A 111,345-nucleotide genomic window follows, 5' to 3' on the forward strand; every position below is an offset into this window, starting at 1 on the left:
CTGGCGTGTTCGCCGCAGGCTTCCTGATGCGGCCGATTGGCGGCTGGATTTTTGGCCGGGTGGCGGACAAGCACGGCCGCAAGAACTCGATGCTGATCTCGATTCTGATGATGTGCTTCGGTTCGTTGCTCATCGCCTGCCTGCCGACTTACAAGGACATCGGCGTCTGGGCGCCGGTGCTGTTGCTGTTCGCACGTCTGCTGCAAGGCCTGTCGGTCGGCGGCGAGTACGGCACCACCGCGACCTACATGAGCGAAGTTGCGCTCAAGGGCCAGCGCGGTTTTTTTGCCTCGTTCCAGTACGTGACGCTGATCGGCGGGCAATTGCTGGCGGTGTCGCTGGTGGTGGTGCTGCAACAGTTCCTCACTGAAGACGACCTGCGTGCCTACGGCTGGCGGATTCCGTTTGTGGTCGGTGCGGTGGCGGCGCTGATTTCGCTGTTCCTGCGCCGTTCGCTGAAAGAAACCACCAGCAAGGAAATGCGCGAAAACAAGGACGCCGGCAGCATCCGCGCATTGTTCCGCGATCACAAAGCCGCGTTCATCACCGTGCTTGGCTACACCGCCGGTGGTTCGCTGATTTTCTACACGTTCACCACGTACATGCAGAAATACCTGGTGAACACCGCCGGCATGCACGCCAAGACCGCGAGCTACATCATGACCGGCGCGCTGTTCCTTTATATGTGCATGCAGCCGCTGTTCGGCATGCTCGCCGACAAGATCGGCCGACGCAGTTCGATGCTCTGGTTCGGCGCCCTCGGTACGTTGTTCACGGTGCCGATCTTGCTCAGTCTGAAGGTTGTCAGCAGTCCGTTCCTGGCGTTCGTGCTGATCACCGTGGCGCTGGCCATCGTCAGTTTCTACACCTCGATCAGTGGTCTGGTGAAAGCCGAAATGTTCCCGCCGGAAGTCCGCGCCCTCGGCGTCGGCCTGGCGTATGCGGTGGCGAACGCGATCTTCGGTGGTTCGGCGGAATTCGTTGCGCTGAGCCTCAAGGCTGGCGGCATGGAAAACGTCTTCTATTGGTATGTCACGGCGATGATGGCGGTGGCCTTCCTGTTCAGCCTGCGGTTGCCGAAGCAGGCGAAATATTTGCACCACGATCTGTAACCCCATGTGCGCGGGCCGCGATGGCCCGCGCCGGCAAGGACTGTTTATGACTCAGCGACCGGGCGATCAATTGTTCGATGCCTACTTCACCGCCCGCGATATGCGCGAGGTGTTCTGCGATCAGGGCCGCGTGCAGGCGATGCTCGACGTCGAAGCGGCGCTGGCTCGGGCCGAGGCGCGGGTGGGTTTGATTCCGGCGAGCGCTGTTGCGCCCATCGAGAATGCCTGTCGCGCCGACCGCTATGACTTCGCAGCGCTGGGCGAGGCGATTGCCACGGCGGGCAATTCGGCGATTCCACTGGTCAAGGCGTTGGGCAAGCAGATTGCCGCAACCGACGCCGAGGCCGAGCGGTATGTGCATCTGGGCGCGACCAGTCAGGACGTGATGGATACCGGGTTGGTCCTGCAATTGCGTCAGGCGCTGGATCTGATCGAAAGCGATCTGGCGCAACTGGCCGATTCTCTTGCTGCGCAGGCTCAGCGCCACGCGGCAACGCCAATGGCCGGGCGCACGTGGTTGCAACACGCGACACCGGTGACTCTGGGCATGAAAATCGCCGGATGGCTCGGCGCCGTGACCCGCAGCCGCCAGCGTTTGCGCGAGCTGAAACCCCGTTTGCTGGTGCTGCAATTCGGCGGAGCGTCGGGCACCCTCGCGGCATTGGGCGAACAAGCATTGCCGATTGCCCAGGCCTTGGCCGAAGAACTGCAACTGACCTTGCCGGAACAGCCGTGGCACACCCAGCGTGATCGCGTGGTGGAGTTCGGTGCGGTACTGGGTTTGATCGCCGGCAGCCTCGGCAAACTTGGCCGCGACATCAGTCTGTTGATGCAGACCGAGGCGGCGGAGGTTTTCGAGCCTTCGGCACCGGGCAAGGGCGGTTCGTCAACCATGCCGCACAAGCGCAATCCGGTCGGCGCCGCCGTGTTGATCGGCGCCGCCACGCGAGTGCCGGGGCTGGTGTCGACGTTGTTTAGCGCCATGCCGCAGGAGCACGAGCGCAGCCTCGGTCTGTGGCATGCCGAATGGGAAACCTTGCCGGAAATCTGCTGCCTCGTCTCGGGCTCACTGCAACAGGCGCGCCTGTTGGCTGATGGCCTGGAGGTAGACGCCGCACGCATGGCGCGCAACCTCGATCTGACCCAAGGGCTGGTGCTGGCCGAAGCGGTGAGCATCGTGCTCGCACAACGGGTTGGCCGCGACACGGCGCATCACTTGCTCGAACAATGCTGCAAACGTGCCGTGGCCGAACAGCGCCAGTTGCGCGCCGTGCTCGGTGACGAACCGCAGGTCACTGCGCAATTGAGCAGCGCTGAACTGGATAATCTCTTGAACCCCGCCCATTACCTCGGTCAGGCGCAGGTCTGGGTCGAGCGAGCGGTGGCCGAACACAACGCTTTGACTGTCTGAAGGAGAGGGCTGTGGCTTTCGTTCAACTCGCCGATGGCGAACTGCACTATCAAATTCAAGGCCCGGTCGATGCGCCGGTGCTGGTGCTGTCCAACTCTCTGGGCACCGACCTGCACATGTGGGACGTGCAGATGCCGGCATTCACCGAGCACTTTCGCGTGCTGCGTTTCGACACCCGCGGGCACGGCAAGTCGTTGGTGACGCCGGGGCCGTACAGCATCGAGCAACTGGGCCACGACGTGCTCGGGCTGCTGGATGCGCTGCACATCGAGCGCGCGCATTTCTGCGGGTTATCGATGGGCGGGTTGATCGGTCAGTGGTTGGGGATCAATGCCGGGCATCGGCTGCACAAACTGATCGTGTGCAACACGGCAGCGAAAATCGGCGATCCGTCAGTGTGGAACCCGCGCATTGAAACCGTCCTGCGTGACGGTGCTCCAGCAATGGTTGCGCTGCGCGATGCGTCGATTGCCCGCTGGTTTACCCCTAACTTTTCCCAAGCCCATCCGGCGGCGGCCAAGCAGATTACCGACATGCTCGCGGCGACTTCGCCAGAAGGTTATGCGGCCAATTGCGCGGCGGTGCGTGATGCCGATTTCCGCGATCAACTGGCGTCGATCAACCTGCCGCTACTGGTGATCGCCGGTACCGAAGATGCGGTAACGCCGCCGTCCGGTGGCCACTTCATTCAGGAGCATGTGCGCGGTGCCGAGTACGCCGAGTTCTACGCGGCGCATCTTTCAAACGTGCAGGCAGGTATCGCTTTCAGCGATCGCGTTTTGACGTTTTTACAGGCTCAGTGAGGAAGTTTTTGTGGACGAGAAACAACGTTACGACGAAGGCATGCAGGTCCGCCGCGCAGTGTTGGGCGACGCGCATGTCGATCGCAGCCTGACCACACTGACCGAGTTCAACTCGGAATTTCAGGAGATGATCACCCGCCACGCCTGGGGCGACATCTGGACCCGCCCAGGTTTGCCTCGGCATACCCGCAGCCTGATCACCATCGCCATGCTGATCGGCATGAACCGCGAGGGCGAACTGAAACTGCACCTGCGCGCGGCGGCCAATAACGGCGTGAGTCGTGGCGAGATCAAGGAAGTGATCATGCAGAGCGCGATCTACTGCGGGATTCCAGCGGCGAACGCGACTTTTCATCTGGCTGAGTCGGTCTGGGATGAGCTGGGCGTTGAATCCCGGGAGTGATTGTCTGGTTTGAAAAGATCGCAGCCTTCGGCGGCTCCTACAGGGGATTGCATTGCATATTGTAGGAGCTGCCGAAGGCTGCGATCTTTTGATCTTCAGACTGTGGCCACAATGAATATTCGCTTGAACGGAAACAGCGTGTGCCCGTTTTCCTCCTGCGGATAATGCGCATGCACCCGCATCAGAAAGTGATAAATGAAGCGCGCCTGTTCCTGCGACGTCAGCGCCTGCATCACCGGCCTTAGCGCCGAAACTTTTATCCAGTCATACACCGGCGACTTGCCGTCAACCACCTGTAATTGCTCGGTCTCCCAGATGTCCAGCGACGCGGTCAGCGGTGCGAGCAAACGGTAGTAATCCTCAAGTGACAGCAAGGGCCGCGCGGCCATGCGCTGACGCAGTTGCGGTGTGCCCAGTGGCGTGTTGCCGGGGCCGGCATCGGCGAGGGTGTCGAGCATCAGTCGATACCACAATGCATCGCGCCAGTCCGGCATGTGCGCCGCCAGGCACCCTCCATCATTGAGCAGACCCAGCAGGTTCGGCAGTAAGGTTTCATGACCGTTGATGAAATGCAGAACCGCCGCTGCGAAGAGCAGGTCAGCAGGTTGTTCGGGTCGCCAGTCGAGCACGTCGCAGTGTTGCCACGATGCGTTGATCGGCAGGCAGCTGGCTTGTTCAAGCATTTGCTGCGAGCTGTCGATTCCCTGCAGTTGTGCGTTTGGCCAGCGCTCGGCCAACAACCGAGTGGCAATGCCCGTGCCGCAACCAAGGTCGTAAATACGCTGTGGGGTTTGCAGGTCGACACGGTCGAGCAATTCGTTGGCCGGGCGTTGCCTGAGACGGGAAAACTGCTGGTAAGCCTTGGCATCCCAGTCGGGTGCCGTTTTGAGTCGAGCGATCATGAGGTGGTCCTCCGGTGATCAGCAGTGTCTTGCGTGACAACTTGGCTCAAGTCTTGGGGACCAACTACAACAGATAACGGAAGTGGGTAGGGTTGTACGCCTGAGTCCTTCAGGTTTTTCAACTCTACTCGCCAGCAAAGAAAGCTCCACCCGACCTGACGGGTGGCGTCCTGATGCGGTTTTTTTTGTAGGCGCTGCGGCACGCTGCGATCTTTTGATCTTGTTTTTCAGGATCAAAAGATCGCAGCATGCCGCCGCTCCTGACGAGGCGAGGTTAGAGCAAACTGATCGGATAGCTGACGATCAACCGGTTCTCATCAAACTCGTTATTGCTGAAATCCCGGCGCATGGTCGAATTGCGCCATCTGACGTTCAGGTCCTTGAGCGTGCCGCTCTGCACGGTGTAGCCCAGTTCCGATTCGCGGCCCCACTCCTTGCCGTCGGTGATGGTCCCGGTGTGTACGTTATCGCCGCTGATGTAGCGGTTCATCAGCGTCAGGCCGGGGACGCCGAGGGCGACGAAGTTGTAGTCGTGGCGGACCTGCCAGGAACGTTCCTGCGCATTGTCGTAGCTGGCGTTGTAGCTGTCGTTGGCCAGGGTGCCGCCGCTGGTGCCGTTGACGCGCATCCACGCGCTGTCGCCGGTGAGTTTTTGCAGGCCGACATAGAAGGTGCTGCCGCCATATTTTGCCGAGAACAATGCGGACCAGGTCTTGTTGTCGAGATCCCCGGCGCGCGCGCTGCCGTCGTCTTTGCCGTAGAAAAAACCGAGGTTGGCGCCCAGGGTCCATTCGCCCAGTGGCTGGCTGTGGATCAGATTGATGTATTGCTGGCTGTAGATGTCCTTGAGCTCGGCATTCCACAGACCGATCTGCGTGCGTTTTTCGTTGAAAGCGTATTCACCACCCTGGAAGTTGAAGCGATCAGAGGTGAACGCCGCTTTGCCGGTCATCGACATGTCGCTCATGCTGCTGTCGTCGCGCGGGCTGTTGGCGCGGAACTGGCCGCCGTACAGGGTCAGGCCGTCGATTTCTTTCGACGTGATCTGGCCGCCGCGGAAGGTTTGCGGCAGCGAGCGACCGTCGTCCGAACGCAGGATCGGCAGTACCGGCATCCATTCGCCGACCTTCACTTCGGTCTGCGACAGCTTCGCCTTGAACGCGACGTTGGTGCGGCCGAAGTTGTCCGCCGGGCGACCGTCATGATCCAGCGGCAACAGTTGCGTGCCGCCAGTGCCTTTGCCGCCATCGAGCTTCAGCGAATACAGCCCGAGCACGTCCATGCCGAAGCCGACGGTGCCTTGGGTGAAGCCGGATCTGGCGTCGAGGATGAAGCTTTGCGTCCACTCTTCAGCCCTGCCCTGAGCCTTGGTCGGGTTGGTGAAGTTGCGGTTGATGTAGAAGTTGCGCAGGTTCAGATTGACCTTGGCCCCTTCGACAAAACCGGCTTCTTCAGCCGCAACGGGCAAAGCCGCGCAAGCCAGTGCCAGGGCGATCAGGCCGGGGAATGCGTACGGCGCAGTTGGGTGGGTCATTGCAGTTTCTCTTGTTATTTTTTTGGGGCGAACGGAGTCCGGTGCCGGCGCTTTTCGCGGCGGGCATTGGCTTGCAGATTTCGGAATAAGCGGCAGTGATCAGCCGGACAGGGCAGGGCGCGGGGGCATGGTGTCGAACCTGATGTTATTGGTTTTGTGGGATGAATGGTGCGGGGCGCGGAGGCGGTGTTTCAATTGGGGAAAGCGGTTTTTGGGCGATTATCGAACGCAAGATTGAGCCGGGTTTTGCGATGCAGGTGATGGCCTTATCGCTGGCTTGCCAGCGATAGCAACCGCCCAGACAACACAACTTTCTGGCAGGCAACAAAAAGCCCACCAATAAGGTGGGCTCTTTGTGTTCAGCAGATGATCAGAACAACTTCATCTTCGGTGCTTCTTCTTTCTGTGGTTCGTTTTGCGCCGTCTGCGCATTCCAGCCACCACCCAATGCCTTGTACAGGTTGACCGCACTGGTCAGCTGCGCGAGGCGGTCGGTGATCAGCGCTTGTTGGGCGCTGAACAGCTGACGCTGGGCATCGAGGAAGGTCAGGTTGCTGTCGACACCGATGCGGTAACGACGCTCGGCCAGGCGGTAGTAATCCTGGTTGGCCTGTACGAAATCACGCTGCGCCTGCAATTGCTCGGTGTAGGTCTGGCGTGCGGCCAGGCCATCGGCGACTTCCTGGAAGGCCGTTTGAATGGACTTCTCGTAGTTCGCCACGCCAATGTCTTTCTGGATCTTGGCGTAGTCGAGGCTGGCGCGCAGGCTGCCGGCGTTGAAGATCGGCAGGTTGATCTGCGGCTGGAACAGCCACGTCCCCGAACCACCCTTGAACAGACCGGACAGGTCCGGGCTCAGGGTGCCCGCGTTGGCGGTCAGGCTGATGCTCGGGAAGAACGCTGCGCGGGCGGCGCCGATGTTGGCGTTGGCGGCCTTCAGGTTGTACTCGGCCTGAAGGATGTCCGGACGACGTTGCAGCAGGTCCGATGGCAGGCCCGGCGGTACGTCGCTGAGCAGGTCATCGGCCAGCGGTTTGGCCGTTTGCAGATTGGCCGGGATACCGGTGCCAAGCAGCAGGGTCAGGCTGTTTTCGTCCTGAGCGACCTGGCGGGTGTAACGCGCCAGTTGCGCCCGGGCGTTTTCCACCGAGGTGCGCGACTGCGCCAGATCCAGCGCCGAAGCCACACCGACTTCATTGCTGCGACTGGTCAGCTTGTAGCTTTCTTCGAAGGCACCGAGGGTGTCCTGAGTCAGCTTGAGCAGTTCCTTGTCGGCCTGCCAGGTCAGATAGGCGTTGGCGACGCTGGCGACCAGACTGATCTGGGTGCTGCGACGCGCTTCTTCAGTGGCGAAGTATTGTTGCAACGCTTGTTCGCTCAGGCTGCGCACCCGACCGAACAGGTCGAGTTCGTAGGCGCTGATGCCGACGGTGGCGGAGTACGAACTGCTGATCATCGACTCGCCGGTCTGCGACGCGCGCGCCGGCAGACGCTGACGGCTGCCGCTGCCATTGGCCGAAACCGCCGGGAACAGGTCGGCACGTTGAATGCGGTATTGAGCCGCATAAGCGTCGATGTTCAGTGCCGCGACACGCAGGTCGCGGTTGTTTTCCAGCGAAACCTGGATCAGCTGTTGCAGGGCCGGGTCATGGAAAAACTGCTTCCAGCCCTGCTCGGCAGCGGCTTGCGCCGGTGCCTGGGCCGGCGAGTACGCCGGCCCCTGCGGGTATTGGCCTGCGACCGGGGCCTCAGGCTGCTGATAGTCAGGTATCAGCGAGCAACCGCTCAGCACGAAGGCGGCGACTGCGAGGGAGAGTAGCGACTTGCTCATTGGCCAGCCTCTTTAGGAGTTTCTATGGCGTCATCCTTGTCGGCATTTTTACGCTGACCAATGGAAGACACGGTGACGAAGAACAGTGGAACCCAGAAGATCGCCAGGATCGTGGCCGTCAGCATACCGCCAATCACGCCAGTACCGATTGCATGCTGGCTGCCCGAACCGGCACCGGTCGAGATTGCCAACGGTACAACACCGAGCACGAAGGCCAGCGAAGTCATGATGATCGGTCGCAGACGCATGCGGCAGGCTTCAATCGCCGCTTCGCGCAAACTGCGCCCTTGCTCATGCAGTTCCTTGGCGAACTCGACAATCAGAATGGCGTTTTTCGCCGCCAGACCAATGGTTGTCAACAAGCCCACCTGGAAGTACACGTCGTTGGACAGACCGCGCAGGCTGGTGGCCATCAACGCACCGATGATCCCCAGTGGAACCACGAGCATGACCGCGATCGGAATCGACCAGCTTTCATACAGCGCCGCCAGGCACAGGAACACCATCAGCAGCGACAAGGCGTACAACGCTGGTGCTTGCGAACCGGACAGACGTTCTTCATAGGACAGACCGGTCCAGGAGATACCGACACCTGAAGGAAGTTTCTTGGCAATCGCTTCGACTTCCGCCATGGCCTCACCGGTGGAGTAACCCGGCGCCGGAGCACCCAGCACTTCTACCGCTTCCACACCGTTATAGCGTGCCAGCTTAGGCGAGCCGTAGATCCACTCGCCTTTGGCGAATGCGGAGAACGGAACCATGGTGCCGGAGGCGTTGCGCACATACCACTTCTTCAAGTCTTCCGGGCTCATGCGCGAGTCCGGCTGGCCTTGTATGTACACTTTCTTCACTCGACCACGGTCGATGAAGTCGTTGACGTAGCTACTACCCAACGCAATCGACAAGGTGTTGTTGATGTCGTTGATGGTAACGCCCAGGGCGCTGGCCTTCTCGTCATCGATTTCCAGCTGGAACTGCGGCTCGTCGTTCAAGCCATTCGGACGCACCTGGGTCAGGACTTTGCTCTGCGCCGCCATGCCAAGGAACTGGTTGCGTGCTGCCATCAGTTTTTCGTGACCGATACCGGCCCGGTCTTGCAGGAACACGTCGAAACCCGTGGCGTTACCCAACTCCAGTACTGCGGGTGGTGCGAAGGCAAACACCATCGCGTCGCGGAAACTGAAGAAGTGCTGTTGAGCACGGGCGGCCAGTTTGAACACGCTGTTATCAGCGTCTCGTTCGCCCCACGGCTTGAGCATGATGAACGCCATACCCGAGCTCTGGCCACGACCGGCGAAGTTGAAGCCGGTTACGGTGAACACCGAAGCCACCGCGTCAGCCTCACCGCCATCCTTGTTCGGACGCAGCAGGTATTCACGCATTTCATCCACGACCACCTGAGTGCGCTCTGCACTGGAGCCCGCCGGCGTCTGCACCTGGGCGAACAGAACGCCTTGGTCTTCTTCCGGCAGGAACGCGGTTGGAATGCGAGTGAATAGCCAGATCATGCCGACGACGATCAGCAGGTAAGCCAGCAAGTACGGCGCCTTGCGGGTCAGCATGTTGCCGACACCGCGTTCGTAGCTCCGCACGCCGCGGTCGAAGTTGCGGTTGAACCAGCCAAAGAAACCTTTCTTCGGCGTACCGTGCTCGCCTTTCGGAATCGGCTTGAGCATGGTCGCGCAGAGCGCCGGGGTGAAGATCAGGGCAACCAGTACCGAAAGGGCCATGGCCGAAACGATTGTGATCGAGAACTGCTTGTAGATCACACCCGTGGAACCGCTGAAGAACGCCATCGGCAGCAGTACCGCCGACAGTACGAGCGCGATACCGACCAGTGCGCCCTGGATCTGGCCCATGGACTTTTTGGTCGCTTCCTTGGGCGACAAGCCTTCCTCGCTCATCACCCGCTCGACGTTTTCCACCACAACGATGGCGTCGTCCACCAGCAAGCCGATGGCCAGCACCATACCGAACATGGTCAGGGTGTTGATGCTGAAACCGGCGGCGGCGAGGATGCCGAATGTACCGAGCAGTACCACCGGCACCGTCATGGTCGTAATGACCGTGGCGCGGAAGTTCTGCAGGAACAGGAACATCACCAGGAACACCAGCACCACTGCTTCGATCAGCGTGTGAACCACACCCTTGATCGATTCAGTCACTACCGGAGTGGTGTCGTACGGGAATACCACTTCCATGCCTTGCGGGAAGAATGGTTTCAGTCCGTCGATGGTGGTGCGCAAGGCCTTGGCCGTGTCGAGGGCGTTGGCACCGTTGGCCAGTTTTACCGCCAGGCCGGATGCCGGACTGCCGTTGAACTGGGCGCTGATCGCATAGTTCTCACCACCCAGGCCCACACTGGCGACGTCTTTGAGGCGGACCTGCGAGCCGTCCTTGTTGACCTTGAGCAGAATCTCTTTGAACTGCTCGGCGGTCTGCAGACGGGTCTTGCCGATGATGGTCGCGTTAAGCTGCTGGCCCTGTACGGCCGGCAAACCGCCGAGCTGACCGGACGACACCTGAACGTTCTGCGCCGCAATCGCGGTTTTGACGTCGACCGGGGTCAGGTTGAAGTTGTTCAACTTGGCCGGATCGAGCCAGATGCGCATTGCGTACTGGGCACCGAAGACCTGGAAGTCGCCGACACCCGCCGTACGGGAGATCGGGTCCTGCATGTTCGACACGATGTAGTTGGACAGGTCGTCCTTGCTCATGCTGCCGTCACGCGAGACCACGCCGATCACCAGCAGGAAGTTCTTCACTGCCTTGGTTACGCGGATACCTTGTTGCTGCACTTCCTGCGGCAACAGCGGGGTGGCCAGGTTCAGCTTGTTCTGAACCTGTACCTGCGCGGTGTCGGAGTTGGTGCCTTGCTCGAAGGTCGCAGTGATGGTCATGCTGCCGTCGGAGTTACTTTCCGAGGACACATAACGCAAGTTGTCGATACCGTTGAGCTGTTGTTCGATCACCTGGACCACGGTGTCCTGCACGGTTTGCGCCGAGGCGCCCGGGTAGGTCACGGAGATCGCAATGGCCGGTGGCGCAATGCTCGGGTACTGGTTGATCGGCAACTTCAGGATCGAAAGTGCCCCGACCAACATGATCACCAGGGCAATTACCCAGGCGAAAATCGGACGGTCGATGAAGAATTTTGACATGGGTTACTCCCCTTTGCCGCCGGCGGCTTTATCAGCTGCCTGTGCGGGGGCCGGGTTCTTTACTCCGACGTTGGTCGCTTCACTGGCTTTTACTTCGACACCAGGTTTGACGTATTGCAGACCTTCGGTGATCAGACGATCGCCCGCTTTCAGGCCATCTTCGATCAGCCACTGGCTGCCTACGGTGCGGCTGGCCTTGAGCTGACGCAGTTCAACCTTGTTGTCCGGGCCGACAACCAGTGCGGTCGGGGTGCCTTTGAGGTCGCGGGTCACGCCTTGCTGTGGCGCGAGGATCGCGGCGCTGTTCACGCCGGCCTGCAACTGGGCGTGGACGAACATGCCTGGCAGCAAGGTGTGATCAGGGTTCGGGAACACGGCACGCAGGGTCACGGAACCGGTGGTCTGGTCAACCGAGACTTCGGAAAATTCCAGCTTGCCGTCGAGCTTGTATTGGCTGCCGTCCTCGAGGGTCAGCTTGACTGCGGCGGCATTGTCGCCGGCCTTTTGCAGGCGACCACTTTCCAGCTCGCGACGCAGTTCCAGCATTTCAACCGAGGATTGAGTAACGTCGACGTAGATCGGATCGAGCTGCTGGATCACAGCCATCGCGTCGGTCTGGCCGTTGTTGACCAGCGCACCTTCGGTGACCGAAGAGCGACCGATGCGACCGGAAATCGGCGCGTAGACCTTGGTGTAGCGCACGTTGATCTGTGCGGTCTGCAAGGACGCTTCCGATTCCATGCGGTTGGCCACGGCAGTGTCGTATTCCTGACGGCTCACGGCTTGCTCATCGACCAATTGCTTATAGCGGTCGGAGATCGACTTGGTCGAACGCAGGTTGGCTTCGGCGCTTTTCAGGGTCGCTTCATAAACCGACGGGTCGATCTGATACAGCTGCTGGCCGGCTTTGACATCGCCGCCTTCCTTGAACAGACGCTTGAGAATGATGCCGTTGACCTGTGGTCGCACTTCAGCGATGCGGAACGCACTGGTGCGGCCCGGCAGCTCGGAGGTGAGGGTAAACGCTTGTGGTTGCAGGGTGACGACGCCGACCTGAGGAGGCGGAGCGGCCGGTGCCGCTTCTTCCTTTTTACATCCGCTGAGCAGCGATGCCAGGGCGACGGCAGTGACCAGAGCGGTAACAGCTGGCTTGAATTGCATGAAGATCCTCGGGTCAGGCGCGCAAAAAACGCACAAGAAGTGTGGAAGGGTAAAAAAATACTATCGGGTGGATAAGTAGCTTGCTAAGTAATATACTTACGTTCATGGTTGTTTGTAAACACCTTGGCCACGTACCCACCCTGTTACAAAAGTCGTTGCAAGGTTTGAAATTGTAGGCTGGGGAGCCGATTCAAGAGAGATCGACCCCCTCTTTGTTCAGCGGATGTTCAATCCATCCCTGAAATATCCTGTTTGAGGTTTTACTGCCATGGTCCGTCGTACCAAAGAAGAAGCTCAGGAAACGCGAAGCCAGATTCTCGAAGCGGCAGAGAAAGCGTTCTATGAACGGGGCGTGGCCCGCACGACTTTGGCGGATATCGCGACAATGGCCGGCGTCACGCGCGGCGCCATTTACTGGCATTTCAGCAACAAGGCCGATCTGGTGCAGGCCATGCTCGACAGCTTGCATGAGCCGCTGGATGAATTGGCCAAAGCCAGTGAAAGCGAAGATGAACTCGACCCGTTGGGCTGCATGCGCAAATTGTTGATTCATTTGTTTCATCAAGTTGCGCTGGATCCGCAGACCCGTCGCATCAACGAAATTCTGTTTCATAAGTGCGAGTTCACCGATGAAATGTGCGATCTGCGCCAGCAGCGCCGGACGGCCAGTCTCGATTGCAATCTGCGTATCGGGTTGACCCTGCGTAATGCGGTGAATCGCGGCCAGTTGCCGGAAGATCTCGACACTGTCCGTGCGGCCATCAGCATTCATGCCTATATCGATGGCCTCCTCTATGGGTGGCTATTGGCTCCGGACAGCTTCGAGTTGCACGCCGAAGCCGAGCGTTGGGTCGACACAGGGATGGACATGCTGCGGCTGAGCCCCAGCCTGCGCAAATGAACAATCTGTAATTGGCACAGCTTATGTCAGTTGGCCTGCTTTTATACAGATTTGTGGCGCGCAGTTTACAGGGAGTGAATGACGGATTTTGTAGGGTTTTTGTGTCGAGCGTGTGAACGAGTGTGAGGCGCTGGCCCTAACCCTCTCCCTCGGGAGAGGGCTGGGGTCAGGGGCCAGGTATCACGCCGCGCAATCAATCTCCAGGTGGACACAAAAAAGCCCCCGACTTTTACTGGTCGGGGGCTTTTGCGTTTCTGCGTCAAGGCTTACAGCGTTGGATAGTCGATGTAGCCAACCGGGCCTTTAGCGTAGAACGTTTCCGGGTGTGGCTCGTTCAGCGGCGCATCGGCTTTCAAGCGCGCTGGCAGATCCGGGTTGGCAATGAACGGTACACCGAACGCCACGGCGTCAGCCTTGCCGCTGGCCAGCCATGCGTTGGCGCTGTCCTTGGTGAAGCGTTCGTTGGCGATGTACGGGCCGCCGAAGGCTTCCTTGAGTTGCGGGCCGAGGCTGTCGGCGCCTTCTTTCTCGCGGGAGCAGATGAAGGCGATGCCACGCTTGCCCAGCTCACGTGCCACGTAGGTGAAGGTTTCAGCCAGATTGTCGTCGCCCATGTCGTGGGAATCAGCACGTGGTGCCAGGTGCACGCCGACACGACCGGCGCCCCAGACTTCGATGGCCGCGTCAGTCACTTCCAGCAGCAAGCGGGCACGGTTTTCCAGGGAGCCGCCGTAGTTGTCGGTGCGCTGGTTGGTGCTGCTTTGCAGGAACTGGTCGAGCAGGTAACCGTTGGCGCCGTGGATTTCCACGCCATCAAAACCGGCCGCCTTGGCGTTCTCGGCACCGGTGCGGTAAGCGTCGACGATCTCGGCGATTTCAGCGGTTTCCAGTGCGCGCGGGGTTGGGTAGTCGGCCATTGGACGCACCAGGCTGACGTGACCTTTGGGCTGGATAGCGCTCGGTGCGACTGGCGCTTCACCGTTCAAATACGAAGGGTGAGAGATCCGGCCCACGTGCCACAGTTGCAGGAAGATCTTGCCGCCGGCGGCGTGAATGGCTTTGGTCACGTTGGTCCAGCCACGCACCTGATCGTTCGACCAGATGCCCGGGGTGTCCGGATAGCCGACGCCCATCGGGGTCACCGAAGTGGCTTCGCTGAGAATCAGGCCGGCGGAGGCGCGTTGTACGTAGTACTCGGCCATCAGCGCGTTTGGCACACGGCCTTCGTCAGCGCGGCAGCGGGTCAGCGGGGCCATGATGATGCGGTTGGCCAGCTCGATGTCGCCCAGTTTGATCGGATCGAAAATAGTTGCCATGAAATACAACCCTCTTGGTTTAAGTGGTTAATCAGTGAGTCGCAGGGGCCAGTTCGGCATTGCCGTTCTGACGGAAAGTAATCAAGGTCACCAGCAGGGCAAGCACTGCCAGGGCAGCGGCGGCCAAAGGCACGCTGGTCAGGCCGAAGCCGTGGGCGATGACACTGCCGCCGACCCAGGCGCCGAGGGCGTTACCGACGTTGAACGCGCCGATGTTCAGGGTCGAGACCAGGTTCGGTGCAGCTTTGCCGAAGGTCACTACGTTGATTTGCAGTGCCGGTACGGCTGCGAATGAAGCAGTGGCCCAGAGGAACAAGGTGATTTCAGTCGGGATCAGCGCGACGCTGGTCCAGCTCAACACCGTGGAAATCACCGCCATCGCCACGAACACGCCAATCAGGGTGGCAGCGAGGCGTTTGTCTGCGAGCTTGCCGCCGATGATGTTGCCGACGGTAAGACCGAGACCGATCAACAGCAGCGTCCAGGTCACGCCTTTTGGCGAGACGCCAGTGACATCGCCGAGCAGCGGGGCGACGTAGGTGAAGAGGGTGAACATCGAGGCAGCGAACAGAGCGGTCATGCTCAGCGACAGCCAGATACCGGCGCCTTTGAGGGCGGCGAGTTCGGCGCGCATATCGAGCTTTTCTTCGTCACGTTTGGCCGGCAGGAAGCGGATCAGGCCGATCAGCGCGATCACACCGATCACGGTCACTGCCCAGAAGGTCGAACGCCAGCCGGCCTCCTGACCCAATGCGGTGCCCAGCGGCACGCCGAGGACGTTGGCCAGGGTCAAACCGGTAAACATCAGGGCGACTGCCGAAGCGCGTTTGTTCGGCGCCACCAGACCTGCCGCCACCACCGAACCGATACCGAAGAACGCACCGTGGCACAGCGCGGTGACGACACGGGCGAACATCAGCACGTTGTAGTCGCTGGCCATCGCACAGAGCAGGTTGCCGACAATGAAGACGCCCATCAGCGCGACGAGTGCAGCCTTGCGCGGCAATTTGGCGGTGGCCAGTGCCATGAACGGCGCACCGATGGCCACGCCCAGGGCGTAGCCGGTCACCAGCCAGCCGGCGCCGGGAATCGACACACCGAGGTCGGCCGCCACATCGGGCAGCAGGCCCATGATGACGAATTCGGTGGTGCCGATGGCGAAGGCGCTCAAGGCGAGTATGAGTAGCGAGAGGGGCATCGTTGTTTCCTTGTGGGCTGGCTGACGTTAAGGGTCAGAGCTCTTTACTGAGTGTGCTGAGGAACGCCTGAATCACGTCCTCGTTACGTTTGAAAAAGTGCCATTGACCGGCCTTCTGGCTGCTGATCAGTCCGGCGCGTTGCAGGGTCGCCAAATGGGCGGACACGGTTGATTGCGACAGACCGCAGCGTTGATCGATCTGCCCGGCGCAAATGCCGTACTCGTGGTTGTGCAACTGTTCAGGGAATTCGCCTTTCGGGTCTTTCAGCCAGTTGAGGATGTCTCGCCGTACTGGGTGTGCCAGGGCTTTTATTATTTCGTCGAGGTCAAGGTTCATGGCAGGGTGCTCGGTGTGTAAAACGCTATATCGCGATGAGGCGAACTTTAAATCGCTACTTCGCGATATACCAATATGATTTTGATCTGACGACCGCACAAATCGGTATATCGGGTTATAACGATACGCAGGGTGTATTGGAACGAGGGCGCGGTGCTAAGCTGCGCCCATGAACTATCTCGCACATTTGCATCTCGGTGGCCAGCGCCCCGACCAATTACTCGGCAGTCTGTATGGCGATTTCGTCAAAGGCCGGCTGCAAGGGCAGTTTGCCCCGGAGGTCGAGGCGGGGATTCAACTGCATCGACGGATTGACGTGTTCACAGATCGCCACCCGCTGGTGGACGTCGCGCTGGGGCGGTTTTCCGATACCCGTCGGCGTTATGCCGGGATCGTCCTTGATGTCTTTTTCGACCACTGTCTGGCGCGGGACTGGCGGTTGTATGCGGATCAACCGCTGGCGCAGTTCACCGCTGACGTTTATCGAGTGTTGTCCCGTGAACCGCAATTGCCCGAGCGCCTGGCGAAGATTGCGCCGCACATGGTCGCCAATGACTGGTTGGGCTCGTATCAGGAGTTTGAAGTGCTTGATCAGGTGCTGCGCGGGATCTCCCGGCGATTGAGCCGGCCAGAGGAACTGGCGCGGGCGATGCAGGAATTGCGGCGGTTGTATGAGCCGCTGAGTGAAGACTTCCGACTTTTCTACCCGCAACTCCAGGACTTCGCCCAGTCTCCAGCAACCCCCTGAATCCCTGTGGGAGCTGGCTTGCCAGCGATGGCGTCAGCACATTCAACATTCGTGTCGGCTGGTCTATCGCTATCGCTGGCAAGCCAGCTCCCACAGGGGCGAGGGTGATTTCTGGATTTGTATTTCAGGCGGCGATTGCCGGGCGCATTGGGGATTGTCGGGTTTCCGGAATCGATCCAAACAACACCTTCTGCACCGCCTGCTGCGCTTCAAACGCCAGCGCCGCACGTTCCCGCCCCTCGCAGGCGATCGGCTTGAGCAGGTGCACTTCGACATCGCCGCAATCATTGCTGAACAGACGCATCAGGTGCGACAGCAGATCATCGTCACCAATGAACGGTGCCAACGTATCGACTTCGCCGTCACGCAGATAACGGATCGCCACCGGTTGCAGCATCACCTCTGAATCAATCGCCGCCGACAGCAAGCGACCGTGAAAGGTGCGCAGTGAACGGCCATCGGTGGTCGTGCCTTCCGGGAACATCAGCAGTGAATGATCGGTTTGCAGGTGCCGGGTCATCTGTTTGCGGATCAACTGGCTGTCGCCCGAGCCACGACGGATAAACAGGCTGCCAGCCTTGGCTGCGAGCCAACCCGCGACCGGCCAGGTGCGCACTTCGGCCTTGGACAGAAACGATAGCGGTGTGAGCATGCCCAGCAGCGGAATATCGGTCCACGACACATGATTGCTGACCCACAACATCGGCTGCTTTGGCAGTTCACCGTGGACGGTCATGCGAAAGGGCAGGGCATTGCTCAGACGCGCCATGAAAAAGCGCGACCAGCGCTGGCGACGTTCCATCGAGTGCGCCAGGCCAATCCTCTCGAACACGCCGAACAGACTGGCCATGGTCAATCCCAGCGATACCACCAGCAGCACTCGCGCGATCCGCGCGTAAACCCGCAACCGGCTCATCACACGGCCGCCTTGAAGTGCTTGGCGTAGCGCGGGCAGAGTTCGTCGCGCTTGAGCAGGATGAACACGTCGGCGACCTGGAAGTCTTCGTCCCAGCACGGCTCGCCGCAGATCTTCGCGCCCAGGCGCATATAAGCCTTGAGCAGCGGCGGCATTTCGGCGATCACGTTCGACGGAATGTCGAGGGTTGGCAGCGGTTTTTTCGGCTCGGCACGCAAGTTTTCGGTGCACAGATAACGTTCGCGCAGACGCTGCATGATCGCGTGAGCCTGTACGCCACCGTCCTGCATCGGGATGCTCGCGCACCCCATCAAATAGCTGTAGCCGCCCTCGTTCAACACTTCGGCCAATTCACCCCACAGCACTGCAATCGTCCCGCCGTTGCGGTAGGCCGGGTCGACGCAGGTGCGGCCGATTTCCAGGATCGGGCCTTGCAGATGGGCGAGGCCATGCAGGCTGAATTCTTCTTCGCTGTAGAACTTGCCAAGGCTGCTGGCGGCGGTGTGATCGAGCAATCGCGTGGTCGCCACCAGGCTACCAGTGTTCAGGTCACGCACGCCGATGTGGCTGCAGTGAACATCATAATCATCCATGTCCAGACCCAGTTCCGCGCCTTTCAGTTTGGCGTTGAACTCGCCGCTGAAGACGCTGAATCGCAGGGCCTGGGCTTGCTGCAAGGCCTCGGCGCCGATCAGGCGTTCGGCTTGCAGACGGCGTTCATTGCCGGTGTCGCTGATGCGGGCGATCTGAGTCATTTGAATCTCCGTACGGGCCTTGAACCCGTCATGGGTTGCAGCCGATCGACTTTCTTTATGCAGCCGTGTTGTGCAAAGTCAGGCTATGTAGCCCCGGTGTCATCGCCATGAACCTTTGGTGATGCTTATATGACAGCCCACAAGGAGCCTCTTATGCCCTGGCCAGATCTGTTGCAAAGCCGTGAACGATTGCCCGCCGTTGCTGACCTGGCCGAGGGTTTTGCGACGTTGTTGCAGCAGTTGGGCAACGTCACGCCGTTCGAATTGGCGGTGGCGGGCGGGCGGCGGATGGCGACGCCAGGGCTGGCGTTTCTGGTCGGTTATCAAGCGGCATTGCGCATGTTGTGGCCGAGCGCACCGCTGAGCCTCGGCGCGTTGTGTGCGACCGAACAGCGCAGCCTGCGTCCGGCCGACATGCAAACGCGGCTGACGGATTTGCGCTTGAGTGGCGCCAAGGATTTCGTTACCGCCGGCGATGCGGCGGACTGGCTGCTGATCGCCGCACGCAGTGAAGAGGCCGGCGCAACGCCGCGCCTGAGTCTGGCAGTGGTGTATCCCGGTGAGCCCGGTGTGACGGTGGAAAAACTGCCGGCTCTGCCGTTGATGCCCGACATCAGCCATGGCCGGCTGCATCTCGATGGTGCTCTGTGCGAGTTGCTCGCGGGGGATGGCTGGGATGCTTACGTCAAACCGTTTCGCACGCTGGAAGATGTCTACGTGCTGAGCGCGATGACCGCCTGGTTTTACGGTGTCGGGCAGGACAGCGACTGGCCACAGACGCTGCAACTGCGCTTGCTGGCGCTGCTGGCCGGGTGTGCGGAGATGAGTCGACAGCCGCCGAACAATCCGGCGGGGCATGTGTTGCTCGGTGGGTTGTTTGCGCAGTTTGATGCGCTCAAGACCGAGCTTGACCAAGCGTTAAGCGAAGGTGATCCGGAATGGGCGCAGATGTGGCAGCGTGATCAGGCGGTGATGCAGTTGGCCTCCGGTGCCCGAGCCAAGCGCCTGGTCAAGGCTTTGGCGGTGATCTGACGGGCCCCATCGCTGGCAAGCCCGCTCCCACAGAATTGTGTGATTGCCACAGATTGTCTGTACACCATTCACCCTGTCGGAGCTGGCTTGCCAGCGATGACGGCCTGATGAACAGCCAGGATCGCCAATTTGTCATGAGCCCCGACTACGCTCAGCAGGTTCTCCCCAAGAGCCCTCACCATGTTCAAAGGCCTGTCGCTGTTTCTGCTGCTGATCAGCTTCACCGTTCAGGCCGAATCATGGCCCGGCGAACAATGGCCGGTTGGTCCGCAGATCACAGCGGTTGAGGATCTTCAGGCCTACGCCTTCCCACCCCGCGACGACACCACTCGCCAAGGCATCCGCACCGATGCCCTGTTGGTCATCCGCGATGGCCAGATCATCTACGAACGCTACGCCGGCCCGACTAACGCGCAAACCCCACACCTGACCTGGTCGATCAGCAAAAGTCTGATGGCTGCGGTGCTTGGCGTTGCCTACGGTGAAGGCCTGTTCAAGCTCGATGATCCAGCCGTGAAGTTCTACCCGGCGCTGGAAAAACATCCGGCGATCACTATTGCCGATCTGCTGCATTGGGCCTCGGGCATCGACTGGCAGGAAGACTATGAATACGCCCCGCTGAAATCCTCGGTGGTGGCGATGCTCTACACCCGTGGTCACCAGGACATGGCGCGATTCACCGCCGATCACCACAGCTACGCCGTACCGGGGCAGGCATTCCGTTACTCCAGTGGCGACAGCAATCTGCTGGCGGCCGCGTTGAAATCCATCGTCGGCCCACAGCGATATCCGGATTATCCATGGACTGCTTTGTTCGAGCCTTTGGGCATTCGCAGCGCGGTGTGGGAAACCGATGCCAACGGTACGTTTGTCGCATCGTCCTATGCCTACCTGACCGCTCGGGATCTGGCGCGTGTCGGTGTGTTGATGGTCCGCGGCGGACGCTGGAATGATCTGCAATTGCTGCCCAAGGAATGGCTCACCTTCAACCTGCAACCCTTCGCCGGCTACAAGGCCGATCAGGATGAAGCTGTGCCCGGCGGCCACTGGTGGCTCAACCGCCCGGCGGATGGCGAGCCATCGCCGTGGTCCGACGCACCGCCCGATACCTTCGCCGCGCTGGGGCATTGGGGCCAGGCGCTGTACGTCATCCCCAGCGAAAAACTGGTGATCGTGCGCTACGCCGATGACCGCGATGGCAGTTACCGCCACAACGAACTGCTCAAGCGTGTGCTTGCGGCGGTGCGGCCGTGAAGCGGTTCTTGCTGCTGGTATTGCTCGTCGTGCTGCTCGGCTGGATCGGCTATGCGCGCGAAAACCTCTGGGCCTTCCCGGACATCATCAGCGCCTACACAGCGAAGGAATACTGTTCGTGCCGCTACGTCATGAACAACGACGCCGAATATTGCCGCGGCTATGTGAAGCAGTGGCTGCCAACCAGCGGCTTCAGCGATGACGTCGATAGCAAAACCATCACCGTCAGCGGCATGGGCCGCAGCAACAGCGCGCAATGGTTGAGTGAGCGCCAGGGCTGCCGCCTCAATCCCTGAAACACACCATTGCCCTGCAAACGGAAAACCCTGTAGGAGCTGCCGCAGGCTGCGATCTTTTGATCTTCGATTTGCAATAACGCCCCAGCCAGTTAATGTTCGGCTCAGGTTTATCGCCCCCACGAGTTCTCAATGTTCAACCGCTCCCTCTACAAAACCCTGTCCTGCCTGCTGCTGGCTGCCGCTGCGTTGCCGGCGCAGGCCAATTGGTACCTGGACGGCGAGTCGTCACGGCTTTCGTTTGTCAGCACGAAAAACGCCCATATCTCCGAAGTGCAGCGCTTTCTGGTGCTGCATGGCAAGGTCGATCCGAACGGTCGCGCCGAGGTCGAGGTCGAGATGGATTCGATCAACAGCGGCATCCCGCTGCGTGACGAGCGCATGCGCAAGGAGCTGTTCCAGATCGAGCAATTCCCTGACGCGACCATCACCACCCAGATCGACCTGCGCCCGATCAACGATCTGGCCCCCGGTGCGCAACTGGAACTGCGTCTGCCGCTGACCGTCACTCTGCATGGCAAGCAACACGAGTACCCGGCCGAGCTGCTGGCAACGCGTCTTGATGATCGACGCTTCCAGGTGGTGACACTGGAGCCAGTGGTGATCAACGCCGAGGATTTCGATCTTGCCCCAGGGCTGGAAAGCCTGCGCAAACTGGCCGATTTGTCGGCCATCAGTTTGTCGGTGCCGGTGGGTGCGGTACTGATTTTCACGGCGCGCTGACATGCGCGGCGCGATCTTCCCTTGGCGTGACGGCAACCGTTTCGAGCTGTTGATCGACGGCCCGCAATTCTTCCCGCGCATGCTTGAGCAGATTGCCGGCGCCCAGGAGCAGATCGAGCTTGAGCTGTACCTCGTCGAGGCTGGCGCCTGTGCCGAAACCATCGTGCAAGCGCTGGTGCTGGCCGCCGAGCGGGGTGTGCGCGTGCGCTGCCTGTTCGACGACTACGGCAGCCTCGCGTTTACCCTGAACCTGCGTAAACGCTTGACGCACGCCGGGGTTGAGCTGCGCTTTTACAATCGCCTGCACTGGCGGCGCTGGGTCGGTAATTTCTATCGTGACCACCGCAAACTGCTGCTGGTTGATCAGCGGCTGGCGGTGGTCGGCGGCACGGGTGTCACCGATGAGTTCTGGACCCCGGGGCACGACACCAGCGAGTGGCACGAAGTGATGGTGGAAATCAGCGGCCCGCTGGTGCTCGACTGGCAGCTATTGTTCGACCGCCAGTGGATCGCCAACCGCCATCGCCGTGCCTGGAAGCCATCCGCGCATGTCGGCTTGCCGCGTTTGCCCAAGGTGCCGGACATGGGCGAGGGCATGGGCCGCGTGGCTTACGCCGACGCCCGCCAGCACCGCGACATTCTGCAATCACTGTTTCGCGCGCTGAACAGCGGGCAAAAACGTATCTGGATGGCCACGCCGTACTTCCTGCCGACGTGGAAAATCCGCCGATCGCTGCGCAAGGCCGCTGCCCGAGGTGTCGACGTGCGCCTGCTGTTGACCGGGCCGCGCACCGATCACCCGTCCGTGCGCTACGCCGGGCATCGCTACTACCCGCGACTGCTCAAGGCCGGCGTGCAGATTTACGAATACCAGCCGTGCTTCCTGCACCTGAAAATGGTGCTGGTGGATGATTGGGTGAGCATCGGTTCGTGCAACTTCGATCACTGGAATTTACGCTTCAATCTGGAGGCGAATCTTGAGGCGCTCGATCCGTCGTTGACGGCAGCGGTGGTGGCGAGTTTCGAGAAGGATTTCGGCTTGAGTCAGCGGGTGAGCCTGGAGGAGTGGCAGAGGCGGCCGTTGTGGCGGCGGGTGAAACAGAGAATGTGGGGGTGGGTGGATCGGTTGGTGGTTAACATCCTCGACCGCCGCGGGTAAAACCGATTTTGAATACACCCTAAATCCAATGTGGGAGCGAGCCTGCTCGCGAAGGCGGTGTGTCAGTCAGTAATTGTTTATCTGAATGACCGCTTTCGCGAGCAGGCTCGCTCCCACAGGGTTTGCGGTGTGCTTGCAGTTACAGCAACTCAAAACTCTGCTGCGTCACATTCTGAGAGTCCAGACCGATCTGCACGTTGAACTTGCCGGGCTCGGCCGCGTACTTGAGTTGGGCGTTGTAGAACTTCAGCTCCTCCTCGGTGATGGTGAAGTGCACGACTTTCTGTTCGCCAGCCTTGAGCATGATTTTCTGGAAGTTCTTCAGTTCTTTCACCGGGCGAATCATCGAACCGGTAACGTCCTGAATGTACAGCTGCACCACGGTTTCGCCGTCACGCTTGCCGGTGTTCTTCACCATCACACTGGCGTCGAGCTTGCCGCTGGCGTTCAGGGTGGTCGAGGACAGCGCCATGTCGCTCAGGCTGAAATCGGTATAGCTCAGGCCGTAACCGAACGGGAACAGCGGGCCCGTCGTGTCATCGAAATACTGCGAGGTGTAGTTGCCCGGTTTGCCCGGTGTGAACGGCCGGCCAATGCTCAGGTGGTTGTAGTAGGTCGGAATCTGCCCAACGGAGCGTGGGAAGGTCACCGGCAGTTTGCCCGACGGGTTGTAGTCGCCGAACAGCACGTCAGCGATGGCGTTGCCGCCCTCGGTGCCGCTGAACCAGGTTTCCAGAATCGCATCGGCCGACTGGTTCTCTTCGAGAATAGTCAGTGGGCGGCCGTTCATCAAGACCAGCACCAACGGCTTGCCGGTGGCTTTCAGCGCGCGGATCAGCTCGCGCTGTGTTTCCGGGATGTTCAGGTCGGTGCGGCTGGAAGACTCGTGGGACATGCCACGGGACTCGCCTACGGCTGCGACGATCACGTCGGCATCCTTGGCGGCTTTCACCGCTTCATCGATCAGCACATTGGCCGGGCGCGGATCATCAACCACTTCCGGCGCATCGAAGTTGAGGAAGTTCAGGTAATCGAGCACCTTCTTGTCGCTGGTGATGTTCGCGCCACGGGCGTAGATCAGGTTCGATTTGTCGCCGATAAGGGCGTTCATGCCGTCGAACAGGGTCACCGATTGCGCCGGACGACCGGCGGCGGCCCAACTGCCCATCATGTCGATCGGCGCCTTGGCCAGCGGGCCGACCAGCGCGATTTTTGCAGTCTTCTTCAGTGGCAGGGTTTCGTTCTGGTTCTTCAGCAGCACCAGGCTGCGACGCGCGACGTCACGGGCGTCGGCGCGGTGCAGGCGGCTTTCGGCGTAGGTGTCGGCCGGATCATCTTTAGCCTTGCCGATGCGCAGGTACGGGTCCTTGAACAGGCCCATGTCGTACTTGGCCGCAAGGACTTCACGCACAGCGTTGTCGATGTGTTTCTGTTCGATCTCGCCGGATTTGAGCAGCCCTGGCAGCTCTTTGCCGTACAGGGTGTCGTTCATGCTCATGTCGATGCCGGCCTTGATCGCCAGTTTCGCCGCTTCACGACCGTCGCGAGCCACACCGTGCTTGATCAGTTCAAAGATCGCGCCATGGTCACTGACCGCCAGGCCCTTGAAGCCCCAATCCTTGCGCAACAGATCGTTCATCAACCATGTGTCAGCGGTGGCCGGAATGCCGTTGATCGAGTTCAGCGCCACCATCACACCACCGGCGCCGGCATCGATCGCGGCGCGGTACGGCGGCAGGTAATCCTGGTACATCTTCACCGGGCTCATGTCGACGGTGTTGTAGTCGCGACCGCCCTCGACCGCGCCGTACAAGGCAAAGTGCTTGACGCTGGCCATGATGCTGTCGGCCGTGTTCGGGGCATCGCCCTGATAGGCCTTGACCATGACTCGGGCGATGCGCGAAGTGAGGTAGGTGTCTTCACCGAAACCTTCGGAACTCCGGCCCCAGCGCGGGTCGCGGGAGATGTCGACCATCGGCGCGAAAGTGATGTCGAGGCTGTCAGCGGCGGCCTCTTTGGCGGCAACGCGCCCTGAGCGACCGATGGCGTCCATGTCCCAGCTCGAGGCGAGGGCCAGCGGAATCGGGAAAATCGTACGGTGACCGTGGATCACGTCGTACGCGAAAAACATCGGAATCTTCAGGCGACTGCGCATGGCAGCGTCCTGCATCGGACGGTTTTCCGCGCGGGTGATCGAATTGAACGTGCCGCCGATGTTGCCGGTGGCGATCTCCTTGCGGATCAGCTCGCGGGGCATTTCCGGGCCGATGCTGATCAGGCGCAACTGGCCGATCTTTTCGTCGAGGGTCATTTGCTTCATCAGGTTGCTGATGAAGGCGTCCTTGTTTTCCAGAGGAACCGAGGTCTCAGCGGCCAATACTTGATGACTGGCCAGACTGATGAACAGGCCCAGCAAACACAGCTTCTTCATGAATATTTTTCTCAAGGGCACAAACGGCAATGCAATGCCGGCCAGCCAAAATTTAGGGAGCGACTATTGTTGTTCGGGTGCGGGCGCAAAAACGCCAAGGCAAAAAAACACCGTTGACCGCAGGCAGCTCGACCGCGCAGGCACTTTTTAGCCCATTGACCGGTCGCAATCCAGTGGCGCGGCCGATTATGCCCCAACCACCGGCTGAGAAGGTTTCGCGCTCGGTTTTTTAATGAAATGTGTCAGGGAGCATCACTGCAATGAATGTAAGTCCAACCTATCGCTCGCGTTTGCAGGTCGCCACATTGTTGATGCTGGCGACTTTGCTGACCGCGTGTGGCATCAATAACATCCCGACCCTCGACGAACAGGCCAAGGCCGCGTGGGGGCAGGTGCAGAACCAGTATCAGCGCCGCGCTGACCTGATCCCCAATCTGGTGGAAACGGTGAAGGGCTATGCCGCCCACGAAAAGGAAACCCTGACCGCAGTGATCGAAGCCCGGGCGAAAGCCACGTCGATTCAGGTTGATGCCAGTACTCTCGACAATCCCGAGAAGCTCAAGCAGTACCAGCAGGCGCAGGATCAATTGAGCGGCGCATTGAGCCGTTTGATGGTGGTGTCCGAGCGTTATCCGGATCTGAAGGCCAATCAGAACTTCCTCGCCCTGCAATCGCAGCTCGAAGGCACGGAAAACCGCATCGCCGTGGCACGACGCGATTTCATTCTGGCGGTGCAGAAGTACAACACCGAGATCCGCACCTTTCCCGGTCGCCTCTGGCACAGCGTGATGTACAGCGACCTGCCGATGCGCGAAACCTTCGAAGCCACTACGCCTGGTGCGGAAAAGGCCCCGCAAGTGAAGTTCTGATTCGAGGTTGCCCATGCGTGTGTTGAAAATAGGCCTGGTGCTGATGCTGTGGATGTTCGCCGTCAGCGCCCGGGCCGAGTTGACGTTCCCGGCGCTGAGCGGGCGCGTGGTGGACGAGGCGCAGATGATCGAGCCATCGGTGCGCGCGCAATTGAGCCAACAGTTGCAGGCCCACGAACAGGCCAGCGGAGAGCAATTGGTCGTGGTCACGCTGCCCGATCTGCAAGGCACCACCATCGAGGATTATGGCGTCCAGCTCGGCCGCCATTGGGCCATAGGGCAAAAGGACAAGAATAACGGCGCGCTGCTGATCGTTGCCCGTGACGAGCGCAAATTGCGCATCGAAGTCGGTTATGGCCTGGAAGACCGGCTGACCGATGCGCAAACCTCGGTGATCATCCATCAAGTCATCACGCCCGCGTTCAAGACCGGCAATTTCAGCAAAGGCATCAGCGACGGCGTGGCGGCGATGCTGGTTGTGCTGGGCGGCAATCCGCTGGACGAACCGTCGACGGTGTATGAGTCCAGCGGGGACCCGCAGAGCGATTTCATCTCGCGCCATCCGACGTTGTTCGTTTTTCTGGTGATGTTGTTCATCCTGACGGTGTTTGTCTGCCAGATGCTCGGTATCCTGCCGACCGGCCGTGGCGGCTCCGGTGGCGGCGGAGGTTTTGGCGGTGGCGGCGGATTTGGTGGCGGCGGTGGCGGTGGGGGTTTCAGCGGCGGCGGGGGCAGTTTCGGCGGCGGTGGTTCGTCCGGCGGCTGGTGACATTAAAAGAATAATGAGCAGGCACTTTTTGACATGGCATTACTGACTGAACACGAACAACGCAAAGTCGCCGAGGCGATCGCACGGGTCGAGCGCGACACCGATGCCGAACTGGTGACAGTGCTGGCGGCTCGCGCCGATGACTACGCATACATCCCGCTGCTGTGGGCCAGCCTGCTGGCGCTGGTGGTGCCGGGCGTCGTGCATTATCTGACCGGCTGGCTGACCCTGCGCAGCCTGTTGCTGGTGCAGTGGGGCCTGTTCATTGTGCTGTGCCTGCTGTTTCGCCTGCCGAAGATCACCACACATCTGGTGCCACGCCGTGTACGACACTGGCGTGCATCGAACCTTGCGCGGCGACAGTTTCTCGAACAGAACCTGCATCACACCGTGGGCAGCACCGGCATGCTGATTTTCGTCTGCGAGGCCGAGCGCTATGTGGAGATTCTGGTGGATGAGGGGATCTCGAAGCGGTTGGGCAATGAAAGCTGGGATGTGATTGTCGCCGCGTTTACCGAGCAGGTACGGCAGGGGCGCACGCTTGAGGGGTTTGTCACTTGCATCGAGGCGTGTGGGGAATTGCTCAAGGTGCATGTGCCGGTGACGCAGGTGAGGAATGAGTTGCCGAATCGGTTGGTAGTGTTGGCCTGAAAAGGTTTGTGTGCCTTGAAATCCAGCCCCTCACCCCAGCCCTCTCCCAATGGGAGAGGGGGAAAGGGAGCCGATATTTGTTGGTTTTAAACCTGAGTTCGGCTCGATAATTCAGGTCGGCGTAGTTTGAGATAACACCTCGGTCAGTCCCCTCTACCTCTGGGAGAGGGCTAGGGTGAGGGCCGCTTTAAAAACCGTTCGGTAAATAAGAGCGTGTCCCCAACCCCCATCCCCCCTAAAATACCCGCCATTCCCGATTCGCCCCGCCCGAGGCCGCTTGTCCATGTCCGTTACCGCCCCCTCCGCGCCATCAGCCAAACCCGCGCCGGACCACCACTCCCAGTTCATCGAGTTGCTGCAAACCAGCCTCGAGCAGAACGGTTTCATCAAACTGGTGCTGGCCAAATACGTCGGTGAAGAAGCGGACTTGCAGCGCGTCATCATCAAACCGGTGACCGTCAAGGCTCAGCCCTGCCTGTCGTTCGTGTATCGCTACAAAACCCGCGACATCACCAAGAACCTGCCATTGAGCGAAGGCGTTGCGAGCATTGCCGCGCTGCTGCCGGCCTCGTTCAAAAATGCGCACTTGCTGGCGCTGACTGACGAAGCTCAGCTCGAATACAGCAAGAAGGGCAAAACTTCGCTGTTCAAGAGCCAGCCTCAGCAATTGCGCGAGGCACCGTCGGCCGATCACAACCGCGAGAAAAACCGTTTTCTGGACCTGAACCGGCCGTTTCTCAGGGACCTGGGCGTGACCAACGCCCAGCACGAGCTGATCCCGGCGATGTCGCGCAAGTGGAAGCAGATCAACAAGTTCATCGAAGTCTTCAGCCATGCCCTGACATCGTCACCGCTGGCGCTGGACAAACCGGTGCGGGTCGCGGATTTCGGTTCGGGCAAGGGCTACCTGACGTTCGCCATCCACGACTACCTGTGCAATACCTTGAAAGCCGAGGGCGAAGTCACGGGCGTCGAGTTGCGTGAAGAAATGGTCAGCCTGTGCAATGCCGCCGCGGCCAAACTGGATCATCCGGGCCTGGTGTTCAAATGCGGTGACGTGCGCAGCGTTGCACCGAGCGAACTGGACGTGATGATCGCCCTGCATGCCTGCGATATCGCCACCGACTACGCGATCCACACCGGCATCCGTTCGGGCGCGTCGATCATCATGTGCTCGCCGTGCTGCCACAAACAGATCCGCCTGCAGATCCAGAGCCCGGCGCTGCTCAAGCCGATGCTGCAATACGGTTTGCACCTCGGTCAGCAGGCGGAAATGGTCACTGACAGCCTGCGCGCACTGTTCCTTGAAGCCTGTGGTTACGAGACCAAAGTGTTCGAGTTCATCTCGCTGGATCACACCAACAAGAACAAGATGATTCTGGCAGTGAAACGCGCCGTGCCGGTGGACCCGGCTCAACTGCTGGTGAAAATCCAGGAGTTGAAGGCGTTCTACCACATCAGCGAGCACTGCCTGGAAACGCTCCTGAAGGCTGACGGCTTTCTCTGATTCTGTGGGAGCGAGCCTGCTCGCGAAGAATGATTACGCGGTCTTGCAGGTAGTAGCCGGTTGTTACCTCAGCCTTCGGATAAGGTCTAACCTGAGTACTCCCAAGCATTTCCCAGAGGAGTCCTCACCATGGCCGCGAAAAAAATCCTGATGCTGGTCGGCGATTACGTCGAAGACTACGAAGTGATGGTGCCGTTCCAGGCCCTGCAAATGGTCGGGCACACCGTCCACGCGGTCTGCCCGGACAAAGCCGCAGGCCAGACCGTGCGCACCGCGATCCATGACTTCGAAGGTGACCAGACCTACAGCGAAAAACCCGGTCACCTGTTCGCCCTGAATTTCGATTTCGCCAGTGCCAGTGAGGCCGATTACGACGCGCTGGTGATCCCTGGCGGTCGTGCTCCGGAATACCTGCGTCTGAACGAAAAAGTCCTGGATCTGGTGCGTGCCTTCGACAAGTCCGGCAAACCGATTGCAGCGGTGTGCCATGGCGCGCAGCTGCTGGCAGCGGCGGGCATTCTTGACGGCCGCGAGTGCAGCGCCTATCCGGCCTGCGCGCCTGAAGTGCGACTGGCGGGCGGCACGTACATCGACATTCCGGTGACGGACGGCCACGTTCAAGGCAATCTGGCGACTGCTCCGGCGTGGCCGGCGCATCCGAACTGGCTGGCCGGTTTCCTCGGTTTGCTGGGCACCCAAATCACCCTGTAACGAGGTTTCGTCCATGTGCGAGCTCTACGTCAAGGCCGACCCGATCCTCTATGAATCGCGCTCTCGCTCGCTGCGTATCTGCGGGGTGGTGACGACGTTGCGCCTGGAGAATCAGTTCTGGGACATCCTCGGCGAAATCGCCGAGATCGACGGCATGATCACCAATCAACTGATCGCCAAGCTGTATGAAGAGGTGATGGATTACCGCGGTGAGGTGGTCAATTTTGCTTCGTTCTTGCGGGTGAGTTGCACGCGGTATCTGAGTCAGCGGCGGGTGGATTCGCCGCCATTGTCGGTGGTGCGGGCGGTGGTGAAATAACTCATGCCGAGTCGCTGCCATCGCTGGCAAGCCAGCTCCCACAGAGTCCAGGTCGTACTCAGAATCTTTGTACAGCACACAGAACCTGTGGGAGCTGGCTTGCCAGCGATGGCTTCAGTGCAGGCGACAGAAGCCTGAGGTTGGTCTTTACTCTGAAGCGCGAAACCTCTCAACCGCCAAGGAGACACGAGCATGTCCGGATGGTACGAAGTGAGTAAAAGCAGCAGCGGCCAGTTCAGGTTTGTACTCAAGGCTGCCAACGCCGAAACCATTCTCACCAGCGAGCTCTACACCACCCGCGCAGCAGCCGATGGCGGCATTGCGTCAGTGCAGACCAACAGTCCGCTGGATGAGCGCTATGAGAAAAAGTCCACCAAGGATGGTCATCCGTATTTCAATCTAAAAGCGGCCAATCATCAGGTCATCGGCAGCAGCGAGGCCTACTCCTCGGATGCGGCGTGTGACAAAGGCATTGCCAGCGTCAAGGCCAATGGCCCGACGAAGACCATCAAGGACAAGACCCTGCCGGTCCTCTGATTCCACTTTTCCAACCCAATACAAATACCTGTGGGAGCTGGCAAGTCAGCTCCCACAGTGTCATGGGTCACACCACACGATCTGATCCCACCATAATCCCTGTGGGCGCGAGCCTGCTCGCGAAGGCGTCAGTCCTGGCTACATCAAACCTCGACGGGCACCGACAGCTTTGGACTGCCCAATGCATGCGTCTTCGCATCAAAAAAGCGCAACTGCGCGCCCGTCCCCTCAAACACCTTCGCGTAGTGGCGCTTCTGATGCTGAACGAACGCCGCGCTGCGCGGATAAATGGAGATCGCCACAACCTTCGGTTTTGCCAGGCGCAGGGCCCGGACGATGTGGTTGTCCTGCTCGCCCAAGGCATGGCCGAAGATGCACAGGCTGTCGCTGTGGCCCAATAACTGCTCGTAACAGAACGACAGGTAATCCGAGCTGCGAATGGTCTTGAGCTTGTCGGCGCTCGGTCCTTCGGTCACGAAAAGCGGCACGTCATCCAGCGTTTTGATGGTGTTGTTGATCGCAAAACTGCCGAGCAGCGTGCCCTCGGTCGAGGTCAGTTTGCGCGCGGTGCCATCCTGATTGCGTACCAGGTGCAGGCCGCCGTGCAGGTACAGCAAACGCGGTTTGGACGTAGCGGTTTCGCTGATATCGAAACTGGCGTTGGCACCCTTGAACAGATCGTCGATGGCCTCGCTGCGATGCTGGATCGCCCAGTAGTTGAGCAAGTCGTAATTGGTGGTGAACACCGTGCGATAGCGCGCCAGTTCTTCATTCAGCGTGGTGAGCGTTGAGGTCTGAACCAGCCGCCACGGAATGTGAATGGCGTGCACGGTGTTGATCAACGCTTCCTTGATCGCGTAGTAGCGGTTGCGCGGTGCGGCCGAGCTGACGGCCAGCGCCTTGTTCACCCGGCTGGTGGTTTTGAGGGCGCTGAGGACCTGCTCGAAGCTGTGCGTCTGCATCGCGTCGAACACCGCCAGCTCCGACGCGCTCAGTGGCTTTTCTTCAACGGTGCGGGCATTTTCGAACAGCGAGTCGTAACCGAAGTCGTCCCAAACGGCCCGGCTGGCGCCGTTGCCCACCAGCAAACCGTTGAAGTCGGTTGCGGCGCGCAGGGTGTTCCAGTCTTCGAGGGTGGCGTCGACATCCAGAAAATCGCTCATTACTTGGCACATCTCAAAACATAGGGGCTGATGGACGGCGACTTTATCACGAGCGGACATTGAGCCAGATCAACATACGCCGTGACCGATCGGTCGATCCTGTGTGTATCCGTCGGATCGCAGCTGTCGATTCGGCCCCAGTCAGGAGAAACACGATGAGCAGCACCTTCTTCATTCCGGCGGTCAACATCATGGGCAATGGATGCCTCGACGAAGCCATGGTCGCGATCCGCAACTACGGTTTTCGCAAGGCGCTGATCGTCACCGACGTGGGCCTGGCCAAGGCCGGCGTGGCGAGCATGGTGGCGGAGAAACTGGCGATGCAGGACATCGACTCAGTGATTTTCGACGGCGCCAAACCGAACCCGAGCATCGCCAATGTCGAGTGCGGTTTGGGCCTGCTCAAGGAAAGTCATTGTGATTTCGTGGTGTCGCTGGGCGGTGGGTCGCCTCACGACTGCGCCAAGGGCATCGCGCTGTGTGCGACCAATGGCGGGCAGATTCGCGATTACGAAGGCGTTGATCAATCGAGCAAGCCGCAACTGCCGCTGATCGCCATCAACACCACCGCCGGCACTGCCAGCGAGATGACCCGGTTCTGCATCATCACCGACGAATCGCGTCACGTGAAAATGGCCATCGTCGACCGTAATGTCACGCCGCTGCTGTCGGTCAACGATCCGGCGCTGATGGTCGCGATGCCGAAAAGCCTGACCGCCGCCACCGGCATGGATGCCCTGACCCACGCGATCGAAGCCTACGTCTCGACCGCCGCCAACCCGATCACTGATACCTGCGCGCTGAAGGCCATGACCCTGATCAGCAACAACCTGCGCCTGGCCGTGCGCGACGGCAGCGATCTCGCCGCACGGGAGAACATGGCCTACGCGCAGTTCCTCGCCGGCATGGCGTTCAACAATGCCTCGCTGGGCTACGTGCACGCGATGGCGCACCAGTTGGGCGGTTACTACGACTTGCCTCATGGTGTCTGCAACGCTGTGCTGCTGCCGCATGTGCAGACGTTCAATGCGCTGGTGTGTGCCGACCGGCTCACCGATGTCGCCCACGCCATGGGTGCCGATGTTCACGGTTTGAGCCCGGAAGAGGGCGCTCAGGCGGCGATCAGGGCGATCCGTTGCCTGGCCAGAGACGTGGAAATTCCGGGCGGCTTGCGGGAGCTGGGCGCGAAACTCTCGGACATTCCGGTACTCGCCACCAACGCCCTGAAAGACGCTTGCGGGCTGACCAATCCACGCGCGGCGGATCAGCGGCAGATCGAGGAGATTTTCCGCAGCGCGTTTTGAGGTCAGTGCTTTCCTGATAATTTCGACCCAGTCAAACCGGCCCCTTCGCGAGCAGGCACTGCAAATCTATTGGGTTCTCAGGTTACCCAACAACCGCCACATTCCTCTCGAAAACCCCACCAAACTGAATCAACACCACCCCCGCAATCAGCAACAACGCGCCAAATACTCGCGGCAATGTCAGCTGCTTTTCCATCAAGCCAAACAGCCCGAAGTGATCCAGCACCATCGAGGCAATGACCTGTCCGGCCAACGCCAGCGCGACAAATCCCGACGCGCCGAGTTTGGGCAAAAGCATCACCGCCAGCGCCACAAAGCACACGCCGAACGCGCCACCGGCCCATATCCACAACGGCGCCTTGCTGATGAACGCCACTGACGGCAACGGCAGGCGCAACGCCAGAATCACCGGCAACAACACCAGCACACTCACCAGCAGTGACGCCAATGTCGCCCACAACGGATGCCCCAGCCCTCGCGCCAGATTGCTGTTGATCGCACTTTGAAACGGCACCACGGCGCCGGCGAAAGCGGCCAAGGCGAGCAGACCGGCCCATTGCAACGTACTCATGATCATCCTCCAACAGGTTTTGCTGGACTCTAGGCTATTCGTCGCGCAGATTTAAATTCCCTTTTGTCATCAAGTACATGCACCAGATGAATGATCTGCGCCGTATCGACCTCAATCTGCTGGTGATCCTCGACGCCTTGCTCAGCGAGCAACACGTCACCCGCGCCGCCGAGCGCCTGCACCTCAGCCAACCGGCGGTCAGCCATGCGCTGGCGCGATTGCGTGACTTGCTTGGTGACCCATTGCTGGTGCGCGCAGGCTCTGGCCTTGTGCCCACCGCGCGGGCGCTCGAGTTGGTCGCGCCGTTGGCCGAAGCGCTGGCCCAGGTGCAGTCGCTGCTGGCCCCCAACACCTTCGATCCGGCGAGTGCGCGCCGCACCTTTCGCGTGGCGATGTCCGACTACGGCGCGGCGATCATCCTGCCCACGCTGATCCGTACCTTGCGCCGCGAAGCGCCGGGCATCGACTTGCAAATCAGCCACGCCAGTCGCGAAGGCATGCTGGAAGGGGTGCTCAACGGCGATATCGACGTGGCCGCCGGCGTGTTCCCGGAAATGCCCAACGAATTGCGCAGCACGCTGCTGTTTGAAGAGCGCTACGTGTGCCTGCTGGATCGCGCCAGTTTGCCTGCCGACGGCGTTCTGGATCTGCCGACCTACCTGTCCCGCCCGCATGTGTTGCTGGAAATGCGGGGCAGCGGCACGCTGGAAATTGAACGCGCTTTAACGTCACTGCGTGAGCGCCGCCGCGTCGCCATCAGCCTGCCGCACTGGAACGTCGCGCCACAGTTCATCAGCGGTACGGATCTGATTCTTACGGTGTCGTCGCGGGGATTGCGGGATATTGACCCGCGCGAACTTGTCGTCGTGCCGCCACCGTTCGAGATTCCGCCGTTCACGTTTGTGCTGGCGTGGCATAAGCGCCGGGGCGGGGATCAGGCGTTGAATTGGTTGAATCGCAGGATTGAGCAGGGGATAGTGCGCGGCTGAAACGTTAGCAAGGAGCGGGAAGTGACAGTGAAGTCTGGATTGATCGGGTGTGTGGTGTTGAGCGGGTGGTTGATGGCGGGGCAGGTGTTTGCCGCTTGCACGCCGCCAGCGGTTGCGGGGGAGGATGTCTCTGCCTGCAAGGTTTGGCCGGCCTACCCGGGGCTGACCATCAGCGCCTCGGCGCGGTTTGAAACGGGCACCACCGAAGCGCTCGGTACCCACGATCTGGACGTTTCCGTGTTGCAGGATGGCCAACCGACTCCGATTGCGACTTATCACCAGGCCGCCGCTTTCGTAATGGATGGCGTCCACTTGAAGGATCTGACGCTCGACACGGCACGCTACAAACTCGCTCCCGAACTTCGAGCCTTTGGTGTCCGCGCAACACTCGCTAACGGCTCTCGTCTCAATCCCGTGGAGGAACATCAACTGTCGCTCTACGTGAAGGAGGGCGAGACGTTGCGTCCTGTCCTGCGTCAGTTGGTGGTTTATGAGTATGGCGGCGAGTGGGATGACAACTGCGCTGGACAGCGTTTTGAAATTTCAAGAACCGTCGATATCGCTAAAACGAGCTCCTATGGCTACGCAGATTTAATCGTCAGAACCCAGGAAAAAGCCACGACAAGTGTGGTTGAAGGCGACGCGTGTGAAGACAAGACGACTGTACGCCAACCGGTTTTGACAACATTGCATTACGACGGAAAGAATTACGTCCTGCCACCAGGTCTCAAGGGGCTCTGATTCACCTGCTGACACACGACTCTTATCAAGGAAGAACCATGCTCACCCCTACCAGACTCCTTATCGCCCTCGGTATTCTGGCTATCACCGCCCAAGCCCAGGCCGCCTGCACCACCAAGGCCTTCGACGGCCAATCACTGTCACGCTGCATCGTCTGGCCAGCCTTCCCGTCGCAGGCGATTGCGGTCAAATCCACGTACCTGGCCGACCCCGGCGACGAAGATGCCGGGGTGTTCGATCTGGACCTGTCGATCGTCAACGCCAGCAATGCAAATCCCATCGCCACTTACCGCAAACCCGGCGCTTACAACTCCGATGCCGTGCGCTTCGATGACCTGCGCATTGACACTGGTCGCTACCGACTGGCGCCGAATGTTCGCGCGTTTGGTCTGCGCTCGAAGTTCGTGCACAGCTCCCATGCCATTCCCTACGAAAAAACCGATCTGGCGTTGTACGTCCGCGAAGGCAACAACCTGCGCCCGGTTCTGGAAGGCTTGGTGGTCTACAAAAACAATGGTGAATTCATGAGCGATTGCGAGGGCTATACCAATGAGGTCCGCAGGAGTGTCGAGATCGGTCCATCGAGTCACCATGGTTTCGCCGATTTGATCATCACCACCAGCGCCAGCAAAATGAACGACTCCAAGTCCGGCAACGAGTGCGTTTCCAAAACCACTCACCTGAAGAAAACCCGGATCACGTTGACCTACGACGGCCAACAATATGGCGTCCCTGAAGATCTCAGAGGTTACTGAACCGATGCTCACCGGCCTCAACCACCTGACCCTTGCCGTCAGCGACCTGAGTCGCAGCCTGGCGTTTTACCGCGATGTGCTGCAGTTGCGCGTCGAAGCGACGTGGGACAACGGCGCCTATCTGTCGCTGCCGGGGCTGTGGTTGTGCCTTTCGCTTGATTCGACACGCAGTGACCAGGCGTGCGGCGATTACACCCACTACGCCTTCAGCCTCAGCGCGGCGTATTTCCCGGTTTTGGTACAGAGACTAAAAGCGGCAGATGTTCAGCAATGGCGGGATAACCGCAGCGAAGGTGCTTCTTTCTACTTTCTCGATCCTGACGGCCATCAGCTCGAAGTTCACGTCGGCGATCTCGCTTCGCGGCTGGCGGCGTGTCGGCAAAAACCGTATGCCGGCATGCGTTTTTACGACGCCCCGTGAACAGACCGTTTTCGCTGATATAGACTGGCCGCCACGTATTCTCGCGTTTGCAGGTAACCCATGACTCCATCGTTGCTAATGGCCGTGCTGGCCTCGGGTTTCATTTACGGCATCACGCCCGGGCCGGGCGTACTGGCGGTGTTCGGCATCGGCGCGGCGCATGGGCGGCGTGCTGGTGCGGGGTTTCTCTGCGGGCATTTGCTGGGCGATGTGGTGTGGTGCAGCACCGCACTGATCGCGATTGTCGGTGCACGGGAAATCGGCAGCACCGCGTTTGATGTGCTTGGCGTACTGAGTGGCTTGTACCTGTTCTGGCTCGGTTGGCGTGCAGTGCGTGCGCAACGGCGCAGTGACGATCAACCGCAGGGCGCGGCGCGCAATCCCTTCTGGCACGGCATTTTGTTCGGCCTGACCAATCCCAAAGCCTATCCGGTGGCGGTGGCGACGTTTACCGCGCTGCTGTCGAGCCGCGCCGAGCTGCTCAACTGGTCGATGTTGCCAGCGCTGATCGCCCTGAGTTTCCTTGGTGGGCTGCTCGCCTACGCGATTCTGATTGGTGTGGTGGGCGCGCAGCGAGTGCGCACGGTGTACCAGCGTCACGAATTGCTCATCACTCGGTTGTGCGGCGTGATGTTCATCGGTTTCGCCATCAATGCGCTACTGCATGCGTTGCCGGGATTGATGCCGAACAAGGCTTGATCTGCGCACCGCGGTTTCGCCGTTCGTCGCAGCGATGGCAATTTTTCTAAACCTTTGCCGGTGAGAAAATTCTCAATCTAGGCGGGCACCTGCTCGCCACGATCAATACCAAGAGGTAGAGAATCATGCCTAATTCAAGAAACTCGAACTCGGGAAACTTCGCCAACGATCGAACGAAGGCTTCTGAAGCCGGTCGCAAAGGTGGGAAAACCACCACGACGACGGTCGATAAAGAGCCTGCGAAAACAGAAACGGGCCGCAAGCCTGCTCAGAAATCGAAGTAGTCGGTGAAGGTAGTTTTGATTGAGAGGCGGGGGCGCAAGCTCCCGCTTGAATTCAGCAAGAAGGAGGGCGCGACCATGAGCCGGATGGCCACCCAGGTACGTCGTTTAAGTTTTGTCACGCTGTTGGGATTGTTCGCCAGCAGTGCTTTTGCCCAGTCGCCTGCCGAATTCATCAACGATGCTTCGGCCAAAGGCATGGCCGACATCGAAGCCAGCCGTTTGGCGCATCAGAAGACCGAATCCAAAGAGGTCAAGGATTTCACCATCGTCGTCATCAACGACCGCACCACGGCCAATCAACATTTGGCGAAGATTGCGAAAAAACTCGACCTGCCCGTCGCGCCGCGTGAAGAAATGGCCGACAAGGCCAAGGAACTGATTCCTGAAGTGAAAGACGGCGCAACCTTTGATCAGGCGTACGCCGCCAGTCAGGTCAAAGCCACTGAAGAGGCGATCCAGCAGATTCAGCAGGAGGCGCAAACCACCACCGTGCCGGAGATCAAAGCCTTCGCCGATGAGACCTTGCCCAAACTGCAAAACCATCTGCAAATGGCTCGGTCGCTGCAAGCCAGCCGCTGATTTGAGTTAAAGATCAAAAGATCGCAGCCTTCGGCAGTGCTTTGTGTAGGCGCTGTCGCAGGCTGCGATCTTTTGCTTTTAAATCAGCACTCGTTCAAATCCTGCTTCGGCTTGCTCTGCTCGCCCAGCCCCTCGAGATTGAAAACCTCACCTTCGCCCAACGTCCGGTAGTGCCTGCGCAAGGCTTCCAGTTGTTTCAGATCCAGCGCCTCGAGCCCCAACATTGCGTTCTGCGCCTCTTTGGTCACCCGCAGCAATTCATCGATCTTCAGATGCAGGATGTCGGTGTCGCGGTTCTGCGTGTTCTGAATCAGGAACACCATCAGGAATGTGATGATCGTCGTCGAGGTATTGATGATCAGTTGCCAAGTGTCGTTGTAGCTGAAAATCGGCCCGCTCATCCCCCACAGACCTATCAGGATCAACGCCCCCATAAACGTCTTGGGACTGCCGGCCCACAGGGCGAGCTTCTGGGAAATCTTCGCGAATTTCATAGCCGTGTTCCTTGTTGTGTGGTGCCTGAAATTCAGACACTGACGGCTTGGTGAAAATTCTACTTACAAATCCAGGAAACCTGCGCGACGTTGGTAGGGGAGCGAGTTTTAGCCAGTAACGGTATCGTGGCAGCACTCGCTTTTCGCCATGACAGGAGAACGCAATGAGTTGGTCCGCCAAACAGTACGTCGCTTTCGAAGATGAACGCACCCGCCCGGCCCGTGATCTGCTGGCGGCGATTCCCACGGCTGAAGCGCGATCGGTGGTCGATATCGGTTGCGGTCCGGGTAACTCGACGGAGTTGCTGGTGCAGCGTTTTTCTGGGGCGACAGTCAGTGGGCTGGACAGCTCGGCAGACATGATCGCGGCCGCACGCAAGCGCTTGCCGCAGTTGCAGTTCGATGTCGCCGAGATTGATCGATGGGCCGATGAAGGCCCTTTCGATGTGATCTTTGCCAATGCGGTATTGCAATGGGTACCCGATCACGCGGCGTTGCTGCCGGCGCTGGCGAGCAAGCTCGCGGAGGGTGGCAGTCTGGCAATTCAGATGCCGGACAATCTCAATGAACCCTCCCACCGCTTGATGCGTGAAGTCGCGGCGAATGGCCCGTGGGCAAGCAAACTCGCTGACGCTGCCGGGCAGCGTACGGACATGGCGAGCGCCAGCGAGTACTTCTCGATGCTGCGACCGCACTGCGCGCGGGTCGATGTGTGGCGCACCACGTATCATCATCAGCTGTCGGATGGCGCTGCCGGGGTGGTCGAGTGGTTCAAGGGCAGTGGGCTGATTCCGTTTCTGAGTCCGCTGACTGAAAGCGAGCGGGCACAGTATCTGGAGCGGTATCTGGCTGAGGTTGAGAAGGCTTATCCGGCGTTGGCGGATGGCTCGGTGCTGTTGCCGTTTCCGCGGTTGTTTATTGTGGCGACGCGCTGAAGGCGCGTTCAAAACCTGTGGCGAGGGAGCAAAGTCCCTCGCCACATTTAAATTGTCCCTCCAGAATTAGCGCTGTACCGCCACCAGCATCATCATCGGCCGCTCCCGCTCTTCAGCCAGCGCCGGTTGCGCCGCCACTTCTTCATCGCTTGGCCCCCACTCGTTGACATGACGAATGGTGAAACCTGCGGCGATCAGCGAATTGATTAATGTCCCCATCGTGCGGTGCTGCTTGATCACCCCGTCGGCCAGCCAATTGGTCATCCGTTCCCCTTCCAACTGATAACTGTTCAGCGGCCAGCGCTTGCGACCTTCGCTGTCGATCAGCCAGCCGGGATTGCGCGGGGCCATGAAGATCGGGTGTTCGATGGAAAACACAAAATGCGAACCCGGCTTCAGCGCTGCGTAGAGGTGAGCAAACAGTCCTGGCAGATCCTTGATGTAATGCAACGCCAGCGAGCTGTAGGCCAGGTCGAAACTGCACGCGGGCAAGTCGAGTTGTTCCAGGTCGGCGCGCTCGTAACGGATGTTCGTCGCCGAAGTGGTTTCGCGTGCGCGTTCCAGCATCTTCTCCGAGACGTCCAGCCCCAGCACGTTGGCCGCGCCGTGCTCACTGGCCCAGCGGCTGAACCAGCCGTAACCGCAACCCAGATCCACCACGTGCAAACCGTGCATGGAGGGGAGCGAGGCCTTGAGCGCAGGCCATTCCGGCGCGGCATCGAGGCCGCCGATGGAGCGGTTCATCTGGCTGTAGCCCTGAAAGAATTCGGGATCGTCGTAGATGTTTTGAGTCATTGGGAGTGCTCTTTTGAGTTCGGTCGTCAGCGGCAAAGTGGCCGCGATGGGGTTCCCTCGAAAGTGATGACGCGTATTCGTCGATGGCCGCGCAGGGGGAGGGTGGTGGTCGATGGGTAAATGCTAGCGGCGCGGGCGCAAGGTGAGAACCGATTGAGTGTTGGAGAACTGTAATGTTGGCGCACGATTTCATTGTAAATTCACGACGCCGCCGGTGGCGGCCTCGATCACCGTCTCAGCCCTGCTGCAACACCTTCAAGGCAGCCGAAGCCAGAAACCCTGAACGACTCTTCTCCTCCGGGTGATGCAGGACATACTCATCAATACGGTTGAGCAAATGCCCAGGCAGCGTGATGTTCAGTTTCTGGGCTTTTCCCAAATACTTCACGACATCAATATCCACCACTGCCCACGCACATCCGGCGTATTTCGGATTGGCCACATGCAGGCCCAATTTACTGGCAGCCGGAATCGGCGCGCCGTCCTCGGCCAGAATCTCGAAATGCCCCTCGATGGCTTCGCGAGCCATGGCGACGGCATCATCCAGATCGTCGCCAGCCGAAAAACAGCCGGGAATATCCGGTACCTCTACGCCCCAGGCGTGTTCTTCATCACCTATTGAAATCGCAATCGGATAGAGCATATTCGTTGATCTCCATGGTTGCTGACTGAGCCAGTCAAAGCAGCGCCTGCTTCAAAATACTGATGGCCGTTCTCTTCAGCAGATCTTTCGTCGGATGTGGCACCGTGACCAGTCCAGGCTTGGTCGGATGCTTGAAGTGGTGGTGACTGCCTCTGATCCTCACTAAATACCAACCGTCTGCGACGAGCTGACCGATTAAAAAACGGCTATTCACAACACCTCTTGTGGTGTGCTTGGTGGGTACTATACCTACCGATGATCTAGGGGCAACAATGTAATCACCGAGCGGTCATCCGTTGCTAATCCGCTCAGTTGTTTGAAGCAGTCTAGATAGGGAGGCGACGAAGGCATGGAGAGTGTGTTGCAGGCTTTTGCGTTGTTTCAAATGTCAGATATAACCTTTTTTTGGGCACAAAAAAACCGGCCATCAAGGCCGGTTTTTTCTGTTCTGCATCTCCCGTCAAAAAACAACGTGAGACAAAATTTTAGTGGAGCGGGTAGAGGGAATCGAACCCTCGTCGGAAGCTTGGGAAGCTACTGTTCTACCATTAAACTATACCCGCTCAGAGCGGCTGACTTTGTACCAGACTCGGCGGGGAATTTGAAGTTTTTCTTTTTTTGCGCAAGGCATTACAGCGCTGAATCGGTCAATCGCGAGCGAGCACTGCGGGGCTGGTAAACAAAACGGTTAGCCCGGCAGGCTCGCTCGCGATGACGCTCTTTCAAATGGCCAGTGCATGTTGATCCTGAACAAACGAGTAACGCGTTCGGCTCGCCTGCGGTGCCGGTTTCAAAAAGCCCAGCAAGGCGTTCTGGCTATCCCGGCACGCAGCCTTGTGCTCCATGTCGAGAAAGTGCCCGGTGGCTTGCACAGTGGTGAAGGTGCTCTGTGCCACGTGGTTGCCGAACAGACGCGCATCTTCGGCGGCGGTGTATTCGTCCCATTCACCGTTGAGAAACAGTACCGGCACGCTGATCTTCTTCGCCGCGTTTAAATAGCACTGACGATCGCTGTGCAGCACGTCGCTGATGTGAAAGTGCATCTGCCCGTATTCGTGCTCGGCCAGGCTGCTGACGTGGCGATAATTGAAGCGTTTGAACAATGACGGCAGGTGTTTGCCGATAGTGCTGTTGACCAGATGCCCGACCCGATCACCGTCACGCTGGCCGAGGTAATCGACGCCGCGCTCGAGGTAATCAAGCATGTGCGCGTTGATCACCGGCGAAAACGAGCTGATCACCGCTTTTTCGATGCGCCGTGGCTGGTTTGCAAGGGCAACCAGTGTCGCGGCGCCGCCCCACGAGAACGACAGCACGTGTTCGGCGGCGAAGTGGTCAATCAGTTCCAGCAGAATTTGCCCTTCAACGTCCTTTGTCAGATGTTTCTCGTGACGGTTGTGGGCTTTTGACCGGCCCGCGTAGGGCTGGTCGTAGCAGACCACGTTGAATTGCGGGTGCAGATTTTTCACGGTTTGTGCAAACGACGCAGTCGTGGCCATCGAGCCGTTGACCAGAATGATGGTTTTTTCTGCGGCGTCTGCGCGATAGAACTCCGTGTAAACCCGATACTGACCCTGTAAATCCAGCACAGCGATTTCTGGCCTCATGTCATAAGACTCCTGGCAAGCAAGCGGGTATGCGCGCAAATAGACATTGCACGAGCTTTGTGACAGGTAGGCATACGCCTGGAATTTGCTTGGCCCATGTCGATCCATGACTGCGGTCGACGGGTATTGTTATTGGCGGGCAGTCTGCCGGCTGAGGCGCAACCCCTGAGGGCTGACGACCGGCAAAAAGTTTCTTAGAGGTATGGTGTGACTCGTCGGTCACATTTCGGCCGACGTCCTGATTCAAGCAGGGGGAGCAGGATCGCGCAAGTGCCGCAGGTAAATTGTTCGACAACTTCTGCTGAGCGGTCGGGTGCTTAGAACAAATGAATCTCTTCGGTGCGCAAAGCGCGATACTCGCCCGGTTTTAGCGCGTCATCGAGCCGCAGCGGGCCCATGGATTCGCGGTGCAGACGCAGCACTTTGTTGTTGAAAAAGCCAAACATGCGCTTCACCTGATGGTAGCGGCCCTCGACGATGCTCAGGCGTGCCGAGCGTGATCCGAGTAGCTCCAGCTGCGCAGGTTGCGTGGTCAGGTCTTCGAAGGCGAAGTAGATGCCTTCGGCAAACGTGCTCGCATATTGCGCGCCGATTTCCTGCTCGGTCTCGACGTAATAGACCTTTGGCAATTTGGTTTGCGGCTGGGTCAGGCGCCGCGACCAGGCGCCGTCGTTGGTGATCAGCATCAGCCCGGTGGTGTTGAAGTCCAGGCGCCCGGCGATGTGCAGCTCATCCTTGTCCGGTTCGTTGATCAGGTCGAGCACGGTCGGATGTTGCGGATCGCGAGTGGCGCTGACGCAGCCCGGTGGCTTGTGCAGCATGAAGTAGCGCGCCGGTTTGCCGAGTTGCAACACTTCGTCATCGACTTCGATACGGCTGAATTCAAGAACTTCACTGTGCGGGTCACTGACGACTTTTCCGTCAACGCGCACGCGCTTTTCCACCAGCAACAGGCGAACCTGCTGACGGTTGTAGCGGGGCAGATTGCTGAGGAAGCGGTCGACGCGCATGTTCAGGTTTCAACGGATCAAGGGGCACGCATCTTACGGGATCGGCTGACCGGCCGCTTGCAGTTGCGCCTCGACCTGCGCGCATCGCGGGCACAGGCAGGATTTGTCGCGCAGTGCTGGCGGCAAGGCTTGGAGCACCGCCGGATCAATGCTCACGCCGTAGCACCAGCAGGCGCGGTCGGCGGTGCGCGGGTCAGCCAGGCTGCAATCGTTGCGGGCGCCGCAGGCCGGGCAGAGGTCGGGTTTAACGTCAGATTCAGGCATAGGTCGAGTGAGGCGTTTCCACGCAGGTGCGATTGCGGCCGGTTTGTTTGGCCCGGTACATCGCATGATCGGCCCGCGACAGCAGACTGTGCAAGGTGTCATCGCGCTGCAGGGTGGTGGCGCCGATGCTCACCGTCAGATTTAGGGTATGGCCGTTGTAGGCATATTCCTGTTGTTCGATGTGCTGGCGAATCTTCTCGGCAATTTTCTGGCCGGTGTCGCCGTCGGTGTCCTTGAGCAAAACGATGAACTCCTCGCCGCCCCAGCGGCAAACGATGTCGGCATGGCGCAGGCAACTTTGCAGATCCCGCGCAAACCCGATCAACACTTGATCGCCGGCCATGTGACCATAAGTGTCGTTCAACACCTTGAAGTGATCGAGATCCAGTAGCAGCGCCGTCAGCGGTTTGGTTTCACGCTGCGCTTCGTGCAATGCCTGAGCGGCAAGCAGGTCGAAACCGCGGCGGTTCGGCAATTCGGTAAGGCTGTCGAGGGTGGCTTGGGCCTGGATCTTCGATTGAAACCGTTTGATCACGCGATTGAGCAGCGCCAACACGATCAACGTAACCAGCAGACAGATCAGCAGATTGAGATAGAGCGACTGGCGGATTTCAATCAGCGCGCCATCCTCGCGTTTATCAACAAACAGGTACCAGTTGAGTTCCGGAATAAACCGCACGTTGAGGAAGTGCCCCTGGCCATGGGTCGAATACTCGTAGCTGCCGCTGTGGGGTTTGGGTAACAGGCTGACCAGGCTTTTCATGCTGTCGACTTCAGCGAGGCTTTGCCCGATATGCGCGCCTTCAGGCCCGCCTTCGGCACCGGTCAGTACCAGTCGGCCGAAGGTGTCGACGAAATACACGCTGCGTTGATAGCGCTGTTGATACTTGTCGATCAGTTTGATCACCGCGTCCACGGTCAGACCGACGCCGGCCGCGCCAATGAAGCGGTTGTGGTAGTCGTAGACCTTGTAATTGATGAAGAACGTCAGGTTGTCCTTGTTGGCCAGATCCGGGTCGACATTGATCTCGTACGGATCTTCCATGTCCCTCACGCGAAAGTACCAGGCGTCGCGCGGCTCATCGACGCTGACCTGCTTGAGCACACCTTTGGCGTGGTAGTAAGTGAGGGTGGTATTGGAGACGAAAAACGCGGTGTAGGCGCCGTAGTGGGTCATGACCTCATTGAGATAACGGGTCATCTGCTCGGGGTTTTGCTCACCGTTCACCACCCAATCACGCATGAAGGTGTCGCGGGACATCATCGAGGAAATCAGGATAGGTCTGACAAGGTCTTTCTGGATTTCCGAATAGACGGTATCGGAAGTCAGCGGCAATTCGGTGTTGACGATGTTGTCGCGGATCGAGGCGCGCGAGGCGTAGTAGCTCAGCAGCGAGGTGGCGAGGAAGCCAGCGCCGAGCAGGGCGATCAGCGTCAGTACCAACGAACGTTGGGAGTACAGCGGAGAACGAAGCGGCATGGCAGTTCCGTTGGCAGTGGCCCGATGGCTAGCATTCTAATGGCACTGTGCGGAAATAACTGCTCCATGGGCGGCGCGAATGTTCGTTCCTGTAGTCGTGCAAATTGCGCAGGGCCTTTTGGGAGCGAGCTTACTCGCGAATGCAGCAGGCCAGTCAATGGCGATTTGGCCGTTGAATCGCTGTCGCGAGGAAATTCACTTCTGAAGGGGATAGTGGCGTTTAATAATCACTTGTTTCAACTTGTTGCGGAGTCGCACCAGATTCGGAAATCGATGTCTGATCTTTCGTCAGTCACCGAATAAAAGACTGACGCCTGCCAGCGTCGCTGGTGTGGCTACCCGCGGTCCAGGAGGCCGCCATGTATCGACGAATTCTTCTGCTTGCTGCGTTGATGTTTTCCGTCACCGGTTGTGCCCCGTATTCGTACGCGGACACTTATTACAGGTCTGAGGTCTACACATCACCCGCACCGGCTTACTACAACACTGGCGGCACGTATTACTCGGCCCCGCGCTACTACCAGCCAGCGCCGCGTTACTATCAGCAACCACGTTATTACCAGTCGGCGCCGCGTTATTATCAACCGGCCCCGCGGTACTACGAGAGCCGTCGCTGGCACGGTAATGATCGGGGTCGCTGGGACGGCCACCGTCGCGGCGGTTGGGACAACGACCACCGCGGTCGCGGCAATTACGACCGCCACAGCGGTCGGCGCGACCACAACGGACGTGGCAATCGCTGGTAACTGACCCGCCAACAAAAGCGGCGCATGATGCGCCGCTTTTTTGTGCCTGCGATTTAGTCAGTAAGCCGTCAAATCCGCCAACGGATGCCGCCCCTCCCACACCTTGTGAAAGTGCGCCTCAACTACCGCATCCGGCACGCTGCTGATGTCCGGCCAATGCCAGTGCGGTTTCTGATCCTTATCGATCAACCGCGCCCGAACCCCTTCGCTGAACTCCGGATGCCGGCAGCAATTGAGGCTCAGGGTGTATTCCATCTGAAAGACTTCAGCCAGCGACAGGTGCCGTGCGCGGATAATCTGTTCCCAGACCAGATGGGCGGTCAGCGGCGAGCCTTCGCTAAGCGTTTTTGCTGCCCGGGCGATGAGCGGATCGCTGCTGTCGCGCTGCAGACTGATGGCTTTCCAGGCGCAGGTCACGTCGCTGACGTCGAGCAGTTCGTCGATCTGCTGACGACGCGGCAGCCACTGTGCCTCGGGCATTTGCGCCGCAGCTTCCTGCTGCAAGGCCTTGAGCAGGCTGTTGAGTTGCATGGCGGTCTGTTCCTGCCAGTTGAGTTGCAGCAGGCCTTCAATCAGCTCCGGTTGTTGCTCGTCGAGCAGAAAGCGGTCGGCCAGATCGAAATCGATCGCGTCACGGCCGTTCATGTGCGCGCCGGTCAATCCGAGGAACAGACCGAGCTTGCCCGGCAACCGTGCCAGAAACCAACTGGCGCCGACATCCGGGTACAGCCCAATGCTGATTTCCGGCATCGCCAGACGGCTGCTCGGCGTGACGATCCGCGTACTGGCGCCTTGCAACAAACCCATACCGCCGCCCAGCACATAACCGTGGCCCCAGCAGATCAGTGGTTTCGGATAGGTGTGCAGGCTGTAATCCAATCGGTATTCGGCCGCAAAAAACTGTGCTGCCAGCGGTGGGACTTCGCCGGGATGCGCGCGACAGGCTTCCACCAGGCTGCGCACTTCACCGCCAGCGCAGAAGGCTTTGGCGCCGTTGCCGCGCAACAGCACGCAGACAATTTGCGGGTCTTTGGCCCAGGCGTTCAGTTTGTCGCCCAGCGCATTGATCATCGGCAGCGACAGCGCGTTGAGCGATTTTTCAGCATCAAGGCTGGCGATACCGATGCGGGCGCCGGCGGTGCCGCAGAGTTCTTCGAAGTGCAGATTCATCGTGACCTCGATCGGAAATTTGAACGATCAGTATGATCGCTGCGTGGGAAAGTGCCGGATCTGCGTCAGATCAATTGACAAGCGTGGCCGGCTTTCCTAGGGTTCGCCCCATTGTTTTTGCCGGGTATGACCATGACTGCTGACGACCGTATCAAACTCGAACCGAGCTGGAAGGAGGCACTTCGTGCTGAATTCGACCAGCCTTACATGGCAGAGTTGCGCAACTTTCTGCAGCAGGAGCAGGCGGCCGGCAAGGAAATCTATCCGCCACGCCCGCTGATTTTCAATGCGCTGAACTCCACACCGCTGGATAAAGTGAAGGTGGTGATCCTCGGCCAGGACCCCTACCACGGCCCGGGCCAGGCCCACGGTTTGTGTTTCTCGGTGCAACCGGGCGTGCCAGCGCCGCCGTCGCTGGTCAACATCTATAAAGAGTTGAAGCGCGATCTGAACATCGACATCCCCAGCCACGGTTACTTGCAGAGCTGGGCGGATCAGGGCGTGTTGATGCTCAACACCACCATGACCGTGGAGCGCGCCAACGCCAATGCGCACAAGGACAAGGGCTGGCAGTTTTTCACTGACCGGATCATCGAACTGGTCAGCGAGCGGCAACCGCATCTGGTGTTCATGCTGTGGGGCGCTCATGCGCAGAGCAAGCAGAAGCTGATCGATGCGACCAAGCACCTGGTGCTGACCTCGGTGCATCCGTCGCCGCTGTCGGCTTATCGTGGCTTTCTGGGATGCGGGCACTTCGGCCGGACCAACAAGTTTCTTGAGCAGAATGGCGAGACGCCGATTGAGTGGCGGTTGCCGCCCGTTTGATGTTGGCCTGAAGGGCCCCATCGCTGGCAAGCCAGCTCCCACAGGGTTTTGCGGTGTGCACATAATCTGTGGGAGCTGGCTTGCCAGCGATGAAGTCAACGCGGTGTTACTCGGGATTACGATTCCAGTACTTGAACAACGGCTCCGCCAGAAACAGCACAAACAACAGCCGCATCACCTGCATCGCCGTTACCAGCGGCACCGACAGTTGCAGGGTTTCCGCCGTCAGGCTCATCTCGGCGATACCACCGGGCATCATGCCCAGCGTCAGCGAACGCAGATCCAGATGCGTTAAAGCGCTCAGTCCCAACGCCGCCAGGGTTGCGATCAACATGGTCAGTGCCGTACCGATCAACGTGCGGCCCATGAATGACGGCGCACGCCTGAAAAACTGCCGGTTGAAGTGACAACCCAATCCGCTGCCGATCAACCATTGGCCAATCTGACTGCCGCCATCGGGCAAGCCGATGTGCAGATCCCAGCCGATGCTCACCGCCGCACTCACCAGCAACGGCCCGAACAGCCATGGATTGGGTTGGCGCAGACGCTGCCAGATCCAGGCGAGCAGGGCGCCCGCCGGAAACAGAATCGCCAGCCAGCGCCAATCGACGCTGCCGGCATGAGAAATTGGCGTGCCTTCGCCAAGCAAGTACTTGAACGCCGCCGGCACACACAGCACCACCACCAATACCCGCAAGCTTTGCCCCGCCGCAACATGGCTGAGCATTGCGCCGTTGCGTGCGCCGAGGTTGACCATCTCCCCGGAGCCACCGGGCATGCTGGAGAAAAACGCCGTGGCGCGGTCCTCACCGGTGCGGCGCATCAACCACACGCCAACCACCGCCGATAAGCTGGTGACCAGCGCACCGAAGAAGATCAAACCGAAATGACTCAGCACCTGCTCCATCACCACCGGGGTGAAGTGCAGGCCAATGCCGATCCCGACGATCCACTGGCCGCATTTGCGCCCGCCAGGGATTTCCGTCAGTTGCCACGGAGTCAGGCAGCGCACGAGGATGATCGCCAGCAACGAGCCGACCATCCACGGCAGCGGCCAGCCGATCTGGCTGGCGAGGTAACCGCCAAGCAGACCGACCAGCGGGGTTCCCCACCAGGACTTTAGCGACAGCCGATCAAACATCGGCGATAGCGCGCCGAGCGACCGAACGTTTGCGCCAGATGCGCAGCAGCGGCACGAGCAACATGATCGCGGTCAGTACCCAGACCCCGAAGGTGATCGGGCTCGACCAGAGGATTTCCAGTGCGCCGTTGGAGATCGACAGCGCGCGACGCAGGTTCTGCTCCATCAGACCACCGAGGATGAAACCCAGCAGAACCGGCGACAACGGGAAGTCGAGCTTGCGCAGGATGTAACCGAAGATACCGATGCCGACCATCAGGAACAGATCGAAGGTGGTCGCGTGTACCGCGTAGACGCCGATGCCGGTGATGATCGCGATGACCGGCACCAGTGCCCAGTTCGGCACGGCGAGGATGCGGGTGAAGATGCGGATCATCGGAATGTTGAGGATCACCAGCATGATGTTGGCGATGAACAACGAGGCGATCAGGCCCCAGACGATGTCCGGTTGTTGCTGGAACAACAGCGGCCCCGGAGTGATGTTGTACAGCGACAGCGCGCCGATCATCACCGCCGTGGTACCCGAACCCGGAACGCCGAGCGTCAACATCGGCACCAGTGCGCCGCAAGCCGAAGCACCAATGGCGGTTTCCGGGGCGGCCAGGCCACGGGCATCGCCTTCACCGAACTTGCCGCTGGTACCGGCGATGCGTTTTTCGGTCATGTAGGCCACGGCACTGGCCAGCGTCGCACCGGCACCCGGCAACACGCCCATGATGAAACCGAGCAGGCCGCAACGGATGTTCACGGTGAACACCGACGCCGCTTCCTTGAAGTTGAACATCATTCGACCGGTGGCTTTCACCGCTTCCTGGCCGCGATGGGTTTTCTCCAGCAGCAACAGAATTTCGCTGATCGAGAACAGGCCCAGCACCAGCACGACGAATTGAATGCCGTCGGTCAGGTGAATGTTATCGCCGGTGAAACGGTACACGCCGCTGTTGGCGTCGATGCCGACCGTCGACAGGAACAAACCGATCAACGCCGCAATAAAGGTCTTCAGTGGTCGATCACCGGCCATGCCGCCGAGACAGACAATCGCGAACACCATCAGCACGAAGTATTCCGCCGGGCCGAAGGCAATCGCCCATTTCGCCAGCAGCGGGGCGAACATCACCATGCCGCAGGTGGCGATGAAGGCGCCGATGAACGAACTCCACGCCGACAACGACAGCGCCACACCGGCCATGCCTTTGCGGGCCATCGGGTAGCCGTCGAGGGTGGTCATCACGGTGGAAGCTTCACCCGGAATGTTCAGCAGTATCGAGCTGATCCGGCCGCCGTATTCGCAGCCCAGATACACCGCCGCCAGCAGAATCAATGCCGACTCCGGCGGCAGGCCGAGGGCGAATGCGATCGGGATCAGCAGCGCCACGCCGTTGATCGGGCCCAGGCCCGGCAACAGGCCGACAACGGTGCCGATCAGCGTGCCGCACAGCGCGGTCACCAGGTTGTAGGGGCTCAGCGCGACGCCGAAGCCCTGGCCCAAATAGCCAAGAGTATCCATATCAGTTCTCCAGAACGTCGAGCAGGCCGAGGGGCAGCGGAACGTCCATCACACGGTCGAACAGCAGGTAGAGACCGATGGCCATCAGGGTGGTCACCACGACGCTTGGCATCCAGCGACCGCCATACAGGCGCGCCATCGGAATGCCGATCAGCATGCTGCTGAGAATGAAGCCCAGCGGTTCGAAGAGGCCGGCGAACACCAGCAACAGCACGACGCAGATGCTGATCTTGGTCAGGGTCTGGCGATCCAGTGGCGGCTCGTCTTCAGTGTGTTCGATCGGCGTCGGGCGGAACACCATGTACAGCAGCGCTGCGCCCATCAGGCCGAGCATCAGCAGAGGGAAGGCGCGCGGGCCCACCGGTTCGTAGGAAAAAGCCGCTTGGTACGGCCACGCCATCAGTGCCAGGCCGACACAGGCCAGCAATAGCACCGAAGCGAAAATGCGTTGTAAGAGCATGGGAAACTCCTGTGCCGCGGCCCCGCGAACGGGGGCTGCGGCCGCTAGACAGAGGCGATCACTGAATCAGGCCGAACTCTTTGGCCAGCACTTTGTAGTCCGCAACCTGCTTCTTCACGTAGGTGTCCAGTTCCGGGCCGGTCATGGCGAACGGGAACAGTTCACGCTGATCGCGCAGCTTGGCGAAGTCGTCGGAGGCCAGCAGTTTGTCGAACGAATCCTTCCACCAGGCGTAGTCTTCATCGCTGACTTTTGGCCCCAGGTAGAAACCGCGAACCACTGGCCAGACGATGTCGTAGCCTTGCTCGCGAGCGGTCGGGATGTCTTTCATTTCCGGTTCGTCGAGACGCTTGTCGGAGAAGACTGCGAGCAGGCGCATGTCACCGCTCTGGATGTGCGGCATGGAGTCGGAGATGTCGGTGCTGCCAACCTGGATGTGGCCGCCGAGCAGCGCGGTGGCGATCTCGCCGCCACCTTCGAGGGCGACGTAACGCAGTTCGCGCGGGTTGATCCCGGCAGCCTTGGCGATCAGTGCGGTTTGCATCCAGTCCTGGCTGCCGACGGTGCCGCCGGAACCGATGACCACGGAGCCGGGATCTTTCTTCAATGCCTGAACGAGATCGTCGAGGGTCTTGTAGGGCGAATCGCTTTTCACCGCGATGGCACCGTAGCTGGTGCCGACTGCCGCGAGCCAGCGCACGTTGCTCTCATCGAAGCGCCCGAACTTGCCTTGCGCCAGGTTCAGCAGCGAACCGCTCGACCACGCCACCAGCGTGCCGGCATCGGCTGGCCGCTGCGCAACCACTGCGTTGTACGCCACCGCGCCAACACCGCCGGGCATGTAGGTGACGCGCATCGGTTTGGACAGCAGTTTTTCGTTGACCAGCGCGCTCTGCACCAGTTTGCAGGTCAGGTCGAAACCACCGCCGGGCGACGCCGGAGCGATACATTCCGGGCGCTTCGGTTCGGCCATGAGTTGGCCAGCGAACAACACGCAACTGGCGGCGAGTGCAACTTTACGCAGTGACAGGTTCATTCGATTCTCCACGGTTCTTGTTGTAAGGCTTTATGTAGGAGCTGCCGCAGGCTCGGGCCGCGATCGGACGATCTTTTGATCTTCCGATCACAGCACCCCCGGCGTTTCAATCAATTACCAAAGGGCAACGCTATAGCTCACCAGCAGACGCACTTCGTCTGCATCGCGAGCGGAGTAATTGGAGCGGTAAGTGGCATTGCGCAGGCGCACAGCGACGTCCTTCAAGGCGCCGCTTTGTACTACATATTTGATCTCGGTATTGCGCTCCCACTCTTTGCCTTCTTCACCGCTTTTGAGCTTGATGTTGTCACCGCTCAGGTAACGGCTCATGAAGCTCAGGCCGGGAATGCCAAGTTTGCCGAAGTCGAAGTCGTAGCGCGCTTGCCACGAGCGTTCTTCGGCGCCGGCGAAGTCGTTGATCTGCACGAAGTTGACCAGGTACGGGTCGCTGCCATCGACATAGGGGAAGGCGCTGTCGCCGGACATGTGCTGATAACCGGCGCTGAACTTGTGACCGCTCAGGGCGTAGCTGACCAAGCCGTTGAGCGAGCGGTTGTCGATCTCGCCGCCACGGGCCGCACCTTGATCGTCACTGACGGCAAAACGCAGGTCGGTGGCAAATGTGCCGGGGCCCATCGGGCGCGAGGCAACGAGGCCGAAGAAATGCTGGTTGTAGACTTCGTCGAGTTGCGCGAAGTGGTAACTGCCGGTGATCTTGTCGGTGAACTTGTAATCAACGCCGCCAAAGTCAAAGTGCTTGCCGGCAGCGGTGCCGGCGAAGCGGCTGTTCTTGTTGTTGAGGGCGATGTCCTCGAAATCGGTGCTGTCGCGGTCCTTGGCTTTCTCCAGACGGCCGCCGGTGAAGGTCAGATTCCTGATTTCTTTGGAGGTCAGCAAGCCACCTTCAAACGTCTGCGGCAGGATGCGTCCGTCGTTGGGCTTGAGGATCGGCAGTTCGGGAATCAGGCTGCCGATTTTCAGTTCCGTGGCAGAGATTTTCACTTTGCCGGTCAGGCCGACTTTCGAGTATTCGTTCGCTGCGCGCCCGTCGTCGTGGGTCGGCAACAGGCCGGTGCCGGTGCGGTCCGGGCTCGAATCAAGTTTCACACCAAGCATGCCCAACGCATCGACACCGACCCCCACGGTGCCGTCGGTAAAGCCCGATTGCAGATTGAGCATGAAGCCCTGAGCCCATTCATCGCGTTTGGATTGCTGGGCGCTGGTGCCATCGCGAAAGTCGCGGTTGAAATACATGTTGCGGGTTTCGAAGGTGGCGCTGCTGTCTTCAATGAAGTCGGCAAAACTCAACGGCGAAAAACCCGCGAGGGCGGCTGCACTGGCGAGGGCGGTCTGGCTGATACGGGAACGGCAAACAGGCACAAGGACCTGGGACTGCATGGACGGCATGCGGGTGTACTCCGATTATTGTTCTTATTGTTCGAAAACGCTTCGTGGCGTTTTTCGTAGCGCTGTGTGGCAGCAGCGACGGCAGTCGAAACTGTCCGTAAACTGACTCTAACGGCCTAACCTTTCGCTAACCTTTCAGCTGACTTTCAATGTTTTCGGGCTTCACAGTGGCGGTTGCGGCTGTAAACTCCGCGGCAAAGAGTGGCGTCGGCCATCCCTGAACGAGGTAAAAATCCATGCGTGTTCTGCTCGTCGAAGACCATCTGCAACTGGCCGAAAGCGTCGCCCAGGCGCTCAAGAGCACCGGTCTGACCGTGGATGTGTTGCACGATGGCGTGGCTGCCGATCTGGCACTGGGCAGTGAGGAATACGCCGTGGCGATCCTCGATGTCGGCCTGCCGCGCATGGACGGATTTGAAGTGTTGGCGCGGCTGCGGGCTCGCGGGAAAAATCTGCCGGTGCTGATGCTGACGGCGCGCAGCGATGTGAAAGATCGGGTGTATGGCCTCAATCTTGGCGCCGACGACTACCTCGCCAAGCCGTTCGAACTGACCGAACTGGAAGCCCGGGTCAAAGCGCTGTTGCGACGCAGTGTGTTGGGCGGTGAACGCCAGCAGCGCTGCGGGGTGCTGGCCTATGATCTGGACACCCGACGCTTCTCCCTCGGTGAGGAACTGCTCACGTTGACGTCCCGCGAACAAGCCGTACTCGAAGCGTTGATCGCCCGGCCGGGGCGAGTCATGAGCAAAGAACAACTGGCCGCGCAAGTGTTTGGTCTTGATGAAGAGGCCAGCCCCGATGCCATCGAAATCTACGTGCACCGCTTGCGCAAGAAACTCGACGGTCAACCGGTCGCGATCGTGACCTTCCGCGGCCTCGGCTATCTGCTGGAAAGCCGCGATGCATAAGCCCAGCAGCCTGCGCTGGCGGTTGCTGTGGAACCTGGCGTTGTTGCTGGTGGTGTTGATGCTCGCCAGCGGCTTGAGTGCTTACTGGAATGGACGCGAGGCGGCCGACACGGCGTACGACCGCACGTTGCTGGCGTCGGCGCGAACCATTGCTGCCGGCCTGTCGCAACGTGATGGCAGCCTCAGTGCCGACGTGCCTTATGTGGCCCTCGATACCTTCGCTTACGACAGCGCCGGACGGATTTACTACCAGGTCAACGACATCCATCAAAAGCTGATTTCCGGCTACGAAAACCTCCCCGGGCCACCGCCCGGTACACCAAGAACTGACAGCTATCCGGCGCTGGCGCGTTTCTACAATGCCACCTACAAAGGGCAGAACGTGCGTGTGGTCAGTCTGCTCAAAGCGGTGAGCGAGCCGAACATGAATGGCATGGCGGAAATCCGCGTGGCCGAAACCGACGAAGCCCGCGTCAGCATGGCGCGCAGTCTGGCGGCCGATACGTTGTTGCGATTGGGCATGTTGGCGATCGGTGCCTTGCTGTTGGTCTGGTTTGCCGTCAGCGCCGCACTGCGTCCGCTGGAGCGCTTGCGCACGGCAGTCGAGGAGCGCCAACCCGATGACTTGCGGCCATTGCCACTGGTGGAAGTGCAACATGAGCTTTGGCCGCTGGTGCGCGGGCTCAACCATTTCACCGAGCGCCTGCGGGGTCAGTTCGAGCGTCAGGCGCAATTCATCGCCGATGCGGCGCATGAGTTGCGCACACCACTGGCGGCGTTGAAGGCGCGGCTGGAATTGGGGCTGCGTTCAAATGACCCGCAGGTCTGGCGGACGACGCTGGAATCTTCGGCCCAAGGCACTGATCGCCTGACCCATCTGGCCAATCAATTGCTGTCGCTGGCGCGCGTCGAAAATGGCGCCCGAGCGATTGCCGAGGGCGGTGCGCAGCTGCTCGATCTGAGCCAGTTGGCCCGCGAGTTGGGCATGGCCATGGCGCCACTGGCGCACAAACGCGGGGTGGCGCTGGCGCTGGAGGCCGATGAACCGGTGTGGCTACGCGGCGAACCGACGCTGCTGAATGAGTTGTTGAGCAATCTGGTGGATAACGCCTTGGCGCATACGCCGCCGGGCGGCAACGTGATCTTGCGCGTGCTGACCCCGGCAGTGCTTGAGGTTGAAGACGACGGGCCGGGGATTCCGCTGCAAGAGCGCGATCGAGTGTTCGAGCGCTTCTACCGGCGTAATCAGCAGGTGGCGGGATCGGGGTTGGGTCTGGCGATTGTCGGCGAGATCTGCCGGGCACATCTGGCGCAGATCACGCTGCATGATGGTGAACAGGCGGGGCTGAAGGTGCGGGTGAGTTTTATTGCCGGGTGATTCTGCGGTGTTCTTGCCGGCCTCTTCGCGAGCAGGCTCGCTCCCACAGGGGGAATGCATTCCAATGTGGGAGCGAGGTGCTCGCGAAGGGTGCGCCGCGGTTCTCGATCAGTAAAACATCGAGCGCGATTCTTCCAGATCCGCGCACAGCGCCTTGTTCTCAGGATCAATCCCAAGCTTCCTGAACGCCGGAACACTCAGCGGATCAATCCGCGCAAACGGATGATCAGTGCCCTTGTGGCAATAGAGGCTCGCCACCTGCACCAGATCGACGTAATCGATCTGCGCCGAGTCGCGTTTGAGATCCTGATACAGCCCGGGCAGCTCCACCAGTCGCTCCGGAAAATCCCAGACGCGCAAGAGCTTGTCGCCGAGCAACGGATGAAGGTGATCGATTACATGGTTGAGGCTGACCGAATCCGAGAGCAGTTCATAGTGGTCTTCGGCGTAGGTCAAAATCGGCAGCACGCCGATCTGATGCACCAGCCCACCCAGCGCCGCCTGATCCGGCTTGAGTTGGGTGTAACGACGACACAACGCATAACTGACCCCGGCGATTTCCAGGCTCTTGCGCCAGACTTCGCGCATTTTCTGTTCCACCACTTCGGAACTGGCGTGGAAAATCTGCTCCATCACCAGGCCGATCGCCAGGTTACTGCTGTAGTTGATGCCCAGGCGGGTGATGGCGGTATGCAGGTCGGTGACTTCCTGCGCCGCGCGCAGCAGCGGGCTGTTGACCACTTTGATCAGGCGCGCCGAAAGCGCCGTGTCACGGCCGATGACTTTGCTCAGCTCGCTGACGCTGATTTCCGGATCTTCAGCAGCCTTGCGAATTTGCAAGGCTACTTCCGGCAATGTTGGCAGAACCAGCTCATCTTTATCGATGGCCTCAACCAAATCCTGTTGGATCTTATCCGCCAGTTCGTTCATTTAGGCTCTCTAGGGTGTTGCAACAAATGCTGCGATCAGCGCTGGATTTCGCGGTCGCGATCCAGTTCGTAGGGCAAATCGAGCAGATGCAGCGCAGGCCCTTCAAGGGTGCCCAGATGCAGATCACCCGCTTCTGCAGCTTCGGCCTGCAACACTGCCAGGAGTTCAATGTTTTGCCCGGCGCCAGCAGCCAGTACGACTTCGCCGATTGAGCTGTTGTGGCTCGGCGCGAACAATGGCGTGCCGGGTTCCGGCAATTGTGTGGCGTCGAGGCTCAAGCGATACAGACGGCGCTTGAGTTTGCCCAGGTACTGCATGCGCGCGACGATTTCCTGGCCGGTGTAGCAACCCTTCTTGAAACTCACGCCGCCGACGGCCTGCAGGTTGAGCATCTGCGGGATGAACAGTTCGCGGGTGGTGGGCATGACCTGACCGATACCGGCGCGGATCTGGCCGAGCAGCCACTGGTTCAGTTCACCTTCAGGCAGGGTTATCGACAGCGTTTGTTTGATGGTTTGTGCTTGATCGGCGGGTACCCACAGTTCGGCACGATCCGGCGAGACGCGAATTGCAATCAGGCCGTCGTTGCGTACCACGCTGTCTGTCTCAATGGGCAGATCCAGGCCGAGACTGCTCAGCGCTGCATCGCCCGACCTCAGCCCGAAACGCACCCAAGCGGCGCTTTCGTCGGTCAGTTTCGACTTGGAGAACACCGCGTACTTTTTCAGGTCCGCCAGTTGCGGCTCGAGCAATTCGCTGGCCATCGCCAGCAGCACACCGTCGCCTTCGAGCAGAATGCGGAAACTCGATTGCATCCGGCCTTTTTGCGTGCAGCGAGCGCCCAGGCTGGACGCTGTTTCGCTCAGGTAATTGATATTGCAGGTCAACTGGCCTTGCAGGAATTTTCCGGCATCCGCGCCGCGGACCGCGAGAACGCCTTCATGAGACAGGGTGCAGAAAAAAGCAGAATCGGCCATGGGTCTTCGCAGGGTAAATAGACTGGGGCACATCATAAGGGCGCGTTGTTGAAATGGGTAGTTGATAAAGGATCGGTGGTGCCCGACCAAAGCCGACTGTGCGAACGGCATATGGGCTGTATACTTGCCGCCAAATTTGAGGAGGGCCCCATGGTCGAACAAGTTGAACTGAATCGCCTCTTTTGGCACAGCCGTCGCGGCATGCTTGAGCTTGACGTGTTGCTGGTGCCATTTGTGCAGGAGGTTTACGCAACCCTGAATCAAGTCGATCGCGATCTGTATGTCCGTCTGCTGACTTGCGAGGATCAGGACATGTTCGGCTGGTTCATGGAGCGCAACGAGTCCGAAGATCCAGAGCTGCAACGCATGGTTCGCATGATCCTGGATCGTGTTCAGCCCAAGTAATACGTTCGAATGCCGCTGGCATGCCTCACGGCAGTTGCTGGCGGCGTATCTGTTGGCCCAGGCATTCGCTCTGGGTGCCTTGTTTGTGCTTTCCATTCCCTTATGGGCGAGCTTGCTCGGGGCTTTCGTTTGCCTGCTTCACGGGTTTTGGGTGTTGCCGCGGCAGATTCTGCTCAGTCATCCCAAGGCAATGCGCGGTTTGCGTCGAGACGGCGACGGCTGGCAATTGTGGAATCAGGCGGATGGCTGGCAAGCGGTGCAGTTGCGACCGGACAGCCTTGCACTGCCGCTGATCGTGGTGCTGCGTTTTCGTTTGCGCGGTGAGTGGCGCGTCAGATCGATCTGCGTGCCACGTGACTCGCAGGCGACGGATTTGCATCGACGCCTGCGAGTGCGGCTCAAGTTCAGCCGACGTAGGTGGGCGGCACCAGAATAGTGTCGAGCGCTTCGGGCAGCAGGTCAGGGTAGTCGAGGGTGTAATGCAGGCCGCGACTTTCCTTGCGTTCCATGGCGGAGCTGATCATCAGCTCCGCCACTTGCGCGAGATTGCGCAGCTCGATCAAATCGCGGCTGACTTTATAGTTGCTGTAAAACTCGTCGATCTCGTCCAGCAGCAGACGCACGCGATGTTGAGCCCGTTGCAGGCGCTTGTTGGTTCGCACGATGCCAACGTAGTCCCACATGAATCGCCGCAGTTCATCCCAGTTGTGCGCGATGATTACGTCTTCATCAGAGTCGGTCACCTGGCTGGCGTCCCAGACGGGCAGGGTGCTTGGCGCTGTGACTTCATCCAGTTGCGCCAGAATATCTGCCGCCGCCGAGCGGGCGTAGACGAAACACTCCAGCAACGAGTTGCTGGCCATGCGGTTGGCACCGTGCAGGCCAGTGAAGCTGGTTTCGCCGATGGCGTACAAGCCCGGCACATCGGTGCGGCCATGCTGATCGACCATTACGCCGCCGCAGGTGTAGTGCGCGGCGGGAACGACCGGAATCGGTTGTTTGGTGATGTCGATGCCAAAGCCCAGGCAGCGCTCATAAACAGTCGGGAAGTGAGTCTTGATGAACGCTTCGGGTTTGTGGCTGATGTCGAGATAGACGCAGTCGACACCCAGACGCTTCATTTCATGGTCAATGGCCCGGGCGACGATGTCGCGCGGCGCCAGTTCGGCGCGTTTGTCGAAGCGATACATGAAGCGTTCGCCGTTCGGCAGCTTCAAATGCGCGCCTTCACCACGCAGGGCTTCAGTGATCAGGAAGCTCTTGGCCTGCGGGTGGTACAGACAGGTGGGGTGAAACTGGTTGAATTCCAGGTTCGCCACTCGGCAGCCCGAGCGCCAGGCCATGGCAATGCCATCACCGCAGGCGCCGTCGGGATTGCTGGTATAGAGGTAAACCTTGGCCGCGCCACCAGAGGCCAGAATCACGAAGCGCGCGCCGTAGGTGTCGACTTCGCCGGTCGCGCGGTTGAGCACATAGGCACCGAGGCAGCGATCGCCTTCCATGCCCAAACGTCGTTCGGTAATCAGATCGACCGCCACCCGTTGCTCCAGCAGTTCGATGTTCGAGCGCTCTTTGGCCTGGGCCAGCAAGGTTTTGAAGATCGCAGCGCCGGTCGCATCAGCGGCATGGATGATGCGCCGGTGACTGTGGCCGCCCTCGCGGGTCAGATGGAATTCGAAACCGCCGTCTTCAGTGCCGGACTGTTCGTCGCGAGTGAACGGCACGCCTTGGTCGATCAGCCACTGGATGGCTTCGCGGCTGTGCTCGACTGTGAAGCGTACGGCATCCTCATGGCACAGGCCGCCGCCCGCATTCAGGGTGTCATCGACGTGGGATTCGACAGTGTCGGTGTCGTCCAGCACGGCAGCGACTCCGCCCTGGGCCCAGAACGTCGAGCCGTTGGCGAGATCGCCCTTGCTCAATACGGCAATGCGCAAATGACCTGGCAGGGTCAGCGCAAGACTCAGACCGGCAGCACCGCTGCCAATGACCAGAACATCATGTTGGAACTGTTGGCTCATTTCAGCATTCCGCTCAAAGCGACCCGGGTCGGGGTTGGCGCATGACACCTGGATCGGCGAGTCAAGACAGCCACACAGCCCACTAGTATATAGAGGGGCAGGTCGGCACAATAGCCGTGCCCAGATGGCATTGTGAAACTACTGTGACGGAAAAAGCCGGGTACTTCGTCGGAAGAATTTTTCCTCGGTTTCGGGGGAAGGCGACTGTATCGGCGCTGAAACAGCCTTTTTCCGTCCAGTGTTGCCCAATGTCGGGCAGGTGCGGCTATAAATAATTGGAACTTTTGCCAAAGGCCCAAGATCAATAGACCGTGCCAGAAAAAGGGACAGTGTCGGGTTCAGTGAGGAATCTGCGATCTGGGTTTCTACCGGCGAAATCGATGACAAGATTATTCGCGCAGCCGGTTTATCCCGCGCTGCGTTTTTCGTGCGTGCCAAATCAGAGCCCGCAGGAAACTTGCTTGGAGGGGGAGAACTTTTGCGAAAAGCCCGAGTCTATGTTTGCAAGTCTGGTCGTTTAGTTATGCAAGTCTCCTCCGGGCCTATCGAGGAGTGTTCATGCTAACCCAGGAAGAGGATCAGCAGCTGGTCGAGCGCGTTCAACGTGGCGACAAGCGAGCTTTCGATCTGCTGGTGCTGAAATATCAGCACAAAATTCTCGGGTTGATCGTGCGTTTTGTGCACGACACCCATGAAGCCCAGGACGTAGCTCAGGAAGCCTTTATCAAGGCGTATCGAGCACTTGGAAACTTTCGCGGTGACAGTGCGTTTTATACGTGGCTGTACCGTATTGCCATCAACACGGCAAAGAATTACCTCGTTTCACGCGGCCGTCGGCCGCCGGATAGCGATGTAAGTTCTGAAGATGCAGAGTTCTACGACGGCGATCATGGCCTCAAGGATCTCGAATCACCAGAACGAGCACTGTTGCGGGATGAGATCGAAGGCACCGTCCATCGAACCATTCAGCAACTACCAGAGGATTTGCGTACGGCTTTAACTTTACGTGAATTCGATGGTCTGAGTTACGAGGACATTGCGAGCGTCATGCAGTGTCCGGTGGGTACCGTGCGCTCCCGGATTTTCCGCGCTCGGGAAGCCATCGATAAAGCCCTGCAGCCGTTGTTGCAGGAAAACTGAGACAGCGGCGACAGCCAAGAGAGGAACGCCATGAGTCGTGAAGCCCTGCAGGAATCGCTGTCCGCAGTGATGGATAACGAAGCGGACGAACTGGAATTGCGTCGAGTGATCAATGCGCTGGACGACGTTGAAACCCGTGAAACCTGGGCTCGTTACCAGATCGCTCGGGCAGCCATGCACAAGGATCTGCTGCTGCCACGTCTGGATATCGCTGCGGCAGTGTCTGCTGCGCTGGAAGACGAAACGGCTCCGGCCAAAGTATCTCGCAGCCCATGGCGCAACCTCGGCCGTCTGGCTGTTGCAGCCTCGGTAACTGTTGCCGTTCTGGCTGGTGTTCGCCTGTACAACCAGGACGAAATTGCCGGTGTTGAACTGGCCCAGCAATCCAACCAGCCAACTCTGGCCACTCCACAGGTCAAAGGCCCGGCTGTTCTGGCAGGCTACAGCGAGAGCTCCGAAGCTACCGGCCCTATGGCCAACGGTGTATTGCAAGGTCAACCGGGTTGGCATGATCAGCGTCTGCCAAGCTACCTGCGCCAGCATGCTCAGCAAGCTGCGCTCAAAGGTACTGAAAGCGCGTTGCCTTATGCACGTGCCGCAAGCCTGGAAAACCAATAAGGAGGATCATGCGCGCCATACCTCTACTTTCGCTTCTGCTCAGTGGCTGGTTCGTTGTTCCAGCCCACGCTGATGAGGCTCAGGACTGGTTGATCCGTCTGGGCCAGGCCGAGCAGCAGCAAAGCTTTCACGGTACTTTCGTTTACGAGCGTAACGGTAGTTTTTCTACCCATAACATCTGGCATCGTGTCCAGAATGGTCAGGTTCGCGAGCGTTTGCTTCAGCTCGACGGTTCAGCACAGGAAGTCGTGCGCATTGATGGACATACTCAATGCGTCAGCGGCACCCTGATTGCAGGACTGGGAGATTCTCCGAACGCTGCCGCTCGTCCTCTCGATCCCAAAAAGCTGAAAAACTGGTATGAACTTGCCGTTGTTGGCAAGTCGCGTGTGGCTGGTCGAGACGCAGTGATCGTATCGCTGACGCCTCGTGACCAGCACCGTTACGGCTTTGAGTTGCACCTGGACAAGCAAACCGGTTTGCCGTTGAAATCGTTGCTGTTGAACGACAAGGGGCAATTGCTCGAACGTTTCCAGTTCACCAGCCTCGATACTGACAATGTCCCGACGGATAAAGACTTGCTGGCAGATGCCGACTGCAAGGTTATTACCCTCGACAGTGACAAGGCGTCTGCCGTCAAGACTGCTCAGATGTGGCATTCGGACTGGCTACCGCCCGGGTTCGAACTGACCAGCAGCACGTCGCACAAAGACCCCAAAACCAAGGTTCAGGTTAACAGCCTGATGTATGACGATGGCCTGGCGCGTTTTTCGGTTTTCCTCGAGCCTTTGAATGGCGCCACCGTTACCGACACCCGGACCCAGTTAGGCCCGACTGTCGCGGTATCCCGACGCCTGACGACACCCGAAGGCGAAATAATGGTGACGGTTGTCGGCGAGATTCCGATTGGCACCGCCGAACGAATCGCGCTGTCGATGCGTAATCAAGATGTCTCTGCAACCAGCAAACAGTGAGCTGATTACATTCATTTCCACTTCGGCGTCGAGAGCTGGAAATGTTTGCTGAGCATTTTCATTTGCAAATATTCCAAAAGTTTTTTATAGGTCAGAGCCTCACGGCTCTGGCCTTGTTTGTTGTTCCCGGAACAAAAATGCCGGACGGTGGTTTCCGGTGTTCCTTGCTCCATATCGCTTAACCCTGCTCGTCGTAACGGGAGCTGTATGTCGATACCTAGCTTGAAGTCTTATCTATCCATTTTTGCCACCGTGCTGTTGCTCGGTCAGGCGATCCCTGCTGCGCAAGCGGCCGATCTGCCTGATTTCACCCAACTGGTCGAACAGGCTTCGCCGGCGGTGGTGAACATCAGTACCACGCAGAAACTGCCGGATCGCAAAGTCAACCAGCAGATGCCTGACCTTGAAGGCTTGCCGCCAATGCTGCGCGAGTTCTTCGAACGCGGCATGCCACCACAGCAGCGTTCGCCGCGTGGCGATCGTCAGCGTGAAGCACAGTCGCTGGGTTCAGGTTTTATCATTTCCCCGGATGGCTACATCCTGACGAATAACCACGTGATTGCCGATGCAGACGAGATTCTCGTCCGTCTGGCTGATCGCAGCGAAATGAAAGCCAAATTGGTCGGCACCGATCCGCGTTCCGACGTGGCCCTGCTGAAAATCGAAGGGAAGGATCTGCCGGTACTCAAACTCGGCAAATCCCAGGATTTGAAAGCTGGCCAGTGGGTAGTGGCAATCGGTTCGCCATTCGGCTTTGACCACACCGTTACCCAAGGCATCGTCAGCGCCGTTGGTCGCAGCCTGCCGAACGAAAACTACGTGCCGTTCATCCAGACCGACGTGCCGATCAACCCGGGCAACTCCGGCGGCCCGCTGTTCAACCTGAACGGTGAAGTGGTCGGGATCAACTCGCAGATCTACACCCGTTCCGGCGGCTTCATGGGCGTGTCGTTCGCGATCCCTATTGATGTGGCGATGGACGTTTCCAATCAATTGAAGAGCGGTGGCAAGGTCAGCCGCGGCTGGCTGGGCGTAGTCATCCAGGAAGTGAACAAGGATCTGGCCGAATCGTTCGGGCTGGATAAACCGGCCGGTGCACTGGTCGCACAGATTCAGGATGATGGTCCGGCTGCCAAGGGCGGTCTGCAAGTGGGCGACGTGATCCTGAGCATGAACGGTCAACCGATCGTCATGTCTGCCGATTTGCCGCATCTGGTTGGTGCACTGAAATCTGGCGCGAAAGCCAATCTGGAAGTGATCCGTGAAGGTAAGCGCAAAAACGTCGAGCTGACGGTTGGCGCTATCCCGGATGAAGAAAAAGAGCTGGATGCGTTGCCGAAGTCCGGCGCTGAAACCAGCAGCAACCGCCTCGGTGTTGCCGTGGCCGAGCTGACGGCTGAACAGAAGAAAACCTACGACCTCAAAGGTGGTGTGGTGATCAAGGAAGTGCAGGACGGTCCTGCCGCCCTGATCGGTCTGCAACCGGGTGATGTCATCACTCACCTGAACAACCAAGCCATCGGCTCCAGCAAGGAGTTCGCCGAGATCGCCAAAGCGCTGCCGAAGAACCGTTCGGTGTCGATGCGCGTTCTGCGTCAAGGCCGTGCGAGCTTCATCACCTTCAAGCTGGCTGAATAATCCGGATTGAGCGGTAAATAAAAACCGCCTCGAAAGAGGCGGTTTTTTTATGCCTGAAGCATTTCAATCGCGAAGAAGCGTCAGCCCATCATGTCCTTGACCATGCGCTCCTGCTCCATCAGCTCGCGCTGGCGGGCATCGATCCGCGAGGACAGCGGGAAGTTGCCGCCAGCCTTGCGCTTGGCGAAATCCAGTTGCTGGATCGCCTGACGGTAATCGCCGACCAAGGCAAAGTATTCGGCACGCGCCTGGTGCAGGCCAATGATGTTGCCAGACAAGCCACGGGTTTCGGCAACCTGATACCAGACATCCGGATCATCCGGGCGAGTCTTGAGCAATCCCTCCAGCGCTTTTTCGGCATCCGCCGCGCGGTTCTGCTTGAGCAGAAGATCGACTCGAACCTGATTCAGTGGATAGTTACCGGGGTATTGCGTGAGCATTCGATCAACCCGCGACTGGGCATCGGGCAGGCGATTGTTGGTGATGTCCAGATCGACCTGAGCGAGGTTGTAGATGATCTCGTTCGGCGCTTTGGCCAGTAACTGTTTGAGGTTCTCCCGAGCCTCGTTCAACTGACCGCCCTTGATCTGCGCGATGGCCAGACCATAGCGGGCAACGTCGTTTTGAGGGTTCTCGTCCAGTTGCGCACGGAAACGCTTGGCGCCCAGTCCTGGTGTTTCTTCGTAGATCAACTGCACGCGGGCGCGGATCAGCTGATAACGCTTGGTATCTTCGATGCCACCGGGCCTGGCCTGTTCGGCGCGGTTGCGGGTGTCGGCAATCCGTGATTCTGTCACCGGGTGAGTCAGCAGGAATTCCGGTGGTTTGGCGTCGAAGCGGTATTGACGCATCAAGCGCTCGAACATGGTTGGCATCGAGCGTGGGTCGTATCCAGCTTTTTCCAGATTGAGGATGCCGATACGGTCGGCCTCTTGCTCGTTCTGGCGGGAGAAACGCCGTTGCTCCTGAAGCGCCGCTGCCTGAGTACCGGCAATGGTCGCGATCCCGGCGTCACCGCCACCGGCCGCTGCAATCACGATGCCGGCCAGCAGCGCCGCCATCATCGGCACTTGCATGCGCTGGGAAGCTTCGACGCCGCGCGCAAAGTGGCGCTGCGACAAGTGAGCCAATTCGTGAGCCAGCACCGAAGCGTATTCGCCCTCGGTCTGTGCGTTGAGGAACAAACCACCGTTGACCCCGACCACGCCGCCCGGCGCCGCGAAGGCGTTGAGCTGAGGGCTGTTGATCAGGATGAACTCCAGGCGTCGGTCGCTGACCTGGCTGGTCTCCACCAGCTTGTAAACGCTGGATTCGACATAGTCTTTGAGTTGCGGATCATTGAGCTGTGAAACCTGGCTACGCAACATGGCCAGCCAGGCGCGACCGAGCTGGTATTCCTGTTGTGGCGAGACAATGGCAGAACTGGCGTCGCCGAGTGACGGCAGATCGTCGGCAAAGCCTGGTGAGGCGAGCAGGCAAGCGAGCGTCAGCAGGGTAGGGCGCAGAAAAGTCATGCACAAAGCCTTAGAAGACAAAGACCTTACTGTAGCCGGACACCGGGCTTGCGACCAGATATTCTAGGCTGCTCGACTGACCTGATCCGGAGTGACGCAATGACTGACGCTTTAGCCCATGACGCAGAGCTGGACGCCAGCGGCCTGAATTGTCCATTACCGTTGCTCAAGGCAAAAATGGAACTCAACAAGCTTGCAAGCGGCGCGGTGCTCAAGGTGATCGCTACCGATGCGGGCTCCCAGCGCGACTTCCGCACCTTTGCCAGGTTGGCCGGTCATACGCTGCTGCGCGAAGAAGACGAAGCGGGCGTCTACCGTTACTGGTTGAAAAAAGCCTGAAACCGACAGCGCCAAAACCTAAGGATTATTGATGTTCAAAGTGTTACGCGACTGGATTCAGCGCTACTTCTCCGATGAAGAAGCCGTGGTGCTCGCCGTGCTGCTGGTGCTGGCGTTTACCGCGGTGCTCACCCTCGGCGGCATGCTGGCGCCGGTACTGGCCGGGATGGTGCTGGCATACCTGATGCAGGGCCTGGTGGTGACGCTGGAGCGTCTGCGCGTACCAGGCGCTGTCGCGGTGGGGTTGGTGTTTGCGCTGTTCATGGGAGCGCTGATGCTGTTCATTGTCGTGGTGCTGCCGCTGCTCTGGCACCAGTTGATTACGCTGTTCAATGAGCTGCCGGGCATGCTCGCCAAGTGGCAATCTTTGCTGTTGTTGCTGCCGGAGCGCTATCCGCATCTGGTCTCCGATGAGCAAGTGTTGCAGGCGATCGAGGCGGCGCGCGGCGAGATCGGCAAGTTCGGCCAGTGGGCGTTGACGTTTTCGCTGTCGAGTCTGCCGCTGCTGGTGAACATCATGATCTATCTGGTGCTGGTGCCGATCCTGGTGTTCTTTTTCCTCAAGGATCGGGCAATGATCGGCGAGTGGGTGCGCGGCTATCTACCGCGTGAGCGGGCGCTGATCACGCGAGTGGCGCAGGAAATGAACCGGCAGATCGCCAATTACATTCGTGGCAAAGGCATCGAGATCGTGATTTGCGGCGGTGTGACTTACATCGCTTTCGTCGCACTCGGGCTCAACTATGCCGCGCTGCTGGCGTTGCTGGTCGGTTTATCGGTGGTGGTGCCGTATGTCGGCGCGGTAGTGGTGACCGTGCCAGTGCTGCTGATTGCGCTGTTCCAGTGGGGCTGGAGCGATCAATTCATTTATCTGATGGCGGTCTACGGAATCATCCAGACACTGGATGGCAACGTACTGGTGCCGTTGCTGTTTTCCGAAGCGGTCAACCTGCACCCGGTGGCAATTATTTGCGCGGTGCTGCTGTTCGGCGGGTTGTGGGGGTTTTGGGGTGTGTTCTTTGCGATTCCTCTGGCGACGCTGTTCAAGGCAGTGCTCGATGCCTGGCCGCGTAAGGAACCCGTGGTGGCGCCGTTGCTTTAAAACAAAAGATCGCAGCCTGCGGCAGCTCCACAGTTTTCGGTGTCACCGCACAATATGCGATCGAACATCGAACATGAAGGAGTTGCCGCAGGCTGCGATCTCTTGATCCTCAGGCTTTATTCAGCGCTTGAGCAGCAGCCAAAACCGCATCGACATGGCCCGGCACCTTCACGCCACGCCATTCCTGGCGCAGCACGCCGTCCTTATCAATCAGGAACGTGCTGCGATCAACACCCAGGTATTCCTTGCCGTAAAGCTTCTTGAGCTTGATCACGTCGAACAACTGGCAGACAGCCTCGTCCTTGTCGCTGATCAGCTCGAACGGAAACTCCTGCTTGCCCTTGAAGTTTTCGTGAGACTTCAGGCTGTCGCGGGAGATACCGAAGATTTCCGTGTTGGCGGCCTTGAACGCCGCGTACTGATCACGAAAGCCCTGACCCTCGGTGGTGCAGCCCGGGGTGCTGTCCTTCGGATAGAAGTAGATCACCACTTGCTTGCCCTTCAGGGCAGACAGGCTGACGGTTTGCCCGCTGGTGGCAGGTGCTTCGAAATCCGCAACCGGTTGGTCGATGACAACGGCCATGAAAGTTTCCTTACATTGGGTTTTGTGGGCGCCAGGGTTCGATCAGGGCATCGAGGTTCATGGCGTCTGAGAAATCCAGGAACTGATCACGCAGCCAACTGATCTGGGTGCCGGCCGGCAGGGTCACGGTGAATGTGGCGTTGAGCATGGTGCCACCGGTCTGTGGTGCCTGATACGTGTCGCACGTCAGGTTTTCCAGTTCGACATTGTGATCCATGAAGAACTGGCACAGCTCATTGATGATGTCCGGACGATACGCGGAGCTGACGTAAGCCACGTATGGCAGCGCCTGCGGACGGTTCTCCAATGGTGCGCTGCGCACCACGTTGACGGTGAACGCGTGCTTCTTGGCGAGACCTGACAGGCTGCCTTCCAGGCGTGCGAGGGCGTCCCAGCTGCCAGAGATTTCGAGAATCAGCGCGCTGCACTCGCCATGGCGGGTCAGGCGGGAAGTAACCACGGCGCAGCGATTTTCATGGCTGGCGCGGCACAGGACGTTAGTCAGCTCCATGGGGTTGGCGCCGAGGGCACTGATGACAAGGAATTGTTCGCGAACTGTGGGGGTGGACATGCAGCATTCCTAAAGCGATGAGCGGTCGGTAGGTTTACGGGCGTTGATCGCCGCAGAGTGCCCGTGTGCCCATTAAGGCTGTCCGTTCAGAAAGCCCCGGCAAGCGCTCGCGGCTCGCTCCACTCAACGGGAGCGCGTCGATGCGACGCTGGAACGGGGCCTGGGAGGCCGAAAAGGGAGGCTGAAACCCGGCGTACAAGCTGATCAGTACCGATCAAAGCCTGAAGGGTAGCGAAAAGCGACGCCAAGGGGAATGGCGGCAGCGCAGTACTTTGCTTGTGCAAGCATCTTGGCGCCAGTACCATTACCGCTCTCTTTTTCCGGCAGGAGCGGTTTCATGATTGCGGGCAGTATGGTGGCACTGGTCACTCCCATGGATGCACAAGGGCGTCTTGACTGGGACAGCCTCAGCAAACTCGTGGACTTCCACCTCAAGAACGGCACCCATGCCATTGTCGCGGTCGGTACTACCGGCGAGTCGGCAACCCTTGATGTAGAAGAACACATCGCCGTCATCAAAGCCGTGGTCAAACAGGTTGCAGGCCGTATTCCGGTCATCGCCGGCACCGGCGCCAACTCGACTCGCGAAGCCGTCGAGCTGACCCGCAACGCCAAGGAAGCCGGCGCCGATGCCTGCCTGCTGGTCGTTCCGTACTACAACAAGCCGACTCAGGAAGGCTTGTATCAGCATTTCAAACACATCGCTGAATCGGTCGACATCCCACAGATTCTCTACAACGTTCCTGGCCGCACGTCTTGCGACATGCAGGCCGAGACCGTGATTCGCCTCTCCACAGTGCCGAACATCATCGGCATCAAGGAAGCCACCGGCGACCTGGTTCGTGCAAAAGCGATCATCGATGGCGTGAGCAAGGATTTCATCGTGCTGTCCGGCGATGATCCGACCGCCGTCGAGCTGATCCTGCTGGGCGGCAAGGGCAATATCTCGGTTACTGCCAACGTCGCTCCGCGCGAAATGGCTGATCTGTGCGAGGCCGCGCTCAAGGGCGACGCCGAGACCGCACGGGCCATCAACGAAAAACTGATGCCGCTGCACAAAGACCTGTTCATCGAAGCCAACCCGATTCCGGTGAAGTGGGCTTTGGTTGAAATGGGCCTGATGCACGAAGGCATCCGCCTGCCACTCACCTGGCTGAGCACTCCTTGTCATGAAACGCTTCGCTCGGCCCTGCGCCAGTGCAGCGTCCTGGTTTAATTGAGGAAGTACAACGCATGAAGCGAATGGCCGGACTTTCCGCACTTGCCTTGATTATCTCCAGCACCAGCGGCTGCGGATGGGTCTGGGGGCCGGAAGGTTATTTCCGCGACCGTGGTAGCGATTACCTGCAAGCGCAACAGACTGCACCGATGCAACTGCCTGCGGACGTCAGCACTTCCAAGCGTCTGGATCCGCTACTGCCGATCCCGCGCAACGTCGCTGACGACACCGCCAAGGGCGAGTACGTGGTTCCACGTCCTCAGCCGTTGTCAGCCGTTGTCGATGCCAGCGACTACTCGCTGCAGAAGAGTGGCGATACCCGTTGGGTCGTGGCCCAGCATCCACCTGCCGAAGTCTGGCCAGTGGCTGTGCAGTTCTTCCAGGACAACGGTTTCCGTCTGGATGAACAGCGTCCGCAAACCGGCGAATTCACCACCACCTGGCAGCATTCCGACGAGCTGTCGGCAGCAATGGCCAAGCGCCTGAGCGCAGCCGGCGTCAACACCGACAGCGAAACCCGCGTTCGTGTGCGGATCGAGCCAGGCGTGCAGCGCAACACCAGTGAAATCTACGTCGTCAGCGCCGAGCGTCCTGCCGGCAGCAGCGCCGATGTGGCCTTCACCAACCGTTCGGTCAACACGGGTCTGGACGCCGCTCTGGTCGACGACATGCTCGCGAGCATGAGCCGTATCTCTGAGAAGGGCGGTTCGGTGTCGATGTTGGCGTCGCGTGATTTCGATACCCCGAGCCGCGTCAGTCTCAACGAAGACGGCAGCGGTAACCCGGTGTTGAACGTCGGTACCGACCTTGATCGTGCCTGGTCGAGCGTTGGCCGTGCACTGGAACAAGGTGAATGGCGCGTTGAAGACATCAACCGCAGTCTGGGCCTGTACTACATCAACCTGGCCGAAAAAGCCGAGAAGAAAGACGACAAGCCTGGTTTCTTCAGCGGCCTGTTCGGTAGCGCGCCGAGCAAGGAAGAAGTTGAAGCCCGTGCCGAGCGTTATCAGGTTCGCCTGAGCAAGGTTGGCGAGAACATTCAGGTGACCGTCGAGAAAAACATCAACACCGTTGCGCCGGCTGACGTGGCGCGCAAAGTGTTGAGCGTAATTCAGGACAACCTGGGCTGATCACATGCGTTTTGCCGTTCTCGGCAGCGGTAGCCAAGGGAACGGCACGCTGATCGCCAGTGCTGATACGTATGTACTGGTGGATTGTGGTTTTTCCCTGCGGGAAACCGAAAAGCGCCTGTTGCGCCTGGGTGTAAACCCGGCGCAACTGAGCGCGATACTCGTAACCCACGAACATGCCGACCACGTGCATGGCGTGGGTTTACTGTCTCGGCGCTACAATCTGCCGGTCTACCTCAGTCGCGGCACACTGCGCGGGATGCGCAAACCGATTGAGCCCGCAGGCTTTCTGGCCGGCGGCGAGCAACTGCAGATCGGTGCACTGAACATCGGGGTCATTGCCGTGGCCCACGATGCGCAGGAACCGACCCAGTATGTATTCAGTGACATCGAGCAGCGGCGTTTCGGCCTGCTGACCGACCTGGGTTCCTACTGCGAGCGGGTGCTGGAGGGTTATCGGGATCTCGATGCGTTGATGATCGAATCCAACCATTGCCGTGACATGCTGGCCCGTGGTCACTATCCGTACTTTCTCAAGCAGCGGGTGGGCGGCGAGCTGGGACATTTGAACAACCATCAGGCGGCATTCCTGGTGTCCGAGCTGGGCTGGCAGGGGCTGCAACATCTGGTCCTGGCTCATCTGAGCAGCAAGAACAACTTGCCGCAGCTGGCCCGACAATGTTTTGTCGACACCCTTGGGTGCGACCCGGACTGGCTGCAACTGGCCGATCAAGATTCAGGGCTCGACTGGCGCCACATCGCCTAGCCCACCTACTTAGCAAGCGGAGCCCATCATGGAAAAACGTGAAGAACTCTACCGCGGCAAAGCCAAATCGGTTTACAAGACCGACGACGCTGACCGCTTGATCCTGCTGTTTCGCAACGACACTTCGGCGTTCGACGGCAAGCGCATCGAACAGCTCGACCGCAAAGGCATGGTGAACAACAAGTTCAACGCCTTCATCATGCAGAAGCTCGAAGCGGCCGGCATTCCGACCCAATTCGACAAACTGCTGGGCGACAACGAGTGCCTGGTGAAGAAGCTGGACATGATCCCGGTCGAGTGCGTCGTGCGTAACTACGCCGCAGGCAGCCTGGTCAAGCGCTTGGGTGTGGAAGAGGGCATCAAGCTCAATCCGTACACCTTCGAACTGTTCCTGAAGGACGACGCCAAGGGCGACCCGTTCATCAACGAATCCCACGTTGTGGCATTCGGCTGGGGCACCGCCGAGCAACTGGTCCGCATGAAAGAACTTTCGCTCAAGGTCAACGAAGTCCTGAGCAAACTGTTCGACGACGCCGGCCTGCTGCTGGTCGACTTCAAGCTTGAATTCGGCGTATTCAGCGACGGCTCCATCGTTCTGGGCGACGAGTTCAGCCCGGACGGCTGCCGTCTGTGGGACAAGGACACCAAGAAGAAGATGGACAAAGACCGCTTCCGTCAGGGCCTCGGTGGCGTTATCGAAGCCTACGAAGAAGTCGCCAATCGTCTGGGCGTACCGCTTTAATCGACGCAAGCATCTGATAGCACGCAGATTTTTTCGAAAGAGGGTTTGCTTTCGGTAAAAGTGTTGTTATGATGCGCGCCGTTGGAGAGATGCCAGAGTGGCCGAATGGGACGGATTCGAAATCCGTTGTACCTTCACCGGTACCTAGGGTTCGAATCCCTATCTCTCCGCCATACATAGAAAAAGCCCCGTAGCTGAAAAGCTACGGGGTTTTTTTTGCTCGCTTAAAATGTCGGTTGAGCACGTGTGGTGCCCAAGGCTGCAGATTCCCGCTGTGGCACGCCCTCAGCGTCGCGCCCGGGGGGGTGAGTGCTGCATGCCTCGTCGTCGAGCCGCTACATCGTGGAACGATGCCGTGCATTTGAGATGAGTGAGCAGTCGCGAAGCGCAACAGGTTTGAAGGTTGGAATCATGCCTTTGTCGGGTCCAAACGGATGCGTCGATCAGGGAATCGCTTCCTAACAAGCACCTTTTGTGAGTAGAATTGTGCAGAAATATTTAAATAGCTTATCTCGAGTTATGTGTAGAACCAATATCGAGATTACGCTGTTGGATAAGTAAATTGTTATGTGGTTGTTAAATTAATGTACTAAAAATATGAATGGTTTCTGCGTATTTACGCGGTAAATTGATTAATGATTTCTGGCAAAATTGGAATGCTGAACCCTATGAGTTTAAGTGATGCAACTCTAGATCTGTCAATCGTTGTACCGGTTTATCGAAGCGCTAGTATTTTGCCGGTGCTGGTACAGCAGATCCAGGAGTCCATGGACAGAGAAGGTCTTTCAAACAAGTTTGAGCTTATCCTTGTCAACGATGCAAGTCCCGATAACAGCTGGCATGTCATACAGTCTCTGGCTGAAACCCACGAATTTATACGAGGAATTAATCTTCGTCGAAACACTGGGCAGCACAATGCGATTATGGCGGGACTTAATAACGTTCGTGGCCGCATAGTTGCAATCATGGATGATGATCTTCAGCACCCACCAAGCGCCCTGAGTCAGGTGATGCGTGCGGTTGATGATGGATATGATGTTTGTTACACGCGGTATATGAACAGAAAGCATGCGTGGTGGAAGCAAGCGGGTAGTCGCTTCAACGATTTCGTCGCCACACTGCTGTTGGGTAAGCCGCGCGGATTGTATCTTTCTTCCTTCAAGGCGATGCGTCGTGAGATAGTTGACGAAATAACAAAATACGATGGTCCGTATACCTATATAGACGGTTTGATCCTTGACGCAACCCAATCTATTACAGCCATTGATATTGAACACCAGGCCCGACACGAAGGTGAAAGCAACTATAATTTTCGCAGGTTGCTGTCCTTGTGGCTCAAGATGGCGACAAGCTTCTCGATACTTCCTTTGAGATTCGCCACCTACATGGGTTTTGCTTTGGCCGCGCTCAGTATGGTGATGGTGGTTTTTGTAGTGGTAGCGAAGTTGTTGCATCCAGAGTTCCCCCCAGGATGGGCTTCACTGATTGCGGTGGTGCTGTTTATTGGTGGTATTCAAACTTTATGTATTGGCATGGTGGGTGAGTACCTCGGTCGAACTTACCTGAAGCTGAATGGCAGGCAGCAGTTTATTATCGGTGGTACCACTTGGGATAAAAAAACAAGGGTGGTTGTAAGCGAAACTGAACGCTCTCAGAGGTCGTAGATTCGGATTGCAATCACTGTTCATGTCAGATCTTTTTTAGATCTGACTGTGCGTGTTTGCAATAGAAGGGATCGGCTTGCGTAGAGGGCGACAGTTGGTGGGCTTGATATAGGTGTGTTGTAATGGGGGTTTATTTGTATGTCTAAATGGCGCGCTGAATCAGTTTATTTAAAACGCTATGCTGGAAGTGGTGCGTTTAATACGCTGGTCGGTTTTTCAATCATGTTCGCGATGATGTGGGCGGGTTTTTCACCCTTTATCGCTAATATAGTGGGTTATGCTGTAGGTTTTGTGTGTGGCTTCATTTTGTCCAAAAAAATCGTATTCCGTAGCAATGGTAGTTTCGTTGCCGAAAGTATGCGTTACCTGATTGCATTTTTTATTGCATTTCTGTTGAATTTTCTAGTGCTCCATCTTCTGCTGGACAGGTTCGGTGTTCACGCTGTGTTGGCCCAAATTGCCGCAGCGGTATGCTATACAGGTTCCATGTATTGTCTGACTCGTTTATACGTATTTTCTCCAGGTCTCCAGGCGAAGAAGGATGGTGAGTAGTAAGTTTGCTCGTCGGAGGTGCAGGGTTAACAGACTTTTATAACGATTCACAGTGACGGAGTAGGAATGTTTAACAAGAAGTTATCTTTTTTGTACTTATTATTCGGGGTGTGTGTTTTAGGTGGAGTGGCCCTGGTTTTTTATCGCTCAATGGGTGCTCTTCCCTTTACTGCGCGAGCGCTTTTTGTCTGCGTCGTAGTTTTTGTATTCGCCTTTGCCGGATGGTATGCGTCCCAGGCCCTACGGCAATTGGGCAAAGCCAAATATTGGCTGTCTGGCGCCACTCTCCTGTTCGGACTGTTTTTACTGAGTGCCTTCGAGCCCAAATCTCAAAGCATAGAATCTGCCAACGTCAGCTATTCGGATGGCAAGCAGATCGAGAATGTAAAGCCGGAGGTCGTAGACGCGTGGGGGCGTCTGGCTAATGGCTATAATTTGCACCCCGCGTACAGTGATGCTGTAGTTCGAAATGCTTTGGCGGCGACTTTCTTGTCCCAGCCCAAAGAGATCAAGCTCTTGTTCACCAAGCCTTCGTATGCCCTGTATCAATCCGATGGCAAACCAACCCAGAGCGATGGTATCTCGGTCGATCTCAAGGCGTTTGATAAGAATGGTAACCTCGGCTTTTCGAATACCCTGACGATCCCTCAAAAGGATTTCTTGAACAACAAATGGGTTGAAAAATCAGTAAGTATGGACGCGGGGATTGCGTCTGTTCAGGTTACTGTGGGCACGGGACCTCCTGGAAGTACACCATACTTCGATTCGACTGTTGTCGTGTTCAAAATCTCCAGTGGGTATGATTACTTTGAGTTTCTTGGAGTCGTCATTCTCGTCTGCATAGGTTTCTTCGTTGTAGCTTTGTCCCTCGTAATGAATTTTGGCAAGTTTTTCGATGGGTTCAAATCTCGCGGAAAAAAAATATCATTTTTCACCTGTTTTAATTTTCTGCTGTTCTTTGCGTGTCTGGTGCTGGTGGCATATTGGTGTGAAAGTAGATCCGTTTCCGTTTATTATTGGGATTCCCGGAACTACTGGGAGAAAACCGAGGTTCTGTACGAACTGCTAAAAGCCGGTTTGGTTATGCAAGCGATAAGCACGTTTTTGACTGCTTACGCTGGTGAGTATTCCAATCTTCCTGCAGTCGGCCCTGCTCTCCTGAGCTTGATCACAGGCAGTCCGACGCGAGTCAACTATACGCTTTCGATAACCATGCTGTATGCGGTTCCCGCCTATATCATGCTCGCTTATATCGCCAAGTGTCTAGTCAATGGCGGCTCCCTCGCTTATAAAGCAGCCGATAAGAACTGGTGGATTCTCGCGAGCTTTCCTGTTTTCTTTGGTTTGTCCAATTACTTTGGCACAACACTTCTACTGATGCCGGATATTGGCGGTGTCGCCCTGTATGCTGGTGCCTTGCTAAGTGCTTTTACCTTGGTTAAAGCTATTCAGGAGGAAGGGCCGCGGGAGAAGCCGTGGCAGATATCATCAACAATAGTCCGTTCCAGTATCACTCTGGGCACCTTGTTTAGTTTGATGTTTATATTCCGACGCTGGTATATATTTGCAGTCGTTGGAATGGCCGTTGCTGTTCTGATCATTGTCCTGGTAGACATTGTTCGTGCGAAATTCGCGCGCGATATTATTTTTCGGGCGGTCTCGTCAGCGATCCTGATAGCTTTTGCAGTTCTGCCATTTCTGAGTTGGATATTATTCGCGTGGTCGCGGGATTTTGGACAGCACGACTATTCAAATTTGTATGCGTCCTATCGGTTTCCATTAAGCCGTGATATCGAGGTGTTCAAAGTCCTGTTTGGCTTCGCCGTTCCATTGTTATGCATTGTGGGTGGAGTGCTTTTGTACTTCGTGGGCAAAGCAAAACGATTGCTCTTTTTGCTGACCTTCTCGACATGTATGGCGTGGCTGCTTTTTTACTATGTTCAAAGCCCGTCGCGACATCATTTCCTGTTGCTCATGCCGATGTTCGGTGTGTTCCTGGCGGGGCTTTCCATGATTCTGGCGCGTCGTTTTGGATTCATGGCGTCGGTTGGTCTGACCCTGATATTAGTGTTGGGTGGAGGGCTGGCAACTCGGGGCGTGAGCGATAAGTACCATAATTCGTTCTTTGCAAGTTTTAATGACTGGTTGCCCCAGCAGCAAGTGTATAAGGATGGCTATATAGCGCTGTCCCACTGGCTTGTTTCGCCAGACAATGTGCAGAAAAAATTCTGTGTGATCGCATCAGATGGGGCAATCAATCAGGGCATTTTCACAGAGCTTTGGCAAATAATGCCCGGTGCTTCCAAGCATGCTTATGATCAACGTTTAGTATCGTTGGGCCAGGTAGATACGGTTGACGGGCCACCCAAGCCACCTGTCAGGGATTGTGAGATCTTTTTGGTAGGGGTGCCTTTCCTATCGCACCTGCGACCTGGCCAGCAATTCACGCTGGAGATCATTCAGCAAGACATGATCAACGGGACCGGAATAGGCTCAGCTGTGGACCGAACCCCCACGGTATTCCCGATGGGCGATAATGTTGAAATACGTGCCTATCAACGGGTGAGGAATATCACCGATGCGGAGTACGATAATCTCGTAAAGCGCTTCCTGGACAGTAAGACTTCTCAAGAGGCTCAACCTTAGTCAAATGGGGGGTAGACCTTTTATAGAAGGTTCAAGGCAGGCTTTTATCGATTCTTGACCTCTACCTGAAGTGAGCAATGATCCACCGCGAATTGAGACCCGCAGGATAAAACCTGGCGGGTCTTTTTTTGCGCAACCATTCAGCTCGGCACCTTCAGCCACCCTGCTGAATCGACTGGCTTGTTCAGATCTCCTTGATCGGCGTCTCCCCCTGTACACCCTTGATCAACGCGATCACGTGTAAACAATCCGCCTTGTTCACATACGACTCGCCACTGGCGATAGTCTCGTGATTGCCTGCGCGTAACCTCCAGCGCCATTGGCCTTTGCCGGTGCTTGGGGTGCCTCTGGATTGTCTGTAAATCTCGAAATACATTCAGTTCGCTCCATGCGATGTGTTCGTGCGACAGCCTGTTTGGCGCATCGACCCAAGCCTAACGCAGGCGGGTTTTTTGGCCATCGGACATTTGTTTCCAATCATTCTCGAATGTTTCTGAATAGTGCGGACTGGAGCGTAGTCATCGATATCTCATTGAACCGCTACATCGCGGCACAAAGGTTGATGGACGCCAGGCCCAAGGCCTTTCTACACTGCCGGTATTTCGGGGAGCAGGGGGCTATGGATGAACCGCAATGAACTACGCAAGGCTGACATCAACCTGATGGTGGTGTTCGAGACCTTGATGCTCGAACGCAACGTCACCCGCGCGGCGGAAAAGCTGTTTCTCGGCCAGCCGACCATCAGCTCGGCGCTCAACCGATTGCGCACGATGCTCAACGATCCGTTGTTTATTCGCGTCGGCCACCGTATGGAGCCGACGGCCCGCGCCGAAGATATCTTTCGCCACCTCAAGCCTGCGCTGGATTCGCTGTCGGTGGCGCTGAGCCTGACCCGCGATTTTGATCCGGCGGTGAGCACCATGACCTTCCGCATCGGCCTGTCCGATGACGTTGAGTTCGGCCTGCTGCCGCCGCTGTTGCGCGCGCTGCGTCAGGAGGCACCGAGCGTCGTGTTCGTTGTGCAACACGTCGACTACTGGCGGATTCCCGACTTGCTGGCCGCCGGCGATATCACCGTCGGCATCAGCCAGACCCGTGGCCTGCCGGCCAATGCCAAGCGCAAACTGCTGCGGCACATTCAGCCGAGCATCCTGCGTGCCGACGCCTCTGATACACCGCTGACCCTCGATGAATACTGCGCGCGTCCGCACGTGCTGGTGTCCCACACGGCCAACGTTAGCGGCTTCGCCGATGAGTGGCTGGCGGAACTCGGTCGTACCCGTCAGGTGGTGCTGTCGGTGCCGCAATACAGCGCGTTGCCGGCGCTGTTGGCCGGCACCGACCTGATCGCCAGCCTGCCGGACTACACCGCCGCAGCCATGGCCACTTCCGGATTGCTGTTCAAGGAACCGTTCCCGTTCAAGACGCCGACGCTGGACCTTTCGATGGTCTGGCTCAGCCACGTCGACAGCGACCCGGCCGAGCGCTGGTTGCGCTCGCGGCTTGAAGCTTTCATGAGCGAAAGACCTCTGATCCCGGCGTGACCCCAACAAGGGCGCTGCGACTGGCTGTGTTATATGTATGCCCCCCCAACCCGCTGACTGGAGCATCCCCATGCCACACCTGCACATGGAATACACCGCCAACCTGCCGCAGTTGAACGCCGACCTCGCGTTGATCCGGCTAAACAACACGTTGGTGGGTTCCGGTCAGTTCGCCGCCGAGTTCGATATCAAGAGCCGTGCGGTGAAGGTGGAAACCTTCAAGGTCGGCACGGCCATGGGCGAGCGGGCGTTTGTGCATGTGAAGCTGGCGCTGCTCAGTGGTCGTTCGGCGGAGACCAAGAAGCAGCTGTCGCAAAGTCTGCTGGCGGTGTTGCAGGAGCTTTGCGAATGGCCGGCCGGCGTCGAGGTGCAGTTGTGTGTGGAACTGTTAGATATCGACCGCGAGTCCTACAGTAAAGCCGCCATTTAGCCTGCTTCCAGCTCGCTGCACACCTTGATCACTTGCTCGCGCAGCCACACGTTGGCGCTGTCCTGATCGGCGTTCTGGCTCCATTGCATATCGAGGGTGAATCCCGGCAGGCCATTGGGCGCCTCACAGTGATTAAACACCGCATCGTTGGTGAGTAAACGCTGGATGCGCCGGGGCAGGGTGAGGATGAAATCCGTGCCGGTGATCATCTTCAGTGCGGCGCTGTAACTGTTCGAGCGCGCGACGATCTGGCGTTTCTGTGCCTGCCGTGCCAGCCAACCGTCGACCATATTGGTGGTGGACGTCCAGGGTGTCGGGAACACATGCCGCCGCTCGGTGAACGCTTGCAGGCTCAGGCGCGGCTCCAGTGGCGTGGCGCGTTTGTCGAAGACGCAGACCAGGTCATCCTCCAGCAGCATTCGCGATTTCAGGTCAGTGTGGTGGCGGTGAAAATTGGGGCCGAAACTGATCACCAGATCGAGGCTGCCGTCGCGCAATTCGTCGGCCGGGACGTCAGTTTCGAACTTGTGCACGTTGACCATCACCGGCAAGTCATCGAAGTCGAAACGTTTCAACAGGCGCGGCAGAATCAGTTGCTCGAAATATTCCGGTGCGCAGATGTTGAACGTGACCGCTTGCTGGGTCGGGTTGAACACCGGGGCGCCGGCGTGGCAAAGGTTGATACTTTCAAGAATCTTCTGCACATGGCCGTACATGCTGCAGGCCTTGTAGGTGGGGCGCATGCCCGTGCGAGTGTTGATGAATAGTTCGTCTTCGAAACTGGTGCGCAGTTTTTTCAGGCAATAACTGACGGTGGACTGACTGACAAACAGCGTTTCCGAAACATCGGTGACGCTGCTTTGCTCATACACGGCGACAAACACCATGAGATCCTGCATGTCGAGTTTTCGAAGCAAGTTACTGTTCAGCATCCGTACTGTCTCGCTGTGCTCCTTGCGCTGAATACGCGCAAACGTGTGCGAACGATCCTAACGGAACGATGGTTCCAGGACAAAGCCTTGTAGGACATTTCACGGACAGTTGTGGGACAGAAAGTTTTAGTAAGACGACTTCATCAATCAAACCGCTGAAACATGGCCAGAGGCCTCTAGCCCGATCATTGGAACTGGCGTGCGTAATGCCGGGGATCGAAACGCCACACCATGAGAAGCATGGCCACCATCACTGCGGTCAGTGACCACCACGCCCATTCGAAGCTGCCCAGATGATCGCGGATCATCCCCGCCATCAGTGGCGAGAGCCCGGCAATCAGATAGCCGATTCCCTGTACGAAGGCGGTCAGACCTCCGGCGCGCTGCGGGTTGTCGAGGTGATCGAGTGAAACGATCAGGCTCATCGGGAACAAGCCGCCAATCCCCAGACCCAGCAGGCACGGCCATAACAGGCTGAGGTATTGCGGGCTGAGGATCAGTCCACAGAAACCGCCAATGATCAGCCCGAGAAGCGCCATCAGCACCACACGACGATCACGGCTGCGATTGGCGATGGCGGGCACTACCAGGCCGGAAATCACCTCCATGGCGGTCAGAAAACCTAACAACAGCCCGGCGTTTTGTTCGCTCCAGCCTTTTTCAACGTAGTACGGCGCGAGCCAGGCGAGAACGCACGTGTAGGACGCTGTCCCCATTCCGAAGAAGATTGCGAGTAACCAGGCGCGGGAATGTGTGAAGAAGGATTGTTTTCTTACCGCTGGCGCCGAGTCCTGAGGCGTATTCGCCCGCTGTGCCCACCAGAACAACAATGCCAGCAGCGCCAGCCCTGCCCATATCGCCAGACCGACGCGCCAACTGCCAGTGCGTGACATGACCCGTGGTGCAAACGAGGCGGCGATGGCCGCGCCGCCCATGATCGAGGTTACATACAGGCCCATGCACAGCGCCACGTTGTCGGGAAAACGCGACTTGATGAACGCCGGCATCAAGGCCTGAATCAGGGCGATCCCGAACCCGGCGAGCACTGCACTGACAATCAGCTCGGCGGCCGAATCAACAAACAGGCGTGCCACGGTCGCCAGACCAATGATGGCCAGCGACATCAGTACCGTGCGTTGCTCGCCGAGGCGCTGGCTGATGCCCATTGCGAAAAACATCGCCAATCCCATCGCCATGACAGGGAGCATCGTCAGCAGCGAGGCGACGCTGAAACTCAACGCAATTTCGCCACGTATCGCCGATAACAACGGCCCAACTGCTGCCATCGATGGGCGCAGGTTAAGGCCGACCAAGACGATGCCGAGCATCAGCCAGGTTGCGGGGCGGGCGGTGATGCGGACGTTTTCCATGTTCAGACCTTAAAACCGAAGGCTGACGATTAGGCGCGTACTCACCTGACAGGGGCAAATCAGAAAATCCACGACCCCACCTAAAAATCAAATAACCTCGCGCCCCCCTGCAGGAGAATCCTGCGATTCGCTGAACCAGACCTGAACCATTCTCAAATACTTCGCAAGTTTTAGCTTTTAGCCATCAACCAACTAATCGTTATCTTATTTTTCACAAAAAATTGATGGTTGCCTGCTTAAAGTTTGTGCTGTCTGAGTCAATGAACTTTTCACAATTGGCGATGGCACTTCTCTTCAGGAATATTCTTAATCATGTTGAAGTTAAAAGCCGTGCGCCCGGAATGGGTGACGTTGTGTGCCAGTGCGTTTTTTTTAGCTGGATTCAACTTTGTGCTTTGGCAGCACCTGTTCGCGATTACCTCGGCGGATGCCAAGGGCATAGCCCTGCGTGTCGCTTTCGGGGCGATGATCTTCGCGGCCTTCAACATTGTGCTGACCTTCCTGGCGTTTCGCCGAGTCTTGAAACCGGTACTGATATTGCTGTTCCTGATCAGCGCCAGCGTGGCTTATTTCATGAGCCAATACGGTGTATTGATCGATGCGGGAATGTTGCGTAACTTCGCTGAAACCAATGTCACCGAAGTTCGTGATCTGCTCTCTCTAAAGTTGCTCGCTTATATAGTATTTTTAGGTGTGGTGCCGTCCTGGATACTGTGGAAAGTTCCAGTCGACTACCGCCGTTGGCACCGCGAGTTGTTCAGCAAGGTCATTGTAAGCTTTGCCTCAGTGGCGGTCATCGGTGGGGTGGCGCTGGCCAACTACCAGGGTTTGTCATCCTTGTTTCGCAATCACCACGAATTGCGCCTGATGTTGGTGCCGAGCAACTACATTGGTGCATCGGCCGCCTATCTGCGTGAACAAATCGCTTCTGCGCAGCAGCCATTCGTCAAGATCGGCGAGGATGCTCAGCGCGATGTTGCCTTGCAGAATCATCCGCGCAAATCCTTGACCGTATTGGTGGTGGGTGAAAGTGCGCGGGCGGAGAACTTTGGCATTTTGGGGTATGACCGCGACACCACGCCAACACTCGACAAGGAAGCAGGGTTGATTGCGTTTACCGATGTGCATTCCTGCGGCACGGAAACGGCGGTCTCAGTGCCGTGCATGTTCTCCAACATGGGCCGCAAGAACTACGACGCCAGTAAGGCGAAGAATGAAGAGGGTTTGCTGGATGTGCTCAAGCGCGCGGGGATCGACGTGATCTGGCGCGATAACCAGTCCGGCTGCAAAGACACCTGTAATCGCGTCACTGTGCAAGACGTCAGCAACTTGAAAGACCCGACGTTGTGCGCCAACAGCGAATGTCGCGACGAAATTCTCCTGCAAGGCCTGCAGGGTTTTATCGATCATCTGGACAAGGACACCGTGCTGGTATTGCACCAGATGGGCAGTCACGGCCCGGAGTACTTCAAGCGTTATCCGAAGGAGTACGAGCACTTCACCCCGGTCTGTGAAAGTAATGCGCTGAACAACTGCAGCCGCGAAAGTATCGTTAACGGTTACGACAACACGCTGGTGTACACCGACCATGTGCTGTCGAGTCTGATCGATGTGTTGCGCAGCAATCAGGACAAGGTCGATACCGCCATGCTGTATCTGTCTGATCACGGTGAGTCGCTGGGCGAGTACAACCTGTTCCTTCACGGCACGCCTTACATGCTGGCGCCGGAGCAGCAGAAACATGTTGCCATGCTGGCGTGGTTCTCCGACAGCTATCAGAAGTCCTACTCGGTCGACACGCATTGCCTGCAAATGACTCGCGACAAGCCATTGAGCCAGGACAATCTGTTTCATTCGATGCTGGGCCTGCTGGAAGTGCACAGCTCGGTGTATCAGCAGGATCTGGACATGTTCGCGGGCTGCCGTGGCGCGGTGATCGACGGGGTGTTGGCCAAAGAGTGAGCCAGCAGACTCACCTTGTAAGACTATTCTTCCTTCAGGCGGGAGATTTCATCAAGCTCTTGTCCAGTTGAGGCGCGGAAACCGCCAGTGGCGATATATACTGCGCGCCATTCTTCAAGGGAGAGCCGTGTGGCCATCGATATTCACTGGATTCGCGACAACGAAAGCCTCGCGCAATTTTGCGCCGAGTGGCAGCAGCTGCCTTTCGTGGCCATCGACACCGAATTCATGCGGGTCGACACCTTCTACCCGATTGCCGGCCTGTTACAGGTTGGCGACGGCAAACGCGCCTACCTGATTGACCCGCTGAGCATCAATACCTGGCAACCACTGGCCGCACTGCTGGAAAACCCGGCGGTGCTAAAAGTCCTGCACGCCTGTAGTGAAGACCTCGAAGTCCTGTTGCGCCTGACTGGCAGCCTGCCAGCGCCAATGTTCGACACGCAATTGGCCGCCGCTTATCTGAACCTCGGGTTCTCGATGGGTTATTCGCGGCTGGTGCAATCAGTGCTCGGTATCGAACTGCCGAAGGGCGAAACCCGCTCCGACTGGTTGCAGCGTCCGTTGTCCGACACGCAAATCAGCTACGCCGCCGAAGATGCCGTGCATCTGGCGGAGGTTTTCGTACAGTTGCGCCCGAAACTGTCTGACGACAAGTTCGCCTGGGTGCTGGAGGATGGCGCTGAGCTGGTCGCCAACCTGCGTCGCGAAACCGATCCGTACGAGGTTTATCGCGACGCCAAACTGGCGTGGAAACTGTCCCGTGCGCAGTTGGCCGTGCTGCGCGAACTGTGCGCCTGGCGCGAACGCGAGGCCCGGGCCCGCGACCTGCCGCGCAACCGTATTGTCCGCGAGCATTCGCTGTGGCCGCTGGCCCGCACGCAACCGGACTCGCTCAGTGCGTTGGGCAAGATCGAAGACATGCACCCGCGTACCGTGCGTCAGGACGGCGAATTTCTGCTTGATCTGATCAAGCGCTCTGGCAGTGTGGGCCCTGATCAATGGCCGCCCGCTGTGCCGGAGCCATTGCCGATCGAAGCGGCTGCGCTGATCAAGCAACTGCGCGCCCTGGGGCAAGCAGAGGCCGAGCGCCTGGACATCGCCCCGGAACTGATGCTGCGCAAGAAAACCCTCGAAGCCCTGGTCAAAAGCGGCTACCCCGAGGGTCCTTACCAATTGCCTGAGTCGCTGCGTGGCTGGCGCCGCGAACTCATGGGTCAGAAGCTGCTCGACAGCCTGGCCACCGCCGGAGAACAGCCTTGAAACGTATTTGCTCCATTTACCAAAGCTCGAAACGCAGCGGCATGTACCTCTATGTGCTCAAGAGCGATGAGCTTGAGCGTGTTCCGGAAGCCCTGATGCTGGCGTTCGGCAAGCCGAAACACTCGTTCAATCTGGTGCTGTCGCCGGAGCGCAAACTGGCCAGCGAAGATATCGTCGTGGTGCTGGAAAACCTCGACAAGCAGGGCTATCACCTGCAAATGCCACCGGCCGAGGACGAGTACATCGAGCACTTGCCCGAAGAGTTGTTGCGCCGCAACGACCCAATGTGATCGGCGAGGCCCTGTTCTGGGCCTCGTTAACCCTGGAACTGTTTTTAACGCGATGGCCGCGATGAATGTTGTGGCCATCTGCACGATTTGCGAAAGGTTTGAAGATGCGCGTTCTGATTGCTGAACACGACCACGCGATATACGCCCGGCTGCTGCAACAGGCGGCGCCGGAGCTCGAAGTGCTGACCAGTGGCGACTCGGCTGAACTGGCTCAACTGGCTGCCGACTGCCCGGTGTGGCTGGGACAGCCGGATCTGCTCGCGACCTTGTTGCGCCAAGGGCATCAACCGCAATGGCTGCAATCGACCTGGGCTGGCATCACACCGCTGCTCGCCGACGGCCTCTGCCGGGATTATCGCTTGACCCGCGCGGTGGGGATTTTTGGTCAGGTGATGGCTGAATACGTGCTGACCTATATGCTCGGCCACGAACGTGAAGTGCTGGCACGGCTGGTCAGCCAGGTCGAGCGTAAATGGGACAACCGCACCGGTCAGAGTCTGGTCGGGCGCAAGGTGCTGATCGTCGGCACCGGCGACATCGGCCAGAGCGTGGCGCAGTTTCTGCTGCCGTTCGGCGTTGAGCTGTACGGCATCGCCAGCAGTGCCCGCGAGCAGGCGCCGTTTGTCGAGGTCGGCTCAATGGCGGATCTGCCGCGACTGGTGGGCGAAGTGGATTATGTGGTCAACCTGCTGCCCAATACCGAACACACCCACGATATCTACGACGCGGCGCTGTTCAAGCAATTCAAGCCGACCGGGTTGTTCATGAACGTCGGGCGGGGCGTGGCAGTGGTCGATGCGGATCTGGTAGAGGCCCTCAAGGAAGGTCATCTGGCGGGCGCGGTGATCGACGTCTGCCGTCAGGAGCCACTGCCGCAACGTCACCCTTTCTGGACGGCGTGGGGCTTGCTGCTCACCGGTCACAGCTCGGCACCGACGTCACCGGCGTTGATGGTGCAGTTGTTCGTCGACAACTTGAAGGCGTATCAGGCGGGTGAAGCATTGCGCGGGGAAGTGGATTTCAATCGCGGTTATTGATCGCGTTGCCACAGAAACTGACAAGTGCGGGGCAACCGGCAGTCGCCAGCGCTTGGCCCGCAGGGCCTTCGGCACTAGACTGGCGGCCTTTTCACAACCTGATGTTGATGCTTGAGCCATGGCCGCCAAAGTCGAACCGTTCTGGATACGCAAAACCCTCGATCAACTGGATCTGGAGGAATGGGAATCGCTGTGCGACGGCTGTGGCCTGTGCTGCCTGCAAAAACTCGAGGATGAGGAAGACAACAGCGTTTACTACACGCGTATCGCCTGCAAACTGCTGGACTTGAAAACCTGCCAGTGCAGCGACTACCCGAACCGCATCAAGTTTGTGCCGGACTGCATCCAGCTCACTCCCGGCCAGGCTGAAGAGTTCAAATGGCTGCCGCCGACTTGTGGTTATCGACTAGTGAGCGAAGGCAAGGATCTGCCGTTGTGGCATCACCTGGTGTGCGGCGACCGAGATGCGGTGCACCACGAAAGGATTTCCCAGTCCGGGCGCATGCTCGCCGAAGGCAGCGTGGCAGAGGATGACTGGGAAGATCATCTGATTTTCCGCGCGGGTTAACGGGCAAGGGTTTTCAATAACGCGTTGCTCCAGTCATACCGCCATCGCTGGCAAGCCAGCTCCCACAGGTTTATCTGAATGCCACAGATCCTGTGAACACTCCAAAACCCTGTGGGAGCTGGCTTGCCAGCGATGAGGCCGGGAGCCTCATCAACGACTCTGGATCAAACCCCGGCTTTCGGCGATTTCACCGAATCATTGCCAGTAATGGTCGCGGTGCTGGTCGCGGCCTCGGCATTGGCCTTCAGCTTGCTCAGTTCTTCACCGGCGCGCTCGATCTTGGCTCGCACGTTGTTCATGTCCTGACGGCTTCTCTCGAACAGGCTTTTCACCGAACTGTGCCCGGTAATGCCACGGGCCATGGCCACACCGCCAATCGCCACCTGAATCAACCCGAACACACCGCCACGGCGCAGGCCCTTGCCGACCATCACTACGCCGCCGGCCAGTGAGCCAATGCGCTCCCAACCCTGAACATTCTGGTCGGACGGGGACTGAAACGGGGTGGATTCGATACGCTCGACGCGTTTGAGCTCGGTCATGATCTTTCTCCAGGCAATGAATAATGGATAAACAAGCTGACTGCCAGAGCGGCCAGCTTGTTCCATCGGATGTGCGACGCTTCAGCGGAATTTTGGCCCGGAGCGGGTGTTCAGGCCCTTGGCCATGCGGTCGTAGAGCACAACGTTGACCGTCGCGGCGAGGTTCATGCAGCCGGTGGTCGGGATGTATACGACGTCTTCGCACCAGTCGCGGATCTCTTTATCAAGCGAGCCGTCTTCCGGGCCGAAGATGTACAGCGCGCGGTCCGGGTGGGTGTATTCCGGCAGCGGGCGGGCGCCTTCCACGAGTTCCACAGCGACCGGCACGCAGTTGAGCGGGAGGATCTTTTTCAGATCATCGATACCGATCAGCGGGATGTCGTAATGCACGCGCTTGGTGTCGGTGACGAAATCGGCGGCGCGTTCATAACGTTTGCCGGTATAGAACACCGACGCCACGCCGTAACAGCCTGCGGCGCGCATCACCGAACCGACGTTCTCCGGTGATTTTGGGTTGTACAAACCAATGCAGCTGTAACGTTTGTCTGCCACGAGCGGGGAGCCTTCGGGAAAAAGAGCGCGATTATACGGGGATTGGGGGAGGGCGGGCAGCTTCGATATCTGCCGTGTCTGATCCGGCCTTATCGCTGGCAAGCTAGCGATGGGGCCAGTGTGGGCATGAAGATCAGTCTTCTTTCTTCATCAGCCCGGCCAATGCAGCAAACGGATTGTGCGTCGCCTTGGCAATCTTCGGCGTGCTCAGCGAGCCTTCGCTGAAGTATTGCTGGTCGGTATAACGCGAGTGCTCGTTGTCATGGCAGTACAGGCACAGCAACTCCCAGTTCGAACCGTCCTGCGGGTTGTTGTCGTGGTTGTGGTCACGGTGGTGCACGGTCAGTTCGCTCAGGCGCTTGCCGGAAAACTCACGGGTGCAGCGGCCACACACGTGCGGGTACATCTTCAGGGCCTTGTCGCGGTAGCCCATTTCCTTGTCGCGCTGATTGTCGGCGAGGATGCGATCGAGCTTCGACGTGTTGGTGGGGGTGGACGAACTCATGGGTTCACCTTTGCAGAAGACTAAAGACGGTTATGTTCGCAGTTTAGCTCAGCCCTTGAGCTTCTCGGCAATCCAGATGGTGTGGCGCGTGCCTTTGTTGCCGTGGGCGAAGACCTGCACTTCTTCGGCCTTGAAACCGGCCTTCTTCAATTTGTCGGAAAACTGCCGATCGGCGCTGGCCGACCACACGGCGAGTACGCCTTTGGGGCGCAAGGCCTTGGCGCAGGCGTTCAGCCCGGCGGCGGAGTACAACCAGCTATTGGCCTTCTGGGTCAGGCCTTCAGGGCCGTTGTCGACGTCGAGCATGATCGCGTCGAAACCGTTCGGCTCGCTTTGCAGCACATTGGCAACGTCTTCCTGGCGGATCACCGTGCGCGGATCGAGCAGCGGGCGGCCGGACTTTTCGCCAAGCGGGCCACGGTTCCACTCGACCACGCCCGGGACCAGTTCAGCGACCACCACTTCGGCGGTTTTGCCCAGATGCTTGAGCGCAGAGGCGAGGGTGAAACCCATGCCCAGGCCACCGATCAGCACCCGCGAATCCGGACGTCCGGCGACCTTGCGGCAAGGGATCTCGGCCAAGGCATCTTCAGAGCCGTGCATGCGCGTGTTCATCAACTGCCCGCCGTCGCCGCCCTGGATCTTGATGACAAAATCCTCGCCATACTCGAACAGGCACAGGGCACCGCCGCTTTCAGGGATCGGGGTGGTGTCGAGCAGAACAAAACGTTTCATGGAAATCTCTACAAGGGGGAAGGCAAGCAGGCCCGTTGGGAGTAGCCTGAGCGCAGACTAAGGCCAAACGGAGCCCTTGATGAAGCGCACCATTCTAACGGTCATTGCCCTGGCCGCGCTCGCGATTACTACAGCGCAGGCACAGCAGGCCATTCCGGTCAGCCCGGCGCCGCAACCCGGCTCGCCCGGGACCGCAACGCCGACGCCATACCCACAGATCACACCGATCAACATTCCCAAATCGGGCGCCGGCAGTGGCAGCCCACCGCTGGTGCCGATCGAAATGCCCAGCCCGCCAAGCAAGGATCAACCGGTACCGGGCATCGAGCCGACCGGCACCAAGGCGAAAACCCCGGGCGGTTAAATCTGCTGCGCCGCCAGTTGGCCGTCAGCCATGCGCAGGCGTTTGGACAGCGAGACGGCGAGGGCGCGGATGATCTTGGCGGCGATCTTCGGTGCGTCGTTGAGCATTTTTTCCAGCGAATCCTTGCCCAGGTTCAGCAACTGACACTTGCTCGCCGCGATGCACGTCGCCGAGCGTCGCTCGCCATCGAGCACGGCCATTTCTCCGAATGCCCGACCGCTGCGCAGCGTGGCCATGGTAATGACCTGGCCGTCGGGCCCGGTTTTCTGCACGGCGACCTGGCCGGTGTGAAGAATGCACATGAAGCTGCCGGCATCGCCTTCGCGGAAAATCGCCTCGCCCTCAGCCACGGTGCTGATGCTGAAGTAGCCGGAGGCTGCGGCAAAATCCGCCGGCGCTAATTGATCGAACAGGCCGCAATCCATCAGCCAGTCGCGGATTTCATTGTTCAGTAAGGTTGGTTCTGACATGTCATTGCTGTCTTTTTGTTTTCTCGGTTTTCAGGCGCTATATGAACCCTACATTGGATTTGTGGGGTATCGGCCTCTTGGGTCTGCAATTAAGACCCAAGTGACCGACGGAGTTCCTCAGGCAAGCCCCAGAACCTTGGAAACAAATGCATATTCGAGCGCTACGTCACGTAATCCCTGATATCGCCCGCTCATTCCGCCATGCCCGGCGCCCAATTCGGTCTTGAGCAACAGTACGTTGTCGTCAGTCTTGTTCGCGCGCAGTTTCGCCACCCACTTGGCCGCTTCCCAGTACTGCACACGGCTGTCGTTGTAGCCGGCGATGACCAGCGTCGCGGGATAGTCCTGCGCGCTGACGTTTTCGTACGGCGCATAGGCCTTGATCCGCTCATAGACGTCCGGGTCTTCGGGATTGCCCCACTCGTCGTATTCGGTGACAGTCAGCGGCAGCTCCGGGTCGAGCATGGTGTTGAGTACGTCGACGAACGGCACTTCGGCAATCGCCACACCAAACAGATCCGGCCGCTGATTAAGCACCGCGCCAATCAGCAAACCGCCGGCGCTGCCACCGCTGATCGCCAGTTGTGGCGCAGTGGTGATGCCGTTGAGAATCAAAAACTCGGCGCAGGCGATGAAGTCGCTAAAGGTGTTGTGCTTGTGCTCCTGCTTGCCGGCGCGATACCAGGCTTCGCCCAGCTCACCGCCGCCGCGCACGTGGGCGATGGCGAAGGCCATGCCGCGATCGAGCAGGCTCAAACGGGCATGGGAGAACCACGGGTCGAGGCTCGAACCGTAAGCGCCGTACCCGTAGAGGTAGAGCGGCACCGGTTTGCCGACCATTTCACGCTTCATCACCAGACTGATCGGCACTTGCGTACCGTCCGGAGCGGTCGCCCACAGGCGCTGGCTGACGTAGGCGTCGGCGTCGAACGGGCCGAGCACCGGGGTTTCCTTGAGGACGGTTTGTTCGCCCGTCGCCAGAATCAGTTGGCGTACCTGAGCGGGGCGATTCAAGGCCTCGTAGCGCAGACGAATGCGATCGCTTTCAAATTCCAGACTGTTTTGCACGTAGAGGCTGTAGGCCGCGTCCGGCAATTGCACGCGATAAGGCGTCAGGCCATGTGGGTGAACTTCAATGATCGGCAGGCCACCTTCGCGCAGGCTCAGGGTCATCGCTTCGGTGTTGAGGGTCACGCCGTCGAGCATCACCGTATCGCTGTGCGCGATCAGGTTCTGCCAGTCGGCCTCGCTCGGTGCGACACCTGTATCCGGCGCTTGATACAGGGCGAAGTTGATGCCGTCGCGGTTGGTGCGGATGAACCACGTCCACGCGCCATCGAGCATGCCGTGATCGACATCGTATTCATGGTCTTCGACCCGAGGCGCCAGGCAAGTGAACGGCAGATGCGGCTGATTGGCGTCCAGCGCCCAGACTTCGCTGGTGGTCTTGCTGCCCAGCGACAGCAGCAATTGCTGCTCGGAGCTTGATCGGTAGCAGTGCAGGAAGAAGCGCCCGTCTGGTTCGTGGAACACTTCTTCGGCCGCGGTGCCGTCCAGGCGATAACGGAACAGTTTGTAAGGGCGATGAGTGTCGTCGAGGGCGCCGAAAAACAGCGTCAGGCTATCGTTTGCCCACGTCATGCTGCCATCGCAGTCTTCGAATTCCAGTTCGCTGACCTTGTCGTTGGACAGTTCCTTGACGAACAGGGTGTAAATTTCATCGCCCGAGGCATCGACGCTGTAGGCCAGACGCTGGTGATCAGGGCTGATGCTGAAAGCACCCAGCGAAAAGAAACCGCCATTGGCCAGCACGTTCGGGTCGAGCAGCAGCTGTTCGCGGCTTTCGTCGAGGGTCAGGCTGTCGTCCGCCGGGCGCGGGCAGCGGTAATGCCGAGCGTATTCATCGCCCGCCGTGGTGCGCGTGTAATAAAGGTACGGACCCCACGGCGAGGGCAGGGACAAATCGGTTTCCAGGATGCGGCCCTTGATCTCTTCGAACAGGGTTTCGCGCAGCTCGGCCTGGTCGGCGGTTTGCGCTTCCTGGTAGGCGTTTTCAGCCTTGAGGTAATCGAGCACCGCGTCGGTGTCGCGTTCCTGCAGCCAGGCATACGGGTCGGCACCGGCCGCCTTGCGGGCAATCGGGGCACTGATGACGTTGGCGGATTGGGGCATGGAAGGCTCTCGGACAATGTACGGAATCAGGGGTTTCGCCGCTCTGGAAATCACCGCAGCCTCTGTGGGAGCGAGCCTGCTCGCGAAAGCGGTGGGTCAGATAATGATGTTTCAACTGACCGTCCGCATTCGCGAGCAGGCTCGCTCTCACAGGTTGTGTGTCTATTGTGACAAGCCTGGCGGGCGAAAAGTCGTTACTATAAGCGCCTCTTTGCCTGCCTTGCCATGGACACCATGACCGAGAACGACTATCTGATCGCCTGGGGCCTCTACGGCTTTGCCGCTGTAGGCTGCCTGTTGGTATGGATGCGCCTGACCCGCTGGATGTGGCGCTGGTTGCGCGAGCCACTTCGTGTACTGATGGCAGTGTTGCTGTTCAGCCCGACTATCGTTGATCCGGTGAAGGAAATGGTCGCTCCGGCCATCGCCATCACTGCGCTGGATCTGGCGTTCAAGGTGGGCAACAACGCCTGGCGGGCGGTCTCCGATCTGTTCATGTACGGCATGATCGCCTTCGGCATCTACCTGATTTACGTGCTGATCCGCTTGCCGATCGAGCAGGCGTCCAGAGCTCGCCGCGAACAGGCTGAAGCTGCCAAAGCCGCCGCCCGCGCCGACGATCGTGACGATGATCAACCCTTCGGCGCCGCCGGAGACGACCGCTACGGTCGCCCGCCGGTACCGAACAATCCGCAGCGCATGCGGGTCGAGCCGCGTCTGTAATCCCGAGAGTCCGCACATGTGTGAATTACTGGGCATGAGTGCCAACGTGCCGACCGATATCGTCTTCAGCTTCACCGGGCTGATGCAGCGCGGCGGTCGCACCGGCCCGCACCGCGACGGGTGGGGCATTGCGTTCTATGAAGGCCGTGGCCTGCGGCTGTTCCAGGATCCGGCGGCGAGTTGCGAGTCGGAAGTCGCCAACCTGGTCCAGCGCTATCCGATCAAGAGTGAAGTGGTCATTGGCCACATCCGTCAGGCCAATGTCGGCAAGGTCTGCCTGTCCAACACCCACCCGTTCGTCCGCGAACTGTGGGGGCGTAACTGGTGCTTCGCGCACAACGGCCAACTCGCCGACTTCACCCCGATCAAAAGTTTCTACCGCCCGGTCGGCGATACCGACAGCGAAGCGGCGTTCTGCGATTTGCTCAACCGTGTGCGTGCAGCATTTCCCGAACCGGTCGATATAGAAGTGCTGCTGCCGGATCTGGTCGCCGCGTGCGCCGAATACCGCAGCAAAGGCGTGTTCAACTGCATGCTCAGCGACGGCGACTGGCTGTTCTGCTATTGCACGACCAAACTGGCACAGATCACCCGGCGCGCACCGTTCGGCCCGGCGCGGCTCAAGGATGTCGACGTGATCGTCGATTTTCAGGCCGAAACCACGCCAAACGATGTGGTGACGGTCATTGCGACCGAACCGTTGACCGAAAACGAAACCTGGACCCGCTACGAACCGGGCCAATGGAGCCTGTGGCGACGCGGCGAATGCGTAAGCCAGGGCAAGACCGAATAAGGATTTGCATCCCATGTTGCTCAGTTATCTACGGCTGGTGTTGTTTGCGGCGGGCCTGTTGATCGGTGTCCAGGTGCCAGGATTCATCAACGATTACGCGAAGCGGGTCGAGGCGCATCTGATCGAGGCGCAGACCGGTCTGCGCGGGTTTCAGGGCACTGCCGAGCAGTTCTTCAAGGGCGACATTCAGGCGCTGGTCGCGCATTACCGCGCCAGTGAAGACCCTGTGTTTCGCAGCGACGCCGACAGCCTGAGCACCATGCTCAACCGTCAGATTGCACTGGATAAGCAATTCCAGGCGATGCAGGGCCCTTGGTACATCCGCTTCCTGCAAGTGGTGCTGGCCGCCGATCCGGATATTCGCAAGGAAACCTGGAATGGCTACAGCTACCAGATTCTGCTGACGCCTGAAGCCATGATCTGGGGCATGAGCGGGGCGTTGTTGCTGTCGTTCGGCATCGAATGCCTGTTCCGGCTGATCGACTGGGTCGTGCTGGGCGGCAGGCGCCTGCGCCAGAGCCGGCCGATCGAAGACCGCGACGTGCGCGGCCTCTAAGGCACTGGATCAAAAGATCGCAGTCTGCGACAGCTCCTACATGGGGATGTGCATTTCCCTGTAGGAGCTGCCGAAGGCTGCGATCTTTTGCTTCTAAATATTCAGCTTGATGTAACCCGTGCCCACCTTGCGCGCATACCCCGCCAACACCTGCTGACACAACGTCACGATCTCCTCGACCCACTCGACCCCCACCCGCCACGACACCACCACCTGCAACGCCGGCGGTGTTTTATCGATGCCGAGCAAAGTCAATTCGCCGCGCGCCAGTTCCTCGGCTACCAGCACCGGTGGCAGCGCACCAATGCCAAACCCGTCACGCAGTAACCGGGTAATCGCCGACACCGAATTCACACAGTTCAAGCGCGGCGCCAACACGCCGCTGGCCTGCATCAGCGCCAGAATGTCTTGATGCGGTCGCGAGTTTTTCGAGTAGGTGATGATCCGCTCCTGTGCCAGTTCGGCGAGATCGGCGTACTCGCGGTTGTAGATCGAATTGCTGGCGACGATCCAGCCCAGCGGATGGCTGGCCAGTTCCAGGCTGCGCACGCTTTCATGGCGCACCAGGTCGGTTTGCAGGATGAGATCGAGAAAGCCTTTTTGCAGCTGATCGCAGAGATTGAGCGACGTATCCGCCACCAGCTCGATTTCAACTCGTGGATACAGCTCGGTCATCTGCGCCACCAACGGGCTCAGCCAGGTGTGAATCACCGTGTCCATGACACCGATACGCACACGGCCGACTTTGCTCGAACGGGTCTCGATCGATTGCTTCAATGCCTGCATGGTGTCGAGCATCTGCTCGGCATAGTCCAGCACTTTCAAGCCTTCGGGCGTCAGGCTCACGCCACGCGAATCACGCAAAAACAGCTTCACACCGAGTTCGCCTTCAAGCACCGCGATGCGGCTGGAAATCGACGCCTGGGTGGTGAACAGCTTGTCGGCGGTCAGACGAAAACTCTTCAGCCGGGCGACCCAGACAAAGGTCTCGAGAAACTTCAGGTTCATGGGCAAGGCTCGGGTGACAAATTTTTCTTATGCCTAAGGCGGGTTTTTATTCGTTGGACGCAGCAGGGCTACGGGACGAAAAATCGGCGCATCCGGTTCCCACGATAGGCGTCGTCGGGGCTGCGAACAAGACCAATAAAAAACCTGCGGAGATTTGCCATGAGTGCTCCCGACACTATCGATCTACCCAAGCCATCGGCGCGTCCGGGGCCGTTCGACTGGTATCGCAACATCAACCAACAGGAGCGCCGCACGTTCTGGAGCTGCAAGATCGGCTACGGTCTGGACGGCATGGACACACAGATGCTCAGTTTCGTCGTACCGACCCTGATCGCGATGTGGGGCATCACGACCGGCGAAGCGGGACTGATTCACACCAGCACCTTGATCGCCTCGGCCATTGGTGGTTGGGTCGCCGGCATTCTCTCCGACCGCATCGGTCGCGTGCGTACGCTGCAATTGACCGTGCTGTGGTTTGCCTTCTTCACCTTCCTGTGCGGCTTCGCGCAAAACTACGAACAACTGCTGATCGCTCGCACCCTGATGGGCTTCGGTTTCGGCGGTGAATGGACCGCAGGCGCAGTGCTGATCGGCGAGGTGATCCGCGCCAAAGATCGCGGCAAAGCCGTCGGCATGGTGCAATCCGGTTGGGCGCTGGGCTGGGGCCTGACCGCGATACTGTATGCGCTGCTGTTTTCGGTATTGCCACCGGAAGACGCCTGGCGGGCGCTGTTCATCCTCGGCATTGTCCCGGCGATTTTCGTGATTTTCGTGCGGCGCCTGGTCAAAGACCCGGAGATTTATCGCGAGGCCAAGGCTGCGCAAACTCCGGAAAATCAGGCGAAGTTCTACGAGATATTCGCTCCCGGCATGCTCTTCACCACAATCCGTGCGTCGTTGCTGACCACCGGTGCGCTGGGCGGCTACTACGCGATCACCTCCTGGCTGCCGACCTTCCTGAAAAACGAGCGTGGCTTGAGTGTGCTCGGCACGGGCGGTTATCTGGCAATGGTCATCGTCGGCTCGTATGTCGGCTATGTGATCAGCGCCTATCTGACCGACCTGTTGGGTCGCAAGAAGAACTTCATTCTCTTCGCCGTCGGTTCGTTCACCATCGTTCTGCTGTACACGCAATTGCCAGTGAGCAACGGTGTGATGCTGTGGCTGGGCTTTCCTCTGGGGTTCTTTGCTTCGGGGATTTTCAGCGGCATGGGCGCGTTTCTCACTGAGCTGTTCCCCACGCGAATTCGTGGTTCAGGCCAAGGTTTCTGCTACAACATCGGCCGGGCACTGGCGGCGCTGTTTCCGCTGTTTATCGGTCTGCTCAGCCAGAAAGTGCCATTGAGCGTGGGCATTGGTGCCTTTGCCGCGGTGTCGTACGGCGTGGTGATTCTCGCGGCGTTGAGCCTGCCGGAGACTCGCGGCAAGCAACTGGATGCGCAGTAACTGATAACCTGCGGGGCATTGCCCAACGGGCTTTGTCCTACGGATAGAAAGACAAGACGCTACAGGAGTGTTTACCGTGAGCCGCCTGTTATTGAACTGCGACATTGGCGAGAGCTTCGGCAGCTGGACCATGGGTCTGGATGACGAGGTGATGCCCTTCATCGATTGCGCCAACGTGGCCTGCGGTTTCCATGCCGGCGATCCGAGCATCATGCGTAAAACAGTCAGCCGTGCGCTCAGCCACGGCGTGCAGATTGGCGCGCACCCTGCGTATCAGGATCTGGTCGGATTCGGTCGCCGCTCCATGGCCTATTCCGCGCAAGAGTTGCAAGACATCCTGCATTACCAGATTGGCGCCCTCGACGGCATCTGCCGAGCCCAGGGCGCGCGGGTCAGTTACGTCAAACCCCATGGCGCGATGTACAACGACATGATGGCCAACCCTGCGCAGTTGCGCGCAGTGATTCAGGCCGTTGCCGTCTACGACCGCGCGTTGCCGCTAATGCTCATGGCAACCCGCGACAATGCGGCGGCGCAGCAGCTCGGTGACGAGTACGGCGTGACCCTGTGGTTCGAAGCCTTCGCCGACCGCGCCTACGACAGCGCCGGCCGACTGGTCTCGCGGCATCAGCCGGGCGCTGTGCATCACGACCCGCAAAAAATCATCGAGCAAGCCTTGATCATCGCTCGTGGTGACGCGCTCACTGCCAGCGATGGCAGTGCATTGCATTTGCAGGTCAACACCCTGTGCGTGCACGGCGACAACGCCAGTTCGGTGGCTGCCGTGCAGCGCATCCGTGAGGCTCTGAATCAGCAGAGCGCGCCATGAATCCACGGATTGAAGTGGTGGCGCTGGATTGCCTGATGCTGCGCCTGTTCGATGAAATCGCCGAAGCCAACATGCCGTGGATGCTCGCGGCCAGCGTGCGGTTGCGTGAGGTGTTCGGCGCGCAGCTGATTGACCTGGTGCCGTCCTACACCACATTGATGGTGCATTACGATTTGACGTCATTGAGTCCGAAGCAGGCGCGAGAATTGATCGCTGAGGCATTGATCAATCTGTCGCCAGATGCGCGAACCGTCGGCCAGTGCCACGTGTTGCCGGTCTGGTACGACCTGAGTGTCGGCCCCGAGCTGAGCTTGCTCGCCGAGCGCAGCGGTCTGGCCGTGGAGGAGGTGATTCGTCGCCACAGTGCCAGGGAATATCAGGTGTTCGCCCTCGGTTTTGCGCCGGGTTTTGCTTTCATGGGGCTGGTCGAAGAAGTTCTGGCAGCGCCGCGTCTGAATACCCCGCGCAAGAAAGTTGCCGCTGGCAGCGTCGGTATTGCCGAGCGGCAAACTGCCGCTTATCCCGTCGTATCGCCCGGTGGCTGGAACCTGATCGGTCGCACCCCGACGAAGCTATTTGATCGCAATCGTGACGGCTACAGCCTGATGCAGCCCGGTGACACGGTGCGGTTCGAAGCGGTCAGTCATGCCGAGTTCATCAACCTGGGCGGTGATGACACGCCGCTGGAGGCGCTGACATGAGCCGACTGATGATTGAAACCAGCACACCGCTGTGCCTGTTGCAGGACGCCGGGCGCTTTGGTGTGCGACATCTGGGCGTGACTCAGGGCGGCGCGGCGGATTGGTGTTCGATGGGTTGGGCCAACTGGTTGCTGGGTAATGGACTGGATGTGCCGGTCATCGAAATCACCTTGGGCGGGTTTGCGGTGGTGGCCGAAGAGGACTGCATGCTGGCGCTGGCCGGGGCTGATCTTGGTGCGCTGATCGACGGCCAGGCGTTGGCGCCATGGCGCAGTTTCAAATTGAGCAAAGGGCAGACATTGCAGTTTACCCAGCCATTGCTCGGCGCCCGGGCTTATCTGGCGGCGCCCGGTGGCTTCGACGCGCCAAAGGTATTGGGCAGCAGTGCAACGGTGGTGCGCGAAGAGCTTGGCGGGCTTGATGGCATGGGCTTGCCCTTGGCCAAGGGCTCGACGCTGAGCTATCACGGCGAAGCCGCTCAACTGCGCGAAGTAACGCATCAGCAGCAACCGGACCTGCGCTCGAATGAGCCGCTGGATCTGGTGCTCGGTGCGCAAATCGGTCAGTTCAGCGGGCAGAGTCTGTTTGACGTGTTCAATAGCGCCTGGACGCTCGACAGTCGCGCCGATCGCATGGGTATTCGCCTGTTAGGCAAGGCGTTGCAATATCAAGGGTTGCCGATGATTTCCGAGGGCATTCCGCTAGGCGCGGTGCAGGTGCCGCCGGACGGGCAGCCGATTGTGTTGCTCAATGATCGGCAGACCATTGGTGGCTATCCGCGCCTGGGGGCGTTGACGCCGTTGGCGGTGGCGAGATTGGCGCAGCGCCTGCCTGGGGCGCAGGTGCGGTTGAGGCCGGTGGTGCAGGAAGTTGCGCACCGCGAACATGTCGAGTATTTGCAGCGCTTTCTGGATAGCTAAAAGCTTCGCGAGCAGGCTCGCTCCCACAGTGTTCTGGGTAGTACACAAACTTTATGTGCACCTCTAATCACTGTGGGAGCGAGCCTGCTCGCGAAGGGGCCACCACTGACAACACAGATTATTTGGAAAGAAACCGCATCCCTTCTTCCAGACCGCGAAGGGTCAGCGGATACATCTGGTCCTCGATCAGATCCCTGACGATATTGGTCGACGAGGTATACCCCCACGTATCTTTCGGATACGGGTTGATCCAGATGAGCTTCTTGTACTTCGCCATAAACCGCTGCATCCACACATATCCGGGCTCTTCGTTCCAGTGCTCGACGCTGCCGCCGGCCTGCGTGATTTCATAAGGCGCCATGGCGGCGTCACCGATGAAGATCACTTTGTAGTCGGCTCCGTACTTGTGCAGCAGGTCTTGGGTTGAAGTGCGCTCGGAAGTACGGCGCATGTTGTTTTTCCACACCGACTCGTACACGAAGTTGTGGAAGTAGAAATACTCCAGATGCTTGAACTCGGTCTTGCAGGCCGAGAACAGTTCCTCGCAGATCTTCACATGCGCATCCATCGAGCCGCCGATGTCGAACAGCAGCAACAGCTTTACCGTGTTGCGGCGTTCCGGACGCATCTGGATGTTCAGCAGACCGGCATCCTTGGCTGTGTGGTCGATGGTGCCGTCGATATCCAACTCTTCCGCGGCGCCCTGGCGGGCGAATTTACGCAGGCGACGCAGGGCAACCTTGATGTTGCGCGTGCCCAGCTCCACCGAGTCGTCGAGGTTTTTGTATTCGCGTTGATCCCAGACTTTCACCGCTTTGCCTTGGCGCTTGCCGGCATCGCCGACCCGAATGCCTTCCGGGTTGAACCCGCCGGAGCCGAACGGACTGGTGCCGCCAGTGCCGATCCATTTATTGCCGCCGGCGTGACGTTCCTTCTGTTCTTCCAGGCGCTTTTTGAATTCTTCGATCAACTTGTCCAGGCCACCCAGGGACTGGATTTGCGCACGTTCCTCGTCGCTCAGCGAACGCTCGAACTCCTTGCGCAGCCAGTCTTCGGGAATCAGCGCCTGCAGGTGATCGTCGAGCTTTTCCAGGCCATTGAAGTAAGCGCCGAACGCACGGTCGAACTTGTCGAAATGCCGTTCGTCCTTCACCAGAATCGCCCGCGACAAGTAGTAAAACTCGTCCATGTCGGCGAACGTGACGCGCTGTTTCAGCGCGTTGATCAGGTCGAGCAGCTCGCGCACCGATACCGGCACTTTGGCTGCACGCATTTCGTTGAACAGGTTGAGCAACATGGCATCAGCCTCTTAGCGGGTGCCGCGACGGCTCATGAACGCCAGGCGCTCAAGCAGTTGCACGTCCTGTTCGTTCTTGACCAGCGCGCCTGCCAGCGGCGGGATGGCTTTGGTCGGATCGCGTTCACGCAGCACTGCTTCGCCGATGTTGTCGGCCATCAGCAGCTTCAGCCAGTCGACCAGTTCCGAAGTCGATGGCTTCTTCTTCAGGCCCGGCACCTTGCGCACGTCGAAGAACACGTCCAGCGCTTCGCTGACCAGGTCCTTCTTGATGTCCGGGTAATGCACATCGACGATTTTCTGCAGGGTGGTGCGGTCGGGAAAGGCGATGTAGTGGAAGAAGCAGCGACGCAGGAAGGCGTCCGGCAACTCTTTCTCGTTGTTGGAGGTAATGATGATGATCGGGCGCTTCTTGGCCTTGATCGTCTCGTCGATCTCGTAAACGTAGAACTCCATCTTGTCTAGTTCTTGCAGCAGGTCGTTCGGGAACTCGATGTCGGCCTTGTCGATTTCGTCGATCAGCAGAATCACCCGCTCTTCGGATTCGAAGGCTTCCCAAAGCTTGCCTTTCTTCAAGTAGTTGCGCACATCGTGGACTTTTTCCGTGCCCAGCTGCGAGTCGCGCAGACGGCTGACCGCATCGTACTCGTACAGACCCTGGTGGGCCTTGGTGGTGGACTTGATGTGCCAGGTGATCAACTTGGCGTTGAACGATTCGGCCAGTTGCTCGGCGAGCATGGTCTTGCCGGTACCGGGCTCGCCCTTGACCAACAGCGGCCGCTCCAGGGTGATGGCGGCGTTGACTGCCAGCTTCAGGTCATCGGTGGCAACGTAGGCCTGGGTGCCTTCGAACTTCATCTGCTAATCCTCGAACGGTAACGCCGACCTGAACGGGCAGGGCGGGGGCGAAATAATCGGATGCCCGACTATAACGCGCAGCCCGGTCGACTGTGAACGCAGACGGCTTATTCAGTCTCTGAATGGGGCGTCACATGTTGACTCAGTCTCGGCCGAAGGCCAGTATTCGGGTATCGCCGATTTGGCGATAGGCTTGGCGGCATGTCTACCAAATACAGATTTCGCGATAAATACAGAATTCAGCTGCGCGAGAAGGATCACCCTCCGCCCCATGTCCACCTGACCGGTGGCGGAGTGGATGTGATGCTTAGCCTGGAAACCGTCGAGGTCATGATGGGCAAGGCGCCGCCGCTGATCATCAAAGAAGCACAAGCGTGGGTCTTGATCCATCAGGTGCAATTGCTGGAGGACTGGAAACGATGTTACCCATGAAGCGGCCTCGATTGTCAGTGGTGCAGGCACTGCCCGCTTACCACTTGGCGCTGACCTTTATAGATGGTCAACAACTGATGCTTGATCTGAGCAATGATTTGCATACTTTTCCGGGCCTGCAGCCCTTGCTTGTTTTAGAAGTGTTTTCGACCGCCATGCTGGCCGATGACGGTTGGTGCGTTGAGTGGCTGGAGCCGGATATCCAGATCGGCGCAGATACGTTGTATCTGGACGCCCTGGCGCAAAATGCTGCTGACGATAACACTCGAATTTTCATCAGCTGGCGTGCGCGTACCGGATTATCGTTGAATCAGGCTGCCGAGGCGCTGGGTGTCAGCGCCCGCAGCATCAGTCGCTACAGCAATGGACGGGAAGCTGTGCCACGCGCTCTGGCGCTTGCCTGTCTCGGTTGGGATTCATTGCAGCGAGGGTCAACGCTTGCGGCGGAGAAATCCGGCCGATATATCGTCAACAGTAAGCCCTAACCCTCATCCGGCTTCGGCCGCTCATAGCGCGCATTGAACGCCTGGACAAATCCGTTGCGCAAAATCTGCAAAAACGCTTCGAACGCGTTGATATTTTGCTGATGAACATTGCCACTCAGTTCTACGCGAGTGGCGAACTGGTTTTTGACCTGGTTCTTCAACACGGTTTCCGTACCGCCGACCAGTGCTTCCCAGACCGAGCGAAACAGACCTTTGTTCTTGTTCTCGACGTCTTGTTGCCAGTCGAACACATCGACGTCGCGCAGCAGAGGTTTGATGTAACCGGTGACTTTGGCTTTTTCGGCTTTTGCTTCAATCACCACGTCGCCATGGCCGGCGTTGAAATCGAACTTGCCATAGGCGGAAGCGAAATCATTCATGCGCTTGAGCTCGATGTCTTTTGCGCGAAGTCGAAACTCGAAGTCTTCGAAGTTGCTCAGCGGATCGAAGGTCGCCGTGGTTTCCAGAGGAGCATGGCCGAGCAACAAGGCTTTGCCCTCGAAACGCGCATCTCGTTTGCCTTCGGTGTCGACCACGTTGGTCAGGTTGTAGATGCTGGCATCGACGTTGGTTGCATTCATGTTCACGGGCGGTTTGGAGTTGAAGTTGCGGAACGTGATTTTCCCGTCGCTGATGCGCACTTCGTTAAGGGTAATCGGCAGGAGTTTGCCCAGTTGCTCGCGCCAGTCAGTACCTTGACCGGTCTGGGAGTTCTGCTTGTTGGCGCCGCCGTCGACAAAGTTGATCTCGGGATCGAAGAATTGCACTTCGCCCACCACCGCATGGTCGTACCACAACGAGTGCCAGCTCACCGCCAGATCAATCACGGGCGCATTGACGAACGGCACGGGTACCTTGCCGTCGACTTTGACGATTTTCAGGCCGTTGATTTTGTAAGCGCCGCGCCACAGCGCCAGGTCAACATCGGTCACCTGGCCACGGTAATCACCCATGTCCGCCAGTTTGTCATTCAGATAGTCGCGCACCAGGTAGGGCAGGGCGATGTGCAAGGCGACCAGTAACACAATGACGGTGGCGAAGGCCCATAACGGCCAGCTGTAACGACGCTTCATGGTGACGATTCCCGAACGATATAAAGCGATTGACTGCGGACGTCGACAGACGTTCGACCCGACTGGACTGTGATGGGCAACAGGCATACCTTGGAGCGCTAAATTCAATGCTGCATAAGGACCCAGCCATGAGCCGTATCTTTGCTGACAATGCCCATTCCATTGGCAATACGCCGTTGGTGCAGATCAACCGCATCGCGCCACGCGGTGTGACCATCCTGGCCAAGATCGAGGGGCGCAACCCCGGTTATTCGGTCAAGTGCCGGATCGGCGCCAACATGATCTGGGACGCCGAAAGCAGCGGCAAACTCAAGCCGGGCATGACCATCGTCGAACCGACGTCGGGCAACACCGGCATTGGCCTGGCCTTCGTGGCTGCCGCCCGTGGTTACAAGTTGATGCTGACCATGCCGGCGTCAATGAGTATCGAGCGGCGCAAGGTTCTGAAGGCGCTGGGCGCCGAACTGGTGTTGACCGAACCGGCCAAAGGCATGAAAGGCGCGATCGAAAAGGCGTCGGAGATTGTTGCCAGCGATGCCGACAAATACTTCATGCCGGCGCAGTTCGATAATCCGGCCAACCCGGCCATCCATGAAAAAACCACCGGCCCGGAAATCTGGAACGACACCGATGGCGCCGTTGACGTGCTGGTGGCTGGCGTAGGTACCGGCGGAACCATTACCGGCGTTTCGCGGTATATCAAGAATACCCAGGGCAAACCGATCACTTCGGTGGCGGTGGAACCTGTGGCCTCGCCGGTGATTACCCAGGCGCTGGCCGGTGAAGAGATCAAGCCGAGCCCGCACAAGATTCAGGGCATTGGTGCCGGTTTTGTGCCGAAGAACCTGGATTTGTCGATGGTTGACCGCGTCGAGTTGGTGACCGACGAAGAGTCGAAGGCCATGGCGCTGCGTTTGATGCAGGAAGAAGGCATCTTGTGCGGCATCTCTTGCGGCGCAGCGATGGCCGTGGCGGTTCGCTTGGCGGAGACGCCGGAAATGCAGGGCAAGACGATCGTTGTGATCCTGCCGGACTCGGGTGAGCGTTATCTGTCGAGCATGCTGTTCAGCGATCTGTTCACCGAACAGGAGAATCAGCAGTAACCAGGCAAGTAAAAGATCGCCCGGTGACGGGCGATCTTTTGATCCTGTTTGTGACCTTGATCGCGCAAGGGTGATTTGGATCAGCCAAGGTTCAGGACCCTTATGTTAATAAATGCTTTGTTACGCAATCCTTAACACTGAATTTTAGGTTGAACGGGTTTTGCCTCAGGCCGGTAGTGTTTATCATGGCCGGCTGCCATGCCGGGTAAAGGGCATTGTGCAGCGTTGTTTTTATTCAAGGAGTCGTTGATGACCTATTCGTTAGCCGCCAAGGTGTCGGTGCTGCTGCTGTTTGTCGGCAGCATCCTCTATGTGCATCTGCGCGGTAAGGCGCGCCTGCCGGTGCTGCGCCAGTTCGTCAACCACTCGGCACTGTTCGCGCCTTACAACGCCTTGATGTACCTGTTCTCCGGCGTACCCTCCAAGCCGTATCTGGATCGCAGCAAGTTTCCGGAACTGGATGTACTGCGCGACAACTGGGAAACCATCCGCGACGAAGCCATGCACCTGTTCGATGAGGGGTATATCCGCGCGGCCGAAAAGAACAACGATGCCGGGTTTGGCTCGTTTTTCAAGAAGGGCTGGAAGCGTTTCTACCTCAAGTGGTACGACAAACCGCTGCCATCGGCCGAGACCCTGTGCCCGAAAACCGTGGCGTTGGTCAGTGGCATTCCCAACGTCAAAGGTGCGATGTTTGCGTTGCTGCCCGGCGGCAGTCACCTCAATCCGCACCGCGATCCGTTTGCTGGCTCCTTGCGTTATCACTTGGGCTTGTCGACGCCCAATTCCGATGATTGCCGGATCTTCGTCGACGGCCAGGTCTACGCGTGGCGCGACGGTGAAGACGTGATGTTCGATGAGACCTATGTGCACTGGGTCAAGAACGAAACCGACAAGACCCGCGTCATCCTGTTCTGCGACGTCGAACGTCCACTGAGCAACCGCCTGATGACCCGCATCAACCGCTTCATAAGCGGCTGGCTCGGCCGCGCCACCGCACCGCAGAACCTTGACGATGAACGCGTCGGCGGGATCAACCAGGCCTATGCCTGGAGCAAGAACTTCAGTGACCGGTTCAGCGGCGTGGTCAAACAGTGGAAACGCCGTAATCCTAAGGCTTACCGGGTGATGCGTCCGGTGCTGGCGGTGGTTGTGCTGACGTTGTTGGGGTACTGGTTGTTTGGTTGAGGCTGGACTACAGAAATAAAAAAACCGCTCCTTGTGAGCGGTTTTTTATGCCTGTGAAAAATTTACAGGCGGCCAGCGGCGAGTAAGGTTGGTTCTTCGGTTTCAGTGCCTGTTACAAGTAGTTGGAGGGCTGGTGGTCAGTGCTACTTCACCTTCCCCGGGCTTTCTGCCTTTGGTAGCGATTTTTCCGCGTGAAGGCTTCTTCGTCGATTTGCTCATTTTGCCTCCTGCGCTGAACGATGGCTTGCGTCGATGGGCTTAGCCGGCCTCGAAAGCCGATTCTCCTGACCCCCGTCTGTCGCTGCTGGCGCTTTGGCCAAATCATTGCAATCCATGTCCTGCGCTGGTTATAGTCAGCCCTCGTGAGCCATACGACTCATACCTCTATCCCAAGAAGATCAGCCCAAATGCCTGCATCCCTCATCAACGCGGTAGTCGATTCAGCGGTCAACGCTGGCGTCGTGCCGTGCGGGAATCAGGAGCCAAAGCAGATCAGTCATTACCCTCCACCTGTCAGTAGCACGCCGGTGCGCGCAGTTGCGCCGCCACCGCCGGGCGTTGGTGTTTCGGGCTGATCGGCATTTGTTGCTGACCCCTGCGCCCGCCTGCAAAAACCTACTGAATTTCAGCTTCGGCTGATTTGGCTATTTGCCTGACTACAGGTGGTATTCATGTTTGTCCTTTCGAAAAAGTCCGCGCTTGCGGCGCTGTCCACGTGCCTGTTCGTTCTGCTGTGGAGCAGCGGGGCGATCTTCTCCAAATGGGGGCTGGCCCACGCGTCACCCTTTGCCTTCCTGTTCATTCGCTTTGCCATCGCCCTGTGCGGGTTGGTGCTGCTGATTCCATTGCTGAAACTGAAACTGCCCAAGGGCGGCAGGTCGATGCTGTTTGCGATCGCCACGGGCGTGGTGTTGTTGGGGGCTTATCAGATTTTCTATCTGCTGGCCCTTAACACCCAAATCACCCCGGGTGTAATGGCGACCATCATGGGCGTGCAGCCGATTCTGACGGTGGTATTAATGGAGCGGCAGCGCTCGGCGAGCCGGCTGTTCGGGCTGGCGCTTGGCTTGGCGGGCCTGATCATGGTGGTTTACCAGGGCATCGGTCTGGCCGGCATGTCGTGGGCGGGGATGCTGTTTGGTCTGCTGGCGTTGGGGAGCATGACGCTGGGGTCGATCATGCAGAAGCGCATCACCGAAAATCCCCTCGGCACGCTGCCGGTGCAGTACCTGGCCGGGCTGTTGTTGTGCGGGATCTTTGTACCGTTCCAGCCGTTTCATTTCGAACACAGCGCGGGTTTCATCGTGCCGGTGTTGTGGATGGGACTGGTGGTGTCGGTACTGGCGACGCTACTGCTGTATCGCCTGATCGCCAGGGGGAATCTGGTGAATGTCACCAGTCTGTTCTATCTGGTGCCAGCAGTGACGGCGGTGATGGACTACCTGATTTTCGATAATCGCCTGGCGGCATTGAGCGTGCTGGGGATGCTGTTGATCATTGTCGGATTGGCTTTCGTGTTCCGCAAAACCCAATGACGCGACCCCTGTAGGCGCTGCCGCAGGCTGCGATCTTTTGATCCTGATCTTTAAAGTCAAAAGTTCGCAGCCAGCGATGGCACCTACAGTTTTTTCACCACCGTCGGCTTCAACACCAGCCACAACGCCAACGCAATCAACACCCCGCCGTAGACGTGAGCCATCGACAACGGCTCATCCAGCAACAGCGCCCCCCACAACACCCCGAACGGCGGAATCATGAAGGTCACGGTCATCGATTTGACCGGGCCAATGGAGCTGAGCAGGCGGAAGTAAATAATGTAGGCGAACGCTGTGCAGCCCAAGCCCAAACCGAGCAGCGACAGCCACACATTCCAGCCGCCCCAGCTCGCCGGCGGTTGAGTTACCACGCTGTAACCGAACAGCGGCAGCAGGAACAGTGTCGCGCCGAGCATGCTACCCACGGCTGACAGACGACTGTCCAACCCGCCGGCCTGATCCAGCCAGCGACGTGCAAGGAATCCGGCAAAACCGTAACAAGTGGTCGCGAGCAGGCAGGCGAGGGCGCCCAGCAGCAATTGCATATCGAAGGCCACGGGACCGGCGCGCGTCAGCACGCCCACACCGAACAATCCAAGGAACACACCCGCCAGTTTGGCCGAGGTGAGTTTCTCGCTGAAGAACAACCCTCCGATCAACACACCCATCAATGGCGTGGTGGCGTTGAAGATCGCCGAGTAACCGGCCGGCAGCACTTGAGCCGCGACCGAATACAGCGTCGCCGGTATCCCCGAGTTGATCACGCCGAGCAGCATCAGGGTTTTCAGCTTGCCCTTGAAATCCCAGCTGATGCGCATCAGTCCGAGGATCACCAGCAGACCGACGGCAGCGATCGATACCCGAAAAAACGCCGTCGGAATGGTGCCGATCACTGGCGCAATAATGCGCATGAACAGAAAACTCGCACCCCAGATGGCAGCCAGCGACAACATACGGAAAATATCGACAGGGCTCACGGCGGGCTCCTTGCTTGATCGGGACGAGAGTGTTGCCGAGCCTCCTGACGATGGCAACCGCTAATCGGGCATTTAAATGTCCCCGGCAGGAATGCCTGGCAAAAAATGCCACGCCGTACGTCTGCGCTTCGGTTTTGGCAGAAATTGCACTTCTCCTCATGCCGGTTCCGTGGCTAAGCTCAGGCATCACGAATGCACGCAGAGGTTTCATCTATGCCGCAGCAATGGCCCGCCACCGACATCGCCCGCATGATCCTCGATGGCTTTGATGATTACCGCGAGCATTTCCGCCGCATCACCGATGGCGCCCGGGAGCGATTCGAGCAGGCGCGCTGGCAGGAGACGCAAACCGCGTCGGCGGCGCGAATCAACCTGTATGAGGAAAAAGTCGGCGAAACCATCGCCCGACTGCGCGAATACTTCGACGACGAAGCGCTGATGAATGTCAGTTGCTGGCCGCTGGTGAAAAGCGCCTACATCAGCGTCATCGACCTGCGCTTCGACGATGAACTGTCGGAGACCTGGTACAACTCGATTTTCTGCGGGCTGTTCAGCCATGATCTGATCAGCGACGGCTGCATGTTCATTCACACCACCCGCCCGAGCCTGCGCCGAGCGCGGGCTGCGCAAACCCGCACGTACAAGCCGCAAGGGCAATTGTCGGGGATGCTCGCGAGCATTTTTGCCGACTACCGTTTCAGCGAGGATTACGCCGATTTGCCCGGCGACCTGCGCCGCCTCGAAGCGCAGTTGCGTGAAAATCTCCCGGACTGGGTGTGCAAAGACCCGGAACTGAGCGTTGAGCTGTTTTCCTCGGTGTTGTACCGCAACAAGGGCGCGTATCTGGTCGGGCGCATTTACACCCGCGATGAGCAATGGCCCCTGGTGATTCCGCTGCTGCACCGCGAAGGGCGCGGGATTCAGATCGATGCGCTGATCACCGACGAAGCCGATGTGTCGATCATCTTCTCTTTCACCCGTTCGTATTTCATGGTCGATGTGCCGGTGCCGGCTGAGTTCATCGGTTTTCTGCGGCGGATTTTGCCGGGCAAACACATCGCCGAGTTGTATACCTCGATTGGCTTTTACAAGCACGGCAAGTCCGAGTTCTATCGGGCGCTGATCAATCACCTGGCCAACACCGATGACCAGTTCATCATGGCGCCGGGCGTGCGTGGCATGGTCATGAGCGTGTTTACCCTGCCGGGCTTCAACACCGTGTTCAAGATCATCAAGGACCGGTTTTCACCGTCGAAAAACGTCGACCGTGCCACGGTCATCGAGAAGTATCGACTGGTGAAAAGCGTCGACCGGGTAGGCCGCATGGCCGATACCCAGGAATTTGCCGATTTCCGTTTTCCGCTGAGCAAATTCGAGCCAGCGTGCCTCGAGGAATTATTGGAGGTCGCGCCGTCCACGGTGTCGGTCGAAGGCGACACGGTGCTGATCCGCCACTGCTGGACGGAACGGCGGATGACCCCGCTCAACCTTTATCTGGAAAACGCCAACGATGCGCAGGTGCATGAAGCGCTGGAAGATTACGGGCTCGCGATCAAGCAACTGGCGGCGGCGAACATCTTTCCCGGCGACATGTTGTTGAAGAACTTCGGCGTCACCCGTCACGGGCGAGTGGTGTTTTATGACTATGACGAGATCTGTTTCCTGACCGAAGCCAACTTCCGCCACATCCCGCAACCGCGCACACCCGAGGATGAAATGGCGTCGGAGCCGTGGTATTCGATCGGGCCGCTGGATGTGTTTCCCGAGGAGTTTCCGCCGTTTCTGTTTGCTGATTCGGGGCAACGCAAGTTGTTCGATCAGTTGCATGGCGAGTTGTATAACGCCGATTACTGGAAAAGCCTGCAGGAAGCGATTCGCGCCGGCAAAGTGATTGATGTGTTTCCGTATCGGCGTAAAGGCCTCGATAACGAATAACTCCCCCCCCCTGTAAGAGCTGACGCAGGCTGCGATCTTTTGATCTTGCCTTTATAAAACTAAGTCAAAAGATCGCAGCCTGCGGCAGCTCCTACAGGGGAAGCAGGTCAATCGAGGGTAAATCTGCGACAATCGCGTCCTTGCGCCACTACACGACCGAATTGCGTACCCGATGACCGACGAATCGCCCTCCATCGACAAACTGTTGAAAAACCTCGATCACGCCATGCTCGCCGACCGCCACCGGCTGCGGCGGCAGTTGCTTGAGCTGCGCAAGAATCCCGATGAGGCCAAGCTGGCCCAATGGGTGACGCGCATGCAGGCGTCTTGTGATCAGGTGCTGGCGCGAAAGGCCAGCCTGCCGGTCATTCGTTACGACGACAGCCTGCCGATTGCGGCCAAGCGTGACGAAATCAAGAAGGCGCTGGAGCAGCATCAGGTCCTGATCATCGCGGGCGAAACCGGCTCGGGTAAAACCACCCAGTTGCCGAAAATCTGCCTGGAAATCGGTCGTGGTCAACACGGTCTGATCGGCCACACCCAGCCGCGCCGGATCGCTGCGCGCAGCGTCGCCAGCCGCGTCGCCGAAGAACTCGGGACGCCGCTCGGTTCGCTGGTCGGCTATCAGGTGCGTTTTGAAGATCAGAGCGACTCCAACACCCTGATCAAGCTGATGACCGACGGCATCCTGCTGGCGGAAACCCAGAACGACCGCTACCTCGAACGCTACGACACGATCATCGTCGACGAAGCCCACGAACGCAGCCTCAACATCGATTTTCTGCTCGGTTACCTGAAAACCCTGCTGCCGCGTCGCCCGGATCTGAAAGTCATCATCACCTCGGCAACCATCGATCTGGAACGTTTCTCCAAGCATTTCGACGATGCACCGATTGTTGAAGTCTCCGGCCGAACCTTCCCGGTAGACACCTGGTATCGCCCGCTGACCCTGGAGCAGGACGAAGAGGGCAACCGTGTCGAAGATGACCTGACCGTGGATCAGGCGATCCTCGCCACCCTCGACGAAATCGCCGCTTATGAGCGCAGCGAACGCCGCAGCCCCGGTGATGTTTTGGTGTTCCTGCCCGGCGAACGGGAGATTCGCGACGCCGCCGATATGCTGCGCAAGGCGCAGATCAAGCACACCGAAATTCTGCCGC

Annotated in this window: 116 protein-coding genes and 2 tRNA genes (2 of these 118 only partly in view); 70 read left to right on the forward strand and 48 right to left on the reverse strand. The window is 58.7% G+C overall.

The genetic code is table 11. From position 1 onward, the window contains the following. The 4 genes in view from H8B20_RS01115 to pcaC are tightly spaced (at most 46 nt apart) and all read left to right on the forward strand, a layout consistent with a single transcriptional unit that may run on beyond the window. Positions 1–1,112, forward strand: the 3' portion of a protein-coding gene (locus H8B20_RS01115; RefSeq protein ID WP_042558009.1) for an MFS family transporter. It extends 184 nt beyond the left edge of the window; 1,112 of the gene's 1,296 nt are visible here — the last part of the coding sequence; its start codon lies beyond the left edge, outside the window; its stop codon occupies positions 1,110–1,112. Positions 1,113–1,158: 46 nt separating this feature from the next. Continuing rightward, on the forward strand, positions 1,159–2,523 hold the full coding sequence (locus H8B20_RS01120; protein ID WP_210622124.1) for a 3-carboxy-cis,cis-muconate cycloisomerase: 1,365 nt from the start codon (positions 1,159–1,161) through the stop codon (positions 2,521–2,523). Positions 2,524–2,534: 11 nt separating this feature from the next. After that, entirely contained in the window at positions 2,535–3,326 is a 792-nt protein-coding gene (gene pcaD, locus H8B20_RS01125) for a 3-oxoadipate enol-lactonase (protein WP_210622125.1), read from the forward strand. 10 nt (positions 3,327–3,336) lie between these two features. Then, the gene (gene pcaC, locus H8B20_RS01130; protein WP_007917093.1) at positions 3,337–3,729 is read left to right on the forward strand and encodes a 4-carboxymuconolactone decarboxylase; all 393 of its coding nucleotides are present in this window, start codon (positions 3,337–3,339) and stop codon (positions 3,727–3,729) included. A gap of 95 nt (positions 3,730–3,824) precedes the next feature. Here the strand turns inward: pcaC and H8B20_RS01135 are convergent, their stop codons facing one another. The 5 genes from H8B20_RS01135 to emhA form a co-directional block, all read right to left on the reverse strand. After that, entirely contained in the window at positions 3,825–4,631 is an 807-nt protein-coding gene (locus H8B20_RS01135) for a methyltransferase domain-containing protein (RefSeq protein ID WP_210622126.1), read from the reverse strand. A 274-nt stretch (positions 4,632–4,905) separates the two neighbouring features. After that, positions 4,906–6,165, reverse strand: coding sequence for an OprD family porin (locus H8B20_RS01140; RefSeq protein ID WP_210622127.1), 1,260 nt, complete (start codon positions 6,163–6,165; stop codon positions 4,906–4,908). A gap of 370 nt (positions 6,166–6,535) precedes the next feature. After that, positions 6,536–7,996 carry an AdeC/AdeK/OprM family multidrug efflux complex outer membrane factor gene (emhC, locus tag H8B20_RS01145; RefSeq protein WP_210622128.1) on the reverse strand — a complete coding sequence of 487 codons (1,461 nt, stop codon included), beginning with the start codon at positions 7,994–7,996 and terminating at the stop codon, positions 6,536–6,538. Further along, a complete protein-coding gene (gene emhB, locus H8B20_RS01150) occupies positions 7,993–11,157 on the reverse strand; it encodes an efflux RND transporter permease subunit (protein WP_210622129.1) in 3,165 nt (1,054 codons plus the stop codon). Before emhB ends, emhC begins: the two co-directional genes overlap by 4 nt. Before the next feature lie 3 nt (positions 11,158–11,160). Continuing rightward, a complete protein-coding gene (gene emhA, locus H8B20_RS01155) occupies positions 11,161–12,318 on the reverse strand; it encodes an efflux RND transporter periplasmic adaptor subunit EmhA (protein ID WP_042558017.1) in 1,158 nt (385 codons plus the stop codon). Positions 12,319–12,586: 268 nt separating this feature from the next. Here emhA and emhR point away from each other — a divergent pair, with 268 nt between their 5' ends. Next, entirely contained in the window at positions 12,587–13,219 is a 633-nt protein-coding gene (gene emhR, locus H8B20_RS01160) for a TetR family transcriptional regulator (protein WP_210622130.1), read from the forward strand. Positions 13,220–13,485: 266 nt separating this feature from the next. On the opposite strand, the gene H8B20_RS01165 is transcribed toward emhR, so the two are convergent. From H8B20_RS01165 to H8B20_RS01175, 3 genes are read right to left on the reverse strand one after another with little or no spacing between them, the layout of a single operon-like run. Next, complete coding sequence (locus tag H8B20_RS01165; protein ID WP_042558019.1) at positions 13,486–14,535, reverse strand: alkene reductase; 1,050 nt, start codon at positions 14,533–14,535, stop codon at positions 13,486–13,488. A gap of 31 nt (positions 14,536–14,566) precedes the next feature. Continuing rightward, positions 14,567–15,733, reverse strand: coding sequence for an MFS transporter (locus H8B20_RS01170; protein WP_210622131.1), 1,167 nt, complete (start codon positions 15,731–15,733; stop codon positions 14,567–14,569). Between the two features lie 34 nt (positions 15,734–15,767). Further along, positions 15,768–16,070 (reverse strand): ArsR/SmtB family transcription factor, encoded by a 303-nt coding sequence (locus H8B20_RS01175; protein WP_016771327.1) that lies wholly within the window; start codon positions 16,068–16,070, stop codon positions 15,768–15,770. Between the two features lie 169 nt (positions 16,071–16,239). On the opposite strand from H8B20_RS01175, the gene H8B20_RS01180 reads away from it, so the two are divergent. Beyond that, a complete protein-coding gene (locus H8B20_RS01180; RefSeq protein ID WP_210622132.1) occupies positions 16,240–16,818 on the forward strand; it encodes an acyl carrier protein phosphodiesterase in 579 nt (192 codons plus the stop codon). Positions 16,819–16,942: 124 nt separating this feature from the next. Here the strand turns inward: H8B20_RS01180 and H8B20_RS01185 are convergent, their stop codons facing one another. Beyond that, complete coding sequence (locus H8B20_RS01185; protein WP_042558022.1) at positions 16,943–17,734, reverse strand: lysophospholipid acyltransferase family protein; 792 nt, start codon at positions 17,732–17,734, stop codon at positions 16,943–16,945. Continuing rightward, positions 17,734–18,489, reverse strand: coding sequence for an L-ornithine N(alpha)-acyltransferase (gene olsB / locus H8B20_RS01190; RefSeq protein ID WP_210622133.1), 756 nt, complete (start codon positions 18,487–18,489; stop codon positions 17,734–17,736). The genes H8B20_RS01185 and olsB overlap by 1 nt, the downstream gene beginning before the upstream one ends. Positions 18,490–18,642: 153 nt before the next feature. Here olsB and H8B20_RS01195 point away from each other — a divergent pair, with 153 nt between their 5' ends. From H8B20_RS01195 to H8B20_RS01215, 5 genes are all read left to right on the forward strand, one after another. Beyond that, positions 18,643–19,521, forward strand: a complete 879-nt coding sequence (locus H8B20_RS01195; RefSeq protein ID WP_210622134.1) for an acyl-CoA dehydrogenase middle domain-containing protein — start codon at positions 18,643–18,645, stop codon at positions 19,519–19,521. A 180-nt stretch (positions 19,522–19,701) separates the two neighbouring features. Further along, positions 19,702–20,775: a serine hydrolase domain-containing protein gene (locus tag H8B20_RS01200; protein ID WP_210622135.1), complete on the forward strand. Its 1,074-nt coding sequence runs from the start codon at positions 19,702–19,704 to the stop codon at positions 20,773–20,775. Continuing rightward, a complete protein-coding gene (locus H8B20_RS01205) occupies positions 20,772–21,071 on the forward strand; it encodes an amidase (RefSeq protein ID WP_210622136.1) in 300 nt (99 codons plus the stop codon). Before H8B20_RS01200 ends, H8B20_RS01205 begins: the two co-directional genes overlap by 4 nt. A gap of 132 nt (positions 21,072–21,203) precedes the next feature. Further along, on the forward strand, positions 21,204–21,794 hold the full coding sequence (locus H8B20_RS01210) for a YceI family protein (protein ID WP_042558027.1): 591 nt from the start codon (positions 21,204–21,206) through the stop codon (positions 21,792–21,794). Between the two features lies 1 nt (position 21,795). Further along, positions 21,796–22,953, forward strand: a complete 1,158-nt coding sequence (locus H8B20_RS01215; protein WP_042558028.1) for a phospholipase D-like domain-containing protein — start codon at positions 21,796–21,798, stop codon at positions 22,951–22,953. Between the two features lie 139 nt (positions 22,954–23,092). On the opposite strand, the gene bglX is transcribed toward H8B20_RS01215, so the two are convergent. Then, positions 23,093–25,384 carry a beta-glucosidase BglX gene (gene bglX, locus H8B20_RS01220; protein ID WP_210622137.1) on the reverse strand — a complete coding sequence of 764 codons (2,292 nt, stop codon included), beginning with the start codon at positions 25,382–25,384 and terminating at the stop codon, positions 23,093–23,095. A gap of 260 nt (positions 25,385–25,644) precedes the next feature. On the opposite strand from bglX, the gene H8B20_RS01225 reads away from it, so the two are divergent. The 7 genes from H8B20_RS01225 (at position 25,645) to H8B20_RS01255 (ending at position 30,747) form a co-directional block, all read left to right on the forward strand. Beyond that, on the forward strand, positions 25,645–26,253 hold the full coding sequence (locus H8B20_RS01225) for a LemA family protein (RefSeq protein WP_042558030.1): 609 nt from the start codon (positions 25,645–25,647) through the stop codon (positions 26,251–26,253). Between the two features lie 13 nt (positions 26,254–26,266). After that, on the forward strand, positions 26,267–27,022 hold the full coding sequence (locus H8B20_RS01230) for a TPM domain-containing protein (protein WP_047300047.1): 756 nt from the start codon (positions 26,267–26,269) through the stop codon (positions 27,020–27,022). Positions 27,023–27,055: 33 nt separating this feature from the next. After that, on the forward strand, positions 27,056–27,673 hold the full coding sequence (locus H8B20_RS01235) for a TPM domain-containing protein (protein WP_047300048.1): 618 nt from the start codon (positions 27,056–27,058) through the stop codon (positions 27,671–27,673). 283 nt (positions 27,674–27,956) lie between these two features. Beyond that, positions 27,957–29,180, forward strand: a complete 1,224-nt coding sequence (locus tag H8B20_RS01240) for a class I SAM-dependent methyltransferase (protein ID WP_210622138.1) — start codon at positions 27,957–27,959, stop codon at positions 29,178–29,180. Between the two features lie 129 nt (positions 29,181–29,309). Further along, on the forward strand, positions 29,310–29,891 hold the full coding sequence (locus H8B20_RS01245) for a DJ-1/PfpI family protein (RefSeq protein ID WP_210622139.1): 582 nt from the start codon (positions 29,310–29,312) through the stop codon (positions 29,889–29,891). A 13-nt stretch (positions 29,892–29,904) separates the two neighbouring features. Beyond that, positions 29,905–30,210, forward strand: a complete 306-nt coding sequence (locus tag H8B20_RS01250; RefSeq protein ID WP_210622140.1) for a ribbon-helix-helix domain-containing protein — start codon at positions 29,905–29,907, stop codon at positions 30,208–30,210. Positions 30,211–30,402: 192 nt separating this feature from the next. Then, positions 30,403–30,747, forward strand: coding sequence for a YegP family protein (locus tag H8B20_RS01255; protein WP_210622141.1), 345 nt, complete (start codon positions 30,403–30,405; stop codon positions 30,745–30,747). A gap of 143 nt (positions 30,748–30,890) precedes the next feature. Here H8B20_RS01255 and H8B20_RS01260 read toward each other — a convergent pair whose 3' ends face one another. Continuing rightward, the gene (locus H8B20_RS01260) at positions 30,891–31,910 is read right to left on the reverse strand and encodes a DUF4917 family protein (protein ID WP_210622142.1); all 1,020 of its coding nucleotides are present in this window, start codon (positions 31,908–31,910) and stop codon (positions 30,891–30,893) included. 155 nt (positions 31,911–32,065) lie between these two features. Here H8B20_RS01260 and yiaY point away from each other — a divergent pair, with 155 nt between their 5' ends. After that, a complete protein-coding gene (gene yiaY / locus H8B20_RS01265) occupies positions 32,066–33,214 on the forward strand; it encodes an L-threonine dehydrogenase (RefSeq protein ID WP_210622143.1) in 1,149 nt (382 codons plus the stop codon). Positions 33,215–33,296: 82 nt separating this feature from the next. On the opposite strand, the gene H8B20_RS01270 is transcribed toward yiaY, so the two are convergent. Continuing rightward, positions 33,297–33,785, reverse strand: a complete 489-nt coding sequence (locus H8B20_RS01270) for a DMT family transporter (RefSeq protein WP_047300053.1) — start codon at positions 33,783–33,785, stop codon at positions 33,297–33,299. A 77-nt stretch (positions 33,786–33,862) separates the two neighbouring features. Here H8B20_RS01270 and H8B20_RS01275 point away from each other — a divergent pair, with 77 nt between their 5' ends. The 7 genes from H8B20_RS01275 (at position 33,863) to H8B20_RS01305 (ending at position 38,253) form a co-directional block, all read left to right on the forward strand. Next, positions 33,863–34,774: a LysR substrate-binding domain-containing protein gene (locus H8B20_RS01275; RefSeq protein ID WP_210622144.1), complete on the forward strand. Its 912-nt coding sequence runs from the start codon at positions 33,863–33,865 to the stop codon at positions 34,772–34,774. A gap of 21 nt (positions 34,775–34,795) precedes the next feature. Beyond that, positions 34,796–35,515 carry a PA3715 family protein gene (locus tag H8B20_RS01280; RefSeq protein WP_210622145.1) on the forward strand — a complete coding sequence of 240 codons (720 nt, stop codon included), beginning with the start codon at positions 34,796–34,798 and terminating at the stop codon, positions 35,513–35,515. A gap of 38 nt (positions 35,516–35,553) precedes the next feature. Continuing rightward, the gene (locus H8B20_RS01285) at positions 35,554–36,270 is read left to right on the forward strand and encodes a PA3715 family protein (protein WP_210622146.1); all 717 of its coding nucleotides are present in this window, start codon (positions 35,554–35,556) and stop codon (positions 36,268–36,270) included. 4 nt (positions 36,271–36,274) lie between these two features. Next, positions 36,275–36,691, forward strand: coding sequence for a fosfomycin resistance glutathione transferase (gene fos / locus H8B20_RS01290; RefSeq protein ID WP_210622147.1), 417 nt, complete (start codon positions 36,275–36,277; stop codon positions 36,689–36,691). Between the two features lie 60 nt (positions 36,692–36,751). Continuing rightward, positions 36,752–37,390 carry a LysE family translocator gene (locus tag H8B20_RS01295; protein ID WP_047300057.1) on the forward strand — a complete coding sequence of 213 codons (639 nt, stop codon included), beginning with the start codon at positions 36,752–36,754 and terminating at the stop codon, positions 37,388–37,390. Between the two features lie 125 nt (positions 37,391–37,515). Then, entirely contained in the window at positions 37,516–37,674 is a 159-nt protein-coding gene (locus H8B20_RS01300; protein WP_080762009.1) for a KGG domain-containing protein, read from the forward strand. A 75-nt stretch (positions 37,675–37,749) separates the two neighbouring features. Continuing rightward, positions 37,750–38,253: a DUF4142 domain-containing protein gene (locus tag H8B20_RS01305; protein WP_042558043.1), complete on the forward strand. Its 504-nt coding sequence runs from the start codon at positions 37,750–37,752 to the stop codon at positions 38,251–38,253. A gap of 83 nt (positions 38,254–38,336) precedes the next feature. Here the strand turns inward: H8B20_RS01305 and H8B20_RS01310 are convergent, their stop codons facing one another. Further along, entirely contained in the window at positions 38,337–38,747 is a 411-nt protein-coding gene (locus H8B20_RS01310; protein WP_042558044.1) for a low affinity iron permease family protein, read from the reverse strand. A 164-nt stretch (positions 38,748–38,911) separates the two neighbouring features. On the opposite strand from H8B20_RS01310, the gene tam reads away from it, so the two are divergent. Further along, positions 38,912–39,682, forward strand: coding sequence for a trans-aconitate 2-methyltransferase (tam, locus tag H8B20_RS01315; protein WP_047300060.1), 771 nt, complete (start codon positions 38,912–38,914; stop codon positions 39,680–39,682). A gap of 66 nt (positions 39,683–39,748) precedes the next feature. Here tam and H8B20_RS01320 read toward each other — a convergent pair whose 3' ends face one another. The 8 genes from H8B20_RS01320 to H8B20_RS01355 form a co-directional block, all read right to left on the reverse strand. After that, positions 39,749–40,477: a class I SAM-dependent methyltransferase gene (locus tag H8B20_RS01320; RefSeq protein WP_210622148.1), complete on the reverse strand. Its 729-nt coding sequence runs from the start codon at positions 40,475–40,477 to the stop codon at positions 39,749–39,751. A gap of 235 nt (positions 40,478–40,712) precedes the next feature. Beyond that, a complete protein-coding gene (locus H8B20_RS01325; protein WP_210622149.1) occupies positions 40,713–41,120 on the reverse strand; it encodes a type II toxin-antitoxin system HicB family antitoxin in 408 nt (135 codons plus the stop codon). A gap of 34 nt (positions 41,121–41,154) precedes the next feature. Then, positions 41,155–41,334 (reverse strand): type II toxin-antitoxin system HicA family toxin, encoded by a 180-nt coding sequence (locus tag H8B20_RS01330; RefSeq protein ID WP_042558048.1) that lies wholly within the window; start codon positions 41,332–41,334, stop codon positions 41,155–41,157. A gap of 275 nt (positions 41,335–41,609) precedes the next feature. Then, positions 41,610–41,683, reverse strand: a tRNA-Gly gene (locus H8B20_RS01335). Positions 41,684–41,842: 159 nt separating this feature from the next. After that, entirely contained in the window at positions 41,843–42,727 is an 885-nt protein-coding gene (locus H8B20_RS01340; RefSeq protein WP_210622150.1) for an alpha/beta fold hydrolase, read from the reverse strand. Positions 42,728–43,044: 317 nt separating this feature from the next. Beyond that, positions 43,045–43,737, reverse strand: a complete 693-nt coding sequence (locus H8B20_RS01345) for a pseudouridine synthase (RefSeq protein ID WP_210622151.1) — start codon at positions 43,735–43,737, stop codon at positions 43,045–43,047. Positions 43,738–43,770: 33 nt separating this feature from the next. Continuing rightward, positions 43,771–44,001 (reverse strand): cysteine-rich CWC family protein, encoded by a 231-nt coding sequence (locus H8B20_RS01350; RefSeq protein ID WP_042558051.1) that lies wholly within the window; start codon positions 43,999–44,001, stop codon positions 43,771–43,773. Then, entirely contained in the window at positions 43,994–45,481 is a 1,488-nt protein-coding gene (locus tag H8B20_RS01355) for a sensor domain-containing diguanylate cyclase (protein ID WP_210622152.1), read from the reverse strand. The genes H8B20_RS01350 and H8B20_RS01355 overlap by 8 nt, the downstream gene beginning before the upstream one ends. Positions 45,482–45,840: 359 nt before the next feature. Between H8B20_RS01355 and H8B20_RS01360 the strand changes: the two genes are divergently transcribed. Continuing rightward, a complete protein-coding gene (locus tag H8B20_RS01360) occupies positions 45,841–46,227 on the forward strand; it encodes a hypothetical protein (protein WP_042558053.1) in 387 nt (128 codons plus the stop codon). 57 nt (positions 46,228–46,284) lie between these two features. Here H8B20_RS01360 and H8B20_RS01365 read toward each other — a convergent pair whose 3' ends face one another. Further along, complete coding sequence (locus tag H8B20_RS01365) at positions 46,285–47,397, reverse strand: enoyl-CoA hydratase/isomerase family protein (protein ID WP_210622153.1); 1,113 nt, start codon at positions 47,395–47,397, stop codon at positions 46,285–46,287. A 132-nt stretch (positions 47,398–47,529) separates the two neighbouring features. Here H8B20_RS01365 and ung point away from each other — a divergent pair, with 132 nt between their 5' ends. Continuing rightward, a complete protein-coding gene (gene ung / locus H8B20_RS01370) occupies positions 47,530–48,222 on the forward strand; it encodes a uracil-DNA glycosylase (RefSeq protein WP_042561972.1) in 693 nt (230 codons plus the stop codon). A 106-nt stretch (positions 48,223–48,328) separates the two neighbouring features. On the opposite strand, the gene H8B20_RS01375 is transcribed toward ung, so the two are convergent. From H8B20_RS01375 to H8B20_RS01395, 5 genes are all read right to left on the reverse strand, one after another. Then, a complete protein-coding gene (locus H8B20_RS01375; protein WP_210622154.1) occupies positions 48,329–49,363 on the reverse strand; it encodes an AbrB family transcriptional regulator in 1,035 nt (344 codons plus the stop codon). Next, positions 49,356–50,870: a tripartite tricarboxylate transporter permease gene (locus tag H8B20_RS01380; RefSeq protein ID WP_042558056.1), complete on the reverse strand. Its 1,515-nt coding sequence runs from the start codon at positions 50,868–50,870 to the stop codon at positions 49,356–49,358. Before H8B20_RS01380 ends, H8B20_RS01375 begins: the two co-directional genes overlap by 8 nt. A gap of 1 nt (position 50,871) precedes the next feature. Then, a complete protein-coding gene (locus tag H8B20_RS01385) occupies positions 50,872–51,330 on the reverse strand; it encodes a tripartite tricarboxylate transporter TctB family protein (RefSeq protein WP_210622155.1) in 459 nt (152 codons plus the stop codon). A 58-nt stretch (positions 51,331–51,388) separates the two neighbouring features. Continuing rightward, positions 51,389–52,366 (reverse strand): Bug family tripartite tricarboxylate transporter substrate binding protein, encoded by a 978-nt coding sequence (locus H8B20_RS01390; protein ID WP_210622156.1) that lies wholly within the window; start codon positions 52,364–52,366, stop codon positions 51,389–51,391. 114 nt (positions 52,367–52,480) lie between these two features. Further along, on the reverse strand, positions 52,481–53,773 hold the full coding sequence (locus H8B20_RS01395; protein WP_210622157.1) for an OprD family porin: 1,293 nt from the start codon (positions 53,771–53,773) through the stop codon (positions 52,481–52,483). Positions 53,774–54,009: 236 nt separating this feature from the next. On the opposite strand from H8B20_RS01395, the gene H8B20_RS01400 reads away from it, so the two are divergent. Then, positions 54,010–54,681 (forward strand): response regulator, encoded by a 672-nt coding sequence (locus H8B20_RS01400; RefSeq protein WP_210622158.1) that lies wholly within the window; start codon positions 54,010–54,012, stop codon positions 54,679–54,681. Continuing rightward, the gene (locus H8B20_RS01405; RefSeq protein WP_042558061.1) at positions 54,674–56,059 is read left to right on the forward strand and encodes a sensor histidine kinase; all 1,386 of its coding nucleotides are present in this window, start codon (positions 54,674–54,676) and stop codon (positions 56,057–56,059) included. The genes H8B20_RS01400 and H8B20_RS01405 overlap by 8 nt, the downstream gene beginning before the upstream one ends. Before the next feature lie 108 nt (positions 56,060–56,167). Here H8B20_RS01405 and H8B20_RS01410 read toward each other — a convergent pair whose 3' ends face one another. Together H8B20_RS01410 and ygfZ are read right to left on the reverse strand one after the other, a co-directional pair. Continuing rightward, a complete protein-coding gene (locus H8B20_RS01410; protein ID WP_210622159.1) occupies positions 56,168–56,989 on the reverse strand; it encodes an HDOD domain-containing protein in 822 nt (273 codons plus the stop codon). Positions 56,990–57,024: 35 nt separating this feature from the next. Beyond that, on the reverse strand, positions 57,025–57,966 hold the full coding sequence (gene ygfZ / locus H8B20_RS01415) for a CAF17-like 4Fe-4S cluster assembly/insertion protein YgfZ (protein WP_047300070.1): 942 nt from the start codon (positions 57,964–57,966) through the stop codon (positions 57,025–57,027). A gap of 150 nt (positions 57,967–58,116) precedes the next feature. Between ygfZ and H8B20_RS01420 the strand changes: the two genes are divergently transcribed. Together H8B20_RS01420 and H8B20_RS01425 are read left to right on the forward strand one after the other, a co-directional pair. Then, entirely contained in the window at positions 58,117–58,371 is a 255-nt protein-coding gene (locus H8B20_RS01420) for an FAD assembly factor SdhE (protein WP_210622160.1), read from the forward strand. Continuing rightward, positions 58,355–58,807: a protein YgfX gene (locus H8B20_RS01425; RefSeq protein WP_115147704.1), complete on the forward strand. Its 453-nt coding sequence runs from the start codon at positions 58,355–58,357 to the stop codon at positions 58,805–58,807. The genes H8B20_RS01420 and H8B20_RS01425 overlap by 17 nt, the downstream gene beginning before the upstream one ends. Here the strand turns inward: H8B20_RS01425 and nadB are convergent. Continuing rightward, positions 58,776–60,392 carry an L-aspartate oxidase gene (gene nadB / locus H8B20_RS01430; protein WP_210622161.1) on the reverse strand — a complete coding sequence of 539 codons (1,617 nt, stop codon included), beginning with the start codon at positions 60,390–60,392 and terminating at the stop codon, positions 58,776–58,778. The genes H8B20_RS01425 and nadB overlap by 32 nt on opposite strands. Positions 60,393–60,950: 558 nt before the next feature. Here nadB and rpoE point away from each other — a divergent pair. The 4 genes from rpoE to H8B20_RS01450 all read left to right on the forward strand — a co-directional run bounded on the left by rpoE (position 60,951) and on the right by H8B20_RS01450 (position 64,762). Beyond that, the gene (rpoE, locus tag H8B20_RS01435) at positions 60,951–61,532 is read left to right on the forward strand and encodes an RNA polymerase sigma factor RpoE/AlgU (protein WP_003172477.1); all 582 of its coding nucleotides are present in this window, start codon (positions 60,951–60,953) and stop codon (positions 61,530–61,532) included. Positions 61,533–61,562: 30 nt separating this feature from the next. Further along, entirely contained in the window at positions 61,563–62,150 is a 588-nt protein-coding gene (locus H8B20_RS01440; RefSeq protein ID WP_042558067.1) for a sigma-E factor negative regulatory protein, read from the forward strand. An 8-nt stretch (positions 62,151–62,158) separates the two neighbouring features. Beyond that, positions 62,159–63,124, forward strand: coding sequence for a MucB/RseB C-terminal domain-containing protein (locus H8B20_RS01445; protein ID WP_210622162.1), 966 nt, complete (start codon positions 62,159–62,161; stop codon positions 63,122–63,124). Positions 63,125–63,331: 207 nt separating this feature from the next. Continuing rightward, a complete protein-coding gene (locus tag H8B20_RS01450; RefSeq protein ID WP_042558069.1) occupies positions 63,332–64,762 on the forward strand; it encodes a DegQ family serine endoprotease in 1,431 nt (476 codons plus the stop codon). A gap of 80 nt (positions 64,763–64,842) precedes the next feature. On the opposite strand, the gene H8B20_RS01455 is transcribed toward H8B20_RS01450, so the two are convergent. Continuing rightward, positions 64,843–66,276 (reverse strand): M48 family metalloprotease, encoded by a 1,434-nt coding sequence (locus tag H8B20_RS01455; RefSeq protein ID WP_210622163.1) that lies wholly within the window; start codon positions 66,274–66,276, stop codon positions 64,843–64,845. Between the two features lie 99 nt (positions 66,277–66,375). Between H8B20_RS01455 and H8B20_RS01460 the strand changes: the two genes are divergently transcribed. Continuing rightward, positions 66,376–66,615, forward strand: coding sequence for a sulfurtransferase TusA family protein (locus tag H8B20_RS01460; RefSeq protein WP_042558071.1), 240 nt, complete (start codon positions 66,376–66,378; stop codon positions 66,613–66,615). Between the two features lie 31 nt (positions 66,616–66,646). Beyond that, entirely contained in the window at positions 66,647–67,717 is a 1,071-nt protein-coding gene (locus H8B20_RS01465) for an AI-2E family transporter (RefSeq protein WP_042558072.1), read from the forward strand. 109 nt (positions 67,718–67,826) lie between these two features. On the opposite strand, the gene H8B20_RS01470 is transcribed toward H8B20_RS01465, so the two are convergent. Both H8B20_RS01470 and H8B20_RS01475 read right to left on the reverse strand, forming a co-directional pair. Further along, on the reverse strand, positions 67,827–68,300 hold the full coding sequence (locus tag H8B20_RS01470) for a peroxiredoxin (protein ID WP_047300075.1): 474 nt from the start codon (positions 68,298–68,300) through the stop codon (positions 67,827–67,829). Positions 68,301–68,310: 10 nt separating this feature from the next. Further along, entirely contained in the window at positions 68,311–68,871 is a 561-nt protein-coding gene (locus H8B20_RS01475; protein ID WP_047300076.1) for a glycine cleavage system transcriptional repressor, read from the reverse strand. 337 nt (positions 68,872–69,208) lie between these two features. Here H8B20_RS01475 and dapA point away from each other — a divergent pair, with 337 nt between their 5' ends. From dapA to H8B20_RS01515, 8 genes are all read left to right on the forward strand, one after another. Further along, positions 69,209–70,087 (forward strand): 4-hydroxy-tetrahydrodipicolinate synthase, encoded by an 879-nt coding sequence (dapA, locus tag H8B20_RS01480; RefSeq protein WP_042558075.1) that lies wholly within the window; start codon positions 69,209–69,211, stop codon positions 70,085–70,087. 17 nt (positions 70,088–70,104) lie between these two features. Continuing rightward, positions 70,105–71,220: an outer membrane protein assembly factor BamC gene (gene bamC, locus H8B20_RS01485; RefSeq protein WP_210622164.1), complete on the forward strand. Its 1,116-nt coding sequence runs from the start codon at positions 70,105–70,107 to the stop codon at positions 71,218–71,220. Positions 71,221–71,224: 4 nt separating this feature from the next. Then, on the forward strand, positions 71,225–71,986 hold the full coding sequence (locus H8B20_RS01490) for an MBL fold metallo-hydrolase (protein WP_042558077.1): 762 nt from the start codon (positions 71,225–71,227) through the stop codon (positions 71,984–71,986). Positions 71,987–72,014: 28 nt separating this feature from the next. Beyond that, a complete protein-coding gene (gene purC / locus H8B20_RS01495; RefSeq protein ID WP_210622165.1) occupies positions 72,015–72,728 on the forward strand; it encodes a phosphoribosylaminoimidazolesuccinocarboxamide synthase in 714 nt (237 codons plus the stop codon). Between the two features lie 83 nt (positions 72,729–72,811). Then, positions 72,812–72,901: transfer RNA gene (locus H8B20_RS01500), tRNA-Ser, on the forward strand. 495 nt (positions 72,902–73,396) lie between these two features. Continuing rightward, positions 73,397–74,392, forward strand: a complete 996-nt coding sequence (locus tag H8B20_RS01505) for a glycosyltransferase family 2 protein (protein WP_150594574.1) — start codon at positions 73,397–73,399, stop codon at positions 74,390–74,392. 138 nt (positions 74,393–74,530) lie between these two features. Further along, entirely contained in the window at positions 74,531–74,944 is a 414-nt protein-coding gene (locus H8B20_RS01510; RefSeq protein WP_210622166.1) for a GtrA family protein, read from the forward strand. Between the two features lie 66 nt (positions 74,945–75,010). Beyond that, the gene (locus H8B20_RS01515; protein ID WP_210622167.1) at positions 75,011–77,590 is read left to right on the forward strand and encodes a hypothetical protein; all 2,580 of its coding nucleotides are present in this window, start codon (positions 75,011–75,013) and stop codon (positions 77,588–77,590) included. Positions 77,591–77,774: 184 nt separating this feature from the next. On the opposite strand, the gene H8B20_RS01520 is transcribed toward H8B20_RS01515, so the two are convergent. Further along, positions 77,775–77,966, reverse strand: coding sequence for a YegP family protein (locus H8B20_RS01520; RefSeq protein WP_150597308.1), 192 nt, complete (start codon positions 77,964–77,966; stop codon positions 77,775–77,777). A gap of 247 nt (positions 77,967–78,213) precedes the next feature. Here H8B20_RS01520 and H8B20_RS01525 point away from each other — a divergent pair, with 247 nt between their 5' ends. After that, a complete protein-coding gene (locus tag H8B20_RS01525) occupies positions 78,214–79,134 on the forward strand; it encodes a LysR substrate-binding domain-containing protein (RefSeq protein WP_047300083.1) in 921 nt (306 codons plus the stop codon). Between the two features lie 70 nt (positions 79,135–79,204). Further along, positions 79,205–79,564 (forward strand): 5-carboxymethyl-2-hydroxymuconate Delta-isomerase, encoded by a 360-nt coding sequence (locus H8B20_RS01530; RefSeq protein ID WP_047300084.1) that lies wholly within the window; start codon positions 79,205–79,207, stop codon positions 79,562–79,564. Here H8B20_RS01530 and H8B20_RS01535 read toward each other — a convergent pair. Continuing rightward, on the reverse strand, positions 79,561–80,496 hold the full coding sequence (locus H8B20_RS01535) for a LysR family transcriptional regulator (RefSeq protein WP_210622168.1): 936 nt from the start codon (positions 80,494–80,496) through the stop codon (positions 79,561–79,563). The two genes, H8B20_RS01530 and H8B20_RS01535, sit on opposite strands and share 4 nt — an antisense overlap. Before the next feature lie 185 nt (positions 80,497–80,681). Continuing rightward, the gene (locus tag H8B20_RS01540) at positions 80,682–81,866 is read right to left on the reverse strand and encodes a cyanate transporter (RefSeq protein ID WP_210622169.1); all 1,185 of its coding nucleotides are present in this window, start codon (positions 81,864–81,866) and stop codon (positions 80,682–80,684) included. A 312-nt stretch (positions 81,867–82,178) separates the two neighbouring features. Between H8B20_RS01540 and H8B20_RS01545 the strand changes: the two genes are divergently transcribed. The 5 genes from H8B20_RS01545 to H8B20_RS01565 all read left to right on the forward strand — a co-directional run bounded on the left by H8B20_RS01545 (position 82,179) and on the right by H8B20_RS01565 (position 86,986). Further along, positions 82,179–83,828: a phosphoethanolamine transferase gene (locus H8B20_RS01545; protein ID WP_210622170.1), complete on the forward strand. Its 1,650-nt coding sequence runs from the start codon at positions 82,179–82,181 to the stop codon at positions 83,826–83,828. A 129-nt stretch (positions 83,829–83,957) separates the two neighbouring features. Then, complete coding sequence (gene rnd, locus H8B20_RS01550; RefSeq protein WP_210622171.1) at positions 83,958–85,091, forward strand: ribonuclease D; 1,134 nt, start codon at positions 83,958–83,960, stop codon at positions 85,089–85,091. Then, positions 85,088–85,381 (forward strand): YcgL domain-containing protein, encoded by a 294-nt coding sequence (locus H8B20_RS01555; RefSeq protein WP_042558092.1) that lies wholly within the window; start codon positions 85,088–85,090, stop codon positions 85,379–85,381. Before rnd ends, H8B20_RS01555 begins: the two co-directional genes overlap by 4 nt. A 104-nt stretch (positions 85,382–85,485) precedes the next feature. Further along, positions 85,486–86,418: a D-2-hydroxyacid dehydrogenase gene (locus H8B20_RS01560; protein ID WP_042561975.1), complete on the forward strand. Its 933-nt coding sequence runs from the start codon at positions 85,486–85,488 to the stop codon at positions 86,416–86,418. Positions 86,419–86,536: 118 nt separating this feature from the next. Beyond that, positions 86,537–86,986: a YcgN family cysteine cluster protein gene (locus H8B20_RS01565; RefSeq protein WP_042558093.1), complete on the forward strand. Its 450-nt coding sequence runs from the start codon at positions 86,537–86,539 to the stop codon at positions 86,984–86,986. Positions 86,987–87,150: 164 nt separating this feature from the next. Here H8B20_RS01565 and H8B20_RS01570 read toward each other — a convergent pair whose 3' ends face one another. The 4 genes from H8B20_RS01570 to H8B20_RS01585 form a co-directional block, all read right to left on the reverse strand. Then, positions 87,151–87,528 (reverse strand): YgaP family membrane protein, encoded by a 378-nt coding sequence (locus H8B20_RS01570; protein ID WP_210622172.1) that lies wholly within the window; start codon positions 87,526–87,528, stop codon positions 87,151–87,153. 81 nt (positions 87,529–87,609) lie between these two features. Then, on the reverse strand, positions 87,610–88,080 hold the full coding sequence (locus H8B20_RS01575; RefSeq protein ID WP_007911337.1) for an RNA methyltransferase: 471 nt from the start codon (positions 88,078–88,080) through the stop codon (positions 87,610–87,612). Between the two features lie 133 nt (positions 88,081–88,213). Then, on the reverse strand, positions 88,214–88,585 hold the full coding sequence (locus tag H8B20_RS01580; protein WP_007911336.1) for a YajD family HNH nuclease: 372 nt from the start codon (positions 88,583–88,585) through the stop codon (positions 88,214–88,216). A gap of 48 nt (positions 88,586–88,633) precedes the next feature. Continuing rightward, the gene (locus tag H8B20_RS01585; RefSeq protein ID WP_042558095.1) at positions 88,634–89,320 is read right to left on the reverse strand and encodes a spermidine synthase; all 687 of its coding nucleotides are present in this window, start codon (positions 89,318–89,320) and stop codon (positions 88,634–88,636) included. 79 nt (positions 89,321–89,399) lie between these two features. Here H8B20_RS01585 and H8B20_RS01590 point away from each other — a divergent pair, with 79 nt between their 5' ends. Continuing rightward, complete coding sequence (locus H8B20_RS01590) at positions 89,400–89,684, forward strand: hypothetical protein (protein ID WP_210622173.1); 285 nt, start codon at positions 89,400–89,402, stop codon at positions 89,682–89,684. On the opposite strand, the gene H8B20_RS01595 is transcribed toward H8B20_RS01590, so the two are convergent. Both H8B20_RS01595 and H8B20_RS01600 read right to left on the reverse strand, forming a co-directional pair. Then, positions 89,681–90,154, reverse strand: a complete 474-nt coding sequence (locus tag H8B20_RS01595; protein WP_210622174.1) for a cyclic nucleotide-binding domain-containing protein — start codon at positions 90,152–90,154, stop codon at positions 89,681–89,683. The genes H8B20_RS01590 and H8B20_RS01595 overlap by 4 nt on opposite strands. 117 nt (positions 90,155–90,271) lie before the next feature. Then, a complete protein-coding gene (locus tag H8B20_RS01600; protein ID WP_210622175.1) occupies positions 90,272–92,326 on the reverse strand; it encodes a S9 family peptidase in 2,055 nt (684 codons plus the stop codon). A gap of 225 nt (positions 92,327–92,551) precedes the next feature. Between H8B20_RS01600 and H8B20_RS01605 the strand changes: the two genes are divergently transcribed. From H8B20_RS01605 to H8B20_RS01615, 3 genes are read left to right on the forward strand one after another with little or no spacing between them, the layout of a single operon-like run. Beyond that, a complete protein-coding gene (locus H8B20_RS01605) occupies positions 92,552–93,049 on the forward strand; it encodes an MFS transporter (protein WP_210622176.1) in 498 nt (165 codons plus the stop codon). Positions 93,050–93,065: 16 nt separating this feature from the next. After that, positions 93,066–93,842 (forward strand): class II glutamine amidotransferase, encoded by a 777-nt coding sequence (locus H8B20_RS01610; RefSeq protein ID WP_042558101.1) that lies wholly within the window; start codon positions 93,066–93,068, stop codon positions 93,840–93,842. A 13-nt stretch (positions 93,843–93,855) separates the two neighbouring features. Next, the gene (locus H8B20_RS01615; protein WP_115147718.1) at positions 93,856–94,398 is read left to right on the forward strand and encodes a DUF2937 family protein; all 543 of its coding nucleotides are present in this window, start codon (positions 93,856–93,858) and stop codon (positions 94,396–94,398) included. 93 nt (positions 94,399–94,491) lie between these two features. Here the strand turns inward: H8B20_RS01615 and H8B20_RS01620 are convergent, their stop codons facing one another. Next, positions 94,492–95,406, reverse strand: coding sequence for a LysR family transcriptional regulator (locus H8B20_RS01620; RefSeq protein ID WP_042558103.1), 915 nt, complete (start codon positions 95,404–95,406; stop codon positions 94,492–94,494). Positions 95,407–95,565: 159 nt separating this feature from the next. Here H8B20_RS01620 and H8B20_RS01625 point away from each other — a divergent pair, with 159 nt between their 5' ends. From H8B20_RS01625 to H8B20_RS01640, 4 genes are all read left to right on the forward strand, one after another. After that, positions 95,566–96,852 carry an MFS transporter gene (locus H8B20_RS01625; RefSeq protein WP_042558104.1) on the forward strand — a complete coding sequence of 429 codons (1,287 nt, stop codon included), beginning with the start codon at positions 95,566–95,568 and terminating at the stop codon, positions 96,850–96,852. Between the two features lie 76 nt (positions 96,853–96,928). Then, entirely contained in the window at positions 96,929–97,681 is a 753-nt protein-coding gene (locus tag H8B20_RS01630) for a 5-oxoprolinase subunit PxpA (RefSeq protein WP_210622177.1), read from the forward strand. Further along, positions 97,678–98,382, forward strand: coding sequence for a 5-oxoprolinase subunit PxpB (gene pxpB / locus H8B20_RS01635; RefSeq protein ID WP_210622178.1), 705 nt, complete (start codon positions 97,678–97,680; stop codon positions 98,380–98,382). Before H8B20_RS01630 ends, pxpB begins: the two co-directional genes overlap by 4 nt. Beyond that, complete coding sequence (locus H8B20_RS01640; RefSeq protein ID WP_210622179.1) at positions 98,379–99,302, forward strand: 5-oxoprolinase subunit C family protein; 924 nt, start codon at positions 98,379–98,381, stop codon at positions 99,300–99,302. Before pxpB ends, H8B20_RS01640 begins: the two co-directional genes overlap by 4 nt. 118 nt (positions 99,303–99,420) lie before the next feature. On the opposite strand, the gene H8B20_RS01645 is transcribed toward H8B20_RS01640, so the two are convergent. Continuing rightward, entirely contained in the window at positions 99,421–100,599 is a 1,179-nt protein-coding gene (locus H8B20_RS01645; RefSeq protein ID WP_042558108.1) for a vWA domain-containing protein, read from the reverse strand. 12 nt (positions 100,600–100,611) lie between these two features. After that, a complete protein-coding gene (locus H8B20_RS01650) occupies positions 100,612–101,457 on the reverse strand; it encodes an AAA family ATPase (RefSeq protein ID WP_042558109.1) in 846 nt (281 codons plus the stop codon). A gap of 201 nt (positions 101,458–101,658) precedes the next feature. Between H8B20_RS01650 and H8B20_RS01655 the strand changes: the two genes are divergently transcribed. Together H8B20_RS01655 and H8B20_RS01660 are read left to right on the forward strand one after the other, a co-directional pair. Then, entirely contained in the window at positions 101,659–101,889 is a 231-nt protein-coding gene (locus tag H8B20_RS01655) for a DUF4160 domain-containing protein (protein WP_210622180.1), read from the forward strand. Continuing rightward, positions 101,877–102,374, forward strand: coding sequence for a helix-turn-helix domain-containing protein (locus H8B20_RS01660; protein WP_210622513.1), 498 nt, complete (start codon positions 101,877–101,879; stop codon positions 102,372–102,374). The genes H8B20_RS01655 and H8B20_RS01660 overlap by 13 nt, the downstream gene beginning before the upstream one ends. On the opposite strand, the gene H8B20_RS01665 is transcribed toward H8B20_RS01660, so the two are convergent. Then, on the reverse strand, positions 102,371–103,447 hold the full coding sequence (locus H8B20_RS01665) for a DUF748 domain-containing protein (RefSeq protein ID WP_210622181.1): 1,077 nt from the start codon (positions 103,445–103,447) through the stop codon (positions 102,371–102,373). The genes H8B20_RS01660 and H8B20_RS01665 overlap by 4 nt on opposite strands. Positions 103,448–103,575: 128 nt before the next feature. On the opposite strand from H8B20_RS01665, the gene cysK reads away from it, so the two are divergent. The 4 genes from cysK (at position 103,576) to H8B20_RS01685 (ending at position 107,273) form a co-directional block, all read left to right on the forward strand. Next, positions 103,576–104,550, forward strand: a complete 975-nt coding sequence (cysK, locus tag H8B20_RS01670; RefSeq protein WP_042558111.1) for a cysteine synthase A — start codon at positions 103,576–103,578, stop codon at positions 104,548–104,550. Positions 104,551–104,799: 249 nt separating this feature from the next. Beyond that, a complete protein-coding gene (locus tag H8B20_RS01675) occupies positions 104,800–105,738 on the forward strand; it encodes an aspartyl/asparaginyl beta-hydroxylase domain-containing protein (protein WP_210622182.1) in 939 nt (312 codons plus the stop codon). Between the two features lie 407 nt (positions 105,739–106,145). Beyond that, entirely contained in the window at positions 106,146–106,313 is a 168-nt protein-coding gene (locus H8B20_RS01680; RefSeq protein WP_210622183.1) for a hypothetical protein, read from the forward strand. 96 nt (positions 106,314–106,409) lie between these two features. Further along, a complete protein-coding gene (locus H8B20_RS01685) occupies positions 106,410–107,273 on the forward strand; it encodes a DMT family transporter (RefSeq protein WP_210622184.1) in 864 nt (287 codons plus the stop codon). 83 nt (positions 107,274–107,356) lie between these two features. Here H8B20_RS01685 and H8B20_RS01690 read toward each other — a convergent pair whose 3' ends face one another. After that, positions 107,357–108,250 carry a DMT family transporter gene (locus H8B20_RS01690; protein WP_210622185.1) on the reverse strand — a complete coding sequence of 298 codons (894 nt, stop codon included), beginning with the start codon at positions 108,248–108,250 and terminating at the stop codon, positions 107,357–107,359. Positions 108,251–108,463: 213 nt separating this feature from the next. Between H8B20_RS01690 and aceK the strand changes: the two genes are divergently transcribed. Continuing rightward, positions 108,464–110,185 (forward strand): bifunctional isocitrate dehydrogenase kinase/phosphatase, encoded by a 1,722-nt coding sequence (gene aceK, locus H8B20_RS01695; protein WP_210622186.1) that lies wholly within the window; start codon positions 108,464–108,466, stop codon positions 110,183–110,185. Positions 110,186–110,357: 172 nt separating this feature from the next. Continuing rightward, a protein-coding gene (hrpA, locus tag H8B20_RS01700) for an ATP-dependent RNA helicase HrpA (protein ID WP_210622187.1) crosses the window boundary here: on the forward strand, positions 110,358–111,345 show its beginning. It continues 2,924 nt past the right edge of the window; the window shows 988 of its 3,912 coding nt (coding positions 1–988); it begins with the start codon at positions 110,358–110,360; its stop codon lies beyond the right edge, outside the window.

This window comes from Pseudomonas sp. P42 (assembly GCF_017973755.1).
GTDB lineage: Bacteria > Pseudomonadota > Gammaproteobacteria > Pseudomonadales > Pseudomonadaceae > Aquipseudomonas > Aquipseudomonas iridis.

What these genes read in the sequence shown, in the direction of transcription:
- H8B20_RS01225 (WP_042558030.1), top strand. Translation starts at nt 25,645, where the DNA reads ATGAATGTAAGTCCAACCTATCGCTCGCGTTTGCAGGTCGCCACATTG.
- H8B20_RS01490 (WP_042558077.1), top strand. Translation starts at nt 71,225, where the DNA reads ATGCGTTTTGCCGTTCTCGGCAGCGGTAGCCAAGGGAACGGCACGCTG.
- H8B20_RS01605 (WP_210622176.1), top strand. Translation starts at nt 92,552, where the DNA reads ATGGACACCATGACCGAGAACGACTATCTGATCGCCTGGGGCCTCTAC.
- H8B20_RS01310 (WP_042558044.1), bottom strand. Translation starts at nt 38,747, where the DNA reads ATGAAATTCGCGAAGATTTCCCAGAAGCTCGCCCTGTGGGCCGGCAGT.
- H8B20_RS01420 (WP_210622160.1), top strand. Translation starts at nt 58,117, where the DNA reads ATGGTCGAACAAGTTGAACTGAATCGCCTCTTTTGGCACAGCCGTCGC.
- H8B20_RS01400 (WP_210622158.1), top strand. Translation starts at nt 54,010, where the DNA reads ATGCGTGTTCTGCTCGTCGAAGACCATCTGCAACTGGCCGAAAGCGTC.
- H8B20_RS01230 (WP_047300047.1), top strand. Translation starts at nt 26,267, where the DNA reads ATGCGTGTGTTGAAAATAGGCCTGGTGCTGATGCTGTGGATGTTCGCC.
- H8B20_RS01610 (WP_042558101.1), top strand. Translation starts at nt 93,066, where the DNA reads ATGTGTGAATTACTGGGCATGAGTGCCAACGTGCCGACCGATATCGTC.
- H8B20_RS01650 (WP_042558109.1), bottom strand. Translation starts at nt 101,457, where the DNA reads ATGAAGTTCGAAGGCACCCAGGCCTACGTTGCCACCGATGACCTGAAG.
- H8B20_RS01455 (WP_210622163.1), bottom strand. Translation starts at nt 66,276, where the DNA reads ATGACTTTTCTGCGCCCTACCCTGCTGACGCTCGCTTGCCTGCTCGCC.
- H8B20_RS01245 (WP_210622139.1), top strand. Translation starts at nt 29,310, where the DNA reads ATGGCCGCGAAAAAAATCCTGATGCTGGTCGGCGATTACGTCGAAGAC.
- H8B20_RS01595 (WP_210622174.1), bottom strand. Translation starts at nt 90,154, where the DNA reads ATGTCAGAACCAACCTTACTGAACAATGAAATCCGCGACTGGCTGATG.
- H8B20_RS01570 (WP_210622172.1), bottom strand. Translation starts at nt 87,528, where the DNA reads ATGACCGAGCTCAAACGCGTCGAGCGTATCGAATCCACCCCGTTTCAG.
- H8B20_RS01300 (WP_080762009.1), top strand. Translation starts at nt 37,516, where the DNA reads ATGCCTAATTCAAGAAACTCGAACTCGGGAAACTTCGCCAACGATCGA.
- fos (WP_210622147.1), top strand. Translation starts at nt 36,275, where the DNA reads ATGCTCACCGGCCTCAACCACCTGACCCTTGCCGTCAGCGACCTGAGT.
- H8B20_RS01275 (WP_210622144.1), top strand. Translation starts at nt 33,863, where the DNA reads ATGCACCAGATGAATGATCTGCGCCGTATCGACCTCAATCTGCTGGTG.
- aceK (WP_210622186.1), top strand. Translation starts at nt 108,464, where the DNA reads ATGCCGCAGCAATGGCCCGCCACCGACATCGCCCGCATGATCCTCGAT.
- H8B20_RS01185 (WP_042558022.1), bottom strand. Translation starts at nt 17,734, where the DNA reads ATGAGCCGGTTGCGGGTTTACGCGCGGATCGCGCGAGTGCTGCTGGTG.
- H8B20_RS01250 (WP_210622140.1), top strand. Translation starts at nt 29,905, where the DNA reads ATGTGCGAGCTCTACGTCAAGGCCGACCCGATCCTCTATGAATCGCGC.
- H8B20_RS01385 (WP_210622155.1), bottom strand. Translation starts at nt 51,330, where the DNA reads ATGCTCTTACAACGCATTTTCGCTTCGGTGCTATTGCTGGCCTGTGTC.
- H8B20_RS01380 (WP_042558056.1), bottom strand. Translation starts at nt 50,870, where the DNA reads ATGGATACTCTTGGCTATTTGGGCCAGGGCTTCGGCGTCGCGCTGAGC.
- H8B20_RS01565 (WP_042558093.1), top strand. Translation starts at nt 86,537, where the DNA reads ATGGCCGCCAAAGTCGAACCGTTCTGGATACGCAAAACCCTCGATCAA.
- H8B20_RS01540 (WP_210622169.1), bottom strand. Translation starts at nt 81,866, where the DNA reads ATGGAAAACGTCCGCATCACCGCCCGCCCCGCAACCTGGCTGATGCTC.
- cysK (WP_042558111.1), top strand. Translation starts at nt 103,576, where the DNA reads ATGAGCCGTATCTTTGCTGACAATGCCCATTCCATTGGCAATACGCCG.
- purC (WP_210622165.1), top strand. Translation starts at nt 72,015, where the DNA reads ATGGAAAAACGTGAAGAACTCTACCGCGGCAAAGCCAAATCGGTTTAC.
- H8B20_RS01655 (WP_210622180.1), top strand. Translation starts at nt 101,659, where the DNA reads ATGTCTACCAAATACAGATTTCGCGATAAATACAGAATTCAGCTGCGC.
- H8B20_RS01520 (WP_150597308.1), bottom strand. Translation starts at nt 77,966, where the DNA reads ATGTATTTCGAGATTTACAGACAATCCAGAGGCACCCCAAGCACCGGC.
- H8B20_RS01620 (WP_042558103.1), bottom strand. Translation starts at nt 95,406, where the DNA reads ATGAACCTGAAGTTTCTCGAGACCTTTGTCTGGGTCGCCCGGCTGAAG.
- H8B20_RS01215 (WP_042558028.1), top strand. Translation starts at nt 21,796, where the DNA reads ATGCGCGGCGCGATCTTCCCTTGGCGTGACGGCAACCGTTTCGAGCTG.
- yiaY (WP_210622143.1), top strand. Translation starts at nt 32,066, where the DNA reads ATGAGCAGCACCTTCTTCATTCCGGCGGTCAACATCATGGGCAATGGA.
- H8B20_RS01600 (WP_210622175.1), bottom strand. Translation starts at nt 92,326, where the DNA reads ATGCCCCAATCCGCCAACGTCATCAGTGCCCCGATTGCCCGCAAGGCG.
- H8B20_RS01560 (WP_042561975.1), top strand. Translation starts at nt 85,486, where the DNA reads ATGCGCGTTCTGATTGCTGAACACGACCACGCGATATACGCCCGGCTG.
- H8B20_RS01305 (WP_042558043.1), top strand. Translation starts at nt 37,750, where the DNA reads ATGAGCCGGATGGCCACCCAGGTACGTCGTTTAAGTTTTGTCACGCTG.
- H8B20_RS01365 (WP_210622153.1), bottom strand. Translation starts at nt 47,397, where the DNA reads ATGAATCTGCACTTCGAAGAACTCTGCGGCACCGCCGGCGCCCGCATC.
- H8B20_RS01210 (WP_042558027.1), top strand. Translation starts at nt 21,204, where the DNA reads ATGTTCAACCGCTCCCTCTACAAAACCCTGTCCTGCCTGCTGCTGGCT.
- H8B20_RS01340 (WP_210622150.1), bottom strand. Translation starts at nt 42,727, where the DNA reads ATGAGGCCAGAAATCGCTGTGCTGGATTTACAGGGTCAGTATCGGGTT.
- tam (WP_047300060.1), top strand. Translation starts at nt 38,912, where the DNA reads ATGAGTTGGTCCGCCAAACAGTACGTCGCTTTCGAAGATGAACGCACC.
- ung (WP_042561972.1), top strand. Translation starts at nt 47,530, where the DNA reads ATGACTGCTGACGACCGTATCAAACTCGAACCGAGCTGGAAGGAGGCA.
- H8B20_RS01640 (WP_210622179.1), top strand. Translation starts at nt 98,379, where the DNA reads ATGAGCCGACTGATGATTGAAACCAGCACACCGCTGTGCCTGTTGCAG.
- H8B20_RS01260 (WP_210622142.1), bottom strand. Translation starts at nt 31,910, where the DNA reads ATGAGCGATTTTCTGGATGTCGACGCCACCCTCGAAGACTGGAACACC.
- H8B20_RS01465 (WP_042558072.1), top strand. Translation starts at nt 66,647, where the DNA reads ATGTTCAAAGTGTTACGCGACTGGATTCAGCGCTACTTCTCCGATGAA.
- olsB (WP_210622133.1), bottom strand. Translation starts at nt 18,489, where the DNA reads ATGACTCAGATCGCCCGCATCAGCGACACCGGCAATGAACGCCGTCTG.
- H8B20_RS01295 (WP_047300057.1), top strand. Translation starts at nt 36,752, where the DNA reads ATGACTCCATCGTTGCTAATGGCCGTGCTGGCCTCGGGTTTCATTTAC.
- H8B20_RS01580 (WP_007911336.1), bottom strand. Translation starts at nt 88,585, where the DNA reads ATGAGTTCGTCCACCCCCACCAACACGTCGAAGCTCGATCGCATCCTC.
- H8B20_RS01615 (WP_115147718.1), top strand. Translation starts at nt 93,856, where the DNA reads ATGTTGCTCAGTTATCTACGGCTGGTGTTGTTTGCGGCGGGCCTGTTG.
- H8B20_RS01165 (WP_042558019.1), bottom strand. Translation starts at nt 14,535, where the DNA reads ATGGCAACTATTTTCGATCCGATCAAACTGGGCGACATCGAGCTGGCC.
- H8B20_RS01120 (WP_210622124.1), top strand. Translation starts at nt 1,159, where the DNA reads ATGACTCAGCGACCGGGCGATCAATTGTTCGATGCCTACTTCACCGCC.
- H8B20_RS01345 (WP_210622151.1), bottom strand. Translation starts at nt 43,737, where the DNA reads ATGCGCGTCGACCGCTTCCTCAGCAATCTGCCCCGCTACAACCGTCAG.
- H8B20_RS01440 (WP_042558067.1), top strand. Translation starts at nt 61,563, where the DNA reads ATGAGTCGTGAAGCCCTGCAGGAATCGCTGTCCGCAGTGATGGATAAC.
- H8B20_RS01625 (WP_042558104.1), top strand. Translation starts at nt 95,566, where the DNA reads ATGAGTGCTCCCGACACTATCGATCTACCCAAGCCATCGGCGCGTCCG.
- H8B20_RS01180 (WP_210622132.1), top strand. Translation starts at nt 16,240, where the DNA reads ATGAACTATCTCGCACATTTGCATCTCGGTGGCCAGCGCCCCGACCAA.
- H8B20_RS01590 (WP_210622173.1), top strand. Translation starts at nt 89,400, where the DNA reads ATGAAGCGCACCATTCTAACGGTCATTGCCCTGGCCGCGCTCGCGATT.
- H8B20_RS01170 (WP_210622131.1), bottom strand. Translation starts at nt 15,733, where the DNA reads ATGCCCCTCTCGCTACTCATACTCGCCTTGAGCGCCTTCGCCATCGGC.
- H8B20_RS01270 (WP_047300053.1), bottom strand. Translation starts at nt 33,785, where the DNA reads ATGAGTACGTTGCAATGGGCCGGTCTGCTCGCCTTGGCCGCTTTCGCC.
- H8B20_RS01475 (WP_047300076.1), bottom strand. Translation starts at nt 68,871, where the DNA reads ATGTCCACCCCCACAGTTCGCGAACAATTCCTTGTCATCAGTGCCCTC.
- H8B20_RS01530 (WP_047300084.1), top strand. Translation starts at nt 79,205, where the DNA reads ATGCCACACCTGCACATGGAATACACCGCCAACCTGCCGCAGTTGAAC.
- H8B20_RS01460 (WP_042558071.1), top strand. Translation starts at nt 66,376, where the DNA reads ATGACTGACGCTTTAGCCCATGACGCAGAGCTGGACGCCAGCGGCCTG.
- H8B20_RS01140 (WP_210622127.1), bottom strand. Translation starts at nt 6,165, where the DNA reads ATGACCCACCCAACTGCGCCGTACGCATTCCCCGGCCTGATCGCCCTG.
- H8B20_RS01545 (WP_210622170.1), top strand. Translation starts at nt 82,179, where the DNA reads ATGTTGAAGTTAAAAGCCGTGCGCCCGGAATGGGTGACGTTGTGTGCC.
- H8B20_RS01535 (WP_210622168.1), bottom strand. Translation starts at nt 80,496, where the DNA reads ATGCTGAACAGTAACTTGCTTCGAAAACTCGACATGCAGGATCTCATG.
- H8B20_RS01175 (WP_016771327.1), bottom strand. Translation starts at nt 16,070, where the DNA reads ATGAACCTTGACCTCGACGAAATAATAAAAGCCCTGGCACACCCAGTA.
- H8B20_RS01675 (WP_210622182.1), top strand. Translation starts at nt 104,800, where the DNA reads ATGACCTATTCGTTAGCCGCCAAGGTGTCGGTGCTGCTGCTGTTTGTC.
- H8B20_RS01285 (WP_210622146.1), top strand. Translation starts at nt 35,554, where the DNA reads ATGCTCACCCCTACCAGACTCCTTATCGCCCTCGGTATTCTGGCTATC.
- bglX (WP_210622137.1), bottom strand. Translation starts at nt 25,384, where the DNA reads ATGAAGAAGCTGTGTTTGCTGGGCCTGTTCATCAGTCTGGCCAGTCAT.
- H8B20_RS01660 (WP_210622513.1), top strand. Translation starts at nt 101,877, where the DNA reads ATGTTACCCATGAAGCGGCCTCGATTGTCAGTGGTGCAGGCACTGCCC.
- H8B20_RS01450 (WP_042558069.1), top strand. Translation starts at nt 63,332, where the DNA reads ATGTCGATACCTAGCTTGAAGTCTTATCTATCCATTTTTGCCACCGTG.
- H8B20_RS01240 (WP_210622138.1), top strand. Translation starts at nt 27,957, where the DNA reads ATGTCCGTTACCGCCCCCTCCGCGCCATCAGCCAAACCCGCGCCGGAC.
- emhR (WP_210622130.1), top strand. Translation starts at nt 12,587, where the DNA reads ATGGTCCGTCGTACCAAAGAAGAAGCTCAGGAAACGCGAAGCCAGATT.
- H8B20_RS01355 (WP_210622152.1), bottom strand. Translation starts at nt 45,481, where the DNA reads ATGCCGCTTCGTTCTCCGCTGTACTCCCAACGTTCGTTGGTACTGACG.
- H8B20_RS01360 (WP_042558053.1), top strand. Translation starts at nt 45,841, where the DNA reads ATGTATCGACGAATTCTTCTGCTTGCTGCGTTGATGTTTTCCGTCACC.
- H8B20_RS01645 (WP_042558108.1), bottom strand. Translation starts at nt 100,599, where the DNA reads ATGTTGCTCAACCTGTTCAACGAAATGCGTGCAGCCAAAGTGCCGGTA.
- H8B20_RS01325 (WP_210622149.1), bottom strand. Translation starts at nt 41,120, where the DNA reads ATGCTCTATCCGATTGCGATTTCAATAGGTGATGAAGAACACGCCTGG.
- H8B20_RS01235 (WP_047300048.1), top strand. Translation starts at nt 27,056, where the DNA reads ATGGCATTACTGACTGAACACGAACAACGCAAAGTCGCCGAGGCGATC.
- H8B20_RS01405 (WP_042558061.1), top strand. Translation starts at nt 54,674, where the DNA reads ATGCATAAGCCCAGCAGCCTGCGCTGGCGGTTGCTGTGGAACCTGGCG.
- H8B20_RS01680 (WP_210622183.1), top strand. Translation starts at nt 106,146, where the DNA reads ATGCCTGCATCCCTCATCAACGCGGTAGTCGATTCAGCGGTCAACGCT.
- H8B20_RS01320 (WP_210622148.1), bottom strand. Translation starts at nt 40,477, where the DNA reads ATGACTCAAAACATCTACGACGATCCCGAATTCTTTCAGGGCTACAGC.
- H8B20_RS01375 (WP_210622154.1), bottom strand. Translation starts at nt 49,363, where the DNA reads ATGTTTGATCGGCTGTCGCTAAAGTCCTGGTGGGGAACCCCGCTGGTC.
- pxpB (WP_210622178.1), top strand. Translation starts at nt 97,678, where the DNA reads ATGAATCCACGGATTGAAGTGGTGGCGCTGGATTGCCTGATGCTGCGC.
- emhB (WP_210622129.1), bottom strand. Translation starts at nt 11,157, where the DNA reads ATGTCAAAATTCTTCATCGACCGTCCGATTTTCGCCTGGGTAATTGCC.
- H8B20_RS01505 (WP_150594574.1), top strand. Translation starts at nt 73,397, where the DNA reads ATGAGTTTAAGTGATGCAACTCTAGATCTGTCAATCGTTGTACCGGTT.
- nadB (WP_210622161.1), bottom strand. Translation starts at nt 60,392, where the DNA reads ATGAGCCAACAGTTCCAACATGATGTTCTGGTCATTGGCAGCGGTGCT.
- H8B20_RS01510 (WP_210622166.1), top strand. Translation starts at nt 74,531, where the DNA reads ATGTCTAAATGGCGCGCTGAATCAGTTTATTTAAAACGCTATGCTGGA.
- rpoE (WP_003172477.1), top strand. Translation starts at nt 60,951, where the DNA reads ATGCTAACCCAGGAAGAGGATCAGCAGCTGGTCGAGCGCGTTCAACGT.
- H8B20_RS01515 (WP_210622167.1), top strand. Translation starts at nt 75,011, where the DNA reads ATGTTTAACAAGAAGTTATCTTTTTTGTACTTATTATTCGGGGTGTGT.
- H8B20_RS01445 (WP_210622162.1), top strand. Translation starts at nt 62,159, where the DNA reads ATGCGCGCCATACCTCTACTTTCGCTTCTGCTCAGTGGCTGGTTCGTT.
- H8B20_RS01255 (WP_210622141.1), top strand. Translation starts at nt 30,403, where the DNA reads ATGTCCGGATGGTACGAAGTGAGTAAAAGCAGCAGCGGCCAGTTCAGG.
- H8B20_RS01195 (WP_210622134.1), top strand. Translation starts at nt 18,643, where the DNA reads ATGCCCTGGCCAGATCTGTTGCAAAGCCGTGAACGATTGCCCGCCGTT.
- H8B20_RS01585 (WP_042558095.1), bottom strand. Translation starts at nt 89,320, where the DNA reads ATGAAACGTTTTGTTCTGCTCGACACCACCCCGATCCCTGAAAGCGGC.
- H8B20_RS01410 (WP_210622159.1), bottom strand. Translation starts at nt 56,989, where the DNA reads ATGAACGAACTGGCGGATAAGATCCAACAGGATTTGGTTGAGGCCATC.
- H8B20_RS01200 (WP_210622135.1), top strand. Translation starts at nt 19,702, where the DNA reads ATGTTCAAAGGCCTGTCGCTGTTTCTGCTGCTGATCAGCTTCACCGTT.
- H8B20_RS01390 (WP_210622156.1), bottom strand. Translation starts at nt 52,366, where the DNA reads ATGAACCTGTCACTGCGTAAAGTTGCACTCGCCGCCAGTTGCGTGTTG.
- H8B20_RS01525 (WP_047300083.1), top strand. Translation starts at nt 78,214, where the DNA reads ATGAACCGCAATGAACTACGCAAGGCTGACATCAACCTGATGGTGGTG.
- bamC (WP_210622164.1), top strand. Translation starts at nt 70,105, where the DNA reads ATGAAGCGAATGGCCGGACTTTCCGCACTTGCCTTGATTATCTCCAGC.
- H8B20_RS01470 (WP_047300075.1), bottom strand. Translation starts at nt 68,300, where the DNA reads ATGGCCGTTGTCATCGACCAACCGGTTGCGGATTTCGAAGCACCTGCC.
- H8B20_RS01685 (WP_210622184.1), top strand. Translation starts at nt 106,410, where the DNA reads ATGTTTGTCCTTTCGAAAAAGTCCGCGCTTGCGGCGCTGTCCACGTGC.
- emhC (WP_210622128.1), bottom strand. Translation starts at nt 7,996, where the DNA reads ATGAGCAAGTCGCTACTCTCCCTCGCAGTCGCCGCCTTCGTGCTGAGC.
- emhA (WP_042558017.1), bottom strand. Translation starts at nt 12,318, where the DNA reads ATGCAATTCAAGCCAGCTGTTACCGCTCTGGTCACTGCCGTCGCCCTG.
- ygfZ (WP_047300070.1), bottom strand. Translation starts at nt 57,966, where the DNA reads ATGGCCGATTCTGCTTTTTTCTGCACCCTGTCTCATGAAGGCGTTCTC.
- H8B20_RS01350 (WP_042558051.1), bottom strand. Translation starts at nt 44,001, where the DNA reads ATGCCTGAATCTGACGTTAAACCCGACCTCTGCCCGGCCTGCGGCGCC.
- H8B20_RS01665 (WP_210622181.1), bottom strand. Translation starts at nt 103,447, where the DNA reads ATGAAGCGTCGTTACAGCTGGCCGTTATGGGCCTTCGCCACCGTCATT.
- dapA (WP_042558075.1), top strand. Translation starts at nt 69,209, where the DNA reads ATGATTGCGGGCAGTATGGTGGCACTGGTCACTCCCATGGATGCACAA.
- H8B20_RS01135 (WP_210622126.1), bottom strand. Translation starts at nt 4,631, where the DNA reads ATGATCGCTCGACTCAAAACGGCACCCGACTGGGATGCCAAGGCTTAC.
- H8B20_RS01395 (WP_210622157.1), bottom strand. Translation starts at nt 53,773, where the DNA reads ATGCCGTCCATGCAGTCCCAGGTCCTTGTGCCTGTTTGCCGTTCCCGT.